The sequence below is a fragment of the Paraburkholderia caffeinilytica genome (genome assembly GCF_046030355.1).
GTDB lineage: Bacteria > Pseudomonadota > Gammaproteobacteria > Burkholderiales > Burkholderiaceae > Paraburkholderia > Paraburkholderia caffeinilytica_B.
This window is the reverse complement of record NZ_JAQQCQ010000008.1, coordinates 1-115,343: the sequence shown is the minus strand read 5'-3', so window position 1 is coordinate 115,343 and position 115,343 is coordinate 1. Positions and strand designations below refer to the sequence as shown.

Below are 115,343 nucleotides of genomic sequence, written 5' to 3'. Positions count from 1 at the left end.
ATTCGTCGACCAACGCGGCCGGCGGCAACGGTGCGTTGTCGCGAATGCTACGGCCCGTATAGGCGATGAACAACCGGTCGCGCGCGGCCAGCAGCAGATCGAGGAACAGATTGCGTTCGTCGTCGCGGCGCTGCCGGTCGCCGGCTTTACCGAACGCGGCCATCAGGTCGAATTCGTCGGCGCGGGCGAGACTCGGCAATACGCCGTCGTCCATACCGAGCAGGCAAACAATGCGATACGGCAAACCGCGCAAGCTGGTCAGCGACGAAAACGTCACGCTGCCCCAAGGCACGCCGCCGCGCGCGGGGTCGTCGAGCGCCTCGGTGAGCGCGCCGCGCACCACGGCGGCCGGCAGCACGACGTCTTGTGCGCCCGCTTGCATCGCGTCGCCCATCTTGTCGATAGCGTCGCGCACCGCCGCCAGCGAATCGGCAAACGCCACGCCGCCGTCGAAACACTGCGCGAGCGTTTCGAGCAGCAGTTGCGTCCATTCGGCAGGCGTCTGCTCGACCGAGCAACGCTGCGCGAAGGCATCGATATCGTCGACGAAACGCGACAGGCGGCCGAGAAGCTCGGCGTCCGAGCCGTCGGCGCCTTCAACGGGCAGCCAGGCATCGACCGGCTCGCCGCCATCCGGCATCGCGTAGCCGAGGTACAAACGGGTCAGCGCGTCGGCAAACGTATGACGCGCGACAGGCACGTGCTCGCCCACCGGCTCGCCAGGCACAAGCCCGCGGCGCGCGCCGGCTGCCGCGAGCCATTCCTGCGCCGCTTCGAGTGCACTGGCGTCGATCCCGTAACGCGCGGCGATCGCATCGACCCGCAGCCATTCGATCAGATCCGGCGCACCCACGCTACGCTCAGGCAAGGCCAGCCAATCGAGCAGCAAACGCGCGACCGGATTGGCCTGCGAAGGCGGCAAGCCAGTGATCCGATACGGAATACGGCGAGTGTCTCCTGGCGGCGCGGTGCCGAATACCGCATCGATCAATGGCCCGGCGGCGGCGAGATCGGAGACGGCCACCAGCACGTCGGACGGCTGAAGATCGTCGAACTCATCGAACCAGCCAAGCAGCCGGTCGTGCAGCACTTCGAGCTGCCGCGACAGGCTGTGACACACATGAACTTCAATGCCGTTTTCGATCGGTAGTTCGTCCGCGTCTGCTCCCACTTCCGCCCGCAGATCGAGGATGCCGTTCTGCACGGCGGCGAGCCAGCTCGGCTCCGGATTCTCGGTGAAGTCACCCGTCTCGCCGGATGCAGCGCTCTCGGTAAGCTCATGCAGCATATGCAGTTGCGCCTGAGTCTGGCGGCCCCACTCAGCCAGCAGCGGATGGCCCACTTCCTGATAGTCGAGCTGGCCGGCAACGTCTAGCGCTTCAACGCGGCCCGCACTGACGACGTCGAACCAGAATTCGCGGCACGGGTTCATCACGTACAAACGCACGTCGACCCAGCGCGACAATGCGCGTAGCAAGGCAACGTGCAACGGCGGCATGGTCGGCAATGCGAACACGCTGACGGCTTCAGGCCACTGTGCGTTCGAGATGGCTTCGAGATCGAGCGTGCCGATTTCTTCGAGAAAGCGATACGCGGGCGGCAAGGCAGCCGCAGCCGTTTGCGCGTCGCCCGCCACTTCGGCAAGCACCGCGCGCCATAGCGCGGCTTGCCAGCGCTCGTCCTCACGCGCTGCTTCACTTGCGCCGACGAGACGCGGACCGTTGTCGTCCGCAGCGCCGCTCGCGAAAATCGAACCGCCCTTCTGCCATTGCAGCAGCCATTCCGGACGATAGGTCAGATAGTGATCGAGCACGGTGGCCACGCGGCGTGCCAGTTCGTAGCGCATCGACGCATCGGCCGCATCGAGATAAGTGCGCAGACGTGGCGAAGCATTCCACGGCAGTGCTTCATCCGCCTCTCCCAGCAACCGGTAGCAACGCCAGACGAGCCGGTCTGGCGCGAACGGCGAATGCTGCGGCACCTCGATCACGCCGCCGATTTGCGCCCACAACCATTGCGCGAGATAACCAAAATTGACATTCGCGCAGATGCCCTGGCGCGCCGCGATGTCGAGCTCGAGCCGGCGCCGCACCGCCGCGCTCGGGACGATCACGGGCTGCGCGGTCCAGGGATCGGACGGCGTTTGCGCCAGGTCGTCGAGCAGCGCGCCGACAAGGGTTTCGTAGCGGTTCGAGTAGAAGAGTTGGAGCATGGATCCCGGGAAAGCATGCGGCGCGAGCGGAACACCCGGGCCGTGACAGACATTGAAGCGACAGCATAACAAACGCGCTCCCAGGGCAGAACCTGGCCGAATGGACGAGGTCAGATCAGACACAAAATCAGTTAGACTCGACGGCAGTTTGGGGCTGCCCCGGGTCTGCCCGGGATCGACCTTTTCAACCGCGTTTTCTCAGTGAATGGAATCCAGGCAGTCGATGCGTTATTCGGTTGAAATAAAAAAATTCCTTTACAGCCAGTACTTTTATGGCGGCCTGCGCATCGCAGTCGGCGTGTCATTGCCGGCCGTATTGTGTTTGATCGTATTTCACGATCGCGAACTCGGCTTCACGATCGCGACCGGCGCGCTCGGCGCCTGCGTGGTCGATATGCCGGGTCCGCTCAAGTACAAGCACAACGAGATGCTGGCGTGCACGGTGATCGGCTTCCTGTCCGCGCTCGCCACCGGCATCGCCACGGTCAACCCGGTGGCGCTGTGGTGCACGGTCGTGCCGCTCACGTTCGTGCTCTCGTTGATCGTCGTGTACGGCAACCGCTGGCCGCAGATCAGCTTCGCCACGCTGTTCATGATGATCGTGACGCTGGAAGAGCATTTCACGCCCATGCAGGCGCTCGTCAATGCGTCGTGGATTCTGGTGGGCGGTCTCTGGTACACGTACTGGTCGACTTTCGTGAGCCGCTGGATGATGCACCGCATCGAACAGCAGGCGCTTGCCGAAAGCGTGTTCGCGTGCGCGGACTATCTGCTCGCGCGCGCCGCCTTTTACGATCTCGATAACGATCTCGACGAGTGCTATCGCAATCTCGTCGACAAACAGATCGCCGCGGTCGACCGCCAGGATGCCGCGCGCGACATCGTGCTGCGCAACCTGCCCAAGCTGAAAAGCGGCCGGCTCGAACCGCGCCGGGCGATGCTGTTCAATCTCTTCATCAATACCGTCGATCTGCACGAGCTGTTCGTCGGCACGCATGTCGATTACTCGCTGGTGCGCAGCACATTTGGCGGCTCCGACCTGCTGGTGTTCTACCGCGATCTGATTCGCAAATCCGCCGCCGATCTCGAAGAGATCGGACTCGCGGTGCTGCAAAACCAGCCGCCGCATACGCGCGTGAATGTAAAAGCCGAATTGCGCGCTATCGAGTTCGAGATCGAACTGATGCGCAAGCAGGACCTGGCTACCAAAAATCCTGAGGCTTATTCGGCGATATCGTCCACCTTCCGGCGCATCTGGAGCGCCACGCGCCTGATCGACAGGATGCACCAAAGCCTGTCGAGCGATCCGAGCGCGACCGAAACCGAATTGCGGCTCGACAAGGCGCTCTCCCGCTTCGTATCGAGTCGCCGCGTGCCATTCGGGCAGATCTTCTCGAATCTGACCATGGCCTCGCCGAGCTTCCGCCATGCGCTGCGTGTGACGATTGCGGTCGCCGTGGGTTTCTGGCTCGGCCGCCTGCTGCCGCTCACCAACGCATACTGGATCGTGATGACCACCGTCATCATTCTGAAGCCTGGCTATTCGCTGACCAAGCAGCGCAACGGGCAGCGGATCATCGGCACGCTGATCGGCTGCGCGGCGAGCATCGCGTTGATTATCTTCGTCAAGGAGCCGCACATCCTGCTGGTGGTGATGTTCGCCTCGATGGTAATGAGCTACAGCCTGTTGCTGTTCAATTACACGGCGAGCGTGGTGTTTACGTCCTCGTATGTGCTGCTCATGTTTCATCTGCTTGCGCCGGGCAGCATGCGCATCATCGGCGAACGCGCGATCGATACGGTGGTGGGCTGCGCGATCGCGATCGCGGCGAGCCACCTGTTCCCCTACTGGGAATACCGGTTGATGGGCAAACTCGTCAACAACATGATCAATGCGACGCGGCAGTATCTGGAAGCGAGCTGGTGGTGGAGCGGCAAGCCAGCCGCCGCGGTGGTCGCCACGGTGACCGAGGCCGGTGCGTTCGCGCCCGCAGCGGCAATGGCGGATCCGGCGATTGAACTCGGCTCGCCGGCGCTCGCAGTGGCAGACGCCGGAGCGAATGCGGGCGGCAACGTTGCGCCAGGAATCGGTTCAATCGCCGGTGCGAGCGCTGGTGCAAACGCGGCTACGGCTACAACCCCTGGTGCGACTGCTGGCGCAAGTGCTAGTACCAGTGCGACCGCCACGGCAACCGTCGGCGCAAGCAACGCCGGCACCACCACGGTCGGCAACGCAACCGCCAAGCCGGGCGGCGGCGCATCCGCTGCCGCCGTAGCCGCTGCAACCGCCCTCGATCGCGATTATCGCTACCGGCTTGCGCGCAAGAACGTCCACGTGGCGTTCGCCAATCTGGGCCAGGCGTTCCAGCGCATGATGCTCGAACCGAAATCGGCACAGAAGTTCGTGCCGGAACTGAACGACCTGCTGGTGCGCAGCCACGTGCTCGCCTCGCAGATCACCGTGGCCGCGCCGTTGCTGCGCACCTCCGCGCAGCGAACTGACAACGTCTCACAACAGCCGTTGCAGCGCGCCCTGAGTGCGGTCCGCGACAATCTGACTGAGGCCGAAGCCGGTAGCGCGCCGCCCGCCGACCAGTCCGAACAGATCAAGCAATTGTCGCGTGAACTGGATGCGATGGTAGTCGAGACGGAGAAATCGCCGGACTACTCGGCGGACGCCGTGCATGACATGAAGCTGCTCGCCCATCAATGCAAGCAGATGCTGACGGCGTCGGCGGTGATTCGAAAAGATGCAAGCCTGATCCGCCTGCCGGACGAGTGAAACGACGAGCCCCGCAATGACACGCGGTGGGATTTCAGCGCACGCTAGCTATCGGCTTTATGTCGGGCGTGGCCAGCGAATCAAGCAGTAGGCTTTATGCCGGGCGTGGCCGACAAATCGGGCGGCACACTGTACGCTAGGGCACAGTCGACAAATCAGGCAGCCCGCTGTACGCCAAGGCGAATCCGGCAGCACTGGCGCACCAGTAATCGATCAGTCCGCCTTATTGCGCGGCGCCGCTCGCGGGCTTCGCTACGGTAGCCGCAGCCGCTGCAGCCGCCGCGTCCGATGAAATCGTCGGCGCCGGCGCGTTCTCGCGGTCGAAATCGCGCTTTTCCGTGATGGCGTTATAGAAGAGCGTGGCGATCACCAGCAGTACCGCGACCACAATGAAAACAGCTATGCCAAAGGTCGGGTTCTTCTTGCGCGGCGGTTTGTTCATGAGGCGGGCTCGGTTCGCGGGATAGTCGCGGATAGTGTCTGGGAAGGCGGCATTCTACGCCTCCCGAGCTTGCACACGGCTTGCAATCAGCGCCCCTCCACCACCGCCGAAGGCCGCACCGGCAGCGCCGTGGAGTACTTGATCTGTTCCATCGCAAAACTCGAACTCACGTCATACAGCGGCACGGCGGCGATCAACAGCTTGTAAACGCGATCGTAGTCGTCGATATCGGACACCACCACGCGCAGCAGGTAATCGGTTTCGCCGCTCATCCGGTACACCTCCACGACCTCTGGGATCTCCCGCACCGCACGTGTAAAAGTCTGCGCCCAGGTCTCGGTGTGCTGATTGGTGCGCACCGCGACGAATACGGTCGTACCCACGCCCAGCTTGCGCGCATCGCATAGCGCCACCTGCGCACGAATCACACCCGTATCTTTCAGACGCTGCAGCCGCTTCCAACACGGCGTTTGCGACAGATTCACGCGTTGCGCCAGCTCGGCGATCGGCATGGTCGCGTCTTCCTGCAACAGCTCAAGCAGCTTCCGATCGATGATATCCATTCCCATCGTCACGTCCTCATAGGAAATTATTCTACTTTTAAGAGTCCGAGGGGAATTATATGGAAACTCTTTCTCCAGGCAAACCGGTATAAATAGGTCTATTCAAAAATAACCGATAAGCAGCCATGCCGCTGCGCCGCGATCATGAGCCAAGACCTCCGTTTCCCCCCCGTCGCCCGTTCCTCCGTCCACGCCGCACAGTTTGCCGGGGCGAATGAAACACCCTCGTGCGCGCATCGCACCGCACCGCTCGCGCACCTGTGTGACGCGCTCGATGCGATGTTCGAAGCCTGCGTGAAATTCCCCGAACCGTCGGATTCGACCTTCTTCGCGCGCAGCATCCGGATCGCGCTGGCCGAAGCCGCAGCGAATCCCGATTTGCTCGCCTCGGCGCAACGCGAAGGCTCCGCTGACAATTACCGGCGTCATCTGCTGGCCGCCGACCCGCACGGCCGCTATGCGATCGCCGCGCTGGTGTGGCTGCCGCACCAGGCAAGCCCGGTTCATGCGCACCACACCTGGTGCGGCTACGCGGTGATCGACGGCACGCTGAGCGAAACGATCTTCGAATGGAACGGCGCTCAGCACTGCGCAAGCGCCACCCGTACCCAGCCGCGCAATACCGGGGCTGTGTCGTTTGTGCGCGGCGGCAGGGGCGGCATTCACCGCCTCGGCAATTGCAGCGAAGCACCCGCCGTCTCTCTGCATATCTACGGTGTCGCAGGCGCGCAGATCGCCACGCACGTCAACGACATCGTGCACACGGCCGGCGCGCCGGCGCTCGCCTGAAACCGGCACGGTCTGCGTAAAAACGCGGGCCGTTCCAGGACCCGCTTACCCTACATTTGGCGCAATCAGCCCCATCTCGCGCGATCAGCTTTTGCCGCCCGCTTCCCCTGCCGTCGGAATCTGCGGTGGAATCGGCGCGGTCTGCCCAGTCGGCGGCGGCGCCGGACGCGGTTCGTGCGACACATCACGCGCCACCGCCATGGCAGCATGCGCGGTCCGCGGCGAAGCCTCCGCGCCTGTCCCGCCATGCGCGTGTCCATGCCCATGCGCGCCGGCCTCGGGCAGTTCATCGTCCGGCAAAGGCTGTCCTTCGCTATCCTTCGACGACGTGTACACCCGCATCTGCGGCACTGGAATCTCAATGCCGGCTTCGTCCATCTTGCGTTTGAGCCTCAGATTGAAGGCGCGCGCCACGCTCCATTGCTGCAACGGCCGCGTCTTGATCTGCCCTTTCACGACCATCCAGTTCGGATCGAAACGGTCGAGCCCCCACACCTCGATCGGTCCGAGCATTTCGCGCCGGTAGCGGAAGTCGGCCATCAGATCGGCGCCGACTTCGCGAATCAATTGCGTGATCTGATCGACATCGGTCGAGAACGACATGCGCACTTCGAACACCGCATAGGCGAAGTCGCGCGACAGGTTCTTGACGATCTTGATCTGCGAGAACGGAATCGCGTGAATCGCGCCTTGCCCGTCGCGCAAGCGAACGGTACGGATCGACAGATGCTCGACGGTGCCTGCATGGCCGCCGTCCACATCGATCCAGTCGCCGACTGAAATCGTATCTTCGATAATGATGAACAGCCCCGTGATCAGGTCGGTCACGAGCGACTGCGCGCCAAAACCGATCGCGAGACCGATCACACCGGCGCCGGCCAGCAGCGGCGTCACATTGATGCCCAGGTTCGCCGCGGTGACAATGCCGGCAATCGTCATGATCGACACCAGCAGCACGTTGCGCAGCAGCGGCAGCATCGTGCGCGCGCGCATACTCGGGTTGCGCGATTTGTTGCGCGGTCCCCCCGGATTGAGCGCTTCGGTAATCGCGGTGTCGACGAGAATCCACAGCAGCCACGAAATGAACACCGTCGCGACGATCGCAGTCACCGCGTGCGCAATCCCGCGCGCCGCGACGTTTTCCTCCACGACTTCCGCGAGCGACACGCCCCACAAACGCGCCGCCAGTTCGAAGAAGAACAGCCAGATAAAAAGCGTCAGCAACGTGCCGCAAAAGCGCAGCAGGCGCGACAGATACGGCGAGCGGCGCCGCGAGCGCGTGCTGCGCGGGCGCGTCATGCGCAGCACGATGGCCGACAGGAAAAACGCGAACACCAGCAACAGCGCGGTCACCACCGAAATCTGCAGCACGTTCTCGCTGGAGCCCGAGCCACCGAGCGTGGCAATCACCGACGCGGTAGCGAGCACCAGCACGGGCACGTGCCAAAGCGAGGCGAGCACGTCGAACGCGTCGGTCGCAGCCCGGTGATCGTGGCGCTGCTCGTAAGGCCGGTTGCGGATCAGATGCGCGATCGGCCGGCGGAACGCCAGCGCGAAATAGCCCGTCAGCACGGCGGCCGTCATGTTGGCTGCCGTTGAAATCAGGGCGGCGAGATTCGATCCGAGCTGATGTTCGACGTCGTAGTTGACCGCCGCGTCGCCGAGTGCGGCGCATACGCCCACCACGAACAGCACGCGCCGCGCGTGGTCGATCAGCAAGTGCACCGCCACCCGCCGATGCCCCGAGCCAAACAGCGAAAACATGATCAGACAGATGGACGAAAATATCGCGCCCGCGACGATTGCATAGGCGACCACCATGCCGAGCGTGCGCCCGAGCGCATCGGGCATGGCGCGCACGAACAGCAGCGCCGCGAGAAAGGCGACGATCCAGGGCCCGACACGGCGCAGCGCGAAGATCAGCAGCTCACGTGTGGTGGGATTCGGCTTGAGCCCCATGAGAATGCCGAAGCGCCGGTATAGCCGGTGTTGAAAATAGATCAGCGCGCCGGCGCACGCGCCCCAGCCTGCCAGCATGGCGAACATCGAAAAGATCACGCGGCCGAAGCTCTCGTGCCCTTGCCCCGAAATGATCGTGAAGAGTTCGTTGCCGGCCGCGTTGAAGCGTCCACCCCAATAGCGCACCGGCGTGCGGCCCTGATGCACCTCGGATTCGAACGACGCGATGCCCGACGCGATCGCGCCGAGCAAGCCGGGGCTCGGTTGCGCGGCTGCGGGTGGGGCGACGTTTTGCGAGACTTCACGCAGCTTTTTGAGCTGGGCGACGAGCGCGGTGCGCTGACGGTCGTTGTCGAGCGTGGCGATCACGCTGTCGAGCGAACGCGCCAGTTCCGCCTGGCTCGCGGGCGACGGCGCGGAGGCCGCGTCCGCAGCCGAAGCGCCCGAGGCGGCGGACGCAGGCTGGGCCGTCACCGTCGCGCTATTGATCAGGCTCTGCAAGGCCGGGATGACCGGCGTGCCGGCGCCGGCGGCCTGGGCGGTCACAGGCATCCATCCGATGCCGAGGATCAGGGCGAGGCAGACGCTGGTTGCCCACGCGCCGAGCCACGCCGCGACGTGGGCACGAATGCCGCGTGGTGCGCCGCATCCGCCATGATTGAAAGAAAATCGAAAGTCGGCGTGAGCCGCCAGTTGCCCGCCGTTAGACGGCGCGGCCCCGGACTCACGCCGCAATGGGCATGACTGCATGGCGATCCGTAGGAAAACGGGAGACGCCAGTGTAGCCGCAGTTTCATCACCGGCGCCCGAACATGCGTAACCGATTGTTAGGACGCTTGCGCAAGTTCAACGAATGGCGCGGGCTGCCTTCATCCCGTCGAACCGTCACCCGGACACGCACGATGGACCAGGCGCGATACGCGCCGCGCGCGGTCCCCTGGCTTCCCTCAAGGCTCAGTAAGCCGCCGTCGCGATCTGACGGACGAAACGGCCCTGCTCCAGTTCGTCGACGAAAGCGATCGCATAGTCTTCCGCCGAAATGCGGCTATTGCCTTCGGCGTCGGCCAGAAGCGTGTTCGCGCCCGTGCGGAACGTGCCGGTGCGCTCACCCGGAGCGATCAGCGCGGCCGGCGCGAAGAAAGTCCAGTCGAGATCGGTGATGCCGCGGTAGTAATCGAATGCATCGCGATGAGCCAGCGCAATGGCTTTGTAGGCATCCGGGAAACCGTCCGTGTCGACTAGCTGCTTGCCCGGCGCCACTTCGAGCGAACCCGCGCCGCCGACCACCACGAGGCGCTTGAGGCCCGCCGCGCGCACGCCTTCGACGAGCGCATGGGTCGCCGTGGTCAGCGCCGCGAGATCGCCTTGCGGCGGCGCATAAGCGCTCGCCACCACATCATGACCGCGCACGGCTGCACCGACGCTCGCGGCGTCGAGCAGATCGGCCTGCGCGGCTTTGAGATTCGCCACGTCGGCCGGCACGCGCGCCGGATTGCGCGCCAGCGCCGTCACCTGATGCCCGCGGCGGGCCGCTTCCGCGGCGATCCGCGAACCAATCGTGCCGGTGGCGCCGAACAATGCGATTTTCAACTGTTTGCTCATTTCGATGCTCCTGTCATTAACTTATATGTAACCGAATTGATTACATATAATGCGGAAAAAAGAGGGGCTTGGCCCCCCGTCCGTTCTCAGGCGCGCGTCTTGACTACCCGGCACGCGCCCTTCGTCCTGCTTCTTTACTACGTCACCTGCGAACGCCGCTTGCGCTCACGCGCCCGCTCGGCACGCACCAGGTCGGAAGTGGCGTCGGCCAGCGTGCGTGCGCCGAGCGATGCTTCCATGGCCTGCTGCGCTTCGTCGATGATGCCGCGCAGCACGACCTGAATATTCCGCCCCACCATGCACGCCGGATTCGGTTCCTCGCGATGCATGGCGAACAATTGCGCGTCGTCTACCGCACGATACACCTGAAGCAAGGTGATCTCGTCAGGTGACTTCGCGAGCAGCGCGCCCCCGCCGGCGCCCAGTTGCGAGGTCGTGAGGCCCGCATCGGCCAGCATGGTCAACAGACGCCGGATCAATGCAGAATTCGTGTTCACGCTGCCCGCGATCATCTCCGACGAGAGCGGCACGCCCTCCTGCAACGACAACAACGCGAGCACATGCACCGCAAACGCAAACCGGCTACTCGTATTCACGACAAACCTGCCCGGCAATCATAATGTGTAACCATGGTAATTACATTTAATCCGGCTGTCAAACGGAAACGGACGAACGGACGGAGACGCGAACCGCCCTCTCACTTGTCCATCTGTTTTTGCGCGTCGCTGGAATCGCCCGATGCCGACGCAGAAGCCGACACGCCCGCCGCCGACGCCGAACTTTGCGCCGACCATTCCTGCAGCTTGCGCCCCGCTGTCTCGAGGCCCTGGCCGGTCAGCGCCGCTGCCTTGCCGAGTTGCGCATTCGTCGCGCTCGCCGCGCCTTGCAGGTTGGCTTGCGCGGTCGACGCCAGCGAAGCCGGGTCGATCGTGATCGACGGCGCGGACGCCGATTCGAGGTTCTGCTGCGCGGCGGCCTTGGTCGCATCGACCTGCTGGCCGACGTAGCTGGCCGCCTGATCGAGCTTCTGACCGGCGGCTTGCGCCGCATCGTTGAGCTTGCCGGCGACCTGTGCCGACGCATCGTTCTTCTGACAGGCCGTCAGGCCGCCGAACACAAGGGCGACAATAGCGGCGCGGCGCAACAACGGCGAACGAATGAATAAAGTCATAGTTGGGTGTGAGCCGCATCGAGCGGCTTCCGCATGCGAAAACGCGCCCATGATACGCCGTTGCGCAGCAGGGTCTCTCCGGCGTGCAGCGCACGCCATTCAAAATGCTTCATCGTATGCTCCGTCGCGGTTCTGTCAAACGTGTTGGAGTAGACTTCCTGAGCGTTCGATGTGTTCCGTTGATCAATAGGAGGCATGCGATGGCAGCAAAGAAGATTCTGTTCCTGACCGGCGACTTCGCCGAGGATTACGAAACGATGGTGCCGTTTCAGGCACTGCAAGCGGTCGGTCACGTCGTTGACGCGGTCTGCCCGAACAAGAAAGCGGGCGACAAGATCAAGACCGCGATCCATGATTTCGAAGGCGACCAGACCTACACCGAAAAGCCCGGCCATCAATTCACACTCAATGCAACGTTCGACGACGCCGATCCCGGCCAGTACGACGCGCTGGCGATCGCAGGCGGCCGCGCACCGGAGTATCTGCGACTCAACCACAAGGTGATCGAACTCGTGCGGCAGTTCGCCGAAGCGGGCAAGCCGATCGCCGCGATCTGCCACGCCGCGCAACTGCTGGCTGCCGCCGACGTGATTCGCGGCAAGCGCATTTCCGCCTACCCGGCCTGCGCACCCGAAGTGAAACTGGCCGGCGGCGAGTACGCCGACATTCCGGTCGACGCGGCGATCACCGACGCCAATTTCGTCACCGCCCCCGCCTGGCCCGCTCACCCTGAGTGGCTGCGTCAGTTCCTCGTGCTGCTTGGCACCCGGATCGAACTCTGATCCTGGGGCGAGCGCCTTGCCCTCGCGGCAACCCGCGCTCGCCAAAACCCACCCGCATTTGAGACTAGTCCGATAGTTCGCAGCGCAAGGCTTTCCTATAGTCGCCGGTTGACTTGGGAGACCTTTTCGATGGAACTGACTGATTGGATCGTCATCCTCGCCGTCACGTTGATGGCGATTGCCTTTTTCTGCGCGCATACACCGGCCAACTGGTCGCGAGAAAACCGCGCACGGCGTCTGGCGGGCACGCGCATGCTCGCGCAAGCGGCGTGTTCGCTGTGGACTGCGCTGTTGATCCTCGCGCGCGGCCTGTTCGTTCTGGACGGCCTGCCCGGCCTGCACCCCGCGCCCCTGGAGGCGCTAACCGGCGCGGCGATCCTGCTCGCCTGCGGCTGCTATTGGTCGATTCGCGGCAGCAAACTGCTCAAACCGCGCCGGCTCTTTACCGCGTACTAATGCCGGGCGTGGCATTGGCGGCATGCGCCGGCGCGCCGCCGCTCAGGCCAAGGCCATCGCGATCACCAAGGCCCTCGCGCACTTCGCGCGAACCACGAACCGCCTGAACGCCATCCGCCGACGGAGCATGCGTTTCGACCACCGCCGGTTGCGCCATCCGCACCTCGGCTTCGGGCAGCGACAGATAAAACGTCGTGCCCACGCCCTCTTTCGACTCCGCCCACACACGCCCGCCGTGCCGCTCCACGACGCGCCGCACGAGCGCAAGGCCGATGCCCTCACCCGCCGCCACATTGCCGTGCAACCGCTGAAAGGCGTTGAACAGCCGCGGCAGCGCGACTGCCGGAATGCCCAGGCCGTTGTCCCGCACGTAGAAAATCCGTAGCGAATGCACGCCCGGGGGCGCCGGCGTCGTGCCGATTTCGATCCGGCCTTCGCGCGCGGGATCCAGATAATTGACCGCATTGCCGATCAGGTTCGCGAACACCTGTTCGAGCGCGGTCGGGTCGCCCCACACCGCCGGCAAATCGTCGACGATGACATGCGCCCGCCGCGCCCGGATCGACGCCTGCATGGCATCGACCACGCGCGGCACGATGTCGCGCACTTCCACCTTTTGCTGCCGGTACTCCACACGGCCGACACGCGACAGCCGCAAGAGCGCGTCGATGATATGAGACGCGCGCAGCACGGCCGTCTGCAGAAAATGCAGCGCCTCGCCGATATCCTCGTCCACGACCTGTTCGATGCGCTGCCGCGGCTCCGCCGCGAGCGACGACTGGCGCAGCACCGCGCGCAGTTCGTCACACGCGCGAATCAGTTCCTTCGAGAAGCCCTGCAGATTCACCAGCGGCGCACGCAGATCGTGCGACACGCTGTAGATAAACATTTCGTTTTCCTGAGTCTGTTGCCGCAAGGTCTCGTTGATGCGCGCAAGTTCGCCGGTGCGGCGCGCGAGATCGGCCTGGAAACGCGCCTGGATGCGCTCGGCTTCGAGCAGGCGCCGGCTGGTTTCATGCAAGGTCAGATCGAGCCGGGCGATTTCGTCGCGGCCCGGGCCGATCGGCGCCAGCGGCTCGTTCCCCGCGAGGCGCCCGGCGTTATCGGACAGCAGCGCGAGCCTGCCGCGCACGCCGCGCGTGAACAACCAGACGGCCAGCGCGACGAACAGCAAGGAGCCGAACACGGCCGCGACGACCAGTGTCTGCTGCCGTTCACGCGCGGCGTCGGCGGCGTTCGAGCGCAACGTGTCGAGGCGTCGCTCTTCGGCCTGGAAAGCCACCACCTGCTGACGGAAGCGGTCGAGCACGTCGGCCGGACTCAGTTCGCGGAAGCGCGCGAGCAGATCGCGCCGCCGCCCCGAATGCAGCATGTCCTGAACGCGGTCCGACCACTGGCGATAGCCCTGCACGGCTTGGCGCACCTGCACCACGCGCTCGACTTGCCCCGGGTTGTCGGCCACCAGCTCGGCCAGTTGATCGATGCGACGGTCGACGTCCATCCATAAGGAAACCGGCGTCGAAAAGCGGGTGTCGTTGGCGAGCACCGCGCCGCGCAGCGCCACGGATTCACCCAGCACCGGATCGAGAATCGCGGTGGTCTGGCGCAGCACGTCTTCGCTATGCGTCGCCCACTGTTCGGCTTGCGTCGCGTCGGCCTGCGCCATGACCAGGCCGGACAACAACGCCAGTTCGAAAACGGCCGGAATTGCGATCAGCAACAGGCCCTTAGTGGTCAGTCTCATGCGTGCGCATTGGAGGTCGATGGCCGGCAGATCATGCACGGGGACGGCACATTATGTCGGCGTTTGCGCAGGAAGACAAAGCCGACGCGCCACTGACCAGGCTTTTGCCGCCAAATGCGGACGTGGACGCAATGAATCCGCATAAACCGTCAGGTTTTTGAATTAAACGTAAATAAAATCGAATATTTTGCCCTCATTTGGATCACGACGGCCGATGCACCGCCGTTGTGCACTTATATCGTGCCTTCTGCGTCGTCCAAGGTGCAAAAAGTGGTGCATCGCTGAGTCTGGCGTGATCTGTGCACATCCCATCCCGGTGCGGATTTGCACCTGATCGACGCTTCTCAGCACAAATTTGGCCCGCTTCTTGCATTCAATGCCCGTTTTTTTAGCATAAGCGGGACACATCGATGGAAAGTCTGAAAACCGGCACCGACACCCTCTTCCTTTTGCTGGGTGCCGCGATGGTGCTGGCCATGCATGCGGGATTCGCGTTTCTCGAACTCGGCACGGTGCGCAAAAAGAATCAGGTCAATGCGCTAGTCAAGATTCTGGTGGACTTCTCGGTCTCGACGATCGCGTATTTCTTCATCGGCTACACGATTGCCTATGGCGTGCAGTTCTTCGGCAGCGCCGAGTCGCTGGCCGCCCACAACGGCTATGCGTTGGTGCGCTTCTTCTTCCTGCTGACTTTTGCCGCGGCGATTCCTGCGATCGTGTCGGGCGGCATCGCCGAGCGCTCGAAATTCAATCCGCAGCTGTTCGCCACCTTCGTGCTGGTCGGCTTCGTCTATCCGTTCTTCGAAGGGATCGCGTGGAACGGCCGCTTCGGTATTCAAGGCTGGCTCACCCAGGTGTTCGGCGTGCCGTTTCACGACTTCGCCGGGTCGGTGGTGGTGCATGCGTTCGGCGGCTGGGTCGCGTTGCCGGCCGTGCTGCTGCTCGGCGCGCGCCACGGCCGCTATCACCGCGACGGCGGCATCGCCGCGCATCCGCCGTCGAATATTCCGTTCCTCGCGCTGGGCGCATGGGTGCTGACGGTCGGCTGGTTCGGGTTCAACGTGATGAGCGCACAGACCGTCGACAAAATCAGCGGCCTCGTGGCCGTCAATTCGCTGATGGCGATGGTCGGCGGCACGCTGACCGCATGGCTCGCCGGCCGCAACGACCCGGGCTTCACGTACAACGGCCCGCTTGCCGGGCTGGTCGCGGTCTGCGCCGGCTCGGACGTGATGCATCCGCTCGGCGCGCTGGTGACGGGCGGCATTGCGGGCGTGCTGTTCGTTTATATGTTCACCTGTGTGCAGAACCGCTGGCGTATCGACGACGTGCTCGGCGTGTGGCCGTTGCATGGCCTGTGTGGCGCGTGGGGCGGCATCGCGGCCGGCATCTTCGGCTTGCGCGCGCTCGGTGGCCTCGGCGGCGTATCGTTCAGCGCGCAACTGATCGGCACGCTGGGCGGCATCGTGGTGGCATCACTCGGCGGCACGCTCGTGTACGGGGCCATCCGGCTGACGGTGGGCTTGCGGCTCGACCAGGAAGACGAGTACAACGGCGCGGACCTGTCGATCCACAAGATTTCGGCGACGCCGGAGCGCGAAAGCGTCGGCTGATGAGCTAACCCCGCCAATCCGGGCCGGCCAGCGGCGCGCATGCCGCGGTTGCGCTCACTTGGCCCCTCACCTGGCCCCAATGCCCTGCCGATGCTAGACTGGCGCGCTGGAGATGGCATTCTCCATTAACCGCCCTCGATGGCTGATGATGCCTGCTTCGCCCGGACGACCGCGGACGCGGCATCACGCCCCCGCCAGAGTCCGGTTTGTCGACCTGTTGGCTTCGCCAGAGTACCTTCGCATGTATTTGTCCATTCTCGCGGTTGGCATTGGCGGCGCGCTTGGCTCACTATTCCGCTGGTTTCTCGGTATCCGTCTGAACGGCCTGTTCACGGGTTTGCCGCTCGGCACGCTCGCCGCCAACGTGATTGCCGGCTACGTCATCGGCGTCGCGGTTGCGGGATTTGCGCGGGCGCCGCAGATCGCGCCCGAATGGCGGCTCTTCATCATCACGGGCTTGATGGGCGGCCTGTCGACCTTCTCGACGTTCTCAGCGGAAGTCGTGCAGCGCCTGCAGGACGGCCGGCTCGGCTGGGCGGCCGGCGAGATCGTCATTCACGTGGCGGCTTCGCTCCTCATGACTATTCTGGGTATCGCAACTGTTTCACTGCTGGCGCGCTGAAAACCGTATTTATTCCAAGTACCTTAATCGCACCAGGTGCTTCCCCCAGATAGCGCTTCACGTCTCTTTATCTTTACGTGCTTTTGCCCGAGTACTCGCAGGCGCATTTTTCTTCAATTTGGTCTGGTTGTATTCGATAGCGGCCCGCACGAGCTTCTTTAAAGCGGGTCCATTCAGTTTGTCCCCTTCGAGAAAATCGATCGCCCGTCTCGCGTTGCCTTCGAGGCCCGCGTTGAAGAGCTTGTCGGGATCCGCAAGGTGCGCCCCGTGCGCAAAGGTCAGTTTCACCTTCCCTTTATGAGCGTTGGCGACCGCGATCATTCCGTCGCGGGACCACACCGGGCTTCCCATCCACTTCCATTCCTCGATGATCTCCGGGTCGGCTTCAAGGATGGTTTTGCGGATACTGGCGAACGTTTTGCCGCGCCAGTCCGTGATGCCCGCGATGAGCTGGTCAATGCTTTCCGATGGATTCATTGGATCCTTATGTTTCGAATTCGGGTTCCGTTTCGACAGAGCCTAGCGTTGAATTGTGCCGGCATCAATCCATATGCGCCCAAACCCGTTCCAGAGCCGCAAAGACCGACTGTCACCCACCTCTGAGGCCGGCAAAAACAACCGTTCGCCATGGCATCCCGTGAGCGCCAGGAGAGACATTTATTTCCCCATTTTTTTTGAATTTTGTCGTTCAGGACGGACGTAAGATCGCCGCAGCCTGAATAGAAGAAGGGGCAAAAAATGGCGCTCGCCTTGAATCTGTCAACGTCCGCGAATCTGAACAAGTCGCTCAAGATCGACGCGATTCGATTCCTCGCGGCTGTCTGGGTCCTGATGTATCACTTCAAGCCCCCCGCGTTCAAAGAACTTCTGCCTCACCCACTCGCATTCCTCGGCGGCGCATTGTGGTCGGGTTCGACAGCGCTGTTCGCGGGCCCCGCCGCCGTCATCGTATTCTTTGTCATTTCCGGTTATTGCATCCACAACGCCTATCAAAAGGATGTGACGCTCAAGCCGATCAACTATTACGCGTCCCGATTCATCCGCATTGGCTTGCCGCTGGTCATCCTGCTGTGCCTCGTCCAACCTTTGCCGACGGGGCAAAATTATCTGGAGTCCGTGCTGTGGTCGCTCTACTGCGAGATGGTGTATTACGCTGCCTATCCGATCCTGCGTGCCCGCTTTCGCTACATCGGCGAAATGATCGTGGGTTGCGCGGTTGCGGCCGGCGGGATGGTGGCCGTGGTTCGTCTGATCGGGCATCCGGTTTGTCACGGCTGCGTGATTGAAACGTACGGCGTTCCGGGTACGGCTTTACTGTATGCGGCCGGCTGGATTTTCGGCTGCCTGATCGCGGAGACCCAGCGCAACGCGGAGCAATTCCACGTTCGTGGCGCGTATTCGCCGCTCACGCTGATGATCAAGCGCGGCCTTGACCAGAGCACGCGTTTCCTCGCGAATCATCTGATTGTGCTAAGAGTTGTGGTGGTCGCGGCCGGAGCGGCCATTATGATTTTGCTATCCGAATCGAATCTCAAGCCCGCCATCGTGCCGTTGATTACGCCCGATATCACGCTGCCGCTATTCCAGTTCCTGGCAGCAGTCTGGATCGCGGCGGAAACGGCCACGCCCTCCAGAAGCGGCGTTTGGTCCAGGCTGGCGACGTTCGGCGCGTGGTCCTATAGCCTCTATCTTTGCCACAAGATGGCGCTCTCACTGCTGGAAATGACCCGCTTCGACGAGACATCCCGATTCGCCTGGTTCGTCCAGGTGGCGTTGGCCTTCGCCATTAGCTACGCGTTCTATCGGATGATCGAAAAGCCTTCGCATCTGATTTCCCAGCGACTGCGGAAATACACGCCGAATGCGCCTGCTGCGCCCGCTGCCTGAAGCGCCTGCATGAAGCGACTGCATGAGCCTGCCATTTCCGGTTAACGTCGCTTCAGGCCCAGTCCCGCGCCAGCCGATCGGCGCCCGCGCCTCATAGCCGCCCCGGCCGCGGATCGGCCACGAAGCCGTCGCGATTGGGCATCGCCACTCGCGGCAGCGAGGCGGCATCGAGCCGCGTATCCGCCGGCACGATGCCGTTACGGTTGAGCAGGAATGCGCTGACCGCGTACACCTCGTCGGCGGAAAGCGATTCGGACGCGTTGTAAGGCATCGCGCGGCGAATATAGTCGAACAGCGTCGTCGCATAGGGCCAGTAGCTGCCCACGGTGCGCTTCGGCTTCGCGCTGGTTAGCGTGCCCTGCCCACCGACCAGCGGATCGCCAAGCCCCCCTTCCCCCTGCGCGCCATGGCACGCCGCGCATTTCGTGGCGAACACGTGCGCCCCGGTGGCGACGTCGCCGCTGCCCGCAGGCAGGCCTCGGCCGTCCGGCGCGACGTCGATGTTCCAGGCGGCGAGGTCCTGATCCGTCAGCGGCGTGCCGATATCGCCGACTAGTCCCGCATTCTGTACGCCCGGCGCGATCGACGAACAGGATGCCAGCGACGCGAGCGAGATCAGCGCGGCCAACACGACTCGCGCCGGCGTGCGCGCTGAGCGGCCATCACGCATTGCGCACCTCGCCGCTAGCATCGACTCGCCATTGCTGGATCGCGTTGTAGTGGTATTGCGAATTCAGGCCACGCGCGGCGACGAGGTCGGCACGCGTGGGCTGCACGTAACCGGTCGAATCGGTGGCGCGCGAGAGAATCGCGGCAGCGCCGCCGTCCCAGCGCCAATCCGCCTGAAAGCGCGTCAGCGCACGATCGAGGACCGCGCCGTCCAGACGCGCGAGGCGCCACGTCGCGCCGCCGTCGGTCGACACCTCCACCTTGCGGATCGTCCCGCGCCCGGACCACGCCAGACCGGTAATCGGGTAATAGCCCTGCGTGGTGAGGCGATGTCCCGGCGACGGCCGCGTAATCACCGACTTGGCGTCCATCTCGAACGCAAACTGACGGGCGGTGCCATTTGCGAGCAGGCTGGTGTACTTCGACGTTTCCTCGCGCGTTTGCAACGGCGCATCGACCACCTTCAGCCGGCGCAACCACTTGACGTTCGTATTGCCCTCGAAGCCAGGAACGATCAACCGCAACGGATAACCGTTCTCAGGGCGCAAGCGTTCACCATTTTGTGCGTACACGACGAGCGCGCGATCGAGTATCCGGTCGAGCGGCAAGCTGCGTGTCATCGCGGCGGCGTCCGCGCCTTCCGCCAGCAGCCAGCCGCCGCCCGTTGCATTGCCGGACGCCGTCACACCGCCCACCTCCTCCAACAAGGTCGACAGACGCACACCAGTCCATTCGCAGCACGACAGCAGACCATGCGTCAGTTGCACCGGCATACCGCTCGGTCCGTTCCATTCGTTGCCGGTATTGCCGGAGCATTCGAGAAAATGGATGCGCGATTCGGACGGCAGACGCAGCAGGTCGTCCATCGTGAACAGTTTTGGCGTGCGCACGAGGCCGTGAATGGCCAGCCGATGCTGATCAGGATCGATGTCAGGCACGCCGCCGTGATGACGTTCGTAGACCAGACCGTTGGGCGTGAGCGTACCGTGCAGATCAGCGAGCGGCGTCATGGACGAAGCCGCGCCCGGTAACGGCCACGCGCGCGCACTTCGACGCACCACACTCGCCTCGTGCGGCGACGGCACGCCATACGGATGCTCGAGGATAGGCGCGCCGGGCACGCGGCTCGCAGGCGCGACCTCGAGCGGCCGAAGCAATTCGCTTGCTGCCGCGGCGTGCGAAACAGCGAGACCGCCGGCAGCCAGACGGCCAAGCAGTCGACGGCGGCCGCGCGACGGCGGTGAGTTGTGCGGCGAGTTGTGCGAATTCATCATGGCGTCGGCGCATCATGGACAAGCCGATTAGCGTAACGACGCCTGCCGTCGCGGCCAAACGATAAATTCGACTATCGATCGACGCAAACCGCATAGCCGACCAACATTGCTCGCCATCAAGCCAGTACGTTCGAGAACACCCGGTCCGCGAGGTGATTGGAATCGGTCCCGCTGTTGAGCACGCCGACCGCCTTCAGGTCGTCGGCATAAAGCGAGATCTCCTTCTTGAACGCGTCGCCGACAGGATGATGGCGATCGGTATGGCTCTTGAGCATCGCCGTCAGTTGTCCCACATCGGCGGACGGCGTATAGACCGAGAAAATCGCAGCCGCATCGGCAGGATGATTCGCGGTCCATTCGGTCGCTTCGAGCAACGCCTGCGTCAGCGCCTGCGCGGTGGCGCGGTCCTTTCGCACCAGCGAACCGCGTACGCCGAGCACACAGCACGAACGCGTCTGATATTCGCCGCACAGATTGTTCGACACTTCATACAGATGGTCGGATTCGCGAATCGTCCAGATGGTCGGGTCGCCATCCGCGATCGCCTGCACTTCGCCTTTCTTCAGCGCTTCGCCCAGCAGGTTCGCCGGATATTGACGCCAGTTCACATCGCGCTCCGGATCGACGCCGATCTTCTTCAGCACGATAGCGAAGAAATTCTTGGTCGGGCTCGCCATATCGCTGACGCCGATCGTGCGGCCCTTCAGCCCCGCCACGTCGACAATGCCCGACGCGCGCGTGGCCAGCAAACGCATGCAACCGCCGTGAATCCCGGCCGTCAGTTTCACGTCGAAGCCCTGTTCCAGCGGCTTGATCCAGCGCAGCGCCATGCCGACACCCGCATCGGACTTGCCCGTCGCGATGGCCTCGAGCAACTGGTCGGTCGAGCCCGAAAAATTCACGAGTTCCACCTGCAACCCGTGCCGCTCGAAAAAGCCCTGCTTCACTGCCACGGCGACAGGCGCGGTACAGATCGCGCCCGCGTTCCAGGAAAGCTTGAGCGGCTTGAGCGGAGCCTGCGGCGTTTGAGCGAACGCGAACGTTCCCGGCATCAGCGACGCGCCGCCGAGCGCCGCGGCGCCCGCTGTCCAGGCCGTCTTGCGCAACCATGCGCGGCGGGCAGGACTCAGCAGAGATTCATCGTAGGGGTTCATGGTTGACGGTTCCTGGTCGTTATCGATTGTTTTATTCGTTGTTCAGGTGTCGAGTCCGAGTTGGGCAAGCACCTCACGGCGCAGCGCCACCAGTTTCGGATCGTCGCGATGGCGCGGATACGGTGCGTCGTTGTGCACCTCGGCGACCACGCGCGCCGGCCGCTCGCTGAAAACGATCACGCGATCGGCGAGTAACAGCGCCTCTTCGACGTCATGCGTCACCAGCAGCACGGAAAAGCGGGCGTCCCGCCAGAGCCGTGCGAGTTCGCCCTGCATGCGAATGCGTGTGAGGGAATCGAGCTTGCCGAATGGTTCGTCCAGCACCAGCAGCGCCGGATCGTTGACGAGCGCGCGGGCCAGCGCCACGCGCTGCGCCATACCACCTGACAGTTGATGCGGAAACGCTTCGGCGAATTCACTCAGCCCGACCAGCTCCAGGGCGGCGTCGATCCGTTGCTGCACCTGGTCCTCTTGCGGACCGCTGCGCCGCGCGAAGCGTTTGCGCTGCGCCTGCGGACCGATCCCGACGTTGCCGCGCACCGTGCGCCACGGGTACAAGGTCGGATCCTGGAACACCACCACGCGCGACGGATCAGGACCGGCGATCGCCGCGCCGTCTGCCTGCACGCTGCCCTGCGTCGGCGTATCGAGTCCAGCGACCAGCCGCAGCAAGGTGGACTTGCCGCAACCACTCGGGCCAAGCAACGCGACGAACTCGCCCGGCTCGACCGTGAAGCTGACGTCCTGCAGCACCGGCAACGCGGCGCCACGCAGCGCGAATTGATGGCTGACGTGGCGCACATCAATGCGCGCGCCGTCGCGGACCGGCGCAGCCCCGGCCGTCTGATTCAACACTTCGGGTACGGCTACCATTTGAGCAATCCCTTTTGCCAGGCCAGCAAGCGGTCACGCACACGGAACAGCAACGTGATCAGACCGGAGCACATCAGCGCCATCACGAGCAGCGCGGCATACATATTCGAATACGCCGCCCAGCCCTGGGCCCATTGCAGATACCAGCCGAGTCCGGCTTTCACGCCCATCATCTCCGCGACGATCAGCACCGAAAACGAGGCGCCGAGTCCCATGAACAGGCCGACGAAGACCGACGGCAGCGCCGCCGGAATGGCGACGCGCAGAATCAGAAAAGCGGGTCTCGCGCCGAGCGTGCGCGCGATGTCGTAATAAGCCGAGTTGACGCCGGCCACCCCCGACCATGTCAACACAGCAACCGGGAAAGCGGTCGCCAGCGCGATCAGGAACACGCTTGCGCTAAAGCTCGATGGAAAGAAGAAGAACGCCAGCGGCAACCACGCGGTAGCCGGTAGCGGTCCAATCAAGCGGAGGACCGGATGGACCCAGTAGCTCACGGCCTGCGACCAGCCGATGCTCACGCCCGTCACGAAGCCCGCCGCCGCGCCCAATACGTAGCCATAGGCGAGTAGTCCAAACGAATGCACGACGCTCGAACCCAGTCGAGGGTAATCGTCGGCGTAGACGCCGATCAACGCCTGGGGAGGGGCGAAGAACGGCCGCGGCAACCATTCGAGTTGCGCCGTGACCACTTCCCATGCGCTCACGCCGAGCGCCAGCGCGAGCAGCCATGGCATTGCCGCGAGCCATGCGCGAGTACGCGTGGGCGTCGCCGCCTGAGTGGACGGATTGCGCCATCCCGCAACGGCCGTCGCAACAGCGAATACCGCCAGCACCAGCTTCAGCGCGATGAATTCTTTCGTGTACGGCCAGTCGTCCGCGCTCGGCCACCACTGGGTCAGCGCCGCGCTGCCGAACCACGCCATGGCTGCGAGGCTCGCAATCAGGACGCCGCGTGAAAGTCCGCGCCGTCGTGTGAAAACGCGGTTGACGTCGCCGACGTCCGCGCCGATGGCCGGCGCTCCTGTCGCGATCGAATCGAACTGAGTAGACATAGCAGATCCCGCTTCCTGTCCTGTTGAGTTAACGTGCGCGCGCTCGCGGTCCACTTCACACGACGTCGACCCTGTCGCGCTGCCAGACGCTCTGTGCGTAGACCGATTCGTCGAAATCGGCAGCGATGTCGTCATGAATACGCGCGTCATGCGCGTCCAGATCGCCGAGAAACAGATCGCGGCTGATTCGCTGCACCACGGCCGGAATGTCGCGCTTCATGCTCGGCACGTCGCCGACCGGCAAGCCGAAGCTGACAAACGCCGCCGGGTTGTACACGTGGATATGCTTCAGATAAGGCGCTTCGCCCTCGACCTTCTCGAGGTATTCGAGCGCGGTGCCGAGATACGGATGCGCGCCCAGCGCGTCATCGCTATCGCCTGCGGCGGGCGAGTACTGATCGCGCCACAAACGGATGGACCCGGCAATCTGCGCCAATTCCGGCCGCAGCGCCGGATCGATGACGTAGCCCGTGCCGGCAATGACAAAATCGAACGCGAACGACTCCCCCGCCACCTCGGTCTCCACACGCTCGTCTCTGACGCTCGCATGGGTCCACGGCGCGCCGAGATGCAGATGAAAGTTGGGAAAGCGCGTGACGCGCTCCACCGCGTCGACCGGCGGCGTCGAACCGGCAACGCGGAAGCGCCGCGCCTGCGACCAGCGAATCGCGTCGGGCAAGTGGAAATAGTTGTCGTACGCGCCGGGATAGGCGCGTGTGCGGGTCACCGGCACCGACGCAAGCCGCTCGCGTCGCACGAACAGGTGCACTTGCCCTGCGCCGGCTTCAAGCGCCGTGCCTGCGGCATCGAATGCCGATGCCGCACCGCCGATCACGGCCACGGACTTGCCACGCAGCGCCGCGAAATCGATCGCCTCCGAGGTGTGGGCACGAAGGGCCGGCGGAAGGCTCTTCAGCACGGCAGGAACGTTCGGGCCGCCATTGCCGGCTACGCCGTTGCCGAGGACGATCTTGCGCGCCGTCTCCACGACGGTGCGCACCGTTGCGCCATCGCGTACTTCCAGATGCAAACGAAAATGCTCACCCGTAGGTTCGATTTGCGTAAGCCGCGTGCCGTAGCGAATCGGAATCTCGAGGAAATGCCGGTACCACGCGAGATATTCCGCCCAGCGCGTGCGAGGAATCCGGTCGATCTCCGCGTACGATGCGGCGCCGAAGCGCGCTTCATACCACGCCTGAAAGCTCAACCCCGGCAGACCCACTTCGGGACCCACCAGCGATTTCGGGGTGCGCAGCTTGTTCATCCGGGCGCGATTCAACCAGACGCCCGCTTGACCTTCATCGGCGGCGGCGTCGATCACGCTGACCTGACCGATGCCGGCGCGTCGCAGTGCAAAGGCGAACGCCGCACCAGTTTGGCCACCGCCGACAATCACCACGTTATGGTCAATGCCCTCGCGCCGCGGGACCCAATTCTCGGGTGCCGGGCCGATCAGCCGCAAGGTGTCGAGCGCAGGCTGATCGGGGTGATTGGATTGCGTCATGGTGTCGGAATCTGCGAGGGAGTTGAACGGCTGACGGATGCGTCGAAATCGAATGGCGCCGCCATCGGACAATCAAGTATCGCGGCGCCAGAGGCTTACCCAAACCAACAAATTTCGCTTTGCTTATTTGTTTCGGAACGCGCGCATGCATCAAGCCGGTGCCGTCTTTCCCGAATCCGCGTAATCTTCAGCGTCGATGTCGTATCCCGACGGCTCCCAGCGAATCGCCAGTAGAACGAGCAACGAAGTCAGCGGCGCGATTGCGATCAACCAGAAGACCTTCGTACCGAACGCCGCAGCCAGAACCGGGAACAGAAACAGCGAGACCGTCGACGCGGAGCGCACCAGCGTCTGGTTGAAACCCACGCCGATGCCGCGCAGCGAGGTCGGGTAACTCAGCGACGCATAGGTCATTGAATGGGAGCCGGGGCCGAAACCCTGTCCGAACAGGTAGCCGCCGAGCAGCAGGATCGCGACCACAACGAGCGCGCCGCTGCCCGGCTTGCCGATGAGCGCGAGCCCGATCAGCGAGGCGAACTGCAATGCGTGTCCGAGCACCGTCATCTTCCATGCGCCGACAGTCGGCGCGGTGCGCACGCCGATCAGCCCGCCCACGAAGGCAAATGCCAGATTCAGCGCGAGCGCCGCGATGATCGTCGTGAGCGGCCCCTGATGAAAGAAGCTGGTGATGATCACCGGCAGGCCGAAAATGATCGCGTTGTAACCGAACGACGAGGCACTGCCGATCACCGCAGCGAGAATCGTGCGACGCCGATAAGTGGCGTTGAACAACACGCCATAGTTACGCCACGATGCCGCGCGCGGCGCCTTGACCGGTGTCGCGCTTCGTTCAACCACGGCGTCGACGCCGTATGAGCGTTTCAGAATGCGCGCGGCCTCCTCGAGATCGCCCTGATTCGCTGCCCAAACAGGCGATTCGCTGATATAGCGGCTGCGCACGAGAATAATCGCGATGGCCGGCACCGCGCCGAACGCGAGCGTCAGACGCCATAACCAGCCAAGCTGATGCTCCGGCAGAATCGCGTACAGCCCGAGAATCAGCAGATAGCAGGTGCTCGTGGCCGCGTACCATGCGGGGCACCAGGCCGCGACGCTGGCGGCCTTGTTGCCCTTGCCCGCCACTCGCGAGAACTCCGCCAGAAACGCCATCGCCACCGGCAGATCGAGGCCGACGCCGAAGCCCATCAGAAACCGCGCCCCGCCGAGCACCCACGCATTCGGCGCAAGACCGGCTGCGATCGCCGCGACCACGAAGAACAGCATATCGGCCATAAACACACGATAACGGCCGATGCGATCGGTCAGATAACCGCCAAACAGCGCACCCAGGATCGCGCCGAATGTAATCGCCGACGAGACGAATCCCACCTGAACCGGCGACAGTGAAAACTGGCGCGCGATGTCCTTGATCCCATAAGCGAGCGACGTCAGGTCGTAAGCATCAAGAAAGACGCCACCCAGGGCGATCGCAATCACGATGCGGGCATTACTGCCCTTTGCAGCACCTGCGTTGACGATGCGCGATACGTCTTGCGCACTGCGGATGACGGTGGGCGACGCCGCATGAGCGGCAGGCGCTTGCGGGTCGGCGACGGTGGAGGGAAAAGCAACGGTGGACATGATCTCGCGTTCGCATGAATGGCTGAAGCGTTGCATGGTAGCGAGGCGATTCGCGCCGGCAAAACGACGAATTTATCTATGCAAATCGGGAATTGCGCACTGCCTGCACGCTTTCGGTGCGCAGCGCCGCTGCAGGCAGCAGGTTCGAACGCCTGCAGATTTTCTTATCAGCATTCGTTGGTTGGATTCGCACGCAGGCGAATCTAACGTGTAGTGCCAGCTCTTTGTCCACCTGAGCATTTGCACGTCATTCCCTTCCATCGACCGGTATTGCCGCATGCGCTATTTCCGTCTGTTGAAATCTTTTGTTGCCATCGTAACGCTGTCGCTTGCCGCGGTTCACGCCTATGCCGACAAACCCGCCGTGATCCGCATCGGCGTCGCGCAGCAAGGTACGGGCGATCCACCGACCTTCGGTGGTTCACCCGCGGCGACCGTGCAATTGCAGCAGTCGCTCGAAAAGGAATTCGCCGCCGACGGCATCAAGGTGGAATGGCTGTTCTTCAAAGGCGCCGGCCCCGCAGTGAATGAAGCGATCGCCGACAAGTCCCTCGATTTCGCCTTTCAGGGCGATCTGCCCGCTGTCCTGGCTCGCGCCAACGGCCTGAAGACTCATCTTCTGCTCGCCTCGGGCGTACGCACCGGCATCAAGGTCGCCGTCCCCACCGATTCGGATGTGCACTCGATCAAGGACCTCAAAGGCCGGCGCGTCTCCATTTTTCGCGGCACCAATCTGCAACTGGTCGCCGACAACGCGCTCGCCGCCAATCAACTCGACGAGCGCGACCTGCACGTGATCAATCTCGACACCGCCAGCTCCCTCGCCGCGCTCGCGTCCAAAGGAATCGACGCGTCGGTCAACGATTACCACTTGTACAAGCTGCGCGACCAGGGGCTCGCAAAAATCGTCTACGAATCGCAGAACGATGGACCGCAATTCACGCGTCAATCGCATCTGCTGGTGCTCGACGACTTCGATCACGCGCATCCGGACATCGTGCAACGCGTCGTCAACGTGTTCGTCCAGGGCGCGCAATGGTCGTCAGATGAAGCAAACCGCGATGCGCTCTTCAAGCTGTGGGCCAAAAGCGGCGTGCCCTATTCCTCATGGCAAGCCGAGTTCGCGAATCAAAGCCTGAAAAACCGCAATTCGCCGTTGATCGATCCGTTCATCGTCGCGCGCTATAAAGCGGTCGCAGCAGATGCGCTGAAACTCAAACTGATCCGTCAGCCGGTCGAGGTCGACAGCTGGTTCGAGACGAAATATCTCGACAATGCGCTGCGCGCGCAAAAACTCGACCACTACTGGACGCGCTACGACGCCGCCGGCAAGCCGCTCAGCTAAAACGGGAGCGATCACGATGAGCGAAACCGCACTCCCGGTCGACCATGAACAGCTCGGCCACATTGCCGCGGCCCCGCGCGCGCCGCTCTATCGCAACGCACGGTTGCGTGCATGGGGTTGGCGGCTCGCGCCATGGGTATTGCCGGCAGTACTGCTCGCCCTGTGGGCGACGGGCTGCGAGCGCGGGTGGATCGCCCCGCAGATCCTGCCGCCACCCGAGCGCGTGTTCGACACCTTCGTCGAACTGGCGAAAAGCGGCGATCTGGCCAGCAACACATTGATCAGTCTGCAACGCGTGCTGTTCGGCTTCGGCGCCGGCACGCTGCTTGGCTTCGTGCTAGGCGCGGCGCTCGGCCTGTCGCGCACTTTCGAAGCCTACGTGTTGCCGAGCTTCAATGCGCTCGTGCAGATCCCCGTACTCGGCTGGCTGCCGTTCCTGCTGCTGCTCGTAGGTGTTGGGGAACCGCTCAAATACATCCTGATCGCGCACGCCGCGCTTGTGCCCGTGACGTTGAGCACCCTGCAAGGATTCCGCCAGACACCCGCCTCGCTCGATGAAGTCGCACGCGTCTTCGAATACAACCGCTGGCAACGGATCGTCTATCTCGTGCTGCCTGCCGCCGTGCCGACGCTCGCCACCGGCGTGCGGCTCGCGTTCACCAAGGCGTGGCTCGCGCTGGTAGTGGTCGAACTGGTCGCATCGTCCGAAGGACTCGGTTATCTGATCGTCTACGGCCGGCAGTTGTTCCAGCTCGACCTCGTGATGGCGTCGGTGGTCGTGGTCGGCGCCATCGGTTACGCGATGAATCGTTCGCTCGACGCACTCGAAGCGCGTTTGCGGCGCGGTCAACCGTCGGCGTTTCGCGAGTAATGGCGGCAAACGCTGCCATGCGCCGCTTATGAGGTATCTGCAATGAGTCTGACTCTTTTCAAGCGCCCAGCCGGATCGAAGCAGTCGGCCGATACGTCCTGCGATTGCAGCAACGTGCCGGCGTCCTTCCAGCGCGCGGCGCGCCCGCGCCGGCCGTTGCTTACGCGTGTCGACTGGCGCGGTGCTGTTCTGCCCATCATCGCCATTGCGATCTGGTGGGCGATCTCGGAGGCGCATGTCGTCAAAAGCGGCTTGCTAGTCAGTCCCGCGCAAGTTCTCGCCACCGCCTGGCAACAGATCGTCAGCGGCGCGTTACTCAAGGCCCTCTCGGCGTCGATCGCGCGCGAAGCGAGCGGCTTTGTAATCGGCACACTGGGCGGCCTGCTGCTCGGCAGCGTGCTCGGCTTTTCGCGGCTCGCCACGCGCATGATCGGCCCGAGTTTCGACACGTTCAAACAGATCTCGCTGTTTGCGTGGATTCCTTTGATCTCCGTGTGGTTCGGTCTTGGCGATGCGGCGAAAGTGGTGTTCCTGTCACTCGCCGCGTTGCTGCCCGTCGCCGCCCACACGTGCGACGGCATTCATGCGGTGCCGCGCGCCTATATCGAAGTCGCACGCGCCTTCCGCTACACGCGCTGGCAACTCATCAGTGCCGTCATTCTGCCCGCCGCGCTGCCGTCGATCTTCACCGGCATCTACCTCGCACTGATCTATTCGTGGCTCGCCACGCTCGGCGCCGAATATCTGCTGGTAGCGGGCAGCGGAATCGGCAATACGCTGATCGACGGCAGCGAGCAGTTCCGCATGGACCTGGTGCTGTTCGGCGTGATCGTGGTCGGGGTGACCGGTTGGGCCTTGAACGCACTGGCTCGCGCGGTGGAACGGGCGATCTTTGCGCGCCGTTCGCAGGTAGCCGCGCGATAAACACGCACCCGGTATTCATCGCCTACACACTGAATTTTCACCGAATAGAAATCAGGGTCCGCACATGAGTTCTTCCACGCTTTCCGAAAGCATCGACATTCTCCGCGTCAGCAAGCGCTATACGCAGCAAGACGGCACACCGCTCGCGGTGCTCGACGACATCAGCCTGCGGGTGCGTCCCGGCGAATTCGTCAGCGTGCTCGGGTCGAGCGGTTGCGGCAAGTCGACCTTGCTGCGCCTGATCGCGGGACTCGATACCGATTACACCGGCGATATCGTCGTCGCCGGAGAAAAGGTGCGCGATACGTCGCTCGAACGTGGCATCGTGTTTCAGGATCACCGCCTGTTTCCGTGGCTCACGGCGTCGCAAAACATTCTCGCCGCACTGCGTAACGCGCCGCTGTCGGCACGAGAAAAAAAAGACGCGGTCGCGCAGCACATCGCGCTGGTCGGCCTGAACGGCTTCGAACATGCGTATCCGCATCAACTGTCCGGCGGGATGGCGCAGCGCGTGGCGATCGCGCGCGGTCTTGTGAACCGTCCGCGCGTGCTCCTGCTCGACGAACCGTTCGGCGCGCTCGATGCGCTCACACGCGGCCGCTTGCAAAACGAACTGCAACGCATCTGGGAACACGAACGCATCACGATGATTCTCGTCACGCACGACGTCGACGAAGCGCTCTACCTCGGCGACCGCGTCGTCACGATGGCGCCGCGGCCGGGCCGCATCAAACGAATCGTCGATGTCGCGCTGCCGCGTCCACGAGAGCGTGCCGATCCCCGCTTCATTCGCTTGCGTGACGAAGTGCTGGCCGATTTCGCCGAGCACGACGGCGAACGCCGCGAACCTCAAGCGGACGATACACCGCACGGTGGCACGCGCATTGCCGTAGCAAGTCCGCCGATCACCGAATGGCGGCTCGCATGGTGACGCGCGCGGCACCCTATACACAAACCCTAACAGGCGCCCGCAGCAGCGGGTTATTGACGCAAACCGTCCCTTAACAAGGAGCGCCCCATGAGCGCAGCCGCATTGCAGGAAGTACAGTCGATTCAGGTCACCCCGCTTTCCGCGCACATCGGCGCGGAAATTCACGGTGTCGACCTCACACAGAAACTCGATGCGCGTCAGATCGCGGACATTCGCGCGGCGCTTCTGAAATGGCGCGTCGTGTTCTTTCGCGAGCAGTTCCTGACGCACGAACAGCACGTCGCATTCTCAGCACAGTTTGGCGAGCTGACCTTGGGACATCCGGTGTTCGGCCATGTCGACGGTCACCCGGAGGTCTATTCGATCTCGAAGTACCGCAAGGCGACGCGCTTCGAGGGGCAAGCGGTGCTGCGGCCCTGGACCGGTTGGCACACCGACGTGACGGCCGCCGTCAATCCGCCCTGGGCGTCGATCCTGCGCGGCGTGACGATTCCGCCGTACGGTGGCGATACGCAGTGGACCAGCCTGGTGGCCGCCTATCAGAAACTTTCCGCGCCGTTGCGCACGTTCGTCGACGGACTGCGCGGACTGCATCGCTTCACGCCGCCGGCCGGCGCGAGTGGCACGGAAGCGTTTGTCAAAGCCGTCGAACAACGCATCCTCGTGACCGAACATCCGCTCGTCAGAGTGCATCCGGAAACGGGCGAGCGGGCGCTCTATGTCAGCCCGAGCTTCCTGAAGTCGATCGTCGGCGTGACGCCGCGCGAAAGCCAGGTGCTGCTCGAACTCCTGTGGGAGCATGTGACGCGGCCGGAGTTCACCGTGCGCTTCAAATGGGAGGCCGGCAGCGTCGCCTTCTGGGACAACCGCGCAACGGCTCACCTCGCGCCGACGGATATTTTCGACCTCGACTTCGACCGGCAGTTGTATCGCACGACGCTGGTGGGCGATGTGCCCGTTGGGCCGGACGGCGCGCAGTCGGTCGCGATCGAAGGTTCGCCGGTGAGCGCCGCGGCCGCAGTCGCGTTGAACTGAGACTGAATGCCGTCTTCAGAAAACACGCCCTTCAGTCAGATGCGTGGTCACGCCGTTCAACTCGTAATCGCCGACCACGCGTGCTTTATGCAGCAACGGGTTATGGCTGAAGATCGTGCGCAGATTGCGCCAGTGACGGTCGAAATTGTGGGCTCGCCCAGTGGCCGATGCTCCACCGATTTCAAACAGGCGCTCGCCCGCATGGAGCGCCAGCTTGCTGACCACCAGTTGTGTTTTGGCGGTCGCCAACGATCCTTCCAGCACCAGGTCTTCCGCATGGGCGGCGCTGCTGCGGATGGCATTGGCCGAGCGGTCGAGCGTGCGTGCGTTTTGCGCCACCAGTGCGTCGATTGAGAGGCTGTGCGCCGCGAGATCGCCCACCACCTGTTGCACAAAACCGTCCTCGCGTGCCGAGGGTGCCGGGCTATGCAACACCGGGCGGCCGTATTGCGTCACGTAGCGCCGCGCGTCCGCAAGAATGTTGCGCACGATACCCGCCGCAACAGTGACCAGATGCAACTGCCGTACCGCGCTGCCATGACGGCCCGCAAGACTCGTATAGCCGCGTGTCGCGATTTCATGGGCAAATACCTGCACGTTGTCGAGCACGAGACTGCCGCTCGCCGTCATGCGTTGCCCCATCCCGTCCCAATCGTCGAGTACCTGCAGGCCCTCACGCGAGACCGGAATAACGATCGATACCTTTTCGTCGTTCTCATCTTGCACATTGATACGCGCGTAATCGGAAAACGCCGTGCCGGTCGAATAATATTTCTTGCCCGTTACGCGAAAGTGCTCACCGTCGCGCACCAGCCGGGTGACGATTTCACCGGGTCGCGACGTGCCGAGTTCGGTCGACGCGCCGCCAAAGATCGCGCCTGCCCGTACGCGCTCGATCTGCGTGTCGTTGAAGGCGGAACGCGGGGACAGCACCAACTGCTCGGTCAGATCGAAATGAATCCGCAATGCATGCGCGACATTCGACTCTTCCGCGGCCAGCGTGGCGATCACATGGAACAGATCTTCCAGCGAACCGCCGAGGCCACCCCACTCCACAGGAAAACGAAGCACGCTCAGCCCCGAATCGCGAAACAAGGCGAAACGGTCAAATGGCAACTCGCGCCGCACTTCACGTTGCGCGGCATCTTCGCCAATCGCTTTCGCGAGCGCCGGCAATGCGGCGAGTGCCGCCTGAAGCCGCGCACGCGCTGCGCTTTCCTGAGAGACCTGCATGCCTTCATTCCTTGTAGAAACGCACGGATCAAGCTTGATCCGGCTATATATCCTGGGAGCATGAACCGGCGTCCACATGCGCCGGGCCGATGCGACAGACCAGTATAGGGACGCGGCACACTGCGCAAAACAAGCGATTCAAGCTATGGATATGTGTGTTTCTGAAATGCCATTCGCCGATAAGGATCGATGAATCCGTTATTGGAGCGTCGCGCGGCATCTTTCTATACTCGATTCCGGTCAGCACTCACCACCGACGAGTGCCAAATTTCAATCGCGGAAATCGAACCATGAGCCTACGTCCCTTGCACGACCGCTTGATCGTCAAGCGTCTCGACCAGGAAACCAAAACTGCTTCAGGCATCGTCATTCCCGAAAGCGCCGCGGAAAAACCCGACCAGGGCGAAGTGATCGCCATTGGGCCGGGGAAGCGCGATAGCGACGGCAAACGCATCGAGCCCGATCTGAAAGTCGGCGAGCGCGTGCTGTTCGGCAAGTACGCCGGCCAGTCGGTCAAAGTGGACGGCAACGAATTGCTCGTGCTGCGCGAAGAAGATGTCGTCGCAGTCGTCACTCAATAACGAACGGAGCGTTCAAACATGGCAGCAAAAGAAATTATTTTCAGCGACGTCGCCCGCTCGAAACTGGTCGAAGGCGTCAACATTCTGGCCAACGCAGTCAAGGTCACGCTCGGTCCGAAGGGCCGCAACGTGGTGCTGGAGCGTAGCTTCGGTTCGCCGGTCGTGACGAAAGACGGTGTCTCGGTCGCGAAGGAAATCGAATTGACCGACCGCGTGCAGAACATCGGCGCGCAACTCGTGAAGGAAGTGGCCTCGCGCACCAGCGACGCCGCCGGCGACGGCACCACCACCGCGACCGTGCTCGCGCAAGCCATTGTGCGTGAAGGTCAGAAATACGTCGCGGCGGGTCTCAATCCGCTGGACCTGAAGCGCGGCATCGACAAGGCGGTTGTAGCCGCCATCGAGGAGTTGAAGAAGATCAGCAAGCCGACCACGACCAGCAAGGAAATCGCCCAGGTCGCGACGATCTCGGCCAACGGCGAAGAATCGATCGGCCAACGCATTGCCGAAGCGATCGACCGCGTCGGCAAGGAAGGCGTCATCACCGTCGAAGACGGTAAGTCGCTCGACGATGAACTCGACGTGGTGGAAGGTCTGCAATTCGATCGTGGCTACCTGTCACCGTATTTCATCAACGATCAGGATAAACAGGTTGCCGTGCTCGATAACCCGTTCGTGCTGCTGCACGACAAGAAGGTATCGAATATCCGCGATCTGCTGCCGATCCTGGAACAGGTCGCCAAAGCCGGGCGCCCACTGCTGATCATCGCGGAAGACGTGGAAGGCGAAGCGCTGGCTACGCTGGTGGTCAACAACATTCGCGGCATTCTGAAGACCGTCGCGGTCAAGGCGCCGGGCTTCGGCGACCGCCGCAAGGCTCTGCTCGAAGACATCGCGATCCTGACCGGCGGTCAAGTCATCGCTGAAGAAACCGGGCTGTCGCTCGAGAAAGCGACCCTCGCTGAACTCGGTCAAGCCAAGCGCATCGAGGTCGGCAAGGAGAACACCACGGTTATCGACGGCGCCGGCGACAGCAAGAACATCGAAGCGCGGGTGAAGCAGATCCGCACGCAGATCGAGGAAGCCAGCTCCGACTACGACCGCGAAAAACTGCAGGAACGTGTAGCGAAGCTGGCGGGCGGTGTGGCGGTCATCAAGGTTGGCGGTGCAACCGAGATCGAAGTGAAGGAAAAGAAAGACCGCGTCGACGACGCGCTGCACGCCACGCGCGCCGCTGTCGAAGAAGGTATCGTGCCGGGCGGCGGCGTCGCGCTGATTCGCGTGAAGCAGGCCATCAGCGGACTCAAAGGCGTGAACGCCGATCAGGATGCAGGTATCAAGATCGTGCTGCGTGCGCTCGAAGAACCCCTGCGCCAGATCGTGACGAATGCCGGTGAAGAAGCCAGCGTGGTGGTCGCGAAAGTGGCTGAAGGTACGGGTAACTTCGGCTACAACGCGCAAACCGGCGAATATGGCGACCTCGTCGAATCGGGCGTGCTCGATCCGACCAAGGTAACGCGTACGGCGTTGCAAAACGCGGCTTCGGTGGCGGGTCTGCTGTTGACCACCGACGCGACCGTCCATGAAGCACCGAAAGATGCACCGGCAGCGGGCCAGCCAGGCGGTCCGGGCGCAGGTGGGCCGGGACTGGATTTCTGAGCGTCGACGCGCTAGCCGTATCCTGCACGCCTGCATGTTTTTTACAGCATGCAGGCGTGCTGCATTTGAAGCCTACCTGTCAACTGGATGCAGCGCGTCATGCTTGCCGAACACCATCGTGACGCGATCAAATCCGCCCCAACATCAATTACGCCGCTTTAACGACGCTCATGTCTGCATAAATGCGCGAATCAGATAACGGTATGAAAAATCCTTGGTTCTTTCTGGCGTCGCACATGCCGAGAATAGGCAGTCCCGAATCGCATCCTGACTTTATCTTCCGGCGAATCCTGGCGGACTCATAGCAACAACGTCACGCCGATCGGCCGGAGCGATATCAGGATTCACCTGACTTCAGCCTATCCATTCATGTTCAGCCGACCGACCCGCCCCACCCTTCAGCGCGCCGCATTCCGCACATTACGCGCCGTGACGCTTGTTGCAGCATTGGGCGCCAGCGCCGCTCACGCCGATACGACACTCGACCGGATTCATCAGCGGCACAAGATCGTGATCGGCGTGATCCTGTCAGGGCCACCGTTCGGCTCACTGGACCCGGCCACGCAAAAGCCGCTCGGTTTCAATATCGATCTCGCGAACGACGTCGCGAAACGCCTCGGCGTGGACGTGGAGTTGACGCCGGTCCAGCCGTCGAATCGCGTGCAGTTCCTGCAACAAGGCAAGGTCGATGCCCTGATCGCGAATATGGAAGTCACCAAGGAGCGCGCGGAGCTCTTCTCCTACCCGCCCACGCCGTTTGAGGAAATCGGCGGGGCACTGATTACCCGCAAGGACAGCGGCATCAAGACCTGGAACGATGTGCGCGGCAAGCCCGTGTGCGTCTCGCAAGGCAGCAACTATACGAAGCCGCTCGCGGAAGAATATGGCGCACAGGTGAAGGCATTTCGTGGCCAGCCGGAGTCGCTGCTCGCGCTGCGCGGCAATAACTGCGTCGCCGCGGTCCACGTTGCCCCTACGCTGCGCCTGCTCGTCGCACGCAATCCGGACTGGAAGGACTACACGATTCCCGTATCGAACGAGTTGATTCCGTCGCCGTCTGTGATCTGGGTTCGCAAGGGTGAAACGGATACGCAAAGTGCGCTCGAAAAAATCGTGCAGGACTGGCATCGCAGCGGCTGGCTGATCGACGTCGAGCACAAGAACGGCATGCAGCCCTCACAAGCGGTGCTCGATCTGCATGCGAAGTACAAGGCGCAAGGTGCATGAGCGCGCCGGCTCAAGTGCTCTCGCAGGCCGCCGCGGCCGTGGTCGAAGCGATCAGCAGGATCGGGCTGAACTACAGCTTCGTGCTGGCACCTGACGAACTCGCATCGTTTCTGCACGGCATGCTGGTCACACTGGAACTCTCGCTCGTCACGGCGCTCGGCAGTCTGGCGGCCGGCGTGGCGCTGGCTGCGCTGCTCACTTCAGCGCGTCCGGCGCTCGCGCGCCCCGCTCGCGTGTTCGTCGAAATCACCCGCAACACGCCGACGCTCGTGCAACTGTTCTGCGCCTTCCTGGTGATCAATATGCTGATCAGCGAGGCACTGCGCAATCTGGGCGGCAATCCGCTGACACCGTTCATCTGGAGCGCGATCGTGATTTCGCTGCACAAGGGCGCGTTTCATGCCGAAGCCTTGCGCGCCGGTATCGAAGCAGTGCCACGCGCCACGCTCGAAGCGGCCCAGTCGCTCGGTTTCAGCCGCCGCCAGCGGCTTTGGGGTGTGCAATTGCCGCTCGCGTTACGCTTTGCGCTGCCCGCGCTCGTCAACAACATGGTCGACCTCGTGAAGATGACCACCGTTGCCTCCGCAATCGCCGTCGGCGACATCACGTATGCATCGATCATGATCTGGACGCAGCGCGACAATGTGCTCGAGTTGATGATCCTGATCCTCCTGTTCTTCGGTGCACTGACCTTTGCGATCAATCGCGCGGGACGCTGGCTCGAAGTCCGCCTGAGGATGCCCGGCTATGGCCACTGAATCCATCACCCTGCCCGAGCGGGACGGGCGGTACCGCTCCCTCTTTGCGCTTGCCAGCGTGGTCGGCGTCGCCGCTCTGCTGGCGCTCGCCGAACACGAGATCGTCCATGGCCCGAGCTATCCCGCGCTCGCCGCACTCATTACATGGGCGCCGGCGCTGGGCAAATCCCTCTGGGTCAACATCGAAATCAGCCTGCTTGCCATCGCGCTCGGCACGCTCGCCGGCCTTGCGTTAGGTCCCTTGCTGCTGTCGCCGATCCGGGCCGTCCGCGTGATTGTCCGCAGCTATGTGCAGGTGTTTCGAAATGCCCCCTTGCTCGTGCTGATCTATTTTTCGACCTACGTTTTCCCATTCGAAATCGCCTTCGGCCAGCACGTCGTGCCGTTTCCCGACTGGTTCAAGGTCACGCTCGGCCTCGCGCTGCCTGCCAGTGCCAACTTCGCCGAGATCTTCCGTGGCGCGATTCAGTCGATCCCTCATGCGCAGTGGGACGCCGCACGTTCGCTTGCGTTCAGCCGCGCCCAGGTGTTCCGTTGGATCATCCTGCCGCAATGCGTGAAGCGGATGCTGCCGCCGTGGATGAATCTTTACGCTAGCATCACGATGGCGACCGCGCTCGCGTCGCTGGTGGGTGTGCACGATCTGCTGGACACCGCGCAGGTGGCGAGCAATACCGTGGCGCGGGCGGATTTCACGGTTGTCGTCTATTTCACCGTACTGGGGTTGTTCTTCGCTTACTGCTACCCGATTGCGCGCTTTACCCGCCTTCTTGAGAAACGCTATGCTTTCAGCTGATGTCTCGCTCGCACCCGCAGCCGCGGCGGAAGACGTGCGCCCCCTGGTCCGGCTGCGCGACGTGCATCTGTCATTCGGCGCGACACCGGTGCTCAAGGGCATCGACCTCGACGTGTTCCGCGGGCAGGCCGTGTCGATCATCGGGCCGTCCGGGTCGGGCAAGTCGACGATTCTGCGCTGTATAACTGGGCTATTGCGTCCCCAGCAAGGTGAGATCGAAGTCGACGGTACCCGTGTCGATCAGCTCGCCTCCGAACGCGACGAGATCGAATTGCGCAAGCGCGTCGGTTTCGTGTTCCAGCAATACAACCTGTTCCCGCATCTGAGCGTGCTGGACAATCTGGTTGTCGCGCCCGTGCGCATCCTCGGACGCGACAAAGCCGACGCCACCCGCGCCGCTTACGATCTGCTGAAAAAAGTACGCCTCGAGAACAAGGCTCATGCGTATCCGGGTGAACTGTCGGGCGGTCAGCAACAGCGCGTGGCGATTGCACGCGCACTGGCGATGCAGCCGGATCTGATCCTCTTCGACGAGGTAACCTCGGCGCTGGACCCGGAAACCGTGGGCGAAGTGCTGACCGTGATCCGCGATCTGGTGCGGGACGGCATGACCTGCGTGCTCGTCACGCACGAGATGCGCTTTGCCGAGGAAGTGAGCGATACGGTGTACTTCACCGAAGCCGGTGTGATTGTCGAACACGGCCCGGCTAACGCGCTGTTCCGCGCGCCGGTCAGTCCGCGTACGCGTGAGTTTCTGGCGCATACCCAGGCCGCGCCGGAAACTGTGCACGTGGCTGCGCCCCGCACACCGGTGGCACTGGATCTGCGTCACTTCGCGATCTAGACTGGCGCCTCCGGTGAGGCAAGCTTAAAAAAACACGGCGTCTGCCCAGCAGACGCCGTGTTTTGCTTTGCGCGCGCGTTACTTCCTGCTACTTCCTGCCTCTTCGTGCCGCTCACTGCCGCGCATAACGGCTCACAGGCCGCTGCAAACCAAGGTGATCGCGCAAGGTGGTGCCGCTATATTCGGTGCGGAATAACCCACGCCGCTGCAATTCCGGCACGACGAGTTCGACAAAGTCGTCGAGACCGCCGGGGAAATACGGCGGCATGATATTGAAGCCGTCGGCCGCTTCGCCTGTGAACCACTCTTCGAGCGCGTCCGCCACCTGCACAGGTGTGCCCCATACGATGCGATGCCCACGCGCGCCCGCCACCAGGTAATACAGCTCGCGCAAGGTCAGATTCTCGCGGCGTGCGAGATCGGTCAGCAGTTTGGCGCGACTTTTCAACTGATCGGACTCCGGCAGTTCCGGCAACGGACCATCGAGCGGATACTTCGACACGTCGTGTCCGAGCCGGTCGGATAACAACGACAGTGCGCCAGTCGTATCGGTCCATTCCTGCAATTGCGCGTATTTGTCTTTCGCCTCCTGCTCCGTCCTGCCGATGACAGGAAACACGCCCGGCATCACGTGCAACTGCTGGCCCTCACGGCCGAATTTGGGCAGCCGGCCTTTCAGATCGCGGTAGAAGACCTGCGCTTCTTCGATGGTCTGCTGCGCGGTGAACACCACTTCCGCCGTGCGCGCGGCCAGGTCCTGCCCCGGTCCGGACGACCCGGCCTGAATCACCACCGGATGCCCCTGTGGCGGGCGCGACGCATTCAGTGGACCTTTGACAGCGAAGAACTGCCCCTTGTGATCCAGCGTATGCACCTTGGCCGGATCGAAGTAGACGCCGCGCGCCTTGTCCTTGAGCACCGCGTCGTCATCCCAGCTGTCCCACAGTCCCTTGACGACGTCGACGAACTCACCCGCCATTTCATAACGCAGCGCGTGATCCGGATGATTGCCCCGGGTGAAGTTCGCCGCCGTGCGGTCATACGAAGTCGTCACGACATTCCAGGCCGCCCGTCCGCTGCTCAGGTGATCCAGCGACGCAAACGCGCGCGCGACGTGATACGGCTCGCTATACGTGGTCGATGCGGTAGCAGCGAGGCCGATGTGGCGCGTGCCCATGGCAAGCGCCGACAGCAGGCACAGCGGCTCGAGCCGCATCGCCATCGACGGATGCGCATCGGGTCCGCTGGTGAGGCCGTCGGCGAGAAAGACCATGTCGAACTTCGCGCGCTCGGCGGTTTGCGTGATGCGCTGCATCAGCGCGAGATTCTCGCTGCCCGCCTGCGCGTCAGGATGCCGCCAGCCGGCGACGTGATGTCCCGCCCCCTGGATGAAGAGCCCCAGACGCATCTGCCTGCGGGACCTGCTGTTATTCGTGCTCATACGTGGATCTGCGCGAAGACGTTGAAAAGGGAAGCGAGGTCGGCGGTGCTCTGCATCGTTTCGATATGCGCGGGGAGGAACGCGAGGCGTTCGTCATGGCCGGTGGCGTCCGCGAATTTCGCGGGCAAATCTTCCGCGCTGTAAAGACGGTCGGTCTTATGGCTCAGTACCGTCCCGTTGCGCAATACGATCTCGACGGTCGAGAAGCGCGTAGCCGGATCGGTCGATGCGCGCGCGGCGGTTTCATCGTGACGGCTTGCCACGCGCCGCGCGAGCGCAATCAGATCGTCACGCGCCGGCACATCGGCAAACGTGGCGACACTGGGCGAACCATCGGTCAGCGCAGCCGCTACGGCATAGGCAACGCTGAAGCGTGCTTCGAGACCGGTAGAAGGTAAGGTTCGAGACAAAGGCGTATCGCCACCGGGCGGAAATATCACCGTCACCTCGGCTATGTCGTCCGGCGTGAGATGGTGCGTGTCGCGCAACGTCAATGCGGCATGTACCGCGTAGTGCGTCGCCGTGCAGCACGCCCACGGTTTGAAGTACAGGCCCGGAACCGCGATTTGCCACGGCGCACCCCAAGCCTCGAGCACGCGCTCGGGTTGTGCCGCGCCCCCGCTGAACACCGCGAAAAAACCGGCCGGACCGTCCAATGCTTCAGGCGAACCTTGCAGCCCCGCCGCCGCGAGTTCAGCAGCGAACAGACCGGCACGCGCGGCGAGTCCGGCATGCAAGGGTTTCGCTTCGCTGCCGAACTGCAGCCGTAAGCCTGCCGACTGCGTGGCGGCCAGACCCAGTGCGTTTTCGACCGCAGCCGCATCGAGTTTCAGCAGATAAGACGCAGCGGCCGCGGCGCCGAGCGCGCCCAACGTCGCGGTGTTATGAAAGCCCTGCTCGTAGTGCCGGCTGCCGAGCGCGAGACCAAGGCGCGCCATCGTCTCGACTCCGACGACGTAGGCGCCGAGCAAATCAAGCGCACTGCTGCCCCGTGTTTGCGCCAGCGCGAACAACGCAGGCAGCAACACCGCCGAGGGATGGCCTCGCACGCTGCTGTGCACGTCGTCGTAATCGAGTGCGTGGCCGGCGTAACCGTTGAGCAACGCAGCCTGTTGCGCCGATACGCGGGCACTGCTGCCGATCACCGCAGCATCGCCACGCGAGTCGTTGGCGCTGACTGTCAGGAGTTTTTGATAGCCGTTGTCGCTCGCACCCGCAAAGGCAGCGGCGAGAAAATCGAGAACGCCGCGTCTTGCCGCGGCAATGGCGCTGGCATCCCTGGAAGGCGACGCTTGGGTAATCGCGGTGGCCAGCCGCCGTGTAACGCCGTCGGCCTGCTGGCCGGCGCTGGGAGCATAAGGGCTTGGCATGTCGGAAGCGTGAGAGCTGTGAAATCGCACTGGGCAAACGTTGCCCGTGCCTCGCTCGATAACGCGTCAAACGATGCGTCGGCGAACGAAGGCTAGGCAACCACCCGAACGCCGCATGCTAACCAAACGCTGCGTCACAAACAAACAAGAATTCGCGCTTTCGATATTGCATATTCTGCGATGCTGCAGCAGACGCGCGCTCCGTGTCCGCCGCGCAACCCGTCACTCAAAAGAACAGCAACGTGCGCAGTTCAATGCTTTTGCGCGGCGGCGCATCGGCCGGTGAACTGGGATCGTCGAAGGCCGTGTGGGCCGTCAGGCGCGCGATTCCATCCCCCGCCGAATCGTAAATCTTCAGCAGCAGGAATTCATCCGGCGACATGTGCGGGAAGTAGTACCAGCGGTGCCGCGGATTGAATACCAGCGCATACGTCTCACCCACCTTGTCGGGATACACCAGATCCGACGCCACCAGATCGTTGAGCGCGATACTGCGCGAATCGCACAGCGCGAGCGGCGACGCCTGCACCGTTTCTCCGATCGGACGCCACAGGTTGACGATCGCCACACGGCCTTGCAGCAACTGCTCCGCTTCCCCTGCCGGCAGATGATCGCGCACCCGGCGCGGCCCCGATACGAAAGTCTGATCGTTATGGATGTACTTGACCGGCTCTCTCACGCCCTCGCCGCGTTCGGGATTGCCGTCGCGCAGCGTGTGGTCGAACACGACCACACGCCGGGCACCGGTAGCCTGCTTCAGCAACCGCTCTGCTTCCGGGTAGTAGACAGATTCGATCTTCACCGGATCGGAGAAGTCGCTCAACGCGCTAGCGTGCCGATGCAATTCGAAGCCGTTACGGTCGAGCGACAACGCGCCAGGCGGCGGCGCGACGCGCGCATTCGAAATGCTCACCCGATGCGCCCGGTACACGCCGCTGCGCTTCGGAACGCCCGGCGGCGGGTCGTACTGATACGACACCGGCTTCTCGCCGCTGAACTCGAGGTAGTTCAACTCTGCCTCGACCGTCACGGCAGACACCGGTGCATCGATGACGATATCGCTCATGTTCATGCCCTCGCGTCAAAACGATTCGTTGAGCGGCCGCAGATCGATTTCCTGCGACCGTGCACTGCGCCCCTGCCGGTGAAAACACCAACAGGCGATCGCCGCGGCACGCAACGCGTGGCGGCAGCAGACGCATATGCCTATCGTTTCAGCGTAGGCGATGGCCGTACAGGACGGAAATAACGAATCGTGGAAAGTTATGCGCCGGATTCGAGACTGGCCGCGGAAAAATAGCGGTTTTCAGGCCGCCGCAATCCCAGGTTCTCGCGCAACGTGCGGCCTTCGTAATCTTCGCGGAACAAACCGCGACGGCGCAGTTCAGGCACCACCAGTTCGACGAAATCGGTCAACCCATCCGGCAGCACCGGCGGCATCACGTTGAAACCGTCCGCGCCATAATTCACAAAGCGCTCTTCGAGTTGATCGACGATCTGGGCCGGCGTGCCGACCAGTTGCCAATGGCCACGCGCACCCGCCACTCGCAAATAGAGCTGGCGGATCGTGAGATTCTCGCGGCGAGCCAGTTCGAGCGTCAGCACCTGACGGCTCTTGCTGGCATTCGTTTCGGGCAGCTCCGGAATCGGGCCGTCGAGTGGGTAGCCCGACAGATCGAACCCACCCGTCAGCCCGGAGACCAAAGCGAGTCCGACCCTTGGATCAACGAGCGACTGCAATTGCTCGAACTTCTCTTGCGCTTCCGCTTCAGTACGGCCGACAATCGGAAACACGCCCGGCATGATCTTCAGATCGTCCGCATGACGGCCATAAACCTCCATGCGCCCTTTCACGTCCGCGTAAAAAGCCACCGCATCCTGCAGCGTTTGCTGCGCCGTGAAAATCACCTCGGCCGTCTTCGCCGCAAGGTCGCGGCCGGCTTCGGACGACCCTGCCTGCACGACGACCGGATGCCCTTGCGGAGCACGCGCGACATTCAACGGACCCTTGACCTGAAAGAAGCGTCCCTTGTGATCCAGCACGTGCCGTTTGGCAGGGTCGAAGAAACGCCCTTCGGTCTTGTCGCGAACGAACGCGTCGTCGTCCCAACTATCCCATAGACCTTCAGTGACCTCCGCGAATTCGGCTGCGCGCGCGTAGCGCTCGGCGTGATCGAAATGCCGGTCACGGTTGAAATTCTTTGCTTCATGCTCGCTGGACGAGGTGACCAGATTCCAGCCCGCACGCCCCCCGCTAATGTGATCGAGCGACGCGAACTTGCGGGCAATGTGATACGGCTCGTTGAAGCTCGTCGAGGCGGTGCCGACGAGCCCGATGCGCTCAGTCACGGCCGCGAGCGCCGAGAGCAGCGTAATCGGTTCGAACTGCGCCACATAACTGTGCGCCGTGCGGCTCAGAAAGTCGACGTTGTCGCCGCGTGTCCCCACGCCGTCGGCGAGAAAGATCAGATCGAATTTCGCGGCTTCGGCCGCTTGCGCGAGCCGGACATAGTGGCGAAAGTTCACACCGGCGTCCGCCTGCGCCTTGGGGTGCCGCCACGCGGCAATGTGGTGTCCCGAGGGATAGAGAAAAGCGCCGAGGCGCAAGTGTCCGCTACGTTTGCTCATGGAAGTCCAAGGAAAATGATGGGCGGCGCTGTTCCACACCCCGTTTGCCGGCCGGGTGGGCTGCCTGCCGCATCACGGCGCCCATCAATGCAACGACTTCACCGGCATGGATCGATCAATCGAGAATTGTCGGCCTGAGCGAGACGTATGGAGAACCAATTTGTTCTCATATGCAAAGCGTCGTGCATGGCGAGCCGCTACCAGAGAGAAAGCTTGCCCTGTGCTTAGTCTTCGCCGGCATATCGATGCCAGAATTCATTCGTGGTCTCGAACGATGCGCTCATCGACAATCGACGCATCGGTCAGAACGTTCGTTCCTTCGTTGCTGGCTGCCCCCGCATTCGAAAAGACCATGAGAACCGACCGGCTGCGCCAGCTTCATCTGAACGTCAACATCCTCCACTCCGGCTTTGTCCCTTCCGCGTGGCGTACGCCCGAAGCTGATCCGCGCGCCTTCGTCGATATCGCTCACTATGTTCGTGTCGCGCAAATTGCCGAAGCGGCGAAATTCGATGCCGTGTTTCTCGCGGATAACGCCTCGATTGCCGATCAGATCGATTTCCGCCCGATTACCGCGCTGGAGCCGACCGTGTTGCTCGCCGGCATTGCGGCGGCCACGACGCATATCGGCGTAATCGGCACGGCATCGACGAGTTATAACGAGCCGTATAACATCGCGCGGCGCTTTGCCACGCTCGACCATCTGAGTGCGGGCCGCGCCGGCTGGAACATCGTGACGACCGCCGATCTCGGCTCAGCCCGCAATTTCGGCCGCGAGGCGGTGCCGGATCACGCGCAACGCTACGAGCGCGCAGCGGAGTTCACGGAGGTGGTGAAAGCGCTGTGGGATAGCTGGGAGGACGATGCCTTTATCGGCGACAAAGCGAGCGGCCGCTTCATCGATACTACGAAGGTGCATCGCATCGACCATCGCGGCAAGTACTTCAGTGTCGATGGTCCGCTCAACCTGCCGCGTAGTGCACAGGGTCATCCGGTGCTGATCCAGGCCGGCGGCTCCGCTGACGGACGCGAACTCGCGGCCCGGCACGCGGAAGCCGTGTTCTCCGCATCGCAGTCGTTCGACGAAGCAGCCGCCTATGCGCGCGAACTGAAATCTCGCGCCGCGGCGTGGGGACGAGGCAGCGACGCCATTCGCGTGCTACCCGGACTCACCACCATTATCGGCGCGACCGAAACCGAGGCCCTGCGCCGTCGCGATGAACTGGTCGACCTGATTCCATGGACTTACAGCCTCACGCGACTCGCCGGCATATTGGGCATTAGCGTCGACCGGCTGAAACTCGACGAGCGCCTGCCGGACGATCTCTCACTGCCCGGCGGCGGCAACGGCAATCACACGTTCTTCAACGCAACGCTCGCCCAGGCGCGAACTCACGGCTACACCGCGCGTCAGTTGATCCGTGCGCTTGCGGGCGGCGGCGGACATCGTGTCGTCGTCGGCACGCCGGAACAGATCGCCGACGATATCGAACACTGGTTCAAGGGCGGCGCTGCCGACGGTTTCAATCTGATGCCGGATGTTCTGCCGGGTGGCTTGCAGGACTTCGCCGACGGCGTGGTTCCGCTTCTGCAACAACGTGGTCTTTTCCGCACCGACTACGAAGGGAGCACCCTGCGCGAACACTTCAGGTTGCGACGCCCCGTCAGCCGCCACCTGCACCCACGCGAAGCGGCGGCAACCGCGTAAGCGCGCTATCTATCGAACGTGATGAACTGGGCCGAGGTCCACACCTTGCTGTCGTCACGCTGACGGCCGAACACGTACACCGGACGAAAGCCGAAGCCGGCGTTCTGCGGTGCAACTTCGAACTGCCCCGTCAGATCCACCGGCAACGGCCGATCCGTCAAACGTTCGACAGCGAGGAAGAGTTCGGTTCCGCCGAGTTCATGCCGCGCGGTGCCGCTTGCAAGCAGTTCTGCACCGCTGATTTCCCAGTGAAAGGTCGGCGCGTGCGCAAACGGATTGCCCTGCAGCGGATCGCCTACCTTCACGAAACCGTCGATCGTACCTTCGATCACAATGCGCGCCTGGGCCAGATTGCTCACGTCGATCTCGATGCTATCGGCGTCGCCATAGGTATCGCTGCGAAATTCGATGTCCGTTGCACCCGTGCGCCACGCGGCCTCCTCCACATGTTCGAAGCCCCCCGCGCCGAAATTATTGATGGTGCCGTTGACGATGCGAATACGCCCTTGCCAGGACGCCCAGCGATAGCGGTCGCGAATCCGCGCGCCGCCCCAGCGGACCCGGATCAGGCGTTCGGCGTAGCCAAGCTCTTCGTGCAGATTGCGCTCGGCCAGCAAACCATTGTGATCGAATGCGGCAACGTATTCCCAGCCGGCGCGCCCCAGCAAACGATAGTCGAGCGTAGCCGGCCCGCGATGCTGGAAGGCATCGCCTTGCCAGAACTCGCCGCAACGCACCAGCGCCGCGCTGTGCTCGCCCGTGGTCGCCCATGTCCGGCGGGCGCGCAATGCCTCGCCGACCGAGCGCCGGTCGAGTGAATCGGACAGCACGCCGGTCAGCCCACCATGCACGCCGAACACGCTGACGCCGGGCGCACCGCCGCCGGGCCGGCCGCGATGCTCGTCGCCGCTCGCCGCCACGCCGAGTTGATAACCGCGTGCGATCACGTCGCGATAAAGCCAGTCGAAATGGCCCCACGTCGACGCGATTTCAACCAGCCGTTCGAGTTCCGGATGATGCCAGTCAGGGATATAGCGGCGGCCGCCCACATGCGGCATCACCAGATGGTGGGCGGCATTGTCCACGTAAGCGTCCCACAGTTCATCCACCGGCCAGCGGCCCAGTTCGACCGCGGCGCCCTTCATGTCCTCGTTCCACACGAGCGTGCGGTTGTGTTCGCCCCGCGCGTTGTACGGAAAGCCCGGCCGCTCGTCGCCGAGAAAAACGACGTTGTGATCGCCGCCCGCCGTCGAGCTACCGCACCATTCCTGCACCGGATAGACGACGAAGCGCCCTGCTTCGTTGAACTGCTCGACGGTTTCGACGCCGAGTTGCCAGTTCGCATCCGTGATCTGGAAATCGTTCGCGGTGTAACCGAGCACATCGATGCCGCCGATATCACGCGCATAAGCGGCGTTATAGGCCGGACTGTTCGTGCCCACCGTATCGTGTGCGTGAACATGCAAGTCCGCGTACAGGGAACGGGCGACCGGCAGCGCGGCATCCACGGTCAGGTAGGCTTGCGCCGCGCGCACGTCACGCAGCGACGGCACCTGGGCCATGATGCGCAGGCTGCCAGCGGTGGTCGGTAAATCAGTGAGTGCGATGCTCGCCCAGCCTTCGCCCGGCAGCGGCAACTCGCGGTCGTAGACAATGTGCTGGCGCTCGTCATAGGCTCGCACTCGCACCGCACCGCCGACATCGCGGCAGGCATTGCCCCAGCGGTCCTGCAACGAAAGCCGGAACGGCGCGGATTGCCCCGGCTGCACAAAACGCGGCCCATTGAGCAGAACCTGAGCCGGCGCGCCGGCATGGATGTCGATCACGACATCCCCCGGCACCGCGACAAAACGCGAGGTGCCGAGCGGATCGACGTAGAAGCGGAAACGGAACTGATCCTCGACGAAAGTCTGCACCCGCGTACCTGGACCACGTCGCCGATCGCCCAGCCGGATCACGATGTGGTCGCCGGCGTTCAGGTAACCATCGGCGACATCCACGATAACGGCCTTTTGAAAGGGCCTTTCATGCCCCTTCTGATCGAAGCGTACGTTCAACGACTGGACGGTCGCCGGGCTTTGGCCCGGGACGAGCGGCGCAGCGTGATATTCCGCGCTGATGTAGTTGGCGGCGGCCGGGTCGCTGGTCTGAAACAGCGCCCAATCCGAATAGAACTTGAACGTCGTCTTCAGCCAGGCACCGTCGGCGATGCCTGACGCGCCGACTTCATAGTCGAGCACGATTTCGCTCCAGCTGCCCGCTTCGAGTCGGGTCACGTTGCAGTTCACCCGTCCGGCAAACGGCAGCGCCTTATGACGCTCATACAAACCGGTCGGCGCGACATGCGGGCCGAGGCGCTTGCGCAACGCGGCGCCCTTTGCTGCGAGCGTTGCTTCGATGCTTTCGCGGTCGTGGTCGTGGTCTTGATTCACTTCGGTTTCTCCTGGTCAAAGGATGCAGTGAAGCGCGCAACGATTAGTGCGCGAACGGCCAGGGCGCGGCGGGATTCCAGATCGGCATGCCCTGATACGCGTACCACGGCGCCATCACGCAGATACCGTAGACAATCGCGATCAGCACCGAGACCACGCCGACCCTGGCGTAGTCCGAGGTCGTGAAGGCGCCGCTGCTATACGCAATGACGCCCGCCGTGATTTGTGTGGGCAGCAGGTAGGCAAAGCTGTCGGTATCGCTGATCAGCAGCGTGAAAGCCACCGGATGCAGGCCGAGGCGCGGCGCCAACGCCAGCGCGATCGGCGCAATCATGGTCACCGCCGCGACGTTCGACAGCATGCCGATCCGGATCGCGTGCGTGCCGATCATCACGATCGCCAGCATCAGCCACCAGACATAGCCGTGCGCGAGTGTGTAGATGTGATCGGCGGCCCATTGCGCGAGCCCCGAGTCGCTGATCGCCGACGACAGCGAGAGCGCGCCGCCGAGCAGAAACAGCGTGCCCCAGATAGTGCGTTCCTGAATGTCCTTCCAGCTCGAGCGCAGCACGCCCGGTGCGAACATCAGCGCAAGTGCGATCAACGCGACGATTTCCGATTGCAGATGGTGCAGCGATTCGGTTGCCCACATCACCGCGACGAAACCGAATACGGCGAGCACCAGCCAATCCTGACGGGCTACCGGCGGTAAGCTGCGGCGTGCATCGACGATCGCCTGACGGCCGCCTGGCACCGGCACACCGCGCGATTTGAAATAGTGCTGCACCCAGAACTGCGTCAGCACGAACATGCCGAGGTACGGCCATTGCAGCCGGAACCACGTGAAATACGAAATCCGCACACCGAGTTGTTTCTCCAGCAAACCGGAGACAACCATATTCGGCAGATGCGCGGTGAGAATGCACATGCCGCTGATCATCGAGCCATAGACCAGCGTCTGGATCACGATGGCTTTTCTGGCATTGCGCTCGCGAGCGCTCTCGCCGAACAGCCCGACGATGCCGTTGGTCACCGGCAGCAACGCGGCCGCGCGGGCGTTGGCCGCCGGCACCACCAGCGACATCACGAAATTGACGACGAACATCGCCCAGATCACGCCATTCGCCGAGCGCACCTTGAGTTTGTCGAGCAGCACCAGTGCGATACGGCGGTCGAGCCCGGCCGCCTGCATGATCGCGGAGAACAGGAAGGCGGCAAGACACAGGAACACCACCGGCGCGGCAAATCCGCTTGCGGCTTTCGGGAACGGCGTGACCGCGTGGGACAACACCAGCAGCATCGGCAGCAGAATGCCGCTGACGCCGACGGGAATCGCCTCGGTGATCCACACGATCGCCACCCACGCGACCACGGCCAGGGTGGCCCTGCCGTGCGGCGTCAGACCGGGCGGCGCCGGCAACACCCATGCGATGGCGACGAAACACAGCCACGCGAACAGAAACCCCGCGCGCGCCTTGAACAGGCTTCCATGCGCTGGAGAATACGCCGACGCGGCGTGACTCGCCTCCGGCAGCACGCCTGGACTTACACTTGCGACCGGCGCATAGCTTGATGTTTCGTTTGCCACTTCCCCGCTCCTGTAAGACGGTCGAGATGCGTCCGCATGTGGACATGACCTGCCGGAAAGTTGGCATAATACGTATTAATACAAGTTGGCGATCCAAGCACTTCTCATATCCTTATACGAAGACATGGCTTAGCCCGCCGCATCGATTCATGGCAATGCCGGCGCGCACTGCACGAGGGGAAAATTGATGAGCCTGGTCCGTGAGAACGTCACGTCGCTTTACGATCAGATTGCCGGCACGTTGCGCGGCGAAATAGAGAATGGCCACTACGAGCCTTCCGGCAAACTGCCCTCGGAGGCCGAACTCAGCGAGCGCTTTGGCGTGAGTCGTGTGACGGTGCGTCTCGCCATCGGCAAGCTGGCGGATGAAAATCTGGTGGAGCGAAAACAGGGCAAAGGCACCTTTGCAAGCGGCAAGCGCATGCAGCATCGCCTCGATGTATTGCGTGGCTTTTACGATTCGCTGGCGCGCCAGGGCGCCGAACCGCAGATGAAACTCCTGCGCATGCAGCCCGGCAGGAAGCTGCCGCCCGACATGGCCGGTGTGTTCGCGCGCGAGGTCAAGACCGCCGTCTACCTTGAGCGGCTGCATTCCGTGGACGGCGTCAGCGTCGCGCTGGCGCAGACATGGCTGCTGCCCGAAGCGGAAACGATTTCCGAACAGCTTGCGCAAACGAAGCCTTCTTACGAGATCATCGAATCGATGCCTGGGTGGAAAATCGCCCGTGCGGACATGAGCATTACCGCCGTGGCGGCATCAGCAGCGATTGCGCGCAGTCTCCAGACGCCTGAACATGCGCCCCTGCTGGTGATGAAACGAATCTCGCGCCTCACCGATGGGCGCGTCTGCGAGTCGACGCTATTTCATATCCGGCCGGAACGGTATGAGTTTGTCGTGAGCAGCGCGATGAATGGGGAACTGACGGCGCGCACGGGTGAGTCACTAGAACGGGGGGATTAGCGTCACGCCGACTCCCCGCGAACGCGCGGCGAAATAAACCGATTGGTGGTTCAGTGGCCCGTCATTTCACCGCGCGAAAAACCGGTTCTCAGGCCGTGGCAATCCCAGATTCTCGCGCAGCGTCGCCCCTTCGTATTCACGCCGGAACAACCCGCGCTTCTGCAACTCGGGAATGACCTTGTCCACAAAGTCGTCAAGACCGCCCGGCAGATACGGGAACATGACGTTGAAGCCGTCCGAGCCCTCTTCCACCAGCCATTGCTCCATCTGATCGGCGATCATCTTCGGCGTGCCCACCATCTCGAGCCCCGAGTATCCGCCAATGCGCTGAGCGAGTTGACGAATCGTCAGCCCGTCGCGCTGCGCCCATTCGACCACCCGTTGCCGCGCTGTCCGGCTCGCATTGGTCTCGGGAATCTCGGGCAGCGGGCCGTCCGGATCGAAGCCGGAGACATCGTGCCCCAATGCAATCGACAACGAAGCGAGCCCACTTTCGTAGTGCACGAACGTGTCGAGCCGCGCCCGGATTTCCAGTGCCTCGTCCAATGTATCGCCCACGACCACGAAGGCCGCCGGAAGAATCTTCATGTGATCGCGCTGACGGCCGATCTTTTCCATCCGGCCTTTCACATCGGCATAAAAGCGCTTGCCGTCGGCCAGCAAGGTTTGCGCGGTGAACACCACCTCGGCGGTTTCAGCGGCGATCTGCCGCCCCGCTTCCGATGAACCGGCCTGCACGATGACGGGCCATCCCTGCACGGGGCGCGCAATATTCAACGGACCGCGCACCGAGAAGTTCTCGCTCCTGTAATTCAGCACATGCAGCTTTTGCGGATCGAAGAATGTGCCGGTTTCCGTATCGCGGATAAAAGCATCGTCGGCCCAACTGTCCCAGAGCCCGGTGACCACGTCGAAAAACTCGCGGGCGCGCCGATATCGCTCGTCGTGTTCGACATGCTCGTCGAGACCGAAGTTGAGCGCGGCATCGGGGTTCGAGGTCGTCACCAGATTCCATCCCGCGCGGCCGCCGCTGATATGGTCCAGCGAGGCAAAACGCCGTGCAACGTGATAAGGCGCGTCGAACGTGGTGGACCCGGTTGCGATGAGCCCCAGCCGTTCCGTGACCGCCGCCAGCGCGGGCAGCAGTGTGAGCGGTTCGAACGACGTGACCGTGTGGCTATGCTTGAGCGCGTCGAGCGGCATGTTCAGCACCGCGAGGTGATCCGCCATGAAGAACGCGTCGAAGCGGCCGCGCTCGAGCGTCTGCGCGAAGCGCTTCAGGTGCGCAAAATTGAAGTTGGCATCGGGATAGGCGCCGGGATAGCGCCATGCGCCGGTATGAATCGTCGTGGGGCGCATGAAAGCACCGAGGCGCAGCTGACGTGACATGGGGCGAACTCCATCGCAAACGGGTCGGGCCAGTTTAATCGTCCTTCGCCGACGCTGCTTGCCGCCGTCCATCGTCCGGCAGCCGCCCGCCGGGCGCGGTGCGCCGGGGCTCCGGCACTAACGGACACGCCGAAAGCTTTCCCGCAGAAATGCAAAGCACAAAATCTTCGTTCGTCCGTTGAGGCTCCCTCACTAGACTGTGATGCAACTTGTCATAACAAGTACAGACAACCCACAGATCATGCAGAAACCCGACCCGGCCAACGTGCTGCCTCTTTCCGCCCCGCCGCTTTACGAGCAGATAAAGACGGCGCTGCGCTCGCGCATTCTCGACGGTACGTATGCCGCCCATTCCCAGATGCCGTCCGAAAACGACCTCTGCGCGATGTTCAACGTCAGCCGCATTACCGTGCGGCAGGCACTCGGCGATCTGCAAAAAGAAGGCCTCGTTTTCAAACTTCACGGCAAGGGCACCTTTGTCTCCAAGCCGAAAGCGTTCCAGAACGTCAGCGCGTTGCAAGGTTTCGCCGAAGCGATGTCGTCGATGGGCTATGAAATCGTCAACCAGCTCAAACATATCCGCTTCATTCCCGCCACCGCGCAAATCGCCAGCCGGCTCAAGCTGCCCGAGGGCGCGAAAGTCGCCGAAATCCACCGCGTGCGGCTGCTCAATCGCGAGCCGGTGTCGCTCGAAATCACGTGGGTCCCGGAAGCGTTAGGTAAACGTCTGGCAAGCGCAGACCTCGTCACGCGCGACATCTTCCTCATTCTCGAGAACGACTGCGCCGTGCCGCTCGGCCACGCCGACATCTCCATCGACGCGATTCTCGCCGACGAGGAAATCGTCGAAGCCCTGAACGTTGAGGAAGGCAGCCCGGTGCTCCGCATCGAACGTCTGACGCACAGCGCGGACGGTACGCCGATCGATTACGAATACCTCTATTTCCGCGGCGACGCGTTTCAGTACCGCTTTCGCATCGACCGCCAGAAAGAGAAGAAGACCACAAGGAAGACGAAATGAATACGCACGTGATCGAGTACGACCTGGTCGTCGTGGGCGGTGGCACCGCGGGTCCGATGGCTGCCGTCAAGGCAAAGGAACAGAATCCGAACCTGAAGGTTTTGCTGCTGGAAAAAGCCAATGTCAAACGCAGCGGCGCGATTTCGATGGGCATGGACGGTCTGAACAACGCCATCATTCCCGGCCACGCGACACCCGAGCAGTACACCAAGGAAATCACCATCGCCAACGACGGCATTGTCGATCAGGCAGCCGTCTACGCCTATGCCCGGCACAGTTTCAAGACCATCGAAGAACTCGATCGCTGGGGGGTGAAGTTCGAAAAAGACGGCACGGGCGACTATGCGGTCAAGAAAGTGCATCACATGGGCTCCTATGTTCTGCCGATGCCCGAAGGCCATGACATCAAGAAAGTGCTCTACCGGCAACTCAAACGCGCGCGCATTGCGATCACCAATCGCATCGTCGTCACACGCGTTCTGACCGACGCACAAGGGCGTGCCTGCGGTGTCCTGGGCTTCGATTGCCGTACGGCGGATTTTTATGTGGTGCGCGCGAAGGCGGTCATTCTCAGTTGCGGGGCCGCGGGCCGGCTCGGCTTGCCGTCCTCGGGTTATCTGATGGGCACCTACGAGAACCCCACCAATGCCGGCGACGGCTACGCGATGGCCTATCACGCGGGCGCCGCGCTTGCGAACCTCGAGTGCTTCCAGATCAATCCCTTGATCAAGGACTACAACGGCCCGGCATGCGCCTATGTGACCGGCCCCCTCGGTGGGTTCACCGCAAACGGCAAAGGCGAACGCTTCATCGAATGCGATTACTGGAGCGGCCAGATGATGTGGGAGTTCTATCAGGAACTCCAGAGCGGCAACGGCCCGGTATTTCTGAAGCTCGACCATCTCGCCGAAGAAACCATTCAAACCATCGAGCAGATTCTGCACACGAATGAGCGCCCGAGCCGGGGACGATTTCATGCAGGACGCGGCACCGATTACCGCCAGCAGATGATCGAAATGCACATTTCGGAGATCGGTTTCTGCAGCGGCCATAGCGCGTCCGGCGTTTATGTGAACGAGCGCGCGGAGACCACGGTCGCCGGTCTCTATGCCGCCGGCGATATGGCTGCGGTCCCGCACAACTACATGCTCGGTGCGTTCACCTATGGCTGGTTCGCGGGGCAGAACGCGGCGCAATACGTCGAGGGCCGCGAGCATGCGGCGCTCGATAACGAGCAGATCGAAGCCGAGCGGGCGCGCATCTATGCACCGCTCGAACGGGAGACAGGGCTTGCGCCGGCGCAAGTCGAATACAAGCTGCGCCGCATGGTGAACGACTATCTTCAGCCGCCGAAGGTCACGCGCAAGATGGAAATCGGCCTGCAACGTTTCGCTGAAATCGCCACCGATATCGACCAGATCAAGGCCGACAATCCGCACGAACTGATGCGCGCCGCGGAGGTGCGGGCGATTCGCGACTGTGCCGAGATGGCGGCACATGCATCGCTATTTCGCACGGAAAGCCGCTGGGGGCTGTATCACCATCGCGTCGATTATCCGCAGCGCAACGACGCGGAATGGTTTTGCCACACGCATCTGAAGAAAGACGCAGCGGGTCGCATGGTCAGCGAGAAACGCGCCGTCGAACCGTATGTGGTGCCGCTCGACAACCACGAGAGTCGCGCCTATCAGAACCTGCGCATCGGCGAGCCCGCGCTGGCCGACGCTTGAGGAGCCGTCATGTCTACGACACCGCACAACATTTTCCAGCGCAGCGCCGCGCCCGTCACGATCGACGAAGACAAATGCATCGCCGACAAGGGCTGCACGGTCTGCGTGGATGTATGCCCGCTCGACCTGCTCGCGATCGACCTGACCAAAGGCAAGGCCTACATGAAGTTCGACGAATGCTGGTACTGCATGCCGTGCGAGAAGGATTGCCCGACCGATGCGGTCAGGGTCGACATTCCTTATCTACTGCGCTAGCAGCGGACTTTCCAGATTCCAGACCACACACAGCGCTGTTTCCCTACCAATCGGGGCTTAACTCATGAACATCCGCCATCTGCTTGCCGCAACGCTCCTTGCGAGCGGCCTGTTTGCACTCACCGCCGGCGCGGCGCGCGCCGAGACGATCCGCGTCGCGATCGGTACGCAGGACACGACGATCAATTGCGCGACCGGCGGCCTGCTGATCCGCGAACTGAACCTGCTCGATAAGTATTTGCCGCACGACGGCAAATACAAGGACGTCAAATACGACGTGCAATGGAAGGACTTCACGTCCGGCGCGCCGATCACCAACGAAATGGTGGCGGGCAAACTCGATTTCGGATCGATGGCGGAGTTTCCCGGTTCGTTGAACGGTGCGGCCTTCCAGAAGGCCGGCAAGCAGAGCGTGTTTGTCACGGTACTGTCGGGCAGTATCGACGGCAGCGGCAACGGCATCGTCGTGCCGGGCGACTCACCGATTCACTCCATTGCCGACCTGAAGGGCAAGACGATCTCGGTGCCGTTCGCTTCGGCTGCACACGGCATGTTGCTGCGGGCGATCAAGGCTCAAGGCTGGAATCCGGACACCGACGTGAACATCATCACGCAGTCGCCTGAAGTGGCGGGCAGCGCGTTGAAGGCGCACAAGATCGACGCACATGCCGACTTCGTTCCGTTCGCCGAACTGTTCCCGTTCCGCGGTTTTGCGCGCAAGATTTACGACGGTGCGCAGACGCATGCGCCGACCTTCCACGGCACGCTCGTCGATGCGGATTATGCGAAGCGCTATCCGGAGGTGGTTGTTGCGTATTTGCGCGCGGTGATCGAAGCGAACCAGTTGCTGGCGCAGGATCCGGAGAAATACAGCCAGTTGATCCAGAAGGTGACCGGCATCGACGCCGAAGTCAATTATCTGTTCCATGGGCCGCTCGGTCTGCAGACGCGTGATCTGACGTGGAAGCCCGAATACCGGCAGGCAACCGTCACGGCCATCAGCACACTCAAGCTTCTCAAGAAAACCGACGTCGATCTGGACGTCAATACGTTCATCGACGATCGCTATATCCGCGAAGCGTTCAAACAATCCGGACTGAACTACGACGCCGCGCTCAAAGACTACGCGAAGCAACCGCTCGTCGCCAATGACGCGCAAACGGGTAAGCGCATCACCGATTTCCGCAGCGCGACGCAAGTCTGGATCGACGGTGAAGGCAAGGTGCGCAACTACGCCTCGGCTCAGGAAGCGTTCGCGGCGCTCAACACGCTCGAGCAAGGCGGCAAGAAAGCGCGCGTCGTGTACGTTCAGGACCGTTCGAGCGGCCTGAAACTGTTCGCCGGGCAGGCATGGTACGTGAAGGACGCCAAGGGCAACATCAGCGCATTCCTGCTGAAAGAAAGCGCCGATAGCTACGCGAAGCAGGTGGACGGCAGCGTCGTGGATTTCGCCGCCGCGAAGACCGACGCCACGCAAGCGGTCGCGGCGCGCTAACGGCTCGTCAAGCGGCGTTCATCCATTACGGGAGTCCTCGATGTCAGCCATTCTCGAAGCCACGGAAAGCGCGAGCATCCGGCGTACCGCTGCCATCCAGCGGATCTGGAATCCGGCCCGTCTCGCACGCGCGCTGACCCGATTCGCGTCGGTGCTGGTGTGCGTCGGTATCTGGCAGGTGCTCGCCGGGCATCACGTCTCGTTCGGTGTTATGACGTTCGCCAATGTGCCGGCGCCGAGCGACGTCGTGCCCGCGGCCTGGGCTCTCCTCCACTCGCCGAAACTGCCGATGCACCTTTTATCCAGCGTCATGCGGGTGCTGGCGGGCTTTGTCGCGGCGAGCGTGGTCGGCATCGGGCTGGGACTTGCCATCGGGCGCTACCGCGCATTCGAGGACGCCGTCCTGCCGCCGCTCGAAGTATTGCGGCCGATTCCGGCGGTGGCGTGGATCCCGCTTGCCATCCTGATGTTTCCTTCATCGGAGATGAGCATGATGTTCATCACTTTCATCGGCGCGCTGTTTCCGATTCTGCTCAATACGATCCACGGCGTGGAAGGCGTCGATCCGCGGCTGGTCGCCACGGCACGCTCGCTCGGCACGCGCGGCGGTGCGCTCTTCAGCGAAGTGATCCTGCCGGGCGCGGCGCCCGCCATCGTTACGGGTCTGTCGATCGGCATGGGTACCGCATGGTTCTGTCTCGTCACCGCCGAAATGATCGCCGGTCAATACGGGATCGGCTATTTCACATGGGAGTCGTACACGTTGCAGAACTATGCGGACATTGTGGTCGGCATGCTGCTGATCGGCGCGTTGGGGATGGGCAGCAGCGTATTGGTGCGGCGCGTCGGGCTGGCGCTGATACCGTGGTATCGCATGGAGGCGTCGCAGCGATGAGCACCGGATTGCAACTGGAATCGGCGGGCCGCATCGACGTGCGCGCGTTGAGCGTGGAAGTCGGCATGCGCGAGCAACGGTTCACTGCGCTCGATCAACTGGACTTCACCGTCGAACCGGGCGAGTTCGTCTGCGTGCTCGGGCCGTCGGGATGCGGAAAATCCACGCTGCTGGCGGCGCTCGCCGGCCACGTGACGGCCAGTGCGGGCGAGATTGTCGTCGACGGCGAGCGGGTCGTGCGCCCGCATCCGGAGCGCGGCCTCGTATTTCAGCAGCACACGCTCTTTCCCTGGAAGCGCGTGATTGACAACGTCGCGTTCGGTCTGAAGATGAAAGGGCTCGCCACCGACGAACGGCGCCGGCAAGCGAGCGAGCTGCTCGATCTGGTTGGCTTGAGCGGCTTCGGCACGCGCTATCCGGCACAGTTGTCGGGCGGCATGCAACAGCGCGTGGAAATCGCTCGCGCGCTGATCAACCGGCCGCGTGTTCTGCTGATGGATGAACCGTTCGGCGCACTCGACGCGCAAACGCGCCGCATGATGCAAACGCTGCTGCTCGACGTATGGACGCAAATCCGCACGACGGTGCTGTTCGTCACGCACGATATCGACGAAGCACTGTTTCTTGCCGACCGCATACTCGTGTTGTCGCAACGGCCTGCACGTATCGTCGCTGATCTGCGCAATACACTCGAACGGCCACGTGGCGACGAAACCACGACCGAAGCGCAATTCATCGAGATCAAGCGCCATTGTCTTGCGCTGTTACGCGAAGCGGCAGCTTAACGTGAGCAACCAGCATATCGAACGCATCTGTTTCACTCCAGACACTATTCAATTCATGACCGACATTTCGCTTCCGCTCACGTTCGACCCCGATTCCCTCGATCCGGAAGCCGCCGCCCTCCTGCCGCGCCTCGCGTCTGCGGACGCTGCGGTACGCCGCATCGCCCTCCTTGCGCTCGCTGACCTCGAAGACGAAGCGGTGCTCGGACCGATTGTCACCGCCTTGCGCACCGACCTCTCATCGGACGTTCGAGCGCAAGCCGCCGAGGTACTCGGCGCATGGGAGCGCACCGACACAGTAGCGGCGCTCTGCGAAGCATTGGCAGACCGTGAGGAAGAAGTGCGTGACGCCGCCGCGCAGAGTCTGTCCAATTTGAAGGACCCGGCATCGGGGCCGTTACTCGCACCGTGGACCACGCACGACGATCCGTTCGTGCGCCAGGCCGCGCTTCGCGGTCTGCGCGAATTACGCTATACGGGCGCATTGGAACCCGCGCTGGCCGCGCTGAACGCGAGCGAAGACATGGTGCGGCTCGAAGCCGTGAGCGTGCTCGGCTGGTTGAAGAACGAGCGTGCGCTTGGCCCCCTTACCGTCATTGCCGCGCAGGATCCGAGCGCCGCCGTGCGGCGCGCGGCAATCGGCGCGTTGGGCACAGGGGCAGCGGCGACAGATGAAACCATCGCTGCGTTGCTGAGCGCATTGCGCGATGCCGCCTGGCAGGTTCGTGAAGAAGCGGCGGCCACGCTCGGCAAACTACGCGCGTCGGGCGCACAGGATGCGCTGATCGCAGCGCTCGACGACGACTACTGGCAAGTCCGTTTACAGGCGGTCCGCGCGCTAGGCAGACTCGGCGACACAACCGCGAGCACGCCGGTCGCCGCGCTGCTCACGCATGCGATCAGCAATCTGCGCAAGGAAGCGGCATTGTCGCTGGGAGAACTGGGCGATGCAGCGTCGTTGCCCGCCTTGCATGCGGCCGCAACCGATCCTGATCCGGAAGTCCGCAAGGCCGCACGTATCGCGTTGGCACAGATCGACAAGGCGCACGGATGAACGCGCCCGAACACGTGACGATTCATGCTGCGACAGAGCGACTATCCCTGACATGGGATGATGGTCAAACGCAGTGGATCGACAACGCCACGTTGAGGGAACGCTGCCCTTGCTCCACATGCCGTCGCCTGGCGCTTTCGGGTCACGCGGCGCGAATCGAACCGCACCTCGCGATTGTCGACATGCAGCCGATGGGCTACGGCGTACAGATCGCTTTCAGCGACGGGCACGCGCAAGGGATCTATCCGTGGGATTATCTGGCGGGGATTGCCTGAATTGTGCCTGAATGCTGACGTGAGAAAGCGGCGGCCGTCACCGGCCGCCGCTGGTCGTTAGCGTCGCGAAGACAGCCGGCGCACGACCGACACCAGCGCATCGACTTCATCGCAGGTGTTGTAGAACGCGAGCGACGGCCGCACTGTCGCTTCGACGCCGAAGCGGCGCAAGATCGGCTGCGCGCAATGATGCCCCGAGCGCACGGCAATGCCCTCTTCGTTGAGCGCCTGCCCCACTTCCTCGGTCTCGTAGCCCTTCAACACGAAGGACAACACGCTGGCCTTGTCGCGCGCGGTACCAATCAGACGCACACCCGGCACCGGTTGCAGCACGCTCGTCGCATACGCCAGCAGATCGTGTTCATAGCGCGCGATATTCTCGATCCCCACGCGCTGAACATAATCGATCGCCGCGCCGAGCCCCACTGCATCGGCGATATTGCCCGTGCCCGCTTCGAAACGATTCGGCGGAGGCTGGAACACGGTGCGCTCGAACGTGACGTCCGCGATCATGTTGCCGCCACCCTGCCACGGCGGCATATCTTCCAGAATCGCGCGCTTGCCGTAGACCACGCCAATGCCGGTCGGACCGAACACCTTGTGACCCGAGAACACGAAGAAGTCCGCGTCGAGCGCCTGCACGTCCACCCGCATGTGCGACACCGACTGCGCGCCGTCGACCAATGCCTTCGCGCCGGCACGATGCGCCAATTCGACGATCTCCTTGACCGGCACGACCGTGCCCAACGCATTCGACACCTGCGTGACCGACACGATCTTCGTACGGTCATTGAGAAGCCGCCGGTATTCGTCGAGCAGGACCTGGCCGCTGTCGTCGACCGGAATCACGCGCAGCTTCGCACCGGTTTGCGCGGCAAGCTGCTGCCACGGCACGATGTTGGCGTGATGCTCCAGGTGCGAGACGATGATCTCGTCGCCCTCGCCCACGTTCTTCACGCCCCACGTCTTCGCGATCAGGTTGATCGCTTCGGTGGTGCCGCGCACGAAGATGATTTCCTCCGGCGACGCCGCGCCGATGAAACGCTGCACCTTGCTGCGTGCAGCTTCGTACGCATCCGTGGCGCGGCCGGCCAGCGCATGGGCCGCCCGATGGATATTCGAGTTTTCATGCGCGTAGAAATACGCGAGCCGGTCGATCACCGCTTGCGGCTTGTGCGTGGTCGCGGCATTGTCGAACCACACCAGCTGACGGCCGTTGACGCGCTCCTGCAGAATCGGAAAGTCCCGGCGAATCGCATTCACATCGAATGGCGGATGGGCTGACGGCCCGGCATGCGGCACGCTGTCCTTAGCGCCTGGCGTCTGCCCAGGATAGCGCGACGTGTCGTTCAGATTCAGAAAATAATGCGAGGCGCCGCTATGTTCCGCCGGCGTCGTGCCCGGCGCCGACGGCGAGGCAGCCGGCCGGTCGTACGGGAAGCGCGGTTCGGAAAGCGGTTCATCGACACCAGGCAAACCGAACGATTGCGCGCTCACGTCATGCCAGCCCGGCACGACGATATCCGGCGACGCCACGCTCGAGGTGTGAGCTTGCCCCGTTTCGCCGAGGAAATAATAAGGCGATGCAGACCCCGGTGAAACCGGCGACGCAGGCGCTGCCCCGGCCGCGGACGGACGCTGTGCGCCATGCCCCTCCGGCACGCCGAGCGCGGCCCCGCCAAAGCGCGGATCGAGTGCCGGCGCAACGGTCACCGCGCTATCCGGCAAGCCGTTCTGCGCGACGGCATGAGGCGCCAACGCGGGCGCCCGATTACCCAGCGAGAGAACGTGCGTAGGCGCCGAAGGCAGCAGGTTGCCGCCGGGCACATGGCCCTGCGGCAACGCGGCACCAGGCACGCCGGTGCCCGCGCCGCCCGGACCCGCGAGCGGCGACCCGGCCGGGGCCGGATTGCTGATCTCACTGGTCACCGGCGCCGTGAACGGCAACGTGGCGGCCACGCCGGACGCGCCGCCCACCTGCGGAGCGTTCCCCGGCAACGCCGAGAAGAACGCATTGGCCAGCGACGCTAACGTCGCCGGATCAGGCAACCCCGCGGGCGGACCGGTCGGCACATCGTGCGGCAGGACGCTATCCATGGGCTTACTTGTAGGTGTCTGGGTAGTCATGGTACTTGCCGATCTCCACGTCATCGAGAACTGCCAGCGCGTCCGGCGAATGCACCGCGAGCGAGCAATAGAGCGAGATCAGATACGACGCGATCGCATGGTTGTTGATGCCCATGAAGCGGACCGACAGACCCGGACCCTGTTCGCCGGCCACGCCCGGCTGGAACAGACCGACCACGCCCTGGCGCTTGTCGCCCACGCGCAGCAGCAGGATCTTGGTCTTGCCGTCGGCCACCGGCACCTTGTCCGACGGAACCAGCGGAATGCCGCGCCACGTCAGGAACTGCGAGCCGAACAGGCTGACGGTCGGCGGCGGCACGCCACGGCGCGTGCATTCACGGCCAAACGCGGCAATCGCGAGCGGATGCGTCAGGAAGAACGCCGGCTCTTTCCATACCTTGGTCAGCAATTCGTCGAGATCGTCCGGCGTCGGCGCACCGGTCAGCGGAAACACGCGCTGTTCTTCGGCCACGTTCGCGAGCAGGCCGTAGTCCGGGTTGTTGATCAGTTGGCTCTCTTGCAGCTCCTTGATCGTTTCGATCGTGAGGCGCAGTTGTTCCTTGATCTGATCGTGCGGGCTGCTGTACAGATCCGAGATCCGCGTGTGTACGTCGAGCACCGTGCTGACCGCATTCAGGAAGTACTCGCGCGGTTGCTCTTCGTAGGGCACGAAGGTGCGCGGCAGGATGCTTTCATCTTCGCGCGCGGTGCAGGCTGCCTTCACGGCTTCAGGATTCTTCACCTGGTTCAGGCGATAGATGCCCGCCTCGACCGGCAGCCATTGCAGTAGATGGGTGAGCCAGCGGGGCGTAATCGTTGCGAGTTGCGGAACGGTTTTGGTGGCATTGGCTAGTTGCCGTGCTGCGGTATCGCCGAGCGCCGTCAGGCCGCCCACTGTTGCTGTCATCTGTTGCTCCGGGGGTTGATATAAGAAAAACGGGAAAGCTTATGAACGAAACTGATTATGGGAAGGCGTCCTCAGCCGTTCAACATGCTATAGACGGCAAAGCAGCGGTCTAACGAGGGGACGCCGGATCGACGAGAGCGGAATGCGAGCGTGCGGCGACGCTCACGCCATCAGGCGAGTGGCCGAGCAAGCGCTCGACCGGCACGTTGAAAGCACGCGCAAGCTTGTCGAGCGTGACAATCGACGCAATAGCAGAACCGCGCTCGATCTCGCCGACATACGACCGGTTGAGTCCGGCGTACTCGGCCAATTGCTCCTGCGACCAGCCGGACGCCTCGCGCAAGCGCCGCACCGCGGCGCCGAAGTCCCTGACGAGCACACTCATCGCGCGGCTCCCGCGGTGGCAGGTTCCGCGCTTGCCTGATCGCGAGGCGGCGGCTCGCGGACTACGGCGGCACTCGTGCCTTCGTTGCGCGATACAGCCTGCGTCACGTGTGAACCCGGCGCGACGTCCTGCGTGACCCACACATTGCCGCCGATCACCGCGCCCTGCCCGAGCGTGACGCGTCCAAGAATGGTGGCACCCGCATAAATCACGACGTCGTCCTCGACGATCGGATGACGTGCATGGCCCTTTTCCAGGTGACCTTGCGCGTCGCGCGGAAAACGCTTCGCGCCCAGCGTAACGGCCTGATAAACCCGCACGCGTTCGCCGATGATGGCCGTTTCGCCAATCACCACACCCGTTCCGTGATCGATGAAAAACCCCGCGCCGATCCGCGCGCCAGGATGAATGTCGATACCGGTTTGCGCATGCGCGAGTTCGGCAATGATCCGTGCCAGCAGCGGCAATCCCAGTCCATACAGCTCGTGGGCAAGCCGATGGTGGATCATCGCCAGCACGCCGGGATAGCACAGCAGGACTTCATCCACACTGCCCGCCGCCGGATCGCCGTGAAACGCCGCCAATACGTCGCTATCGAGCAAGCTGCGAATCGCCGGCAAGCGCGCCGCGAAAGCGCGCACCGCGATGCCGGCCTGCGCCTCGATCGTGGCGGCGGGCGGCGGTTGATGACGGCTGCGGTAGTGAAGCTCCAGACGCGCCTGGCTCAGCAAGGCGTGCAGCGCGGCGTCGAGCGCGTGCCCGACGTAGAAGTTTTCACTTTCCTGACGCAGATCGGGCGGCCCGAGCCGCATTGGAAAAAGCACGCCCTTGAGCGTCTCGATGATCTCCGAGAGCGCTTCGCGCCCCGGCAATTCGCGCCCGCCCGGTTCGAGCGAGCGCTTCTGCACTTCGCGCCATTGCTGGCGAACCGTCTGAAGCGCGTGGACAATCTCATCGACATCAAACACAGCCACAGCGATGACTCCCCGTAAAGTGCAGCTAAACGATCAGACTGTCAGTCCTGAATCCACGGCAGCCCATGAAAGCGCCAGCCATTGCTGGCGCCGCGCCGTTGCGCGCCGTCCAGGTCTCCTTCAAAACCTTCCAGAACATTGAATACCTGCGTGAAACCGGCTTTTGCCGCGGCTTCGGCAGCCAGCGCCGAGCGGTTGCCGCTGCGGCACAGCAGCAGCACGACGGCGTCCTTGCCGGTCTTCGCTTCCAGTTCGCGCGCGAAGCGCGGATTGCGCGTCAGGCTCGTGCCCGTCGCCCACGCGACATGCAGGCTGTCCGGCACGAGTCCGACGAATTTGCGTTCTTCGGCAGTACGCACGTCCACCAGCACGGCGTCGCCGGCCTGGACGAGCGCCCACGCATCCTGCGGCGACAGGCCGCCGGCATAAGGCAAACCGGCTTCCGCGGCTTTCGAGCGGGCGGCTTCAAGCAGCGCGTGAGTGGGTCGTTCTGCGAGTTCAAGCGTCATGACGTCTCCTTCGATGTTGCGCGAATCGGTACGCGCTGGTCTAAGCCATCTGCGATTGCAACCGCCTATAGCCATCAGGAGACACTATGAAAGAGAGTGAGCCGAAGCCGAACCAATTAATTTTCATTTCTAAAGAAGCATCGGTTCGGTCGCTCCGGCTCAACACAGCCGTGCTGCGTCCGCTCGCCGCGGATTTGCCGCGCCAACGCCGGCACGCAGGCTATTCCCGTGGGATCTCGAGCGGCACGACAAACATGCCCGCGGTGTATTCCATATGGAAATAACCGCAGCGCGCATAAGCCGCAATGCGTTCGAGGCGTTCGGGCGATGGGGCGGTATAGGTCGCGGCGGCCGTCTTGTCTGAGGAATGATCAGACAGGACGGGCGCGCGTTTTGACAATTGCTTCTGCAGGCTTCGGACAGGATGCCGAAGTCCGCCCCAGATATGCGTTGCTGAAAGTGTGGTCATACGACCTCCGTCGATTCATTGCGATATGAATGAATCTAGCGACCTGGATACGGAATCGCAAACAAGCTTTTGTGGATTGGTTTTCGGAGAACGTATCAAACCGTAATCAGGGTTTGCGCTGTTCGTGGCCGGCGCGTCAGGGCTAGAACAGTGTGCGAAGCCCCACCCGTACCGCCGTCGACGACTGACCCGTGCCGACATATACGCCATTGGCAAATACCGGCGCGGCCCCGCCGCCGAGGAACACCGGCGCCGCGCCACCCGATGCGCGCAGATAAGTCGCACTGGTATACACATCGGTGCGCTTCGAGAGCGCGTAATCGAGCAGGAGCGTTCCGTTCTGCCACTTCTGCGAGCCGAGCTTGCTGTACCAGTAGCCGCCCATCAGCGTCGTGGCGGGGGTGAGTTGAAACACCTCGTTCACTTCATAGGTCGGCATCGAACCGTTGTCGTGGCCAATGCGGAAATGTGTGTCAGTGAACAGCAACCGCGTCAAGCTCCTGCCGAAGCGATAGCTGCCGCCCACCCCGAAACTGCTGACGCTGTTCGCCAGCACAGGCGAGCCAGGCAGATCGGGGAAGAACGTCGTGCCGGCCTGGCTCGGCCCATTCAGGCCGAGATCATGCGTATCGGTGTACGCCGCGCCGAGGTTCAGCGGACCATTCGAATAACGCAGCCCGAACGCAATCACGCGCCCGGTACCCGCCGATACGGATTGCGAAGGAAATGCATACAGCGCGCCCGCTTGCAATCCCAGATAGTTCGGCGACGTGTACTTGACCGCATTATTGATGTGCAACGTGCCCGCGAGGTGATCGAAGTCGCCGGGGTGCCACGAGTACTGGCCGGCAACTTGCCCCATGGCAAACTGCGTGAGGTTGTCCCAGAAGAAGTCGTACTGCTTGCCGAGCGTGAACCGGCCGTAGGTTTGATTTTCGACACCCAGCCACGCCTGACGGCTGAACAGCACGCCCGATTGCACCATCGTGCCCGAGTAGAGATTGAAGCCGTTTTCCAGAGCGAAGACGACCCGCGTCCCGCCACCGATATCTTCCACGCCGCGCAGCCCCCATCGATTCGCCTGGATCGAGCCGTCGTTGGCGACGAAGTTCGAATGGCCGTTCACGTTGCTGAAGTACGTGATGCCCGCATCGATAATGCCGTACAGCGTCACGCTGCTTTGTGCATGCGCACTCTGGCTGCTCATGCTCAATGCCAGTACAGCGGTTGCGCTTAAGCTCAAGGCAAATTTTTTCATTGCTCGTCTCCAATGGTTTTATTTTTAAAAGGCAAAACGGTGCCCTCCCTCGCAGAAGGGATCTCTGTTCCCTGTCGGGAATGCCCGACGGGCCGCCGGGCGCTGGGAATGTCGGTCAGGCGCTAACCGTTGAACCGGTAGACCGTCGAATCGGTGCGAAAGCGGATCTCGTCACTCAGGCTGTTGCTGACCACCAGATAGCGCTGACCGTCGGCGACAAAGCTGGCCGCATCGGTTGCAGCGGAGGTCGCGAAATCGCCTACCCGTTCGAAGCCCGCCTCCCGCCACTGGAAAATCTCCGAGTGCGGCACGACAACCGGTGCTTTCGGCGTCCCGGTGATAAAGCACACGCGCACCAGATAGCGCCCCTCCTTGCCGTCGATCAGGCACAGTTCGCGTCCGCCGGGGCCACCCAATAGCTGCATCGCGACGAACTGCGCGCCGTCGAATCGATACAGCGTGGTGTGTTTGAGCAGGTTCGCGTGCACCATCCAGAGCGCGCCGTCTGCTTCGAAAAAGCGGAACGCACGGCCACCGTTTTCATCGAACGTTTGCAGCGGTACAAACGTCTCGCCGTTCCAGCGATGCACCGACGATCCGCTAACGTGGTCCGCATACGCGAGATAGTGCTCGCCGCCGAATGACGCCAACGCGAAGTTGTAGCCCCACTGTCCATTGAAAGTCTGAAACGGGACGAAGCGCTCGCCATTCCATTCGAACAGGCACGATTCGCGTGGATGCTTCGGCACGACACCGTCGATCACCGCGCCTTGCGCCAACGCGAGGAAATGACGCGAGCCGAGCGAAAAAGCCGACCACTGCTTGGCCGCGAAGACCGGAAAGCGTTGCAATGGCACCCATGCGCCGGCGAGGCGTTCATACACCACGGCGTCGGTATCGAGGTCGTAGGGTCCTTTGCCGGTTCGAATGCCGGCCGTCGCGAGGAAGCGCCTGCCTTCGATCTCGAAGTACTCGAGGTCTTCGCCGCCGGGTAATGGCAGTGTTTCATGTTCGACGAAGCGGCCGTCCTGCCAGCGGTAGATCGGCGCTTCGATGTCGCTGTCGCCGCCGTTCATGTAAGGCGCCTCGCCGGGCACGTCGCGGGCGAGCTGCGGCACGCCGAGAAAGATGCCCTCGTCCGTCGTAAAGACTTCAACGGCGCGCGCGCCACTCGTCGGCAGCTGCTGCAGCGTTGTGAGCAGGCCTGCGCCCAATTCAGTTCTTGCCATGACCTGCCTCTCCCAACTCCGAACCCGTCATCGCATAAGACGCGGTCGGCGTGACCGCTCCATTCCCGTTTTCACGCGGCCGCAGCAGATTGGCGAGACCGATGCCGACCGCCGCGCCTACGGCAAGGATCGCCGCCAGCATGAAAAGTGTTTCGAACGACAGATGCTGCGACAGCAGCATGCCGCCGACCACCGGCCCGACGATCGAGCCGATGCGTCCGATCGCCAGCGTCCAGCCGACACCGGCCGCCCGCACGTTAGCGGGAAAGAGATAGCTGGCGATCGCCGGAAACGTCAATTGGCCGCCGACCAGAAACCCGCCCACGGCAAATAGCATCGCAAGCGCGACGTTCCCTGCGCCGATGATCTGGCCCAACGCCACCGTCAACACTGCGCCGCCCAGAAAAGAAATCGCCACCGGCACGAATGGCCCGCGCTTGCCGACCCGCGTCGAAATCACCAGCGCGCCGCCGATCGCGCCGAAATTGAGCACCACGGAACCCAACGCCGCGCGTCCCGGTTCGACGCCGTTCATGTTGAGAATGGTCGGCATGAAGCTGACCAGAAAACCCGACAGGATCATGCTCGACAACACGCCGAACCAGAGTGCCAACGTCGCCGGCAGCCGGCCGCCGGCGAATACGCTGCCGACCACTTTCAAACCGCGCGCCGCCGTGTGCCGCTGCGCTGCCGCCCGTTCGGCGCGGCTGCCGGTTTGTGCCGGAATCACGAGAAGCACGGGGATCAGCGCGAGCAACGCGAACGTGCCGCCCATCAGGAACACGAACGGCCAGCCGAAGCGCACCATCAACGCCGCGCTGATCGCGCCGCCCACCACCGCGCCGAGCGGAAAGCCGATGAACATCAAAATTACCAGCGAAGAGCGGCGCTGCGGCGAACTGCTTTCAGCCGTGATCGCCGCAACGGGCGGAATAGCGCCCCCCATGCCGAGGCCGCCGATAAACCGGAGCGCGGCCAGCATCGTTGCCGAGGTGGCAAATGCACAGCCAAGCGTGAAAACACCGGTCACAACGAGCGCCAGCAGCAGCATCGGCCGTCGCCCGAAACGGTCCGCCAGCGGCCCGACGATCAGCGAACCGAGCACCGTGCCGATGAAGCCTGCGCCGAACACGCGGCCCAGGGTTGCGTGATCGATCTGCAGCGACTTCGCCAGCAAGGGGGCGACGAAGGACAGCATCAATGTGTCGAAACCATCGATCATCGACACCGCGAAGCACACCAGCGTAATGCGCAGCAAGTTGCTGACCGGCGGCCCCGCCGACGGCGCCTGCGTAAGTGAATTCATGAAGCCTGTCTCCTTCGTCAAGGGCATTTTGTTATGGCCCGCACGGCTGCCCTGACGCGCGGGTATCGGTCCGGCGGCCGTCGTTACGACTGCGCGGCGCCCGGATAAGTCACATTCGTAAAACCTGGAATCGCTACCTGTTGCGGCTGATTGCCGTTGCGGTACAACTGATCGACGATGTAATCGGCGACGCAGTTGGACAACAGTTGCGTGGGGTCTTCCATGATGCGGCGCAGGCGCGCTGTGGTCGCATCGCGATCGTCGATCGAGGTGATGGGTGGCATGCCGTCGGCCGGCGCCGGATCGAAATGAAACGGACGCTGTCCGGGAAACAGCGCACGCGCGACGTCGATACTCGAGCGGGTGTTGAGCCACAACGCCCGATAGGTGCGCTCAAGTTCCGCCATGCCCGCGGCGTCCGGCAATTCGGCAATCGAAAACGACGGCGCATGCGGCGCGACGAACACGCGTTCCGGCAACAGCACGCGATTCGACGCGCACCACACCAGATAGCACATGTTGTTCGACGCCCACGTCACCCCGGCGGTCGGCCTGCCCGATTGTCCGCTGACCAGCACCATCAAACGGTTCCAGTCGAGTGCCTGTGCGCGCAACCAGTTGCCGATGCGATAGACGATGTCGAGAAACGCCAGCCCGAACGTCGCAAACATCACGTCGTTCATCGGCACCGGAAACGCGCTCGTGGACGGCGCGGCGAAATACTCTTCGTTCAGGCGCTCGAAACTCAGCAGCGCATGATCTTTCTCGATCCGGTCGAGCAGATCGATCGTCACGCCGCAGGTGTAGTCGACGAGATCAGCGATCTTCTGTTCGTGGCCCGCAAAGCTATCGACCGCGACGTGATCGCGCCAGAGCGCAAGCGAATTCGCCGCGCGGGTGGCCTCGGCGTGGCCACGCAGCTTCAATGCGTCGCGTTGCCATGCGTCGTCGTGCGGCGACAGTTCACGCATCCGCGCAAGGTAAGCGAGAGCCAGCGGCAAGTGCGATACCGCCGTCAGTTCGATGAAGCCACGCGTCGATTTGCGAAAGCTCTCGATAGTCGGTGCACGCCCCGCGCCGGGGAACAGCACGATGTCGCTGCCGGTCGAGACCAGCAAAGGATCGTCCGCTTGCTGCTGCGCCATCTGCTGCGTCAGATGCGCGCCGATGCTCTGCGGGTCCGACGTGAACGCGCGAAAGAGACCGGCAAACGCTGCGTTGGGTTGGTAGGACATAGTGGATGTGGATTGACTCAGTAATCGAACAGGCGCGCGGGGTTGTCGGACAGGATCATCTTGTGCACCACCGGATCGCTGGTCCACGCACCGAGCAGATTCAGCAATTCGCCCGTGTCGCGCGTCGAATCGGGAATGTGCGGCCAGTCCGAACCCCAGATCACCTTGTGCGGCGCAGCCTTGATGATCGCCTCGGCCATCGGCGCCACCGCTTCATAGCCGCGATGTTTGGCGATCCGGTACGGCGCGCTGAGTTTAAGCCAGCAGTTGCCGTCTTTCAGCAGCCCGAGGAGACGGTCGAAATCCGCCTGCGTGAGGCCGTCTTCTTCGAGCATGTAGCCCATGTGATCGATAACGAAATCGGTCTCTACGTCGGCGAGAAACGGAATCAGATTGCGCACGACCCAGCCCGGCGCATAGAACTGCACATGCCAGCCAAGGCTTGCGCACAAACGCGCCATCCGCGTGATGTACTGCTGGATCTCGGCGGTCGGCAACCCGGAACGTGCGAACAGATCGAGACGCACCGCGCGAACGCCGGACTGATGGAAGCTATCCAGCGTGGCCGCGTCCGTGCTCTCCTCGATCATCACGACACCGCGTGCGATCGAGCCTGCCACGTGCAGCGCGTCGATCAGACAGCGGTTGTCCGTACCGTAAAAACTCGGCTGCACGATCACGAAACGCTTCAGGTGCAGCACGCTCATCATCTGCAGATAGTGCGAGAGCTTGCCGTCCGGCAGCGTGTAGTGCGGATGCTCGACCTTCGGATAAGTGTCTTCGGGGCCGAACACGTGCATGTGCGCATCGCAGGCGAGTGGCGGCATGGTGAACGACGGGCGCGACAAGGTTTCATAGTCACGCATCGGCGTGGAAATCAGCGGGGTTTCTGCCATGATCTGAAAGTAAAAGTTCGAATTAAAGTTGACGTGCCTGCTCGACGCGCTCGCGCAGCGCCGCCAGATAAACATCGCTGTCGATGCCGGCAAACACAAAAGGCGCGGCGCCCTCGCGGCGCAGTTCATTGAGCGCCTCGCACTCCGGCATGCCGCCCACGATCACCACCTTGCCGTGCCGCCCGGCTGCCGCGATCACCTTGCGGCACGCGGCCACGACCTCGGGATGCGCCGATTCGCCGGTGTGGCCCAGATCGGCGGAGAGATCGTTGCAACCGAGCGCGAGCACGTCGACGCCTTCGATCGCCGCGATCGCGTCGGCGGCCTCGACGCCGGCTCGGCTTTCGATCAGCACCTTGAGCACGGTCGCCTCGTTCAGACGACGGTTGAGTTCGCGAGCGGGAAGTTTTTCGAAGTTGACGTAGGGCAGCGTCGCCAGTTGCGAACGCTGGCCGAGCGGCGGAAAGCGCGTGGCGATCACCGCGTCGCGCGCCTGTTCGGCGGTTTCCACACGCGGCACGATGATGCCGAGCGCGCCGCCGTCCAGTACGCGGTTGATGGTGCCGTAATCGCGTTCCGGCACGCGCACCCACGGCATCAGGCCGAGGTCGGCCGCGCACGAGCACAGTTGCGACACGGTATCGACCGGCAACGAACTGTGTTCCATATCCACCCAGATCGTGTCGTAGCCGGCGGCTTTGGCCCAGCGGACCGCATCCGTCGTGCGCGAGGCGCGAATTCCCAGCGCAATGATCTTGTGTCGCGCTCGCAGGCGTTCGACCAGTTCCGCACCGTTCATGCTGTCTCCGTCATTGTGTTGGTGGAAGACAGTATCGCCCGGGAAACAGTTTTGATTTATTCTCCAAATCAAGATTATTGATTCACAGAGCAAATCAATGAATATCCGTCATCTTGAATTTTTCGTGGTGCTGGCGCAGGAGCTGCACTTCCGCCGCAGCGCCGAGCGGCTGGGCATTACCCAGGCGCCCTTGAGCCTTGCGATCCAGTCCTTGGAGGCGGAACTGGGCGCGCGGCTCTTTCATCGCACGCGCCGCACTGTCGCGCTGACCGAAGCGGGACTGGCGTTGCTGGACGACGCACGGGCGATCCTCGCGCGAATCGAACACGCGAAGGAAAGCGTCTGGGAGACTGTCAGCGGCGAGGTTGGACGTTTGCGAGTCGGCTTTACCAATGCGTCGACGCTGTCACCGTTTTTTCCGCGGCTGATTCACGCGTACCGGACGCAGCGTCCGAAGGTCAACATCACGTTGCTGGAGCTGTCGTCGTCGCGGCAGATCGAGGCGATCGAGCAGCGCGAAATCGACGTCGGATTGCTGCGGATGCCCGAAAGCGCGCCCCCCACCGATCTGGTATTCACGCCGCTGATGGAAGAGCCGCTAGTGCTCGCCATGCATGCGCGGCATCGGCTGGCAAAGGCCGCTTCGATCAAGCTGAAGGATTTGCGTGACGAGCCGTTCATCGCCTATCCGCGGCAAGCGGGGGTCGCCGTTCACGAAAAGATTATCGCGTTGTGCGCGAAACGTGGCTTCGAACCGCAGGTCGTCCAGGAAGCGCAGCAGGCTTCAACCCTGATCGGGCTGACCGCCACCGGGCTCGGCATTGCACTCGTGCCCTCGACGCTGCAGACCATTGCGGTGCCGGGGGTGGTGTTCAGAGAACTGGACGAGACGGACACCGTCACCACGCTGTATATCGCCCACCGCCATGGCGACGCCAATGCCCGGGCGATGCAGTTTGTGGAATTGGCGATGGGGCTTCGATAGGCTGCAGCGTGGAGGTAAGTTTCCGGCGTGCGCCAGAAACCGTACTCGATGCCCGGCCGCGCTGCAGCCCGGTGATTCTCAGTTCTGAAAGTAATTCAGGCCGAGCGCCCCCCTCACCTCCGATACCGTCGCACCCGCCACTTCCCGAGCGCGCATCGTCCCGCGACGCAGAACGTTCAGCACTTCCGCGCGGTCAGTTTCGAACTCACGGCGGCGCTCGCGAATGGGTGCGAGCATCGCCTGCAGCCGGTCGTTGAGCGCGCGCTTGACCACACTGTCGCCAAGACCGCCACGGCGGTAGTGCGCCTTGAGTTCGTCGACCATCGGTACGTCCGGCTCGAACGCGTCGAGAAACGCGAACACGACGTTGCCTTCGACCTGGCCCGGGTCGTTGACGCGCAGATGGTTCGGGTCGGTGTACATATTGTTCACGGCCTTGGTGATTTCGTCCGGACTCGCGCCCAGCGTGATCGCGTTACCGAGTGACTTGCTCATCTTGGTCTTGCCATCGATACCCGGCAGCCGCGCGACGTGCGAGAGCACCGCTTCGCATTCGACCAGCACCGGCTTGTCGACCGTATTGTTGAAGCGGCGCACCAGTTCGTTGGTTTGCTCGATCATCGGCAGCTGGTCGTCACCGACAGGCACGCGCGTCGCCTTGAACGCGGTGATGTCGGCGGCCTGACTGACCGGATAGGTCAGGAAGCCGGCTGGGATATCCCGCTCGAAACCGCGAAGCACGATTTCCGCCTTGATGGTAGGGTTGCGTTCGAGGCGCGCGACTGTCACGAGATTGAGCAGATACTGAGTCAGCTCCGCGAGCTCCGGCACCTGCGATTGAATGAAGATCGTTGATTTGGCAGGGTCGATACCGACAGCCAGATAGTCCAGCGCGACTTCGATTACGTTGTCGGTCACCTTCTGGTGCCGGCCGACGTTGTCTGTCATTGCCTGCGCATCGGCGAGAAGCAGAAACTGCTGCGCTTCGTGTTGAAGCTGCACGCGGGCGCGCAGCGAGCCAATGTAGTGGCCGAGATGCAAGGGACCGGTTGTGCGGTCGCCGGTCAGAACAACGGGTTGGTTCGCATGTGACATGGTGAACTCAGTGTTGGGGACACCACCAGCCAAGCGCGCGCAAAAATGAAAATGCCGCCAGGACTGGCGGCATCACGTTGTAGATGTACATGTGAAAGTGTAAATGCGGGCCGCCTGGGTCAGGAGCGCCACCAAAGACACAAGGCCGGCAAGGTCAGTTTCGTTTCCATGGAATAAGTATAACGCAGCATGGCTTCTAAACCGATAGCGTGAAATCGCCATGGCGAAAGGCCCAACAATGGCGCCCGCTACCGCCACGCACCCTGGAATGGCTCACTTCGTTCATACGTCGCAGCGCCAGTCCCTGTTGAATCCGGAGAAAACATGAGTCGAACTGAAACAGCTTTGATTGTGGGCGCGGGAAAGGGATTGAGCGCCTCACTCGCGCGATTGTTCGCGGCAGAGGGTATGCAGGTTGCGCTCGCTGCCCGTGACACCGGCAAGCTAACCGACCTCGTCGACGAGACGGGCGCCCTGGCCTTACGGTGCGACGCCGGTCAACCCGACGATGTCACCGCGCTTTTTGACCGCGTAGAGGACGCATTCGGCACGCCCGACCTTGTTGTGTACAACGCGAGTGGCCGCTATCGCGCGGCGGTCGAAGACATCGACCCGGAGAAACTCGAGGATGCGCTTAAAGTGACTGCCGTCGGTGGCTTTTTCGTCGCGCAGGCCGCCGCCATTCGAATGCTGGCGCGCGGCAGCGGCACCCTCCTCCTGACCGGTGCTACGGCAAGTGTGAAGGGGCTGCCTGGCTCGACGCCCTTTGCGATGGGTAAATTCGCGTTGCGAGGGATGGCCCAATGCATGGCACGAGAACTCGCTCCGAAGAATATTCATGTGGCGCATTTTGTCATCGACGGCGGTATTGCGAGTAGCCGTCCTCAAGCCGATGAATCCGGCAATGACGACAAATGGTTGAGCCCTGACGCCATTGCTATGGAATACCTCCATATCCATCGCCAGCATCGTAGTGCGTGGACATGGGAGGTTGAGTTGCGGCCGTGGGTAGAAAAGTTTTAGGGTTCTGGCGCAAATAGCCCTGTAGAGACACGCCCACGCGGCAACAACTTCGGAAGCTCGTCAGCGTGGGCGATCGCCATGCTCTGGCATCACGTGCACTACGATCGTTCGGCTTTTCCAGAACAGGTTGTGAACCCGGGGCTGCAGGCTTCGTAATGCCTCCGGACTCGCTGCATTGAAAGACAGTACTACGGCGGGCTGCGTCCCGGTGCCTTCAACACGCAGAATCTCGTCAAACGAGGGAAACCCATACCTGACAAGAAATTCCCTGATCTCCTCATCCGGCGTATCGTCTTCCACATTGCCTACCCATAGATCTGTCATGACGCGACCCTCCATCCTGCGTTGAACATGGCCCGCCGATCCATGATGACGCGGACGTGGTATCAGTTGCGATCGGCGTAAATTTTTAACTTGCACCGCGAAATACAGACGCGCGTTACATCCACCCTGCTTTCCGGAAGCGCCAGAAGAGAAGCGTGTCGATCGTGACCATCACCGCAATGCAGGCCGGATAACCGAAATGCCAGTGCAACTCCGGGATTTCCTGAAAATTCATCCCGTAGATACCGGCGATCATGGTCGGCACGGCGAATAGCGCCGCGAACGAACCAAGGCGTTTGGTCACTTCGTTTTCGGCCAGCGAGATCATCCCGAGGTTGACCTGAACCGCCGTCACGACCATTTCGCGGCGCCCTTCGAGCGTTCGCACAATGCGATCAAGATGATCGAACAGGTCACGGAAATAGGCCTGCATGTCAGCGCATACTTTCGGTACACGGCCTCCGGTCAGCTTGCCAATGCCCTCCTGAAAGGGCTCGACATGGTGCTGAAATAACACCAGGCGGCGCTTCAGCGAGTACATGTCTTCGATGATGGTGCGTGCTGCTTTTGGCGTCTGTTTCTGGAAAATGCGCTCTTCGATTGCATCGATTTCGGTGCCTAGCGCTTCCAGCACCGGGAAATAACAGTCAACAACGTGATCGGCCAGCGCGTAAAACACGAACGCCGAGCCGTCCTTAAGCCGGTCCGGTTCCCGCTCACAGCGGGCGCGCACTTCCTGGAAGCCCTGGTCAGTCCGCCTGCGCACGGACAAGACGTAGTTTGAGCCAACGAACACGTTGATCTCACCGACCAGCAGTTCCCCATCGTCCTGTCTGGTCAGCGTATGCATCACGGCGAAGAGCGATTCTCCGTACTCTTCGACCTTCGGAGGCCGATGGCCGGTTCGCACGTCCTCGACGGCCAGCTCGTGCAGGCCGAACTGGTGTTGCATCGCGTTAAGTTCCTCGGCCTCGGGCTCCTTTAGCGCGACCCAAACGAAACATCCAGGCTTCAACAAGTACTCGCTAATAGAACCAACCTCGATGTCGGCGAGTTTTCGACCGTTCTGATATGCGGCGCAATTGACCAGCATGGTCCGTTCACCTCAGCGATAAAGTCAAACAAGCACACCGTTACCCGGATTTTCAGCATGGCCGATGTGCGGAAATCCATAGTACTGACGCTCTATGCCCGCTATGTGTCAGGGGATGCACGTTCAGTCCGGCTCGAGCGCAGTGGGTCATTTCATGTCGGCATCGCTACATCACATTACGCCCCGACAGGCACAAGCCTTTCGTTTAACCAACATTACCTGACCACTCTGTAAAAAATGCCTGACCGGCGATGGAGGAAACAGTCATGCCCGAGCTTTCATGACCACAGATGGCTTTGCTGATAACCCTCAGCAGCGCTTGCGGTCTAAATGCAGCAGAAACCCATTAGGCCTCTCCTGCTCCCGTCATTCAGATGACATCCAGCAGCTTTACATTCAGCGCTCCAACACGATCAGCACACCTACACTGGCGTGCTTTCATATCGCCTTCACTCTTGCATGGCCGGCCACATGGCCAGCACCGGCATACATCCCTGGCGGTAGTTACCCACACCGTCCGGTATTTCATCGACGCTGCCTATCAGGCACCGTCATTGAAACATAGGCATGCAAATCAATATAGTAAGAGGAATTCCGCATGCGAAACCTTGCCAGCGCACCCGAAACGTCACAAGCAGCGGGCCGCTCCGTACAGGACTACATCGACGAATGCCCGATATGGCCGAACGGCACGCGCCTGCCTTCGGCGCCAATGACCGCGATGCAATGGCGCATCTGGTCGCTCGCGGCGGCCGGCAAATTCTTCGAAGGCTTCGTCGTGTTCATGACCGGCGTCGCATTGCCGCTGATCTCGCATCAATTCGGCATCAGCGCCGCGCAGGGCGGCCTCGTGAGCGCCGCGAGCCTGATGGGCATTCTGGTTGGTGCGATCGGTCTCGGCGGCATGTCTGACTACTTCGGCCGAAAGCGGATGTTCATCGTCGAGATGGTGATCTTCGTCGCGTTTCTCGTGCTGCTCACGCTCTGCACAAACTTCACGTCACTCGTGATTTGCCTGTTCGGTCTCGGCGTCGCGCTCGGCTGCGACTATCCGACTGCACACATGATCATCTCTGAAAGCATTCCGAGCACCAGCCGCGGCCGCCTCGTACTCGGCGCCTTTGGTTTTCAGGCACTCGGCGCGCTTGGCGGCACGGCTATCGGCTTTCTGGTGCTGTCGATGCTGCCGACGCTCGACGCGTGGCGCTGGATGTACGGCACCGCGATCATTCCCGCGGTGATCGTGACGGTGGGCCGCTTCTTCATCACCGAAAGCCCCAGCTGGCTGCACGTGCGCGGCTCGGTCGACCTCGCGGAAGAAGCGGCGCGACGCCTGCTCGTACGGGTTCCCCAGTACCCGACCAACATCGAGCTGTCGCGCGCGGTCACCGCGCACGGTCAAGGCGGACTGCAATCGTTCCTTGCCCTGTTCAGACGCGGCAACCTGCGCGCCACGATTCTCGCATCGGTGCCGTGGTTCCTGCAGGACCTCGGCACCTACGGAATCGGCATCTTCACGCCGACCATCCTCGCCGTCGCATTTGGCAACAAGCCCGATCACGTGCGCAGCGTCAGCGATCTGATTCTGAACGATATCCTGGCGGCAAAGGGCGCGGCGCTGATCACGCTGCTGCTGATCATCGGCATCATGTTCGCGGTGATGCTGGCCGACAAGGTTGGCCGGATCTGGCTGCAGGTCGTCGGTTTCATTGGCTGCGCGACCGGTCTGTTCATCGCGTCGCTATCCGACGGCTTTGACGGCAGCATGAAAACGACACTGATCTTCGCGGGCTTCATGCTGTTCAACTTCATGACCAATCTGGGACCGAACGCACAGACCTACCTGCTCGCAGGAGAAGTTTTCCCGACCGCGATTCGCGGCAGCGGCGCGGGCTTCGCGGCGGCTGTCGGCAAAATCGGCGCGGTCGCGACTGCGTTCCTGTTTCCGATTCTGCTCGGCGCGATCGGCACGCGCTCGCTGCTTTACATCCTGGTCGGTACGTCCGTGCTCGGCGCGATCGTCACGTGGCTGTTCCGCATCGAAACGACCGGCGTGAGCCTCGACGCAATCGGACAGGCATCTGAACGTTAGGCACACGAGCCAGCAACAGCCCTCTCCGATCCAGACTCATTCAACCCGATCAGACAACGGTAATCTTCATGCATACGCTCTCTGAACGTTTCTCGTGTCTCGCACGCAAGCGCTGGCAAACCGCCGCCGTGCTGTGCACGAGTCTCGTGGCCATCCCGGCCAGCGCACAACAGACGACCCTGACCGAATCCGGCTCGACCCTGATCGCGCCGCTGCTGAATACGTGGGTGTCGGCCTACCAGCAAAGTCATCCGCAGGTGCGCATCATTGTCGGCCTGACCGGCTCGGAAGCCGGCATCCGCGACGCCATCGCCGGCAAGGTCGACATCGGCACCTCCGACGCCTATATGTCGGATGACGACGCAGCCAGACATCCGGATATCATCAATATTCCGCTGGCGATTGCGGCGCAGACAGTCAATTACAACCTGCCCGGGCTCGACACGCTCCACCTGAAACTGAGCGGCCCCGTGCTGGCCGGCATTTACGACGGCACGATCCAGCAATGGAATGCGCCCGCGATTGCCGCGCTCAATCCGGGTGTGACGCTGCCGGCGCACGCGATCGTGCCCGTTCACCGCGGCGACGGTTCTGGCGATACGTTCGTGTTCAGCCAGTTCCTGAGCTTCTCGACACCGGCGTGGGAACAGGTCCACGGCTTCGGCACCACGCTGGCATGGCCGCGCGTCGCGAACGGTATCGCCGCGACCGGCAACGACGGCATGGTGAAGACCATCGCCGCGACGCCGTATTCGGTCGGCTACGTGGGTGTGAGCTACAGCAAGGATATCGCTGCGGCGAAGCTCGGGACCGCCGCGCTACAGAACGGCGCGGGCGAGTTCGTCCTGCCGACCAGGGAAGCGATGCAACTGAGCGCGGCGTCGCTCGGCGAGCGCACGCCGAAAGACGAGCGGCTGACCCTTGTGTTCGCGCCCGCAAGCGGGACCTATCCGCTCGTGAACTATGAGTACGCGGTTGTTTCAGCACGCCATCCCGACCCGGCCAGGACAGCCGCGATCCGTCAGTTCCTGAGCTGGTCGATTGCGCCGTCGGAAGCTAACCAGGCGTATCTGGATTCCGCGAATTTCATTGCGCTGCCGCCCCATACGTGGGAATTGAGTCACGCGCAGATCGAGTCGATCAAATAGCGGTTTGAAGCGACGCCATTGCGCGGCACGGCGCCCCATGCCTGCCGCGCTCTCGCGTGGACGGTGCATCACATCATTCTGGAAGGAGCCCACCGATGAGCGAGCATGACATGACCCACACGAACGCCGACGCGACTCTGCATCAGCGCCTTCAGGCCGACCTGATCGACAGCTGGGACGAAGAGCTGGAGATGGAACTCGATGACCAGCGCCTCGGTTCGCCAGGCACGCCTGATGAGTCGTCCCGGGCAGCCCGGAAACACTATTTCCGGGAGCTGTTCCGCCTGCAGGGCGAACTGGTCAAGCTCCAGGACTGGGTCGTCAAGACAGGACATCGGCTGGTCGTCATCTTCGAAGGACGCGATGCGGCCGGCAAAGGCGGCGCGATCAAGCGCATCACGCAACGGCTCAATCCGCGCGTGTGCCGTGTCGCCGCCCTGCCCGCGCCGACGAGCCGGGAGCGCACCCAGTGGTATTTCCAACGCTACGTGGCGCATCTGCCGGCAGCCGGCGAGATCGTGCTGTTCGATCGCAGCTGGTATAACCGCGCGGGTGTCGAGCGCGTGATGGGTTTCTGTACGGACGAAGAATACGAAGAGTTCTTCCGTTCGGTGCCCGAGTTCGAGAAGATGCTGGAACGCAGCGGAATCCAGATCATCAAATACTGGTTCTCTGTGACCGACGAGGAACAGGAACTCCGCTTCCAGGCCCGCATCACCGATTCTCTCAAGCAGTGGAAGCTCAGCCCGATGGACCTCGAGAGCCGCCGGCGCTGGGAGGCTTATACCCACGCCAAGGAAGTGATGCTCGAGCGCTCGCACATACCCGAATCGCCCTGGTGGGTGGTCGACGCCAATGACAAAAAAAGCGCGCGTCTGAACTGCATGCACCACCTGCTGAGCCAGCTTCCGTATCAGGAGACCGAGCATCCGGCCTTTGAGTTGCCCGAGCGCGTTCATCACGAGGACTACATTCGCCACCCGGTTCCCGCTGAGATGTACGTCCCGGCGCTGTACTGAACGGCGTTAGCGGATACCGGTTGAAATACGGTTGGAATAGCCGGTATCCGCCAAACCGCGCCCTGTTCCAGTCTTCGGAATGCGCAGTACAACGCAGCCTTTTCGACTCACAACGGCAAACCAGCTTTCTACGAAGCTCCCCCTCACCTCATGCCCGGTCACTCCTAAGGACTTCAATGGACTTCGCCACGATCCGCAAAGACGCCTTTGCAATGCCTGTTCACAATCCCGCCTATCCCCGACCGCCATACCGTTTCATCAATCGGGAATACTTCATTATTTCCTATGAGACGGATATCGACGCGCTGCGCGCCGTGGTGCCGGAGCCGTTGCATCCTGAGAACAATCTGGTGCACTACGAATTCATTCGCATGCCGGATTCGTCGGGCTTCGGCGACTACACCGAAAGCGGTCAGGTCATTTCAGTTCGCGACCAGCACGGACACCTAGGCAACTACACGCATTCGATGTATCTCGATGACGAAGGTCCGATCGCCGGCGGCCGCGAAATATGGGGCTTCCCGAAAAAACTGGCGAAACCGACCCTGAGCGTCGACGGCAACGACACGCTACTCGGCACGCTCGACTACGGCACACAACGTATCGCAACCGGCACGATGGGGTTCAAGCATGTGCCGCTCGACATCGAAGTCGAACGCAAAAAGCTTGCGGACACACCGAATTACCTGTTGAAGGTGATTCCGCACGTTGACGGTTCGGCGCGCGTATGTGAACTCGTTCGCTTCTATCTGCGCGAGGTGAGCGTGCTGGGTGCGTGGTCGGGTCCGGCCGCGCTCGAACTGCATCCGCACGCATTGGCGCCCGTCGCCGATCTGCCGGTGAAGCGGGTGGTCGGCGCGCGGCATGTGATCGCCAATCTCACGCTGGATATCGGCGAGGTCGCACTCGATTATCTGGTTTCAGCCGAAAGCGTGAAGCTCGCGGTCAATCAATAACGATCAATAAGGGGGTCGCGTATGCGCGGCAGCACAAATAAAATCAACGGGCAGCCGGATGCGTTTGCGCTGCCGCGCTACGACGAAATTGCCCTGGTGCTTCAGGGCGGTGGCGCACTCGGGTCCTACCAGGCCGGCGTATATGAAGGCTTGATGCAGGCCGGCGTCCATCCTGACTGGATCGCGGGCGTGTCGATCGGCGCCCTCAACACCGCGATCATTGCCGGCAATGCGCCGGAAAACCGCGTGGAAGCGTTGCGCGGTTTCTGGAATTCGATCTGCCATCCGGTGGACTGGCTCGGCGGCCTGGGCACCTGGACGCTGCCCGGAGTCGGGCTGCAAGACCTGTCACGCAAGTGGGCCAGCGTCTGGGCGGCCAGCCGCGCGCTGACCGAGGGCCAGCCCGGTTTTTTCGCGCCGCGCTTTCCATTGCCGGTCGCGGGCCTGGGGAAGAAAAGCCCGAGCGCGGTCAGCTACTACCATACTGCCGCGCTGAAAGAGACGTTGTTGCAGTTCGCCGATTTTGATCGCATCAACGACGGCAACATCCGGGTCTCGGTCGGCGCGGTGAATGTGCGCACCGGCAACCTGACGTATTTCGACAATACGAAGATGCGTCTCGACCCGGAGCACTTCATGGCGTCGGGAGCGTTGCCGCCAGGATTTCCCGCGGTCGAGATCGACGGCGAGTACTACTGGGACGGTGGCCTGGTTTCCAATACGCCGTTGACCGAAGTGCTTCGGGACACCGAGCACAAGGACACCCTGGTCTTTCAGGTGGATCTGTGGAGCGCGAGCGGCAACGCGCCGGGGGACTTCCTCGACGTGTCGGAGCGCGCCAAGGACATCCAGTACTCAAGCCGCACGCGCGCGATCACCAACATGCTCGCGGATCGGCTGAAGCATGCACGCTTCATCAAGGAACTGCTTTCGCACGTTCCCCCCGACATCGTCAAGGCAGATCCGCTGTTCCGTCTCGCTGAACAGGCTGCCGACGGCAGCGCGATCAACGTGGTGCACCTCATCTACAAGAACAAGCCTTATGAGGGGCACTACAAGGACTATGAGTTCAGCATCGACACGATGCAGGAGCACTGGGAAAGCGGTCTTGAAGACATCCGCGATTCGTTTGCTCATCGGGAATGGTTCGATGTCCCCAGTCGCGAACAGGGTTTCGTGACGCATGACGTGCATCGTCCATCCGGTTCGTTGCCGCACTCGGACCAAGGCATGGCCGAATTCGTGCTCGAAGCGAAAAAAAAAGATGCGGCCTGAGCAGGCCCGGGGACGTCGCCGGGTTCTGTTAGAAATCGAGCCAGCCCAAATATCTCAACAAGCTTGTCGAGCAAGACCATCGGGCGATCAAGCGACGCACGCACCCCCTGCCAAAGCCCTTGAACGCCTGTCCCGCCCTTCCCCGCAGACTTTGTTGCACGCCGAATAGCGCAAAAAAAAGGCGTCACGTTGCCGTGACGCCTTAAAAAGTTCTAGCCATTCCGAGGGCCGTGCTAGAACCTGAGAGACGGTATTCGAAAGTTGGACGGGCGCGCGATGTTGGACGCCGGACTCGAGACAGACACTGCGTGGACTGTTACGGGAGACTGTTGCAGGACTCGACCAGACACTCCGCGGACCACGGTTGGTTCAGAATTTCAAAATACAGAACCTGAAACCGTCTTTCGAAATGAGATTCCATTTTTTATGGTTATGCTGACTAAGTCAAGCAAAATCTAAAGAGCGTTCATTCGTCGCGGCAAAATATTCCGATACAATGAATCTTCTGATGAAAAATGGACTTCATGCCCCATTTTGGGGCTTTCATCGCCCCTTTTCAGAACGGTTGCTGACGGATAACCGAACAAAAAACTGAAATGTAGTTCCAAAAAAACGATATGCCCCGATCCACGCCCATCAAAACTGCCGCAGGCCCCGCCAAAGACAAAGACGGCTCGGGCGACGAAGTCACCGCGCTGGCACGTGGCTTGACCGTGCTGCGCTCGATCGCCGCAGCCGATGCGCCACTCAGCAACCGCGAGTTGGCCGAACTGACCGGCATTCCCAAACCCACCGTCTCGCGCATCACCGCCACGCTCGTCGGCGCGGGCTTCCTGTTCCGCTTGCCCGACAGCGAGCGATTCGTGCTGACCTCCTCGGTGCTGGAGTTGAGCAACGGCTTTCTGCGCAACTTCGACATCCGCGCCCGGGCGCGCCCTTTCCTCATCGAACTCGCCGAGCGCACCGCGTTGTCCGTGCACCTGGCTGTACGCGACCGGCTCGACATGGTCGTGATCGACGCGATCCGGCCACGTTCGGCGGTACTGGTATCGCGCCTCGAAATCGGCTCGCGCATGAACCTTACCCGCACCGCGGTCGGCCGCGCCTATCTGTCGGCCCTCGCCGAACCGGAAAGGGAAAAATTACTGATCGGCTTGCAGGCCGCCGAAGGCGACGACTGGGGCCACGTCAGCAGCCGCCTGACAAGCGCGTTGCGGGAAACCGCGGAGCAAGGTTTCGCGATCGCCACGGGCGAATGGTACGACGGCCTGAACGCAATCGCGTCCGGATTCATCGGCCCCTCGGGCGAGCGCTACGCGGTCAATTGCGGCGGCTCCGCGGATCAGTGCCCACGCGACTGGCTGATCTCGCGCGCCGCGCCGGCCCTGCTCGAATGCATCAGCAAGATCGTTCTCGAGATCGGCGGCACACCCGGGCGCCGCCTGGACAACTGACACGCGAGCGACATTTGCCGAATTTGCCGATCGGCGAGCACGGCATTATCAACTGTTTTCCACTCATCCTGTAACCTTCGTAATCAAAAGAAAAATACACGGGTGGACTGTTACAGAGCCAACGACGTAGGATCACGGATTCCCGTCGCGGGCGCTCGCCCGGCTAGCCGCTGTCGCCCTTCGATAACGTCCCGCCGACCTGTCATGATGCCGCAATGCGTTAACATCTTTGTCCCGCGCCTCGGGTAGCATCGCGCTGAACATTTGCGGCGCGTCCGCTGTCGAAACCGCCTGTCATGCCGCCTGCGTGCCGGTCCGCCCATTCCTGAGGCGGCACAAGCGCACGAGCGGCTCACATCAAAGCCAGCCACCAGACCGAACCGATGGACGAACAACAAAAGCATTCGGAAACTTCACGCCCTGCCGCTCCGGCTTCCCAGTCCGGTTCGCAACCATCCACCGCCGGAAGACCTGCTGGCGGGCCCGGCAACACACCGGTCGCGGCAAAAAACCATCGCGGACGCAACATCGCGCTGATCGTCGCGGCGCTGGTCATCCTCGGGATCGTGGTGTGGCGCTGGCATCCGTGGGGTGGGCCCGGCGGCGGCGCGAGCGGAGCTGCCGGTGCAAGCGGCGCGAGCGGTGGCCGCGGGGGCCGCGGCGGCGGATTCGCCAACCTGGCGCAGCCTGTCCACGTGGCAACCGCCGCACAGGGTGAGATGCCGGTGGTGCTGACCGCGCTCGGCACGGTCACGCCGCTCGCCAACGTCACCGTGCTGCCGCAGTTGAGCGGCGTGCTGCAGGACGTGTATTTCAAGGAAGGTCAAATGGTCAAGAAGGGCGACGTGCTCGCCCAGATCGACCCGCGCCCCTATCAGATCTCGCTGGAGAACGCGCAAGGCACCCTCGCGCGCGACCAGGCGTTGCTGCAAACCGCCCGCCTCGACCTGAAGCGTTATCAGACGCTGCTCGCGCAGGACTCGATCGCCAGCCAGCAGGTCGATACGCAAGCCTCGCTCGTGCGGCAGTATGAAGGCACGGTGAAGTCCGACCAGGCAAACATCGATACCTTCAAGCTCGACCTCGTCTATGCGCGCATCACCGCGCCGGTGTCGGGACGCGTCGGCTTGCGCCAGGTCGATCCGGGCAACTACGTGACACCGAGCCTGACCAACGGCATCGTCGTGATTACGCAGTTGCAGCCGATCAGCGTGATCTTCACGACCTCCGAAGACAACCTGCAGCAGATCCTCCAGCAAACCCAAACGGGCGCGAAGCTCTCGGTCACCGCCTATGACCGCAGCAACACCACCTCGCTTGAAGGCGGCTCGCTCGAAACCCTGGATAACCAGATCGACACCACCACCGGCACGGTCAAACTGCGCGCGGTCTTCCAGAACGAGAAGAACGTGCTGTTCCCGAATCAGTTCGTGAATACGCGCCTTCTCGTGGACACGATCAAGGACGCGGTGATCGTGCCGACGCCGGCCGTGCTGAACGGCTCGATGGGTCAGTTCGTGTATGTCGTGAAACCGGACAACACGGTGACGGTGCGTCCGGTCAAGATCGGTCCGGTGGACGGCGAGCGCACCAGCATCAAATCCGGTCTGCAGGTCGGCGAGCGCGTCGTGATCGACGGTTCGGACCGGCTCAAGGAAGGCGCCAAGATCACGATTCCGGCCGACCGGCCGCGCGGCGCTTCGGGCGCGCGTGGTGCAAGCGGCGCGGCTGCCGCGTCGGGCGCATCCGGCGCGCATGGACATCATCGCAAACACGCGGCGCAAGCCTCGGAATAAAGGCACGGCAACTATCGCATGAATCCATCCCGCGCCTTTATTCTGCGCCCCGTCGGCACCGCGCTGCTGATGGCGGCGATCATGCTGGTCGGCCTCGTCGCGCTGCGCTTTCTGCCGCTCTCCGCGCTGCCCGAGGTCGACTATCCGACGATCCAGGTCCAGACCTTCTATCCGGGCGCGAGCCCGGACGTGATGACCTCGTCGGTCACCGCACCGCTCGAGCGCCAGTTCGGGCAGATGCCGTCGTTGAATCAGATGTCGTCGCAAAGCTCGGCCGGCTCGTCGATCATCACGCTGCAGTTCAGCCTCGATCTGCCGCTCGACATCGCCGAGCAGGAAGTCCAGGCGGCAATCAACGCCGCGGGCAACCTGTTGCCGTCCGACCTGCCCGCGCCGCCGATCTACGCGAAGGTCAATCCCGCCGACGCGCCGATCATCACGCTCGCGATCACCTCGAAGACGATGCCGCTCACGCAGGTGCAAGACCTGGCCGACACGCGTCTCGCGCAGAAAATTTCGCAGGTGGCGGGCGTGGGTCTGGTGAGTCTGTCAGGCGGGCAACGCCCGGCCGTGCGGATTCAGGCGAACCCGCGCGCGCTCGCCGCATACGGCCTGAATCTGGACGACTTGCGCACCACGATTTCGAACCTGAACGTCAACACGCCGAAGGGCAACTTCGACGGCCCAACGCGCAACTACACGATCAACGCGAACGATCAACTGACCGACGCCGACGCCTACAAGAGCGCCGTGGTCGCGTACAAAAACGGCCGCCCGGTGATGCTGACGGACGTCGCCACCATCGTGCAGGGCGCGGAGAACACCAAGCTCGGCGCATGGGTCAACAACACGCCGGCGATCATCCTGAACGTGCAGCGTCAGCCCGGCGCGAACGTGATCCAGGTGGTCGACAGCATCAAGGCACTCCTGCCGCAACTGCAACAGTCGCTGCCCGCCGCGCTCGAGGTGGAGATCGTTACCGACCGGACCACCACGATCCGCGCTTCCGTGCGCGACGTGCAGTTCGAATTGCTGATGTCGGTCGTGCTGGTGGTGCTGGTGATGTACCTGTTCCTCGCCAACGTCTACGCAACCATCATTCCGAGTCTGTCGGTGCCGCTCTCGCTGATCGGCACGCTCGCGGTGATGTACCTGTGCGGTTTCTCGCTGGATAACCTGTCGCTGATGGCGTTGACCATCGCGACCGGCTTCGTGGTGGACGATGCGATTGTGATGATCGAGAACATCGCGCGCTATGTCGAAGAAGGCGAGTCGCCGCTGGAAGCCGCGCTGAAGGGCTCGAAACAGATCGGCTTCACGATCATTTCGCTGACGGTTTCGCTGATCGCCGTGCTGATTCCGCTGCTCTTCATGGGCGACGTGGTTGGGCGCCTGTTCCACGAATTCGCGATCACACTGGCCGTGACGATCGTGATTTCGGCGGTCGTCTCCCTCACGCTCGTGCCGATGATGTGCGCGAAGCTCCTGCGCCATTCGCCGCCGCATGAAAGCCACCGTTTTGAAGCGAAGGCCCACTACGCGATCGACTGGATCATCGCGCGCTATGCGGTCGCGCTCACCTGGGTGCTGAACCGGCAACGCTCCACCCTGTTCGTCGCGGTGCTCACGCTGGTGCTGACCGGCGTGCTGTACGTGTTCATTCCGAAGGGCTTCTTCCCGGTGCAGGACACCGGCGTGATCCAGGCGATCACGCAGGCGCCGCAGTCGGTGTCGTATGCGTCGATGGCCGAGCGTCAGCAGGAACTCGCCGCGCAGATCCTGAAGAACCCGGACGTGGAAAGCCTTACCTCGTTCATCGGCGTGGACGGCAGCAACATCACGTTGAACAGCGGCCGCATGCTGATCAACCTGAAGCCGCGCGACGACCGCAGCCACACCGCGAGCGACGTGATCCGCCAGTTGCAGCAGGACGTCGCGCATATTCCGGGCGCCTCGCTGTACATGCAGCCGGTGCAGGATCTGACGATCGATTCCACGGTCAGCCCGACGCAGTATCAGTTCATGCTGACCGACCCGAATATCAGCGAATTCACCACGTGGGTGCCGAAACTGGTCGACCGGCTGAAGCAGTCGCCGGAACTCGCGGACGTGGCCACCGACCTGCAGGACAACGGCCAGTCGGTCTACATCGAAATCGACCGCGCTACGGCGTCGCGTTACGGCATCACGCCGGCTACCGTGGATAGCGCGCTGTATGACGCCTTCGGCCAGCGCATCATCTCGACCATCTTCACGCAATCGAACCAGTACCGCGTGATTCTGGAAGCGCAGCCGCAGATGCAGCACTACACCGAGTCGCTGAAGTCGATCTATCTGCCCTCCTCCACTTCGTCGGGCGGCCAGGTGCCGCTGTCGTCGATCGCGAAGTTCATCGAGAAACCCGCGCCGCTGCTCGTCACGCACCTGAGCCAGTTCCCGGCCACCACCGTTTCGTTCAACCTCGCGCCCGGCTCGTCGCTCGGTGCAGCGGTGAAAGCGATCGATCAGGCGGAGAAAGATATCGGCTTGCCGCCGTCGTTCCAGACGCGCTTCCAGGGCGCGGCGCTGGCGTTTCAGGCGTCGCTGTCGAACGAACTGTTCCTGATTCTGGCGGCGATCGTCACGATGTATATCGTGCTCGGCGTGCTGTACGAGAGCTTCATTCACCCGATCACGATTCTGTCGACGCTGCCGTCGGCCGGCGTCGGCGCGCTGCTCGCGCTGCTGATTACCGGCCACGATCTGGACATCATCGGCATCATCGGTATCGTGCTGCTGATCGGTATCGTGAAGAAGAACGCCATCATGATGATCGACTTCGCGCTCTACGCCGAGCGCGAGGAAGGCAAGGCGCCGCGCGAAGCGATCTACCAGGCGTGTCTACTGCGCTTCCGGCCGATCCTGATGACCACGCTCGCCGCCCTGCTCGGCGCCCTGCCGCTCATGCTCGGCACCGGCGCCGGCTCGGAGTTGCGCCGCCCGCTCGGTATCGCGATTGCCGGCGGCTTGATCGTCAGCCAGTTGCTCACGCTGTTTACGACGCCGGTGATCTACCTCGGCTTCGACGCGCTCGCGCGCCGTGCGCGTGAGCGCTTCAATCGCGGCAAGCCGACGCCGCCCGCCACCGATGCAGGGACCTGAGCGATGAACCTGTCGCGTCCGTTTATCTCCCGCCCGGTCGCCACCACGTTGCTGGCGATCGGCATCGCGCTGTCCGGTATTTTCGCGTTCACCAAGCTGCCGGTCGCGCCGCTGCCGCAGGTCGATTTCCCGACCATTTCGGTGCAGGCGACGCTGCCGGGCGCGAGCCCGGACACGGTCGCGACCAGCGTCGCGAGTCCGCTCGAACGGCATCTCGGCTCGATCGCCGACGTCACCGAAATGACCTCGCAGAGTTCGGTCGGCTCGACGCGCATTACGCTGCAGTTCGGCCTGAACCGCGATATCGACGGCGCCGCGCGCGACGTGCAAGCGGCCATCAACGCCGCACGCGCCGATCTGCCGGCGAGCCTGCGCAGCAACCCGACGTACCACAAGGTGAATCCCGCCGACGCGCCGATCCTGATTCTGGCGCTCACGTCGAAAACGCTGACCGCCGGCCAGTTGTACGACTCGGCGGCCACCGTGTTGCAGCAGTCGCTCTCCCAGGTGGACGGCGTCGGCGAAGTGGACGTGAGCGGCTCGGCCAATCCGGCGGTGCGTGTCGAACTGGAACCGAACGCCCTGTCCCACTACGGCATCGGTCTCGAAGACGTGCGCGCGGCGCTCGCCGCGGCCAACGCGAACAGCCCGAAAGGTTCGATCGAGTTCGGCCCGAACCGCGTGCAGATCTACACCAACGACCAGGCGAGCAAGGCCTCGCAATACAAGGACCTGGTCATCGCCTATCGCAATGGCGCGGCGGTGAAGCTGTCCGACGTCGCGGAAGTCGTCGACTCGGTCGAAGATCTGCGCAACCTGGGCCTCTTCAACGGCAAGCGTTCGGTGCTGGTGATCCTGTACCGCCAGCCCGGCGCCAATATCATCGACACCATCGACCGCGTGATGGGGATGCTGCCGCAGTTGCACGCGTCGCTGCCCGCCGACGTCGACATCGCGCCGGCCTCCGACCGCTCCACGACGATCCGCGCGTCGCTGAAAGACACCGAGCGCACGCTGATGATCGCGGTGGCGCTGGTGGTGATGGTGGTGTTCCTGTTCCTGCGCAACTGGCGCGCCACACTGATTCCGAGCGTGGCCGTACCGATCTCGATCATCGGCACGTTCGGCGCGATGTACCTGCTGGGTTTTTCGATCGACAACCTCTCGCTGATGGCGTTGACGATCGCGACGGGCTTCGTGGTCGACGATGCGATCGTGGTGCTCGAGAACATCTCACGGCATATCGAGAACGGCGTGCCGCGCATGAAGGCCGCCTTCCTCGGCGCGCGCGAAGTCGGCTTCACGGTGCTGTCGATCAGCATCTCGCTGGTCGCCGTGTTCCTGCCGATTCTGCTGATGGGCGGCATTGTCGGGCGGCTGTTCCGCGAGTTCGCGCTGACGCTGTCGCTCGCGATCGGCGTGTCGCTGATCGTCTCGCTCACCTTGACGCCGATGATGTGTTCGCGCCTCCTGCGCGAGGCGCACGAAAAGGAAGAGGAAGGACGTTTCGGCCTCTGGCTCGAACGCGGCTTCACGTCGATGCATCGCGGCTATGAGCGCAGTCTCGGCTGGGCGCTGCGGCACCCGCGCCTGATCGTCACGATTCTGCTGGCCACCATCGGACTGAACATCTGGCTGTACATCATCGTGCCGAAGGGCTTCTTTCCGCAACAGGACACGGGCCGGCTGATCGGCGGCATCCAGGCCGACCAGAGCACGTCGTTCCAGGCGATGAAGGGCAAATTCTCGGAGATGATGGAGATCGTCGGCAAGAATCCCGCGGTGGACAGCGTGGCCGGTTTCACCGGCGGCCGTCAGACCAATTCGGGCTTCATGTTCGTCTCGCTGAAACCGAAAAGCGAGCGCAAGCTGTCCGCCGACCAGGTGATCCAGCAACTGCGCGCCCCGCTCGGCGACGTGGCCGGCGCGCGGACGTTCCTGCAAGCGGTGCAGGACATTCGCGTGGGTGGCCGGCAATCGAACGCGCAGTATCAGTTCACGCTGCTGGCCGATTCGACGCCCGATCTGTATCTGTGGGGACCGAAGCTCACCGAGGCATTGCAAGCGCGCCCCGAACTCGCCGACGTGAATTCCGACCAGCAGCAAGGCGGCCTCGAGGCGATGGTGACGATCGACCGCGCAACCGCCTCGCGCCTCGGCATCAAGCCGGCGCAGATCGACAACACCTTGTACGACGCGTTCGGCCAGCGTCAGGTCTCGACGATTTACAACCCGCTGAACCAGTACCACGTCGTCATGGAAGTGGCGCCGAAGTACTGGCAGAGCCCGGACATGCTGAAACAGATTTACGTCAGCACCTCGGGCGGCAGCGCGAGCGGCGCGCAGACCACCAACGCCCCGGCCGGCACGGTAACGGCGCAGACAACGGCTAGCACGAGTGCGACGACGGGCGGCACAGCGGGCACGACGGCGTCGAGCGTGGCGAGCATCGCTGCCGATTCCGCGCGTAACCAGGCGATCAATTCGATTGCGGCGAGCGGCAAATCGAGTGCTTCGTCGGGGGCTGCCGTGTCGACGTCGAAGGAAACCATGGTGCCGTTGTCGGCGATCGCGAGCTTCGGACCGGGGAACACGCCGTTGTCGGTGAATCACCAGAGCCAGTTCGTGGCCTCGACGATCTCGTTCAATCTGCCGCCGGGCGTGTCGTTATCGACGGCGACGCAGGCGATCTACGACACGATGGCGCAGATCGGTATGCCGGGAACGATCCACGGCAGTTTTCAGGGGACGGCTCAGGCGTTCCAGCAGTCGATGTCCGACCAGCCGATTCTGATTCTGGCCGCGTTGGCGGCGGTGTATATCGTGCTGGGGATGTTGTACGAGAGTTATATCCACCCGTTGACGATTCTCTCCACCCTGCCCTCCGCCGGCGTGGGGGCGTTGCTGGCTTTGCTGCTGTTCAGGACTGAGTTCAGCATCATTGCGCTGATCGGGGTGATCTTGCTGATCGGCATCGTGAAGAAGAACGCGATCATGATGGTGGACTTTGCCATTGAGGCATCCCGGCATGGGTTGTCGTCGCAGGATGCGATTTATCAGGCGTGTATGTTGCGGTTCCGGCCGATCATGATGACGACTTGCGCGGCGCTTCTTGGGGCGTTGCCGTTGGCCTTTGGGCGTGGAGAAGGGGCGGAGCTTCGGGCTCCGTTGGGGATTGCTATTGTGGGTGGGTTGATTGTTAGTCAGATGCTGACGCTGTATACCACGCCGGTGGTGTATCTCTATATGGATCGGATTCGGGTGCGGTGGGAGTCGAGGAAGGGGCGTAGGGGGGGGATCGTGGCTTCTTGATTTTTTTGCCTGCGCGGCGCTTTTTTCTGTGTGCTTACGGTGTTGGGCTTTTCTTGGTTAATTGCCTGCGCGGCGCTTTGTTTGTCTGTGCGGCTATGGCTTTGGCCTTTCCTTGTTTTCTTATTGGTCTATTAGCGTCGCCCCTGTGCGGGGCGGCACTTACTTCTCTTTGCCGCCGCAAAGAGAAGTAAGCAAGAGAAAGCGGCTCACACCGCTAATTCTTAAGTGGGTCCCCCGCGCAGCCACGGTAGTGGTGCATCTGGAATCCGTGCTCCCGCACACTCCGCGTTCGTGACAAGGCCGTCATACTTCCCGCCTCGCACTGCGTGCTCGCCGGAAGGGAGCATCCCGAACCATTGGCTTCGTTGGGTGGGAGTGTCGGTTTTGTCCTGGCGATGCTGGCTGAGTGAGTGTTTTTCGAAAGGCCACTGACGCTGAACATAGCCATCAGCAAGCGAAGCGCCCAGGTGCCGAAAACAGCGGGCTGCATTCTGAAATACCACGGGTTCCGAAGTACCCGGATTCCGAATGCGGGGGATGCTTATGAACTACTGCCGAGCGCAAAAACGGCGGCTGCAGCAGGCTGCATTCTGAAATGCCGCGGGTTCGGAAGTACCCGGCTCCCGAATGCGGGGGCAGACTTATGAATTACCGCTGAGCGCAAAAACGGCGGCTGGTTTGATGAACTACCGCCACGGCGCGCGCAGCGCCGCCGGAAGTATGACTCCTTTGTCACTACCGCCGAATGCGCGAGGACACAGATTCCAGATGCACCACTACCGCGACTGCGCGGGGGACCCACTTAAGAATTAGCGGTGTGAGCCGCTTTCTCTTGCTTACTTCTCTTTGCGGCGGCAAAGAGAAGTAAGTGCCCGCCCCGCACAGGGGCGACACTAATAAACCAATAACAATTCAAGGAAAGGCCAACGCCTCAGGCAAACAACGAACAAGCGCCGCGCAGGCAAAACCCAAAACCAAACCGCAGACAAAAAAAACCTCAAAGCCTCTGCTCAACAGCAAGCAAAAAAATCCGCCGCCACTGTTTAGCTTGCCGCTCACCCAGCATAGGCAAAACCCAACCCTGACGCGTAGCATCTTTAACCATCAAAGCAATCTGCCATTGAGCATCATGGCCCTGCACTTCAGCCCCAAGCAGATCAGCAAAAATATAAGCCCCCTGCTCGCCGCCAAGGCGAATCTCACAAAACCGCTTACCGGCAGCAAGCCGCACCGCCCCCCAGGTTCCCGTGAGTTCATGCGTCCAATCGCCATCGCGAATATTAGGCGCGACTTCCTTCCGACGCCGCCACCCATAAACAACCGCAGCAATCAAAAGCAGCACAACAAGAACAGCAACCCCAACCGCAACAGCCAAACCAAAAGCCGCCTGCAGGGCATAAAACGCCCGCACTGCGCCATACACCACCGCGACCAGCGCAATCAACGCAACGATAATCGGCATCGCAAACTCACCCGCCCAAAAAAAGCTCAGGCTAGCACAGCCAACACCCCATCCCCACGGCAAAAAACCATTGCGAAAAATGCGCCATCGCGCGAGTCCCACCCCTACGGCTGCTTATGCGCCGCCGCCCAATCCTTCACCGCCTTCAGCGTGTTCTCGACATGCTTCTCCGGCGACAGGCTCGTGTACTCGTAAATGATCTTGCCATCCGGCGCAATCACGTACGACACACGATTGGCCATCGAACTATGCATCGGCATACCGACGTCATAAGCACCGATCACCTTCGAGTCAGCATCGGCCGCCACCGGGAATTTGCTGCGGCATTCGCTCACCGAAAACTTCGTCAAGGTGTCGATGTTGTCATGCGATACGCCAATCACCGTCGCACCATATTTCTTGTACTCGTCGACGGCTTCGGCAAACTCGTGGGCTTCGATCGTGCAGCCCTTCGTGAAGGCCGCCGGATAGAAATACAGCACCACCGGCCCTTTCTTCAACTCGTCGGCTAGCGAATAGGTGTAGGTCTTGCCACCCAGCGAAGCCTCGGTGGTAAACGGCGGCGCGGCATCGCCCGGTTTGAGCGTGGCTGAAGCCGTCAGCGAATGCATCGCGAATCCCACCGACAGGACGGCAGCCAGCGCCACCGGTATGAGCTTTCTCTTCATCTGCAGTCCCTCAAACGTGAATGCACGCGGTAAGTGCAATGAGCCGAAGGTCACGACGTCCGGCCGGACCCCGGCAACCCCAATACGCTATTGGAACACGTACAGACGAGGTACGTCAGAATCTGCTCGATGGACGCATCAGGCGGCTTCTTCGATATGCGCGCCGAACCACGCCGCAGCGGACAGGTTCAGCTCCGCCAGCACGTCGGGGGTAAGCGCCCCGAAGCCGGGCGGCGCATCGGGTCCGGCGGCGATCGCCGCGGCATCGGCGCCCTCGCCGGCCGCTTCGGCAATCCGCAACAAGGTGCCGAGCGCGCCGCCGCGCGTGACGATCGCTTCGCGAATCTGCGGAGCAAGGCCGAGTTTCTCGAGGACAGCCGCCGGCGTGCTGCCGATCACCACGTGGACCAGAGAAAAAATACCGGTCATGAACGCGGCATCGGCAAAGTCGTCATCTGCCGGGCGCAGCCACGCTGCGGCCAGTTCCATGAAACGCGAGCGCGTGCCGGCCAGTTGCACGAGCGGATCGGCGCGCCACGGCAACTCGCCGCTGTCCGCGTACAGCAGCAATTGCGCCCAGCGCGCAATCTGCCGCGTGCCGGTGGCGATGATGGCCTCGCGCAACGAGGCGATATTGCGCCCCAGCCCGAATGCGCTCGAATTGACGAGGCGCAGCAGTTGCACCACCACGCCCGGATTCAGCTTGAGCTCCGCTTCGAGCTCGACAATCCCGCCATCGCGCGACAGCAGCGCCAGCAAACGCAGCAGACCGGGACGCAGCGAGCGGTTGCGCGGCGCGGCCAGCACCTGCGGTCGCGCGAAGAAGTATCCCTGGAACAGATCGAAGCCGAGCTCGCGCGCCAGCATAAAGTCTTCGCGCGTCTCGACCTTCTCCGCGATCAGTGTCTTGCCATGGCTGCGGACCGTCGACGCCAGTTTGGCAAGCGCGGATCGCTCGGTCAGCAGGAAGTCGATCTTGACGATATCGGCGTGCGGCAGCGCGGCGAGCAGTTCGTCCGACAGTTCGCTGACGTCGTCGAGCGCCACCTGGAAGCCGGCGCGGCGCAATTCGGTCAGCCGGCGGGCCAGATGCGCGTCGAACTTGACGGTTTCGAGGACCTCGAGCACGAAACGCTCGGGCGGCATCAGGTGGACGATGTCGTTAAAAAGCAACGCGCGGTCGATATTGACAAAGCCGCGGTGCTGCCCCAGCACGGCCGCCACACCAATCCCGCCGATCGCGCGGGCCACGACCTGCGCCGTCGCCTGAGCGTCGTCGCTGACCTCGGCATAGTTATGCGCGCCGGCCCGGAACAATAATTCGTAAGCATGGAGCGCGCCGTCGCGATCGAGAATCGGCTGGCGGCCCAGATAGACGAACTGTGCCGCGGACGCCGGCTGGGCGTCGTCGGCACCTTGCTCGAGCACCTCGACGTGCCGGGGGGTGGCCCTGACAAAGTGGCGTTCAGACATGGATCATCGGTGCAAGTGTTCGGAAAGCTACGCAGCGGCGTCATCGCCGGCACTGCACAGCAGGTTTGACGTATTAACGGATACGAAGCCAATGCACTTTAACTGAATCGCCCGCGCGACGCCGCCGGGCCACGCCGCCGCGTCCTTACCATGTGTTTTTTACAGCAGGCACTAAAGATTTCCCGCAGCGGGTCGTTATCTCGTTCTGATGGGGCGGCCTGATACCCCTCAACCGCCCGGACACGGCGGACAGTGAGCCGCCCCGCCTGCAGACGAACACAGGTTGCCAGCGATAAACATGGAAGCGAACAGGATCACCGCGCCCCGCCGGGGCTCCTTGCGCACGGTCATCGACCGGTTTCGTGCGTTCGGCCGGCATGCCCAGGGCAAACCACAGGCCGACGCCAGCCGCACGGCTCAACTGGAACAGGTGGTCGGCGCCGTGGATCTGCTGGCGCACATCGATGAGGGCCTGCGCTTCCTCTATGTGTCCGACGCCAGCCTGCGCTTCATCGGCTATCACCGCGAATATCTCGAGACCATTACGCTGCACGATCTCGTGGCGCCCGCCGACGTGCCGCGCCTCGACGCGCTGCTGACGCGCGCCACCGCGACGGGCAACGTCGAGAAGGCCACGCTCGGTCTCATCAAGTCGCTGACCTACCCGATTACCGTCGAGCTGCGGGTGGTGCGCAGCAGCCACGACGGCATCGACGGCTATGCGATCGCCGGCTTCGACGTGTCGGCCTGGCGCGCCACCGAGGAACGCCTGACCCAGGCGCTGCATCTGGACCGCCTGACCAACCTGGCCAATCAGCCGGCGCTGATCCCCGCGGTGCTCGACGCGCAACGGCAAGCCGACGCGCACGGCACGCCGGCCGCGCTGTTGCTGCTGGATCTCGACGACTATCAGCGCGTCAACCGCGCGCTCGGCTACGATGCCGGCGACGAGATGCTGCGCGACACCGCGCGGCGTCTATTGAACATGACGAGCCCGAGCGAGACGGTGGCGCGGGTCGCCAGCGACGAGTTCGCGATCCTCGTGAAGCCTGCCGCGAGCCGCACCGACGCGGCCGCCGCGGCAGAAGTGCTGGCGCGCCGCCTGTTGACCGCGATCCAGCAGCCGTACGTCTTCAACGGCCAGCAGGTGCATCTGTCGGCCAGCATCGGCATCGCGCTCTACCCCGACGTGCGCCACGCCAACGACAATGCCGCGCACGACACCCACCTGCTGCGCTGGGCCGACCATGCGCTGCTGCAGGCCAAGGCGGCCGGCGGCAATACGCTCGCCTTTTACGTACCGGACGACAATCCCGCCGATGCCGAGCGCCTGAAGCTGGAGGCCGACCTCTACGACGGCGTGCGCAACGGCGAGTTCTCGCTGCACTTCCAGCCGATCACGAGCAGCCGCACGCATGGCGTGGTCGGCGTCGAAGCGTTGATCCGCTGGTTGCATCCCGTGCACGGCCTCGTTCCGCCGTCGATGTTCATTCCGCTCGCGGAATCGATCGGTCTGATCAACTTCCTCGGCAACTGGGTGTTGAAAGTGGCCTGCATGCAGTTGATCCAGTGGGACGCGCGGGGCATCTCGTTGCAATACGTCGCGGTCAACGTGTCGCCGCAGCAGTTCCGCGATCCGCGTTTCAAGGACAGCGTGCGCGAAGCGATCGAGTTGACGGGCATCGACCCGCGCCGCCTCGTGTTCGAGATCACCGAAAGCCTGCTGATGCACGACCCGGCGCATGCCAAAGGGTTGCTCGAAGAACTGACGGCGATGGGCATCCGCTTCGCCGTCGACGATTTCGGCACCGGCTATTCCAGCCTGGCGTACCTGCAACGGTTCCCCCTGGCCAAGCTCAAGATCGACAGGAGTTTTGTCGAGAATCTGCTAACCTCCCGGAACGATCAGGCAATCGTTAGCGCGGTCGTCGGGCTCGCACAAACGCTCGATCTCGAACTGGTTGCCGAGGGCGTCGAAACGGAAGCACAGCGCACCCTGCTCACCGAGATGGGCTGCGACCATATTCAGGGATGGCTCGTCTGCAAGGCGTTGCCCTCCGACGAACTCGCACTGCGTTTCGAAGCGCGCACGCTTCATCTGCACACCGCATGACGATACGGGCAAACCTCGTGCGCAGTGGAAGATGCCGGCCTCGCGCCGGTGTGGCACTCATTGGAACATGTATGGCTTTGGCGGGACTCACATGGTAAAGGCGGCGGTGCTCGACCGGCTCTGGACGCGAATGAGCGAGCGCGGCGATTTCCCCATGCTGTCGCAATCGCTGCGCACCACCATGGCGGCGATGAACAACGACGACCTCGACTTCACCGGCCTCGTGCAGGTCGTGTTGTCGGATTTCGCGTTGACGCAAAAAGTGCTGCGCCTGGCCAACTCGGCCATGTACATGGCGTTCGGCGGCAACATCACCACCGTGTCGCGCGCGCTGATGGTGCTCGGCATGGACGCGGTCGGCCATCTGGTGGTCGGCCTGAAAATCGTCGATCACTTTCATCACAGCGCGCCGCGCCGCATCGACGCGAAACTCGAATTGAACCGCACGCTGCTGTCGGGCTGCGTGGCGCGCAAGCTGACCGAGCGCGGCGATCTGCGTGCCGGCGAAGAGGCCGTGGTCTGCACGCTGATGCGGCAGATCGGCAAGCTGCTGGTGGTGTTCTATCTCGACGCCGAATGGGATCAGATCCGCCGGCATATCGAAGACGGCACGCTCGAAACCGATGCCTGCGTGCTGGTGCTCGGCGTCACGTTCGACGAAATCGGCGCCGAAGCGGCGGTACGCTGGCGCCTGCCGGACATGATCCGCTCCGGCATGGGCGAGTTCGATCCGCTGGATGTCGAGCAGCCGCGCCAGGTGCAGTGGCTGCGCGCCATCACCAACTATTCGACGGCGGTCGCCGACGTGCTGACCCAGCAGAACATGCCGGACTGGGCGCGCGAAGAACGCATCGCCGAACTGGCGCGCGAATACAGTCACGCACTGAATACCGATCCGGACGTGTTGCACGAGATGAGCATCGCGCTCGCCCGTGAAGAAGGCGGCGACGGCGTGATGCGCGAGATCGTCGAACTGCGCGCCAATGCGGACGCCATCGCGCGCGAGGCGCTCAATCCGGAAGCACGCATCGCGGCGGGGGTGGGCGATCTGCGCGGCCTGCCCGACGGCAGCGCGCTCGCGCCGGCCCTCGCACTGGCCGCGGAAACCGTGCTGGCGGCGCTCGGCTTTGCGCGCACGGTGGTGTTCGTCAAGCACAGCAACGGCACCTTCAAGGCGCGCCTCGGGCTCGGTCCGAAGATCGATGCGGCATTGCCGAAGCTCTCGTTCAACACCGCGTTCGAGCCCGACGTGTTCCATCTCGCGATCGCGAACTCGGTCGGCATTTTCATCGAAAATGCCCGCGACCCGAAAATGGTCGCGCGATTACCGGAATGGTTCCGCCGTTCGTTCGACGACGCCCGCGCCTTCGTGCTGCTGCCGGTCGTCGACGAAACCGATCAGACGGTGGCGCTGCTCTATGGCGACTGGTCTCATACGCAGGAGCCACGCCGAATATCGCAGAAGGAAATGAGCGCGTTGAATGAACTGGCCAAGGAGTTAGGACGTTTTTTTGGCCTGGGGCAGATGCAGGAAATGGAGATGACGTGAAGACGTGGCGTGATCGTTGATCACGGTGCTTCACGCTCACCAGTTTTGTATTTGCCCTAAGTCGTGCTTCTCAGTCGTACTTCTCAGTCGTGCATCTTGGTGAATGAATGCCCGATGTGCAAAGGCCGGCATGCGCAACATGCCGGCCTCTGATTCAAACCTCAACCCTTCCCCTCAATCCTCGATCCGCTCCAGCCCCTCGGCACTCCGATCCGCGGTCCCGGCCCACGCCCCTGCCGCCAGGCCGAGCAGCGCGACCTCTTCCGTCGTCAGCGGCTGCAGGCGCGCACACAGGGTATCGATCTCATCCCACGCGCCGCGTTCAAGCGCTTCAACCACCGTCAGCAGCAACCCCAGCACGCCTTGCCGGTGCAGGATACCCGCCTGAATCGGCCGCGATAGCGTCAGCACATTCAGCGTGCTTTCGAGCGAGCCACCAAACACCGCGTCGACAAACGAAAACACGCCGGTCAGAAACGCCGCATCGGCCTCGTCGCGCCCGACGTCGGGCAGACGCTCGATCGCCAGTTCCATGAAACGCGCGCGGGTCGCCGCGAGTTGCAGCAAAGGGTCGTCTTCCAGCGCGACCTTGCGGCCGTCCGCATAGAGCAGCAATTGCGTCCAGCGGGCGATGCGGTTGGTACCGGTCGCGTTGATCGCTTCGCGTAGCGTGCTGACCTTGTGGCCCACGGCGAGGCCGCTCGAATTGGCGAGCTTCATCAGATGCATTACCAGCACCGGATTGAGCTTCAGTTCGGCTTCGAGTTGCGCGACAGTCGGCTCGCCCGCCAGCAGTTGCAGCAGGTTCAGCAATGCGTGGCGCGGTGCGCTGACACGCCGTGTCATCGAAGTCTGCGGACGGGCAAAGAAGTAACCCTGAAAACGGTCGAAGCCGAGTTCATGCGCCGTTTCGAAATCGGCCTGATCGTCGATGCCCAGTGCGATCAACAGCTTGCCAGCGGACTTGAGCACACTCGTCAGCTTGGGCAACAACACGCGAGGCGCACGCGTGAAATTGATCTTGACGACTTCCGCGTACGGCAGCAGCTTGGCGAACGTCTCGTTGGGCTGCGTCACCTCGTCGAGCACGAAGCGATAACGCCGGCCGTGCAATTCAACGATCCGTGCGACCAGTTCGTCGTCGACTTCGATCGAAGGCGCCAGTTCGAACATGAAACGATCCGCCGGCAGATGCTGGATCGAGTCGTCGAACAACATGTCGCGGCTTACGTCGATGTAAGCCGGATGCCCGGTGAGCGCGCCGCGTACATTGCTCTGGCTCAGGCCACGCACAATGGCCCGCACCACCTGCTGCGCGGGATCGGGCGCGCGGCCCGGCAAGGCGTCAGCATCCGCAGTCGAATCAGTCGTGCGCCCCGCGGCCGGGGCTGCGTCGGGTTCGGCGCTCGCAGGCAAAGCCGGCGCGCGCACTTTAATCTCATAGCCGCACAGCATGCCGTCCCGATTCAGAATCGGCTGGCGTGCGAAGCTTGCATTCAGTTGCGCATCGTCCGTAGCCCCCGTCCGGCTCGGATTCTCGATTGCGATGGTGGTCATTCCGGTCCCCCGCTAAGCGCCGCCTGGCGCTTCCTGCTGTATTTTGGTTTTTGCTGCACTAATCATCGCGCGCATCCCAGGCCCGAGGCCCTTTGCGCATGCGGTGCGCCCGGCGATTTTAGCTCAGGCCGCTGCGCGCGGACATGTCAACGCCGCAATATCTCGAAATAATTGGCGGCCCGCTTCGCTGAAAGCCTGGAGAGAATCGACGATACTCTTGTGCAGTGCAAAAGCGTTCCACCACTGCCCTACCCGCCTTTAACCACCAAGGAAAATCATGGACGTCAAAAGCGTGCTGTCAAATGCCTTCGCGATGCCGATCACGAGCCCGGCGTTTCCGATGGGTCCGTATCGTTTCATTGACCGGGAATTCCTGATCATCACCTACCGCACTGATCCGGATAAACTGCGCGCCGTGGTGCCCGAACCGCTCCAGATCGGCGAGCCGCTGGTGCATTACGAATTCATTCGCATGCCGGATTCGACCGGTTTCGGCGACTACACGGAAAGCGGCCAGGTGATCCCGGTGTCGTACAACGGTGTGGCGGGCGGCTACACGCTGGCCATGTATCTGGACGACCATCCGCCAATCGCCGGCGGCCGCGAATTGTGGGGCTTTCCGAAGAAGCTTGCCAAGCCGGTGCTCGAAGTACACACGGACACACTCGTCGGCACGCTCGATTACGGCCCTATCCGCATCGCTACCGGCACGATGGGCTACAAACACCGGCAACTGGATCTCGCGCAGCAACAGAAGCGTCTGGAGACGCCGAACTTCCTGCTGAAGGTGATTCCACACGTAGACGGCACGCCGCGCATTTGCGAACTGGTGCGCTACTACCTGCAGGACATCACGCTCAAAGGCGCATGGACGGGCCCCGCCGCGCTCGACCTGGCACACCATGCGCTGGCGCCGGTCGCGGAATTGCCGGTGCTCGAAATCGTCGAGGCACGGCATCTGATCGCCGACCTGACGCTCGGACTCGGTGAAGTGGTGTTCGACTATCTCGATCAGCCCGAAGCCAACGTTCGCTGACCGACTGTCATCGTGCCGTGCGCACAACGCGCATGAAACGCACGAAGCAATGCGCCAGGCGCACATGAGGCAGACCCCGCTTCAAGCGCCACCCCCAATGCAAACGGCCGCGATCAGCGGCCGTTTGCATGTCACCCAACCTGACTCGCACGCCCAAGGCGCGCTGCGTCTTACTTCAACACGACCTTCACGTCGAAGTACTTCGCGGCGAAGCGGTCGATCGTGCCGTCGGCCTTCAGTTCCTTGAGCGCCTGGTTCAACGCGTCCTTCAAGGCCTTGTCACCCTTGCGAACGCCGTAGCCCACGCCCGCGCCGAGCAGCTTCTCATCAGAGACGGCCGGGCCGGCGAATTCAAAGCCCGCGCCCTGCGGTTTCTTCAGGAAGCCTTTCGAAGCGGCTTCTGCGTCCTGGAATGCAGCATCCAGACGGCCCGATGCCAGGTCGGCGTAGATCTGGTCCTGCGTCTGATATGGCACGACGTCGACGCCCGCCGGCGCCCAGCGCGCCTTCGCATACGTTTCCTGAATCGTGCCTTGCAGCACGCCGACGTGCTTACCCTTGAGCGAGGCCGGTGTGGGCAGCAGACCGCTGCCCTTCTTCGCGATCATCTGATTCGGGATCGTGTAGATCGGATCAGTAAAGTCGATGGCCTGGCGGCGCTGTTCCGTGATCGTCATGTCCGAGTTGATCGCGTTGAACTTGCGCGCTTCCAATGCCGGAATCAGACCGTCGAACGAATTCTCGACCCACACGCACTTCGCCTTCAGCTTCGCACACACGGCATTGCCGATGTCGATATCGAAACCTTGCAGTTCGCCCGACGACGACTTCGATTCGAACGGCGCGTACGACGCCTCAACGCCAAAACGCACTTCCTTGATATCCGCCGCCGATGCGGCCGCCGCCGTCGTGGTGCCGGCCGTTACCGTTGCCGTCGCGAACAGCGCGAGCGCGGCCATGTTTCGCCAATTCATCTTCATTACGGGTGTTCCTCTACGGTATTGAATAAAACGGAGCCGAATGCTGGCCAGCATGATTGCCGCGCCAAAAATGCGATTCAAACTCGTGCGGCCAGTGTGGTGCAGCGCAACAGCCGCGAGGGCGGGATTGTACAGGCTCCGCAAAGCCCGCCTGGCGGGCATGGGAAAGAGCGCCTTTCACGCGACACCAGGCAGATGCACAGCGAAGGTGCAAAATTCGTGTCGCGCTTAGGCAAGCGGCGAGGTGTAAAGGCAGGGAACCGGCGTGCGGCTAAACCAGCTTGGAGAGCGTGTCCTGCGTCGTCTCGACCACCAGCAAACCCGCGCGCAAGCCCGGCTTGACGGTTGCGTTCGGAAACACGAGGCGTTCCTCATCGTGACGTACGGTGTAGCGATAGTCGCCATCGCGCGCGAGCACGGTGTTCTTCACGAAGGGCGTGAAGTTCGGCACATCTGCGGCGACCAGCAATTCGAACGCGTCGCTCTGCTTGGTGAGCTGGTCGATCACGGTGAACACGCGCGGCATGGCCGGGGACACGTTGCCGTTCTCTGTACCGGCCAGCAGATGACGCAGTGCTTCGTCCGCGCCGGCGAAACGCGTCAGATCGTTCTGACCGAACGGGCGGACCTTGCCGAGTTCGAGCGTACAGGCCTCGGCACCACAGGCCTGCGCGGTGAAGTGCGAGTACGTGTTGCCCTTGGTGGTATGAAGCAGAACCGCGCTGATGCGTGCTTCACCGAGCCACTCGAACATGGCGCGCGAAAACGGCTTGCCGGTGTGGGGCAACAAGGCGAATTGCTCGAAAGCCGACGGACGGATCGCCGTATGCATGTCGACGTGCCAACGGGCGCCCGGCTCCTCGCCCTGCCCCTGTGGCGCCGCGGCAAAGAACTGCGTTGCGGCACGCTCCAATGCGGCCGCGCGCGGCGCTTCGTGGCTATGCGGCAACTGCTCGTGACGTCCGCTAAAGAGGCGGTTCAGATCGTCGTCGCGATAGCGGCACGCGTCGCGCATGGCGTCGACGTTGCCGAGAATCACCAGCAGGCGGCAAGTCAGCGCAGCGCGGCCTTGCGCGATATCGCGCACGAGATACGACAGCAGTTCGATCGGCGCGGTCTCGTCGCCATGCACGCCGGCGGAAGCGAGCACGCTGCGCGCGCCCTTCTCCAGCGCCACAGGCTCGAGTTGCAGAACACCTTCGTCGAGCCATGACCAGCGCACGCCGCCGTTCGCGCACACACCCTGCGCTTCCTGCGCGCCTGGCCGCGTCCCCGCCAACGTCCAGGCAAGGAAATCGTCGAGCATCGGAACCGGCATGCCGTGCTCAGCGCTGGAAGTCATACAGCGAACCCAGACCGAGAATCTGCGTCAGTTCATCGAGCGCGGTGCGCGACTCGGCGAGCAATTGCGGATCGGTCAGATCGGACGGTGCGAGACGATCGCGATAATGCTTTTCGATCCACGTATCGAGGCGGCCGAACAGCGTGTCGTTGATCCACACGCCAGACGTCACCGCCGCGCGCTCCGCATCGTTCAACACCACCCGCAGACGCAGACACGCCGGGCCGCCGCCGTTCTTCATGCTTTCACGCAGATCGAACACGAGCACGTCGTCGATCGGACCTGTGTGCGAGGTCAGATCGTCCAGATAGGCACCCACGCGCTCGTTCTCGCGGCATTCCTGCGGCACCACCAGTACCTGCTTGCCGTCCGGGCGCGTCAGCAACTGGCTGTTGAACAGGTACGACGTGACCGCGTCGGACACGCTCACCTGCGCGTCGGGCACTTCGATCACGTTGAACTCGGCCTTCAGCCCGGAGAGCTTCGTGCGCAGTTCGTCGTACACCGCGTTCTGTTCGACAAACGCGAGTTGATGGCAGAACAGCGTATTGCGATTGCCGACCGCGATCACGTCGTTATGGAACACGCCCGCGTCGATCACGTCGGGGTTCTGCTGCGCGTACACCGTGGCCGCTTCTTGCAGACCGTGACGATGTGCGACCGCGCGGCTCGCCTCGAACGTCTGACGCGCGGGAAAACGCTTCGGCTCCGGTCCACGGCGATATTCGCTGCGTCCGTACACGAAGAATTCGACGCCACGTGTGCCGTATTCCGAGCAAAAGCGCGTGTGGTTCGCCGCGCCTTCGTCGCCGAGTGCAGGCGTGCCGGGCAGCGCTTCATGCACCGCGAAACGATCCGCGTCGCTGAAAATCGCGCGCAAGGTACGGCGCGTCGATTCATGCTCGATCGCGCGATGCAGTTTGCTGCACAGATTGGCCGGCGTGAAATGCACGCGGCCGTCGTGCGTGTCGGCGGAAGGACTGACCGTCGCCGCATTCGCGGTCCACATCGCCGAAGCCGAACTCGCCGCGGCCAGCAGCTCGGGCGCGTCTTTCGCGACGCGTGCGATCACCGTCGCGTCGTCGCCGGAAAAACCGAGTTCGCGCAACAGGCGCATCGACGGACGCTCCTGCGGCGGCAACACGCCCTGATGAAAGCCGAGGTCGGCCAACTGCTTCATCTTGCGCAGGCCCTGCTTCGCGGCCGCCTTCGGATTCGCAATCGACTTCTCGTTGTTCTGCGAGGCGACGTTGCCGAACGAGAGTCCCGCGTAGTTGTGAGTCGGGCCGACGAGACCGTCGAAATTGGCTTCAGTGGCTTGCATCGTCGATCCTTAGAATTGAAGACCCGGCGAGACGCTCGCGGGCATGTGCAGTTGCGCGCTTTCGACGGACGCCATCGGATAGGCGCAGTAGTCGGCAGCATAGAACGCGCTCGGCCGGTGATTGCCCGAACGCCCCGGACCACCGAACGGTGCGCCCGACGACGCCCCGTTGGTCGGCCGGTTCCAGTTGACGATGCCCGCGCGAATGGTGCGCTGGAAATGCGTCCACAGGGTTTCGTCGTCCGCGAGCAGGCCGGCGGAGAGGCCGAACTCGGTGTCGTTGGCTTTGTCGAGCGCTTCGTCGAACGTGCCGTAGCGAACGATCTGCGCCAGCGGCCCGAAATGCTCTTCGTCCGGCAGATTCTTCACAGCGGTCACGTCGAGAATCGCGGGCGTGACGAAGCCGAGTTTCAGATCGCGCTGTTCCATTTTCAGGAGCGCCTTCGCGCCATCGGCCAGCAGACGCTCCTGCGCCGCGACCAGACGTGAAGCCGCACGCGCCGAGATCACCGCGCCCATGAACGGCTGCGGATCGGCGTTGTATTCGCCGACGCTGATGCGCGACGTCACTTCGGTCAGGCGCGTTACAAAACGGTCACCGAACGCGTCGTTCGGTACGAAAATACGGCGCGCGCACGTGCAACGCTGCCCTGCCGACAGAAACGCCGACTGGATCGTGTGATGCACCGCAGCGTCGATATCGGCCACGGGTCCGATCACGAGCGGATTGTTGCCGCCCATTTCCAGCGCGAGAACGATCTCCGGACGGCCGCCGAACTGCTTGTGCAGCAATGTTCCGGTATCCGAACTACCCGTGAAGAACAAGCCGTCTATCTGACGATGGTTGGCGAGTGCAATACCCGTCTCTTTCTCCCCCTGCACCAGATTCAGCACGCCAGCGGGCAAGCCCGCATCGCGCCAGATCTGCACGGTAAGTGCAGCCACGCCCGGCGCGAGCTCGGACGGCTTGAACACCACCGCGTTCCCCGCGATCAGCGCCGGCACGATATGCCCGTTCGGCAAATGCCCCGGGAAGTTATACGGCCCGAACACCGCGACCACGCCATGCGGACGATGCCGCAGCACGGCGGTGCCGTCGGCCATCGGCGAACGCTTTTCACCGGTACGTTCGTTGTATGACTGAATCGAAATCTCGACCTTCGCTGCCATCGAGGCTGCTTCGGTACGCGCTTCCCACAGCGGTTTGCCGGTCTCGCGGCCGATCGCTTCGGCGAGCGCTTCCTTGCGTTCCGTCACAAGCGCGGCGAAGCGGCGCACCACGCCACAACGTTCGTCGAGGCTCAAGGCCGACCACGCCGCGAACGCACGGCGGGCGCTGCGTACGGCATGATCGACGTCGTCCGTCGAGGCGCTGTTGCCTTCCCACACCGTCGCGCCCGTACCCGGGTTGCGCGACGCGAATGCGGGTCCTGTGCCGGCGGCCCATTCGCCGTCGATGAAAAGCTCGCTCATGATCATCCTTGTTTGTGTTTCAGCGGCAGCACCCGAACCGGGTCGCCTGCCTTGACGTCGAGTGCGGCCGCCTCGGCGGCGCTCATGCGGAATACGCCGTCTTGCGGTACGCCCGCGACCACGCCGACGCGGAAATCGCCCAGCGACGTGTTCGATACCATCGAACGCGGTGCATCCTGCGGCGCGCCTGCCGGCACGTCGGCGATCTCGACCGGCACCACCACGCTTTCGCGCACGGTGCGCAAGTCGGCGATATGGCATTCGAGCACCGGGCCCGCATCGAAGATATCGACATGATTCTCGTAGCGCAGCCCTTCCGATTCGAGCATGCGGCGCGCCGGAATCGTGTCGTTATGCGTGAGGCCTACGCATTCCTGCGCTTCTTCCGGCAACAGTTCGACATACACCGGATAACGCGGCATCAGCTCGGCGAGAAACGCCTTGCGGCCATGCGAACTCAGATAGTCCGCCGCGTTGAAATCGATCTGGTAGAAATGCGAGCCGACCGCGCGCCAGAACGGCGAGGTGCCTTCCGCATCGAAATGGCCGCGCAATTCCGCGCACAAACGCTGCGGAAAGCGCTCACGAAACTGCGCGAGAAACATGAAACGCGAACGCGACAGCAAGCCACCGACACCGCTCGTGCGATAACGCGGGCTCAGGAACAGCGAACACACTTCGGCGTAACCCGTCAGGTCATGCGAAATGTTCAGCGCGCGCATGCGCGTCCAGATGCCGAGGTCCTGGCTCGCGTGCACGACCGTGCTCACGCGATAGTTGTAGAACGGCTGCTGCAGGCCAACTGAAGTTTCGATGCCGCACACGCCGGCCACGTCGCCGGTGTCGGTGTCTTCCATCACGAAGAAGTAACCGGCTTCGTGCGGTTCGGCCTTGTCTTCCATCGTGCGGCGGGCACGTTCAACGCGCGCAGCCAGCGCATCGCGATCCGGCTTGAACGTGGTGAGACCGGGACCGGTCTCCTGCGCGAGCCGCATGAGCGCATCCACATCGCCTCGTTGCACAACGCGAACGACGATCATTGTGCCTCTCCCGTCAACGCTTCCTGATGCGGCTGATGCAGTGGCACGCAGCGTACCGCGTCACCCTCCTGCACGCCGAGTGCGGCGCGCGCCGCATGCGACAACGACGCGCCCGTTGCTTTACCGCCTGACAAGTCACCGAGCACGCAGCGGAACTCGCCGTCCGCACCGTTATGCGCGATCAGATACGTCGAACCGTCGACCGCCGCGCCGGCTTCGCGCACTACACGCGTTTCATTGCGCGTCACACAGGCGCTGCGATCCACCTGCGCGGTCAGCACCGGACCGGCGTCGAAAATATCGATGAAACGGTCCGTCTCGAAGCCTTCTTCCAGGTGAATCTCATACGCGAGCAGCGCCTTCGAATCCGGCTCGCCGAGCACGCGCTGCGCGGCTTCCGGCAGCAAGGGCACGTAGATCGGATAGGTCGGCATCACTTCGGCGATAAAGGTGCGGCTGCGGCCGCCCGATTCGATTTCGATGTCGGCAAAATTGCGGCCGAAGAACTTGCGCCCCACCGCTTCCCAGAACGGCGACACGCCTGAGTCGTCAGTCACGCCGAGCAGCAGCGAGAACACCTCCGGCGTGAAACGCTTGCGATTCGCGGCGATATACATCATCCGCGCCCGCGACATCAGATGCGCGGCCGCATCGCCGCGCAGCGACGGGTCGATGTAAAAACCCGCCAGCCGGCTCTTGCCCGTCAATTCATGCGACATGGTCAGCGCGTGAATCTTGCGGTTCACGTGCAGTTCACGCGACGCATGAATCAGCGCGTCATTGCGAAACGCGTAGAACGGGTCCGAATAACCGGCCGCGGCGACGATACTCGCCGTGCCCATCAACTTGCCGCTCTCCGCATCCTCGAGCACGAACAGATAGAACTCCTCGCCCGGAAAATCGACGTCCGCGCGAAACGAGTCTTCCGACAACGCGACACGCGCTTCGAGCGCGCGCCGGTCGTGCGGCAGCGAATGCAACACCGGTTGCGCGGTGCGCGCCATATGTTCGAGCGCATCGAGATCGGCGAGGCGGCCGGGGCGTACGAAGAGCATCATCGTTCCTGTTGAATGTGACGCATGGTTCAATGCTTTAGCGCCGTGCCGCAGTTCACTTCGACGCCGCTTCAGTCTTGGCGCCGACGATCTCTTCGATCGCTTTCGCCAGACGCGCGAAGCCCTCATCCATATCGTCGAGCGGCATGATCAGCGACGGCACGAAGCGCAGCACGTCCGGACCCGCCATCAGCATGATTACGCCGTGCTGACCCGCAGCCGTGACGAAATCTTTCGCGCGGCCCTTGAATGCGTCGGTCAATTCAGCACCGATCAGCAGACCCTTGCCGCGCACTTCCTTGAACAGACCAAAGCGCTCGTTGAGTTTCGCGAGCTGGCCCTTCAATGCTTCGCTGCGCGTACGCACACCTTCGAGCACCTTCGGATCGCTGATCAGTTCGACCACCTTTTCCGCGATCGCCGCGCCCAGCGGATTGCCGCCGTAGGTCGTGCCGTGCACGCCGACCTTGAAGTGCGCGGCCAGTTCGTTGGTGGTCAGCATCGCGCCGATCGGGAAACCGTTACCGAGCGCCTTCGCGGTGGTCAGGATGTCCGGCGTCACGCCAGTGTCCTGATATGCGTAGAAATAGCCGCTGCGGCCCACACCCGTTTGTACCTCGTCAAAAATCAACAGTGCGCCGTGTTCATCGCAGGCTTCCCGCAATGCTTTCAGGAACGCCGGATCGGCCGGGATCACGCCGCCTTCGCCCTGAATCGGCTCGACGATCACCGCGCAGGTTTGCGCGCCGATGGCCTTCTTCGCCGCTTCGATGTCGTTGTACGGCAGGTGGGTGATGCCCTCAGGCACGGGGCCAAAACCTTCCGAGTACTTCGGCTGGCCACCGACGCTCACCGTGAAGAACGTGCGGCCATGGAACGACTGCGTGAACGAAATGATTTCGACCTTATCGGCGCCATGGCGCTCGAACGCAACGCGGCGCGCCAGCTTCAGCGCGGCTTCGTTGGCTTCCGCGCCCGAGTTGGCGAAGAACGCGCGGTCGGCGAAAGTCAGGTCTTCAAGACGTTTGGCGAGACGCAGCACCGGCTCATTGGTATAGCCATTGCCGATGTGCCACAGCTTGCCGCCCTGCTCGTGCAGGACTTTCAGCAGTTCGGGATGCGCGTGACCCACCGCGGTGACGGCGATACCGCCGGCGAAGTCGATATAGTCGCGGCCTTGCGTATCCCAGACACGTGAGCCGAGACCGCGATCCGGCACGAAGGCGGCGGGCGAAAACACCGGCACCATCACTTCGTCGAAGGTCTGGCGTGTCACAGTCAGGTCGTTCATGGCGAATCCTCGTTACAGGTGAGAGGTAATACACGTAGTGTAGGAAACCGAACGCGATACGTCTTGCGCATACGCGACGCTTTCTATGGGCTTCCGGCGGATATGTCGCGCGGCATGCCACTGGCAGGCCGCAAACAGCACGCTTTCCGGCCGTTTATTTCGCCTGGTCGGCTTGCTTGCCTCGCTGACTTACCGGCTCGGCTGTTCATTTCGCCGCTTGTTCAGCTTACTTGTCCGACTAGCCTATTCCGCCGTGCCGGGCGGCTCGATCAACGCGGCCGGCCGCGGCTCGCTGGCCGCGGCGCCCGTTGCGCCTGTCTGCTTGTCGATCCAGTTACGACGATCCTCGCGGGGTGTGACATTAAAGCGTTCGCGATAAGCATTCGAAAAATGCGCCGCCGACGAAAACCCGCAAGCAAGGCTGATCTGCACCACCGATTTGCTGGTGCGCTGCAATTGCGTACGCGCTTTCGAAAGCCGCAGGCCAAGATAGTATTTCGACGGCATCGAGCCGAGATACTGACGAAACAGGCGTTCCAACTGACGCCGCGACACACCGACAAGCCCGGCGATTTCATCCGTGGTCAGCGGGTCTTCGATATTTGCTTCCATCAGCATCAGCGCGTCGTTCAGACGCGGATGGCGCTCGCCCGGCGCGGTCACGAACGGAATACGCTGACGTTCTTCGCCCGCGCGCAACACGCCGACACCGAGCGTATCCGCAATCCGGTCCGCCAATTCCGGTCCGTGATCGCGGCCGATCATGGCGAGCATGAAGTCGACGGTTGCCTGACCGCCCGCGCAGGTGGCGCGATCACGGTCGATTTCGAAAATTTGCTGGGTGACGATCGAGCGCTCGAATTGCTCGGAGAACTGCTGATAGGTTTCCCAATTGACGCTCACGCGATAGCCCGACAACTGCCCCGCCATAGCGAGCCACCAAACACCATGATGAATGCCCGTGACGAGCGGCGTGCGCTGCCCGACGCGCGACAAACTTGCCAGAAACAGCCGGTAGTCGGCGAATTGCTGGAACCGTTCGCTGACGATGATCAGCCAGTCGCACGAAATCGCGTCGCCGAAAGCGGCATCGGCCGGCCATTGCGCACCGCCCGACAAGGGCACCGCGCGGCCATCCCACGAACACACCTGCACGCGGTACAGCGCCCGGCCGTCGATTTCGTTGGCGAGATTGAGTGCGTCGACAATCGGCCCCACGCCCGACATCGACACCGGCGGCAAGGCGACGATGGCGACCTGCGTGGTGCGAGCCGGGTTGGACGTACGAGCCATCACTTATGAGTAAAACGCGAGCAGGACGCGAAAGCGCGAGCCGCGCGTTACTTCAGACTGCCGGACAGGAACTGCTTGAGCCGTTCGCTGCGCGGCGCGCTCAGTACTTCGGCAGGCAAGCCCTCTTCTTCGGTGCGGCCCTGGTGCAGGAACATCACATGGTTCGATACGTTGCGCGCGAAACCCATTTCGTGCGTGACGACGATCATCGTACGGCCTTCTTCGGCGAGCTTCTGCATGACCTTCAGCACTTCGCCCACCAGTTCGGGATCGAGCGCGGAGGTAGGCTCGTCGAACAGCATCACGTCGGGGTTCATGGCCAGCGCACGCGCAATGGCGACGCGTTGCTGCTGACCGCCTGACAGATGCGACGGATACTGCTTTTCCAGACGCGGTGCGAGCCCCACCTTCTCGAGATATTCACGCGCACGTTCTTCGGCCTCGCGACGCGACAAGCCGAGCACGTGAATCGGCGCTTCGACGATGTTCTCGATCACGTTCATGTGCGCCCACAAGTTGAAGTGCTGGAACACCATTGCCAGTTTCGTGCGGATGCGTTGCAACTGCTTGTGATCGGCCACTTCCAGATTGCCCGCGCGGTCGGCTTTGGTTTTAACCATTTCGCCGTCGACGACGATCTGCCCCGCGTTCGGCCGCTCCAGAAAATTGATGCAGCGCAGGAAGGTGCTCTTACCCGACCCGCTCGCACCGATGATGCTGATCACGTCGCCCTTGTTCGCGTTGAGCGACACGCCCTTGAGCACTTCGTTGTCGCCGTAGCGCTTGTGGATGTCCTGAACGGCGAGCTTGCAAGCTTCGGTTTGAGTCGTGTGGAGCAAGATGCTCTCCCTTTGAAAATACGGATCAGTCCTGGTGACGGCGCAAGCCAGTCGCGCCGCTCTATCGAAACCTGCCTGCTCAGTGCGTGCGCACCGCCAGGTAACCCAGCCAGTGACGCTCTGCGCGGCGGAACAAGGCCACCAGCGCGAACGATACCACCAGGTAAATCAGCGCCGCGAGGCCGAACGCATCGAACGACTGATACGTGGCGGAATTCGCGTCGCGCGCCACTTTCAGGACGTCCGGCACCGTGGCCGTGAACGCAACCGTGGTGGCATGCAGCATCAGGATCACTTCGTTACTGTACAACGGCAGCGCCCGGCGCAGCGCGGACGGTATCACAATGCGACGATACATCGTGAACCCGCTCATCCCGTAAGCACGGGCCGCTTCCACTTCGCCGTGCGAGGTCGAACGGATCGCACCGGCGAAAATTTCGGTGGTATATGCGCAGGTATTCAGGGCGAAGGCGAGAATCGCGCAGTGAAAGCCGCTGCGAAAAAACGCGTCGAGCAACTGATGCGAGCGCACGAATTCGAGGCTGTACATACCGGTGTAGATCAGCAGCAGTTGCACGTACAACGGCGTGCCACGAAACACGTAGGTATAGAGACGCACCGGCGTCGACAGCCAGCGCTTCTTCGATACGCGCGCCACCGCAAGCGGAATCGACGCGAAAAACCCGATTCCGATCGACGCCACCAGCAGCCACAGCGTGACCGCCAGACCGGACATGCGCTGACCGTCCCAGTAGAGGAACGCGCGCCAGAATTGATTGAGAATGTCGATCATGGTCTTAGAGTTCCGCGTGGCGCACGCCAATGGAATAGCGCTTTTCCAGCCAGATCAGCACGAGATTCGACGCGGTGGTGATCGCCAGATAAATCAGCGCGGCGACCAGAATGAAGAAAAACATGTTGAAGGTACTCTTGCCGGCGTCCTGAGCGGCCTTGACGACGTCGGCGAGACCGATGATCGACACCAGTGCCGTGGCCTTGACCAGCACTTGCCAGTTATTGCCGATGCCGGGCAGCGCGAAGCGCATCATCTGCGGAAACAGGATGCGCGTGAACACGCGCGCGCCGCTCATGCCGTACGCACTGCCCGCTTCGAGCTGGCCGCGCGGCACCGCGAGAAACGCGCCGCGAAAGGTCTCGGTGAAGTACGCGCCGTAGATGAAGCCTAGCGTCAGCACGCCGGCCACGAAGGGATCGATATCGAATTGCGGCAGATTGAGCGCGTCGGTGAGATTGTTGACGGCGATCTGGATGCTGTAGAACAGCAGCAGCATGAGCACGAGGTCGGGCACTGAGCGGATCAGCGTCGTATAACCGGTTGCGATCGCCCTGAGCGGGCGGTTGAAGGAGAGTTTCGCCGCCGCGCCCGCGAGACCGAGCAGCACGGCGGCTGCCAGCGACAGGACGGACAGCTCGATCGTCTGGATCGTGCCGGCCAGCAACACCGGGCCAAAGCCGTAAAGGAACACGCGCGTCTCCATCCAGGATTTATTGAGGATGTCATGGATGGGGGCGGGTTATGCCTGCCCGACTCATCCGGCATGGCGCGGAGTCTCGCAAGCGGAAATTAATTTCTCAAAGGGGAGTTGGGGGTGTGCTGCGATGCAGCAATTGGCCGTTTGGCACGGGTGGGGGCTTGCAGGGCTTGGTTTTGTGGGGGATATGGGTTTGTAAGGGGGGAAGTGCGCTGCGAGCGCTGCCGCGATTTAGCAAGTTTTGGGTCGCTTTTTCGATAGAGGATGAGGGGGGGGGTGCCTCCGGCGGGGGTGTGGTTGGTTTTGGGGTTTTGGGTTTTTTGCCTGCGCGGCGCTCTTGTTGTCTGTTTGTCTCGGGTGTTGGCCTTTTCTTGAATTGCTAGTGGTCTATTAGTGTTCGCCCCTGTGCGGGGCAGGCACTTACTTTCTTTGCCGCCGCAAAGAAAGATAAGCAAAGAAAGCGGCTCACACCGCAAATTCTTAAGCGGGTCCCCCGCGCAGTTACGGTAGTGGTGCATCTGGA

The 115,343-nt window shown here is 62.7% G+C and carries 96 protein-coding genes and 1 riboswitch (1 of these 97 running past the window's edge); of the genes, 42 read left to right on the top strand and 54 right to left on the bottom strand.

What is annotated here, in order from left to right:
* Positions 1-2,212, bottom strand: the 5' portion of a protein-coding gene (gene recC / locus PQQ95_RS14625; RefSeq protein ID WP_408438099.1) for an exodeoxyribonuclease V subunit gamma. The gene continues 1,172 nt to the left of window position 1, outside the view; only the first 2,212 of its 3,384 coding nucleotides appear in the window; it begins with the start codon at positions 2,210-2,212; its stop codon lies beyond the left edge, outside the window.
* A gap of 223 nt (positions 2,213-2,435) precedes the next feature.
* On the opposite strand from recC, the gene PQQ95_RS14620 reads away from it, so the two are divergent.
* On the top strand, positions 2,436-4,994 hold the full coding sequence (locus PQQ95_RS14620; RefSeq protein WP_408438098.1) for an FUSC family protein: 2,559 nt from the start codon (positions 2,436-2,438) through the stop codon (positions 4,992-4,994).
* 223 nt (positions 4,995-5,217) lie between these two features.
* On the opposite strand, the gene PQQ95_RS14615 is transcribed toward PQQ95_RS14620, so the two are convergent.
* Both PQQ95_RS14615 and PQQ95_RS14610 read right to left on the bottom strand, forming a co-directional pair.
* Complete coding sequence (locus PQQ95_RS14615) at positions 5,218-5,436, bottom strand: hypothetical protein (protein ID WP_408438097.1); 219 nt, start codon at positions 5,434-5,436, stop codon at positions 5,218-5,220.
* 86 nt (positions 5,437-5,522) lie between these two features.
* Positions 5,523-6,005, bottom strand: coding sequence for an Lrp/AsnC family transcriptional regulator (locus tag PQQ95_RS14610; protein WP_408438096.1), 483 nt, complete (start codon positions 6,003-6,005; stop codon positions 5,523-5,525).
* A 273-nt stretch (positions 6,006-6,278) separates the two neighbouring features.
* On the opposite strand from PQQ95_RS14610, the gene PQQ95_RS14605 reads away from it, so the two are divergent.
* On the top strand, positions 6,279-6,788 hold the full coding sequence (locus PQQ95_RS14605; RefSeq protein WP_408438220.1) for a cysteine dioxygenase family protein: 510 nt from the start codon (positions 6,279-6,281) through the stop codon (positions 6,786-6,788).
* An 84-nt stretch (positions 6,789-6,872) separates the two neighbouring features.
* Here the strand turns inward: PQQ95_RS14605 and PQQ95_RS14600 are convergent, their stop codons facing one another.
* The 4 genes from PQQ95_RS14600 to PQQ95_RS14585 form a co-directional block, all read right to left on the bottom strand.
* Complete coding sequence (locus PQQ95_RS14600) at positions 6,873-9,497, bottom strand: mechanosensitive ion channel family protein (protein ID WP_408438095.1); 2,625 nt, start codon at positions 9,495-9,497, stop codon at positions 6,873-6,875.
* Between the two features lie 204 nt (positions 9,498-9,701).
* Positions 9,702-10,349 carry an NAD(P)-dependent oxidoreductase gene (locus tag PQQ95_RS14595; RefSeq protein WP_408438094.1) on the bottom strand — a complete coding sequence of 216 codons (648 nt, stop codon included), beginning with the start codon at positions 10,347-10,349 and terminating at the stop codon, positions 9,702-9,704.
* Positions 10,350-10,486: 137 nt separating this feature from the next.
* Positions 10,487-10,945 (bottom strand): Rrf2 family transcriptional regulator, encoded by a 459-nt coding sequence (locus PQQ95_RS14590; RefSeq protein WP_408438093.1) that lies wholly within the window; start codon positions 10,943-10,945, stop codon positions 10,487-10,489.
* Positions 10,946-11,046: 101 nt separating this feature from the next.
* Complete coding sequence (locus PQQ95_RS14585; RefSeq protein ID WP_408438092.1) at positions 11,047-11,520, bottom strand: BCAL1086 family glycoprotein; 474 nt, start codon at positions 11,518-11,520, stop codon at positions 11,047-11,049.
* Between the two features lie 200 nt (positions 11,521-11,720).
* Between PQQ95_RS14585 and PQQ95_RS14580 the strand changes: the two genes are divergently transcribed.
* Both PQQ95_RS14580 and PQQ95_RS14575 read left to right on the top strand, forming a co-directional pair.
* Positions 11,721-12,302 (top strand): DJ-1/PfpI family protein, encoded by a 582-nt coding sequence (locus tag PQQ95_RS14580; RefSeq protein ID WP_408438091.1) that lies wholly within the window; start codon positions 11,721-11,723, stop codon positions 12,300-12,302.
* 129 nt (positions 12,303-12,431) lie between these two features.
* Positions 12,432-12,758, top strand: coding sequence for a hypothetical protein (locus PQQ95_RS14575; RefSeq protein ID WP_408438090.1), 327 nt, complete (start codon positions 12,432-12,434; stop codon positions 12,756-12,758).
* On the opposite strand, the gene PQQ95_RS14570 is transcribed toward PQQ95_RS14575, so the two are convergent.
* The gene (locus PQQ95_RS14570; RefSeq protein ID WP_408438089.1) at positions 12,745-14,502 is read right to left on the bottom strand and encodes a sensor histidine kinase; all 1,758 of its coding nucleotides are present in this window, start codon (positions 14,500-14,502) and stop codon (positions 12,745-12,747) included. The two genes, PQQ95_RS14575 and PQQ95_RS14570, sit on opposite strands and share 14 nt — an antisense overlap.
* 410 nt (positions 14,503-14,912) lie before the next feature.
* Here PQQ95_RS14570 and PQQ95_RS14565 point away from each other — a divergent pair, with 410 nt between their 5' ends.
* Together PQQ95_RS14565 and crcB are read left to right on the top strand one after the other, a co-directional pair.
* Entirely contained in the window at positions 14,913-16,115 is a 1,203-nt protein-coding gene (locus PQQ95_RS14565; RefSeq protein ID WP_408438088.1) for an ammonium transporter, read from the top strand.
* A gap of 99 nt (positions 16,116-16,214) precedes the next feature.
* Positions 16,215-16,277: riboswitch (Fluoride riboswitch) on the top strand.
* A gap of 79 nt (positions 16,278-16,356) precedes the next feature.
* Complete coding sequence (crcB, locus tag PQQ95_RS14560; protein WP_408438087.1) at positions 16,357-16,737, top strand: fluoride efflux transporter CrcB; 381 nt, start codon at positions 16,357-16,359, stop codon at positions 16,735-16,737.
* A gap of 57 nt (positions 16,738-16,794) precedes the next feature.
* Here the strand turns inward: crcB and PQQ95_RS14555 are convergent, their stop codons facing one another.
* The gene (locus tag PQQ95_RS14555) at positions 16,795-17,214 is read right to left on the bottom strand and encodes a DUF1801 domain-containing protein (protein ID WP_408438086.1); all 420 of its coding nucleotides are present in this window, start codon (positions 17,212-17,214) and stop codon (positions 16,795-16,797) included.
* 261 nt (positions 17,215-17,475) lie between these two features.
* On the opposite strand from PQQ95_RS14555, the gene PQQ95_RS14550 reads away from it, so the two are divergent.
* Positions 17,476-18,624 (top strand): acyltransferase family protein, encoded by a 1,149-nt coding sequence (locus PQQ95_RS14550; protein WP_408438085.1) that lies wholly within the window; start codon positions 17,476-17,478, stop codon positions 18,622-18,624.
* A gap of 91 nt (positions 18,625-18,715) precedes the next feature.
* On the opposite strand, the gene PQQ95_RS14545 is transcribed toward PQQ95_RS14550, so the two are convergent.
* The 7 genes from PQQ95_RS14545 to PQQ95_RS14515 all read right to left on the bottom strand — a co-directional run bounded on the left by PQQ95_RS14545 (position 18,716) and on the right by PQQ95_RS14515 (position 26,794).
* Complete coding sequence (locus PQQ95_RS14545; RefSeq protein ID WP_408438084.1) at positions 18,716-19,294, bottom strand: c-type cytochrome; 579 nt, start codon at positions 19,292-19,294, stop codon at positions 18,716-18,718.
* Positions 19,287-20,567: a sulfite dehydrogenase gene (gene soxC, locus PQQ95_RS14540; protein ID WP_408438083.1), complete on the bottom strand. Its 1,281-nt coding sequence runs from the start codon at positions 20,565-20,567 to the stop codon at positions 19,287-19,289. Before soxC ends, PQQ95_RS14545 begins: the two co-directional genes overlap by 8 nt.
* Before the next feature lie 116 nt (positions 20,568-20,683).
* A complete protein-coding gene (locus tag PQQ95_RS14535) occupies positions 20,684-21,721 on the bottom strand; it encodes an ABC transporter substrate-binding protein (protein WP_408438082.1) in 1,038 nt (345 codons plus the stop codon).
* Between the two features lie 42 nt (positions 21,722-21,763).
* A complete protein-coding gene (locus tag PQQ95_RS14530) occupies positions 21,764-22,594 on the bottom strand; it encodes an ABC transporter ATP-binding protein (protein ID WP_408438081.1) in 831 nt (276 codons plus the stop codon).
* Complete coding sequence (locus PQQ95_RS14525) at positions 22,588-23,649, bottom strand: ABC transporter permease (RefSeq protein WP_408438080.1); 1,062 nt, start codon at positions 23,647-23,649, stop codon at positions 22,588-22,590. Before PQQ95_RS14525 ends, PQQ95_RS14530 begins: the two co-directional genes overlap by 7 nt.
* Positions 23,650-23,704: 55 nt before the next feature.
* Positions 23,705-25,153, bottom strand: coding sequence for a SidA/IucD/PvdA family monooxygenase (locus PQQ95_RS14520; RefSeq protein WP_408438079.1), 1,449 nt, complete (start codon positions 25,151-25,153; stop codon positions 23,705-23,707).
* A gap of 150 nt (positions 25,154-25,303) precedes the next feature.
* Positions 25,304-26,794, bottom strand: coding sequence for an MFS transporter (locus PQQ95_RS14515; RefSeq protein WP_408438078.1), 1,491 nt, complete (start codon positions 26,792-26,794; stop codon positions 25,304-25,306).
* A gap of 277 nt (positions 26,795-27,071) precedes the next feature.
* On the opposite strand from PQQ95_RS14515, the gene PQQ95_RS14510 reads away from it, so the two are divergent.
* From PQQ95_RS14510 to PQQ95_RS14490, 5 genes are all read left to right on the top strand, one after another.
* Complete coding sequence (locus PQQ95_RS14510) at positions 27,072-28,139, top strand: ABC transporter substrate-binding protein (RefSeq protein WP_408438077.1); 1,068 nt, start codon at positions 27,072-27,074, stop codon at positions 28,137-28,139.
* A gap of 16 nt (positions 28,140-28,155) precedes the next feature.
* A complete protein-coding gene (locus PQQ95_RS14505) occupies positions 28,156-29,010 on the top strand; it encodes an ABC transporter permease (RefSeq protein WP_408438076.1) in 855 nt (284 codons plus the stop codon).
* 42 nt (positions 29,011-29,052) lie between these two features.
* Positions 29,053-29,934 (top strand): ABC transporter permease, encoded by an 882-nt coding sequence (locus tag PQQ95_RS14500; RefSeq protein WP_408438075.1) that lies wholly within the window; start codon positions 29,053-29,055, stop codon positions 29,932-29,934.
* A 64-nt stretch (positions 29,935-29,998) separates the two neighbouring features.
* A complete protein-coding gene (locus PQQ95_RS14495; protein WP_408438074.1) occupies positions 29,999-30,865 on the top strand; it encodes an ABC transporter ATP-binding protein in 867 nt (288 codons plus the stop codon).
* 87 nt (positions 30,866-30,952) lie between these two features.
* The gene (locus tag PQQ95_RS14490) at positions 30,953-31,900 is read left to right on the top strand and encodes a TauD/TfdA dioxygenase family protein (RefSeq protein ID WP_408438073.1); all 948 of its coding nucleotides are present in this window, start codon (positions 30,953-30,955) and stop codon (positions 31,898-31,900) included.
* Positions 31,901-31,915: 15 nt separating this feature from the next.
* On the opposite strand, the gene PQQ95_RS14485 is transcribed toward PQQ95_RS14490, so the two are convergent.
* Complete coding sequence (locus PQQ95_RS14485; protein ID WP_408438072.1) at positions 31,916-33,133, bottom strand: acyl-CoA dehydrogenase family protein; 1,218 nt, start codon at positions 33,131-33,133, stop codon at positions 31,916-31,918.
* A gap of 290 nt (positions 33,134-33,423) precedes the next feature.
* Here PQQ95_RS14485 and PQQ95_RS14480 point away from each other — a divergent pair, with 290 nt between their 5' ends.
* The 6 genes from PQQ95_RS14480 (at position 33,424) to PQQ95_RS14455 (ending at position 38,998) form a co-directional block, all read left to right on the top strand.
* Entirely contained in the window at positions 33,424-33,714 is a 291-nt protein-coding gene (locus tag PQQ95_RS14480) for a co-chaperone GroES (protein ID WP_007177123.1), read from the top strand.
* A gap of 18 nt (positions 33,715-33,732) precedes the next feature.
* A complete protein-coding gene (groL, locus tag PQQ95_RS14475; RefSeq protein ID WP_408438071.1) occupies positions 33,733-35,373 on the top strand; it encodes a chaperonin GroEL in 1,641 nt (546 codons plus the stop codon).
* Positions 35,374-35,742: 369 nt separating this feature from the next.
* Positions 35,743-36,600, top strand: a complete 858-nt coding sequence (locus PQQ95_RS14470; protein WP_408438070.1) for a transporter substrate-binding domain-containing protein — start codon at positions 35,743-35,745, stop codon at positions 36,598-36,600.
* Positions 36,597-37,358, top strand: a complete 762-nt coding sequence (locus PQQ95_RS14465; RefSeq protein ID WP_408438069.1) for an amino acid ABC transporter permease — start codon at positions 36,597-36,599, stop codon at positions 37,356-37,358. The genes PQQ95_RS14470 and PQQ95_RS14465 overlap by 4 nt, the downstream gene beginning before the upstream one ends.
* Positions 37,348-38,154, top strand: coding sequence for an amino acid ABC transporter permease (locus PQQ95_RS14460; protein ID WP_408438068.1), 807 nt, complete (start codon positions 37,348-37,350; stop codon positions 38,152-38,154). The genes PQQ95_RS14465 and PQQ95_RS14460 overlap by 11 nt, the downstream gene beginning before the upstream one ends.
* Positions 38,141-38,998, top strand: coding sequence for an amino acid ABC transporter ATP-binding protein (locus PQQ95_RS14455; RefSeq protein WP_408438067.1), 858 nt, complete (start codon positions 38,141-38,143; stop codon positions 38,996-38,998). Before PQQ95_RS14460 ends, PQQ95_RS14455 begins: the two co-directional genes overlap by 14 nt.
* Positions 38,999-39,110: 112 nt before the next feature.
* Here PQQ95_RS14455 and PQQ95_RS14450 read toward each other — a convergent pair whose 3' ends face one another.
* The 4 genes from PQQ95_RS14450 to PQQ95_RS14435 form a co-directional block, all read right to left on the bottom strand.
* The gene (locus PQQ95_RS14450) at positions 39,111-40,439 is read right to left on the bottom strand and encodes an LLM class flavin-dependent oxidoreductase (RefSeq protein WP_408438066.1); all 1,329 of its coding nucleotides are present in this window, start codon (positions 40,437-40,439) and stop codon (positions 39,111-39,113) included.
* The gene (locus PQQ95_RS14445) at positions 40,436-41,809 is read right to left on the bottom strand and encodes an MmgE/PrpD family protein (protein WP_408438065.1); all 1,374 of its coding nucleotides are present in this window, start codon (positions 41,807-41,809) and stop codon (positions 40,436-40,438) included. The genes PQQ95_RS14450 and PQQ95_RS14445 overlap by 4 nt, the downstream gene beginning before the upstream one ends.
* 226 nt (positions 41,810-42,035) lie before the next feature.
* Positions 42,036-42,875: a CmcJ/NvfI family oxidoreductase gene (locus tag PQQ95_RS14440; protein WP_408438064.1), complete on the bottom strand. Its 840-nt coding sequence runs from the start codon at positions 42,873-42,875 to the stop codon at positions 42,036-42,038.
* 197 nt (positions 42,876-43,072) lie between these two features.
* Positions 43,073-44,437: an LLM class flavin-dependent oxidoreductase gene (locus tag PQQ95_RS14435; protein ID WP_408438063.1), complete on the bottom strand. Its 1,365-nt coding sequence runs from the start codon at positions 44,435-44,437 to the stop codon at positions 43,073-43,075.
* Positions 44,438-44,789: 352 nt separating this feature from the next.
* Between PQQ95_RS14435 and PQQ95_RS14430 the strand changes: the two genes are divergently transcribed.
* Positions 44,790-46,145, top strand: coding sequence for an LLM class flavin-dependent oxidoreductase (locus tag PQQ95_RS14430; RefSeq protein ID WP_408438062.1), 1,356 nt, complete (start codon positions 44,790-44,792; stop codon positions 46,143-46,145).
* Positions 46,146-46,150: 5 nt separating this feature from the next.
* Here the strand turns inward: PQQ95_RS14430 and PQQ95_RS14425 are convergent, their stop codons facing one another.
* Both PQQ95_RS14425 and PQQ95_RS14420 read right to left on the bottom strand, forming a co-directional pair.
* Positions 46,151-48,577 (bottom strand): hypothetical protein, encoded by a 2,427-nt coding sequence (locus tag PQQ95_RS14425; RefSeq protein ID WP_408438061.1) that lies wholly within the window; start codon positions 48,575-48,577, stop codon positions 46,151-46,153.
* 43 nt (positions 48,578-48,620) lie between these two features.
* Positions 48,621-50,165 carry an SLC13 family permease gene (locus PQQ95_RS14420; RefSeq protein WP_408438060.1) on the bottom strand — a complete coding sequence of 515 codons (1,545 nt, stop codon included), beginning with the start codon at positions 50,163-50,165 and terminating at the stop codon, positions 48,621-48,623.
* A gap of 187 nt (positions 50,166-50,352) precedes the next feature.
* On the opposite strand from PQQ95_RS14420, the gene PQQ95_RS14415 reads away from it, so the two are divergent.
* The gene (locus PQQ95_RS14415) at positions 50,353-51,126 is read left to right on the top strand and encodes a GntR family transcriptional regulator (protein ID WP_408438059.1); all 774 of its coding nucleotides are present in this window, start codon (positions 50,353-50,355) and stop codon (positions 51,124-51,126) included.
* A gap of 66 nt (positions 51,127-51,192) precedes the next feature.
* On the opposite strand, the gene PQQ95_RS14410 is transcribed toward PQQ95_RS14415, so the two are convergent.
* Positions 51,193-52,515, bottom strand: coding sequence for an LLM class flavin-dependent oxidoreductase (locus PQQ95_RS14410; RefSeq protein ID WP_408438058.1), 1,323 nt, complete (start codon positions 52,513-52,515; stop codon positions 51,193-51,195).
* Between the two features lie 241 nt (positions 52,516-52,756).
* Between PQQ95_RS14410 and PQQ95_RS14405 the strand changes: the two genes are divergently transcribed.
* From PQQ95_RS14405 to PQQ95_RS14370, 8 genes are all read left to right on the top strand, one after another.
* Entirely contained in the window at positions 52,757-53,536 is a 780-nt protein-coding gene (locus PQQ95_RS14405) for a GntR family transcriptional regulator (RefSeq protein ID WP_408438057.1), read from the top strand.
* Positions 53,533-55,266 (top strand): fumarate reductase/succinate dehydrogenase flavoprotein subunit, encoded by a 1,734-nt coding sequence (locus PQQ95_RS14400; protein ID WP_408438056.1) that lies wholly within the window; start codon positions 53,533-53,535, stop codon positions 55,264-55,266. The genes PQQ95_RS14405 and PQQ95_RS14400 overlap by 4 nt, the downstream gene beginning before the upstream one ends.
* A gap of 9 nt (positions 55,267-55,275) precedes the next feature.
* A complete protein-coding gene (locus PQQ95_RS14395) occupies positions 55,276-55,521 on the top strand; it encodes a 4Fe-4S dicluster domain-containing protein (protein ID WP_030102639.1) in 246 nt (81 codons plus the stop codon).
* Positions 55,522-55,585: 64 nt separating this feature from the next.
* Complete coding sequence (locus PQQ95_RS14390) at positions 55,586-57,016, top strand: ABC transporter substrate-binding protein (RefSeq protein ID WP_408438055.1); 1,431 nt, start codon at positions 55,586-55,588, stop codon at positions 57,014-57,016.
* A gap of 40 nt (positions 57,017-57,056) precedes the next feature.
* The gene (locus tag PQQ95_RS14385) at positions 57,057-57,911 is read left to right on the top strand and encodes an ABC transporter permease (RefSeq protein WP_408438054.1); all 855 of its coding nucleotides are present in this window, start codon (positions 57,057-57,059) and stop codon (positions 57,909-57,911) included.
* Positions 57,908-58,696 (top strand): ABC transporter ATP-binding protein, encoded by a 789-nt coding sequence (locus PQQ95_RS14380; protein ID WP_408438053.1) that lies wholly within the window; start codon positions 57,908-57,910, stop codon positions 58,694-58,696. The genes PQQ95_RS14385 and PQQ95_RS14380 overlap by 4 nt, the downstream gene beginning before the upstream one ends.
* Positions 58,697-58,751: 55 nt before the next feature.
* Positions 58,752-59,750 carry a HEAT repeat domain-containing protein gene (locus PQQ95_RS14375; protein ID WP_408438052.1) on the top strand — a complete coding sequence of 333 codons (999 nt, stop codon included), beginning with the start codon at positions 58,752-58,754 and terminating at the stop codon, positions 59,748-59,750.
* Positions 59,747-60,025, top strand: coding sequence for a DUF971 domain-containing protein (locus PQQ95_RS14370; RefSeq protein WP_408438051.1), 279 nt, complete (start codon positions 59,747-59,749; stop codon positions 60,023-60,025). The genes PQQ95_RS14375 and PQQ95_RS14370 overlap by 4 nt, the downstream gene beginning before the upstream one ends.
* Before the next feature lie 57 nt (positions 60,026-60,082).
* Here the strand turns inward: PQQ95_RS14370 and PQQ95_RS14365 are convergent, their stop codons facing one another.
* The 12 genes from PQQ95_RS14365 to PQQ95_RS14310 all read right to left on the bottom strand — a co-directional run bounded on the left by PQQ95_RS14365 (position 60,083) and on the right by PQQ95_RS14310 (position 72,119).
* Positions 60,083-62,152, bottom strand: a complete 2,070-nt coding sequence (locus tag PQQ95_RS14365) for a family 2A encapsulin nanocompartment cargo protein cysteine desulfurase (RefSeq protein ID WP_408438050.1) — start codon at positions 62,150-62,152, stop codon at positions 60,083-60,085.
* Entirely contained in the window at positions 62,127-63,059 is a 933-nt protein-coding gene (locus PQQ95_RS14360; protein WP_408438049.1) for a family 2A encapsulin nanocompartment shell protein, read from the bottom strand. The genes PQQ95_RS14365 and PQQ95_RS14360 overlap by 26 nt, the downstream gene beginning before the upstream one ends.
* A gap of 109 nt (positions 63,060-63,168) precedes the next feature.
* Complete coding sequence (locus tag PQQ95_RS14355) at positions 63,169-63,444, bottom strand: helix-turn-helix domain-containing protein (RefSeq protein WP_408438048.1); 276 nt, start codon at positions 63,442-63,444, stop codon at positions 63,169-63,171.
* The gene (gene epsC, locus PQQ95_RS14350) at positions 63,441-64,418 is read right to left on the bottom strand and encodes a serine O-acetyltransferase EpsC (RefSeq protein WP_408438047.1); all 978 of its coding nucleotides are present in this window, start codon (positions 64,416-64,418) and stop codon (positions 63,441-63,443) included. The genes PQQ95_RS14355 and epsC overlap by 4 nt, the downstream gene beginning before the upstream one ends.
* 41 nt (positions 64,419-64,459) lie before the next feature.
* Positions 64,460-64,927 carry a rhodanese-like domain-containing protein gene (locus PQQ95_RS14345; protein ID WP_408438046.1) on the bottom strand — a complete coding sequence of 156 codons (468 nt, stop codon included), beginning with the start codon at positions 64,925-64,927 and terminating at the stop codon, positions 64,460-64,462.
* A gap of 220 nt (positions 64,928-65,147) precedes the next feature.
* Entirely contained in the window at positions 65,148-65,396 is a 249-nt protein-coding gene (locus PQQ95_RS14340; protein ID WP_408438045.1) for a hypothetical protein, read from the bottom strand.
* A gap of 142 nt (positions 65,397-65,538) precedes the next feature.
* The gene (locus tag PQQ95_RS14335) at positions 65,539-66,654 is read right to left on the bottom strand and encodes a porin (protein WP_408438044.1); all 1,116 of its coding nucleotides are present in this window, start codon (positions 66,652-66,654) and stop codon (positions 65,539-65,541) included.
* 122 nt (positions 66,655-66,776) lie between these two features.
* A complete protein-coding gene (locus PQQ95_RS14330) occupies positions 66,777-67,883 on the bottom strand; it encodes a hypothetical protein (protein ID WP_408438043.1) in 1,107 nt (368 codons plus the stop codon).
* Positions 67,870-69,189 carry an MFS transporter gene (locus PQQ95_RS14325; RefSeq protein WP_408438042.1) on the bottom strand — a complete coding sequence of 440 codons (1,320 nt, stop codon included), beginning with the start codon at positions 69,187-69,189 and terminating at the stop codon, positions 67,870-67,872. The genes PQQ95_RS14330 and PQQ95_RS14325 overlap by 14 nt, the downstream gene beginning before the upstream one ends.
* Before the next feature lie 83 nt (positions 69,190-69,272).
* Entirely contained in the window at positions 69,273-70,424 is a 1,152-nt protein-coding gene (locus PQQ95_RS14320; RefSeq protein WP_408438041.1) for a DUF5624 domain-containing protein, read from the bottom strand.
* A 17-nt stretch (positions 70,425-70,441) separates the two neighbouring features.
* Complete coding sequence (locus PQQ95_RS14315) at positions 70,442-71,320, bottom strand: amidohydrolase family protein (RefSeq protein ID WP_408438040.1); 879 nt, start codon at positions 71,318-71,320, stop codon at positions 70,442-70,444.
* Between the two features lie 22 nt (positions 71,321-71,342).
* Positions 71,343-72,119: an HpcH/HpaI aldolase family protein gene (locus PQQ95_RS14310; protein WP_408438039.1), complete on the bottom strand. Its 777-nt coding sequence runs from the start codon at positions 72,117-72,119 to the stop codon at positions 71,343-71,345.
* Positions 72,120-72,216: 97 nt separating this feature from the next.
* Between PQQ95_RS14310 and PQQ95_RS14305 the strand changes: the two genes are divergently transcribed.
* Entirely contained in the window at positions 72,217-73,104 is an 888-nt protein-coding gene (locus tag PQQ95_RS14305; protein WP_408438038.1) for a LysR family transcriptional regulator, read from the top strand.
* Between the two features lie 78 nt (positions 73,105-73,182).
* On the opposite strand, the gene trpS is transcribed toward PQQ95_RS14305, so the two are convergent.
* Positions 73,183-74,199 (bottom strand): tryptophan--tRNA ligase, encoded by a 1,017-nt coding sequence (gene trpS / locus PQQ95_RS14300; protein WP_408438037.1) that lies wholly within the window; start codon positions 74,197-74,199, stop codon positions 73,183-73,185.
* Between the two features lie 324 nt (positions 74,200-74,523).
* Here trpS and PQQ95_RS14295 point away from each other — a divergent pair, with 324 nt between their 5' ends.
* Positions 74,524-75,222, top strand: coding sequence for an SDR family NAD(P)-dependent oxidoreductase (locus PQQ95_RS14295; protein ID WP_408438036.1), 699 nt, complete (start codon positions 74,524-74,526; stop codon positions 75,220-75,222).
* A gap of 60 nt (positions 75,223-75,282) precedes the next feature.
* On the opposite strand, the gene PQQ95_RS14290 is transcribed toward PQQ95_RS14295, so the two are convergent.
* Together PQQ95_RS14290 and corA are read right to left on the bottom strand one after the other, a co-directional pair.
* Positions 75,283-75,546: an RNA-binding protein gene (locus PQQ95_RS14290; RefSeq protein ID WP_408438035.1), complete on the bottom strand. Its 264-nt coding sequence runs from the start codon at positions 75,544-75,546 to the stop codon at positions 75,283-75,285.
* A gap of 115 nt (positions 75,547-75,661) precedes the next feature.
* A complete protein-coding gene (corA, locus tag PQQ95_RS14285; RefSeq protein WP_408438034.1) occupies positions 75,662-76,639 on the bottom strand; it encodes a magnesium/cobalt transporter CorA in 978 nt (325 codons plus the stop codon).
* A 598-nt stretch (positions 76,640-77,237) separates the two neighbouring features.
* Between corA and PQQ95_RS14280 the strand changes: the two genes are divergently transcribed.
* The 9 genes from PQQ95_RS14280 to PQQ95_RS14240 all read left to right on the top strand — a co-directional run bounded on the left by PQQ95_RS14280 (position 77,238) and on the right by PQQ95_RS14240 (position 92,832).
* Positions 77,238-78,731 carry an MFS transporter gene (locus PQQ95_RS14280; protein WP_408438033.1) on the top strand — a complete coding sequence of 498 codons (1,494 nt, stop codon included), beginning with the start codon at positions 77,238-77,240 and terminating at the stop codon, positions 78,729-78,731.
* A 68-nt stretch (positions 78,732-78,799) separates the two neighbouring features.
* Positions 78,800-79,879 carry a phosphate ABC transporter substrate-binding protein PstS gene (gene pstS, locus PQQ95_RS14275; protein WP_408438032.1) on the top strand — a complete coding sequence of 360 codons (1,080 nt, stop codon included), beginning with the start codon at positions 78,800-78,802 and terminating at the stop codon, positions 79,877-79,879.
* 95 nt (positions 79,880-79,974) lie between these two features.
* Complete coding sequence (gene ppk2, locus PQQ95_RS14270; RefSeq protein ID WP_408438031.1) at positions 79,975-80,898, top strand: polyphosphate kinase 2; 924 nt, start codon at positions 79,975-79,977, stop codon at positions 80,896-80,898.
* Between the two features lie 176 nt (positions 80,899-81,074).
* Positions 81,075-81,854: an acetoacetate decarboxylase gene (locus PQQ95_RS14265; RefSeq protein ID WP_408438030.1), complete on the top strand. Its 780-nt coding sequence runs from the start codon at positions 81,075-81,077 to the stop codon at positions 81,852-81,854.
* 21 nt (positions 81,855-81,875) lie between these two features.
* Positions 81,876-83,129 (top strand): DUF3734 domain-containing protein, encoded by a 1,254-nt coding sequence (locus PQQ95_RS14260; RefSeq protein ID WP_408438029.1) that lies wholly within the window; start codon positions 81,876-81,878, stop codon positions 83,127-83,129.
* A gap of 617 nt (positions 83,130-83,746) precedes the next feature.
* Positions 83,747-84,583 carry an IclR family transcriptional regulator gene (locus PQQ95_RS14255; protein WP_408438028.1) on the top strand — a complete coding sequence of 279 codons (837 nt, stop codon included), beginning with the start codon at positions 83,747-83,749 and terminating at the stop codon, positions 84,581-84,583.
* A 383-nt stretch (positions 84,584-84,966) separates the two neighbouring features.
* Positions 84,967-86,379: an MdtA/MuxA family multidrug efflux RND transporter periplasmic adaptor subunit gene (locus PQQ95_RS14250; RefSeq protein WP_408438027.1), complete on the top strand. Its 1,413-nt coding sequence runs from the start codon at positions 84,967-84,969 to the stop codon at positions 86,377-86,379.
* 18 nt (positions 86,380-86,397) lie between these two features.
* A complete protein-coding gene (locus PQQ95_RS14245) occupies positions 86,398-89,520 on the top strand; it encodes an MdtB/MuxB family multidrug efflux RND transporter permease subunit (RefSeq protein ID WP_408438026.1) in 3,123 nt (1,040 codons plus the stop codon).
* Between the two features lie 3 nt (positions 89,521-89,523).
* Entirely contained in the window at positions 89,524-92,832 is a 3,309-nt protein-coding gene (locus tag PQQ95_RS14240; RefSeq protein ID WP_408438025.1) for an efflux RND transporter permease subunit, read from the top strand.
* 997 nt (positions 92,833-93,829) lie between these two features.
* Here PQQ95_RS14240 and PQQ95_RS14235 read toward each other — a convergent pair.
* From PQQ95_RS14235 to PQQ95_RS14225, 3 genes are all read right to left on the bottom strand, one after another.
* Positions 93,830-94,294, bottom strand: coding sequence for a hypothetical protein (locus PQQ95_RS14235; RefSeq protein WP_408438024.1), 465 nt, complete (start codon positions 94,292-94,294; stop codon positions 93,830-93,832).
* A 104-nt stretch (positions 94,295-94,398) separates the two neighbouring features.
* Entirely contained in the window at positions 94,399-94,962 is a 564-nt protein-coding gene (locus tag PQQ95_RS14230) for a peroxiredoxin (protein ID WP_408438023.1), read from the bottom strand.
* 138 nt (positions 94,963-95,100) lie between these two features.
* Positions 95,101-96,435, bottom strand: a complete 1,335-nt coding sequence (locus PQQ95_RS14225; protein WP_408438022.1) for an EAL and HDOD domain-containing protein — start codon at positions 96,433-96,435, stop codon at positions 95,101-95,103.
* Between the two features lie 298 nt (positions 96,436-96,733).
* On the opposite strand from PQQ95_RS14225, the gene PQQ95_RS14220 reads away from it, so the two are divergent.
* Positions 96,734-98,548 (top strand): putative bifunctional diguanylate cyclase/phosphodiesterase, encoded by a 1,815-nt coding sequence (locus PQQ95_RS14220; RefSeq protein WP_408438021.1) that lies wholly within the window; start codon positions 96,734-96,736, stop codon positions 98,546-98,548.
* Between the two features lie 91 nt (positions 98,549-98,639).
* On the top strand, positions 98,640-100,097 hold the full coding sequence (locus tag PQQ95_RS14215) for an HDOD domain-containing protein (protein ID WP_408438020.1): 1,458 nt from the start codon (positions 98,640-98,642) through the stop codon (positions 100,095-100,097).
* 174 nt (positions 100,098-100,271) lie between these two features.
* On the opposite strand, the gene PQQ95_RS14210 is transcribed toward PQQ95_RS14215, so the two are convergent.
* A complete protein-coding gene (locus PQQ95_RS14210; RefSeq protein WP_408438019.1) occupies positions 100,272-101,654 on the bottom strand; it encodes an EAL and HDOD domain-containing protein in 1,383 nt (460 codons plus the stop codon).
* Positions 101,655-101,931: 277 nt separating this feature from the next.
* On the opposite strand from PQQ95_RS14210, the gene PQQ95_RS14205 reads away from it, so the two are divergent.
* Positions 101,932-102,690 carry an acetoacetate decarboxylase gene (locus PQQ95_RS14205; RefSeq protein ID WP_408438018.1) on the top strand — a complete coding sequence of 253 codons (759 nt, stop codon included), beginning with the start codon at positions 101,932-101,934 and terminating at the stop codon, positions 102,688-102,690.
* A gap of 170 nt (positions 102,691-102,860) precedes the next feature.
* On the opposite strand, the gene PQQ95_RS14200 is transcribed toward PQQ95_RS14205, so the two are convergent.
* The 11 genes from PQQ95_RS14200 to PQQ95_RS14150 all read right to left on the bottom strand — a co-directional run bounded on the left by PQQ95_RS14200 (position 102,861) and on the right by PQQ95_RS14150 (position 114,814).
* Positions 102,861-103,670, bottom strand: coding sequence for an ABC transporter substrate-binding protein (locus PQQ95_RS14200; protein WP_408438017.1), 810 nt, complete (start codon positions 103,668-103,670; stop codon positions 102,861-102,863).
* A gap of 271 nt (positions 103,671-103,941) precedes the next feature.
* Complete coding sequence (gene astE, locus PQQ95_RS14195) at positions 103,942-105,012, bottom strand: succinylglutamate desuccinylase (protein ID WP_408438016.1); 1,071 nt, start codon at positions 105,010-105,012, stop codon at positions 103,942-103,944.
* Entirely contained in the window at positions 104,996-106,336 is a 1,341-nt protein-coding gene (astB, locus tag PQQ95_RS14190; RefSeq protein ID WP_408438015.1) for an N-succinylarginine dihydrolase, read from the bottom strand. The genes astE and astB overlap by 17 nt, the downstream gene beginning before the upstream one ends.
* A gap of 9 nt (positions 106,337-106,345) precedes the next feature.
* Positions 106,346-107,809 (bottom strand): succinylglutamate-semialdehyde dehydrogenase, encoded by a 1,464-nt coding sequence (gene astD / locus PQQ95_RS14185; protein ID WP_408438014.1) that lies wholly within the window; start codon positions 107,807-107,809, stop codon positions 106,346-106,348.
* A gap of 2 nt (positions 107,810-107,811) precedes the next feature.
* Positions 107,812-108,849 carry an arginine N-succinyltransferase gene (astA, locus tag PQQ95_RS14180; protein WP_408438013.1) on the bottom strand — a complete coding sequence of 346 codons (1,038 nt, stop codon included), beginning with the start codon at positions 108,847-108,849 and terminating at the stop codon, positions 107,812-107,814.
* The gene (gene aruF / locus PQQ95_RS14175) at positions 108,846-109,904 is read right to left on the bottom strand and encodes an arginine/ornithine succinyltransferase subunit alpha (protein WP_408438219.1); all 1,059 of its coding nucleotides are present in this window, start codon (positions 109,902-109,904) and stop codon (positions 108,846-108,848) included. Before aruF ends, astA begins: the two co-directional genes overlap by 4 nt.
* A gap of 55 nt (positions 109,905-109,959) precedes the next feature.
* Positions 109,960-111,195 (bottom strand): aspartate aminotransferase family protein, encoded by a 1,236-nt coding sequence (locus PQQ95_RS14170; RefSeq protein ID WP_408438012.1) that lies wholly within the window; start codon positions 111,193-111,195, stop codon positions 109,960-109,962.
* Between the two features lie 243 nt (positions 111,196-111,438).
* Positions 111,439-112,488, bottom strand: coding sequence for a GlxA family transcriptional regulator (locus PQQ95_RS14165; RefSeq protein ID WP_408438011.1), 1,050 nt, complete (start codon positions 112,486-112,488; stop codon positions 111,439-111,441).
* A 47-nt stretch (positions 112,489-112,535) separates the two neighbouring features.
* Positions 112,536-113,327, bottom strand: coding sequence for an ABC transporter ATP-binding protein (locus tag PQQ95_RS14160; RefSeq protein ID WP_408438010.1), 792 nt, complete (start codon positions 113,325-113,327; stop codon positions 112,536-112,538).
* Between the two features lie 79 nt (positions 113,328-113,406).
* Entirely contained in the window at positions 113,407-114,120 is a 714-nt protein-coding gene (locus PQQ95_RS14155; protein WP_408438009.1) for an ABC transporter permease, read from the bottom strand.
* Positions 114,121-114,124: 4 nt separating this feature from the next.
* Positions 114,125-114,814 carry an ABC transporter permease gene (locus PQQ95_RS14150; RefSeq protein ID WP_012432581.1) on the bottom strand — a complete coding sequence of 230 codons (690 nt, stop codon included), beginning with the start codon at positions 114,812-114,814 and terminating at the stop codon, positions 114,125-114,127.
* Positions 114,815-115,343 lie beyond the last annotated feature (529 nt).

What these genes read in the sequence shown, in the direction of transcription:
- soxC (WP_408438083.1), bottom strand. Translation starts at nt 20,567, where the DNA reads ATGATGAATTCGCACAACTCGCCGCACAACTCACCGCCGTCGCGCGGC.
- astD (WP_408438014.1), bottom strand. Translation starts at nt 107,809, where the DNA reads ATGAGCGAGCTTTTCATCGACGGCGAATGGGCCGCCGGCACAGGACCC.
- PQQ95_RS14250 (WP_408438027.1), top strand. Translation starts at nt 84,967, where the DNA reads ATGGACGAACAACAAAAGCATTCGGAAACTTCACGCCCTGCCGCTCCG.
- PQQ95_RS14615 (WP_408438097.1), bottom strand. Translation starts at nt 5,436, where the DNA reads ATGAACAAACCGCCGCGCAAGAAGAACCCGACCTTTGGCATAGCTGTT.
- PQQ95_RS14620 (WP_408438098.1), top strand. Translation starts at nt 2,436, where the DNA reads ATGCGTTATTCGGTTGAAATAAAAAAATTCCTTTACAGCCAGTACTTT.
- astA (WP_408438013.1), bottom strand. Translation starts at nt 108,849, where the DNA reads ATGATCGTCGTTCGCGTTGTGCAACGAGGCGATGTGGATGCGCTCATG.
- aruF (WP_408438219.1), bottom strand. Translation starts at nt 109,904, where the DNA reads ATGCTCTTCGTACGCCCCGGCCGCCTCGCCGATCTCGATGCGCTCGAA.
- PQQ95_RS14370 (WP_408438051.1), top strand. Translation starts at nt 59,747, where the DNA reads ATGAACGCGCCCGAACACGTGACGATTCATGCTGCGACAGAGCGACTA.
- PQQ95_RS14320 (WP_408438041.1), bottom strand. Translation starts at nt 70,424, where the DNA reads ATGTCCTACCAACCCAACGCAGCGTTTGCCGGTCTCTTTCGCGCGTTC.
- PQQ95_RS14260 (WP_408438029.1), top strand. Translation starts at nt 81,876, where the DNA reads ATGCGCGGCAGCACAAATAAAATCAACGGGCAGCCGGATGCGTTTGCG.
- PQQ95_RS14490 (WP_408438073.1), top strand. Translation starts at nt 30,953, where the DNA reads ATGAGCGCAGCCGCATTGCAGGAAGTACAGTCGATTCAGGTCACCCCG.
- PQQ95_RS14305 (WP_408438038.1), top strand. Translation starts at nt 72,217, where the DNA reads ATGAATATCCGTCATCTTGAATTTTTCGTGGTGCTGGCGCAGGAGCTG.
- PQQ95_RS14430 (WP_408438062.1), top strand. Translation starts at nt 44,790, where the DNA reads ATGAGAACCGACCGGCTGCGCCAGCTTCATCTGAACGTCAACATCCTC.
- PQQ95_RS14575 (WP_408438090.1), top strand. Translation starts at nt 12,432, where the DNA reads ATGGAACTGACTGATTGGATCGTCATCCTCGCCGTCACGTTGATGGCG.
- PQQ95_RS14315 (WP_408438040.1), bottom strand. Translation starts at nt 71,320, where the DNA reads ATGGCAGAAACCCCGCTGATTTCCACGCCGATGCGTGACTATGAAACC.
- PQQ95_RS14385 (WP_408438054.1), top strand. Translation starts at nt 57,057, where the DNA reads ATGTCAGCCATTCTCGAAGCCACGGAAAGCGCGAGCATCCGGCGTACC.
- PQQ95_RS14565 (WP_408438088.1), top strand. Translation starts at nt 14,913, where the DNA reads ATGGAAAGTCTGAAAACCGGCACCGACACCCTCTTCCTTTTGCTGGGT.
- PQQ95_RS14600 (WP_408438095.1), bottom strand. Translation starts at nt 9,497, where the DNA reads ATGCAGTCATGCCCATTGCGGCGTGAGTCCGGGGCCGCGCCGTCTAAC.
- PQQ95_RS14470 (WP_408438070.1), top strand. Translation starts at nt 35,743, where the DNA reads ATGTTCAGCCGACCGACCCGCCCCACCCTTCAGCGCGCCGCATTCCGC.
- PQQ95_RS14505 (WP_408438076.1), top strand. Translation starts at nt 28,156, where the DNA reads ATGAGCGAAACCGCACTCCCGGTCGACCATGAACAGCTCGGCCACATT.
- PQQ95_RS14530 (WP_408438081.1), bottom strand. Translation starts at nt 22,594, where the DNA reads ATGGTAGCCGTACCCGAAGTGTTGAATCAGACGGCCGGGGCTGCGCCG.
- PQQ95_RS14510 (WP_408438077.1), top strand. Translation starts at nt 27,072, where the DNA reads ATGCGCTATTTCCGTCTGTTGAAATCTTTTGTTGCCATCGTAACGCTG.
- PQQ95_RS14605 (WP_408438220.1), top strand. Translation starts at nt 6,279, where the DNA reads ATGTTCGAAGCCTGCGTGAAATTCCCCGAACCGTCGGATTCGACCTTC.
- PQQ95_RS14570 (WP_408438089.1), bottom strand. Translation starts at nt 14,502, where the DNA reads ATGAGACTGACCACTAAGGGCCTGTTGCTGATCGCAATTCCGGCCGTT.
- corA (WP_408438034.1), bottom strand. Translation starts at nt 76,639, where the DNA reads ATGCTGGTCAATTGCGCCGCATATCAGAACGGTCGAAAACTCGCCGAC.
- PQQ95_RS14345 (WP_408438046.1), bottom strand. Translation starts at nt 64,927, where the DNA reads ATGACGCTTGAACTCGCAGAACGACCCACTCACGCGCTGCTTGAAGCC.
- astE (WP_408438016.1), bottom strand. Translation starts at nt 105,012, where the DNA reads ATGACTTCCAGCGCTGAGCACGGCATGCCGGTTCCGATGCTCGACGAT.
- PQQ95_RS14155 (WP_408438009.1), bottom strand. Translation starts at nt 114,120, where the DNA reads ATGATCGACATTCTCAATCAATTCTGGCGCGCGTTCCTCTACTGGGAC.
- PQQ95_RS14215 (WP_408438020.1), top strand. Translation starts at nt 98,640, where the DNA reads ATGGTAAAGGCGGCGGTGCTCGACCGGCTCTGGACGCGAATGAGCGAG.
- PQQ95_RS14245 (WP_408438026.1), top strand. Translation starts at nt 86,398, where the DNA reads ATGAATCCATCCCGCGCCTTTATTCTGCGCCCCGTCGGCACCGCGCTG.
- PQQ95_RS14405 (WP_408438057.1), top strand. Translation starts at nt 52,757, where the DNA reads ATGCAGAAACCCGACCCGGCCAACGTGCTGCCTCTTTCCGCCCCGCCG.
- PQQ95_RS14595 (WP_408438094.1), bottom strand. Translation starts at nt 10,349, where the DNA reads ATGAGCAAACAGTTGAAAATCGCATTGTTCGGCGCCACCGGCACGATT.
- PQQ95_RS14450 (WP_408438066.1), bottom strand. Translation starts at nt 40,439, where the DNA reads ATGAGCACGAATAACAGCAGGTCCCGCAGGCAGATGCGTCTGGGGCTC.
- PQQ95_RS14205 (WP_408438018.1), top strand. Translation starts at nt 101,932, where the DNA reads ATGGACGTCAAAAGCGTGCTGTCAAATGCCTTCGCGATGCCGATCACG.
- PQQ95_RS14335 (WP_408438044.1), bottom strand. Translation starts at nt 66,654, where the DNA reads ATGAAAAAATTTGCCTTGAGCTTAAGCGCAACCGCTGTACTGGCATTG.
- PQQ95_RS14550 (WP_408438085.1), top strand. Translation starts at nt 17,476, where the DNA reads ATGGCGCTCGCCTTGAATCTGTCAACGTCCGCGAATCTGAACAAGTCG.
- PQQ95_RS14395 (WP_030102639.1), top strand. Translation starts at nt 55,276, where the DNA reads ATGTCTACGACACCGCACAACATTTTCCAGCGCAGCGCCGCGCCCGTC.
- PQQ95_RS14255 (WP_408438028.1), top strand. Translation starts at nt 83,747, where the DNA reads ATGCCCCGATCCACGCCCATCAAAACTGCCGCAGGCCCCGCCAAAGAC.
- PQQ95_RS14445 (WP_408438065.1), bottom strand. Translation starts at nt 41,809, where the DNA reads ATGCCAAGCCCTTATGCTCCCAGCGCCGGCCAGCAGGCCGACGGCGTT.
- PQQ95_RS14555 (WP_408438086.1), bottom strand. Translation starts at nt 17,214, where the DNA reads ATGAATCCATCGGAAAGCATTGACCAGCTCATCGCGGGCATCACGGAC.
- crcB (WP_408438087.1), top strand. Translation starts at nt 16,357, where the DNA reads ATGTATTTGTCCATTCTCGCGGTTGGCATTGGCGGCGCGCTTGGCTCA.
- PQQ95_RS14230 (WP_408438023.1), bottom strand. Translation starts at nt 94,962, where the DNA reads ATGAAGAGAAAGCTCATACCGGTGGCGCTGGCTGCCGTCCTGTCGGTG.
- PQQ95_RS14240 (WP_408438025.1), top strand. Translation starts at nt 89,524, where the DNA reads ATGAACCTGTCGCGTCCGTTTATCTCCCGCCCGGTCGCCACCACGTTG.
- PQQ95_RS14170 (WP_408438012.1), bottom strand. Translation starts at nt 111,195, where the DNA reads ATGAACGACCTGACTGTGACACGCCAGACCTTCGACGAAGTGATGGTG.
- pstS (WP_408438032.1), top strand. Translation starts at nt 78,800, where the DNA reads ATGCATACGCTCTCTGAACGTTTCTCGTGTCTCGCACGCAAGCGCTGG.
- PQQ95_RS14495 (WP_408438074.1), top strand. Translation starts at nt 29,999, where the DNA reads ATGAGTTCTTCCACGCTTTCCGAAAGCATCGACATTCTCCGCGTCAGC.
- PQQ95_RS14455 (WP_408438067.1), top strand. Translation starts at nt 38,141, where the DNA reads ATGCTTTCAGCTGATGTCTCGCTCGCACCCGCAGCCGCGGCGGAAGAC.
- PQQ95_RS14440 (WP_408438064.1), bottom strand. Translation starts at nt 42,875, where the DNA reads ATGAGCGATATCGTCATCGATGCACCGGTGTCTGCCGTGACGGTCGAG.
- PQQ95_RS14520 (WP_408438079.1), bottom strand. Translation starts at nt 25,153, where the DNA reads ATGACGCAATCCAATCACCCCGATCAGCCTGCGCTCGACACCTTGCGG.
- PQQ95_RS14355 (WP_408438048.1), bottom strand. Translation starts at nt 63,444, where the DNA reads ATGAGTGTGCTCGTCAGGGACTTCGGCGCCGCGGTGCGGCGCTTGCGC.
- PQQ95_RS14210 (WP_408438019.1), bottom strand. Translation starts at nt 101,654, where the DNA reads ATGACCACCATCGCAATCGAGAATCCGAGCCGGACGGGGGCTACGGAC.
- PQQ95_RS14390 (WP_408438055.1), top strand. Translation starts at nt 55,586, where the DNA reads ATGAACATCCGCCATCTGCTTGCCGCAACGCTCCTTGCGAGCGGCCTG.
- PQQ95_RS14480 (WP_007177123.1), top strand. Translation starts at nt 33,424, where the DNA reads ATGAGCCTACGTCCCTTGCACGACCGCTTGATCGTCAAGCGTCTCGAC.
- PQQ95_RS14485 (WP_408438072.1), bottom strand. Translation starts at nt 33,133, where the DNA reads ATGCAGGTCTCTCAGGAAAGCGCAGCGCGTGCGCGGCTTCAGGCGGCA.
- PQQ95_RS14500 (WP_408438075.1), top strand. Translation starts at nt 29,053, where the DNA reads ATGAGTCTGACTCTTTTCAAGCGCCCAGCCGGATCGAAGCAGTCGGCC.
- PQQ95_RS14400 (WP_408438056.1), top strand. Translation starts at nt 53,533, where the DNA reads ATGAATACGCACGTGATCGAGTACGACCTGGTCGTCGTGGGCGGTGGC.
- PQQ95_RS14465 (WP_408438069.1), top strand. Translation starts at nt 36,597, where the DNA reads ATGAGCGCGCCGGCTCAAGTGCTCTCGCAGGCCGCCGCGGCCGTGGTC.
- PQQ95_RS14165 (WP_408438011.1), bottom strand. Translation starts at nt 112,488, where the DNA reads ATGGCTCGTACGTCCAACCCGGCTCGCACCACGCAGGTCGCCATCGTC.
- PQQ95_RS14235 (WP_408438024.1), bottom strand. Translation starts at nt 94,294, where the DNA reads ATGCCGATTATCGTTGCGTTGATTGCGCTGGTCGCGGTGGTGTATGGC.
- PQQ95_RS14325 (WP_408438042.1), bottom strand. Translation starts at nt 69,189, where the DNA reads ATGAATTCACTTACGCAGGCGCCGTCGGCGGGGCCGCCGGTCAGCAAC.
- PQQ95_RS14515 (WP_408438078.1), bottom strand. Translation starts at nt 26,794, where the DNA reads ATGTCCACCGTTGCTTTTCCCTCCACCGTCGCCGACCCGCAAGCGCCT.
- PQQ95_RS14225 (WP_408438022.1), bottom strand. Translation starts at nt 96,435, where the DNA reads ATGTCTGAACGCCACTTTGTCAGGGCCACCCCCCGGCACGTCGAGGTG.
- PQQ95_RS14415 (WP_408438059.1), top strand. Translation starts at nt 50,353, where the DNA reads ATGAGCCTGGTCCGTGAGAACGTCACGTCGCTTTACGATCAGATTGCC.
- PQQ95_RS14410 (WP_408438058.1), bottom strand. Translation starts at nt 52,515, where the DNA reads ATGTCACGTCAGCTGCGCCTCGGTGCTTTCATGCGCCCCACGACGATT.
- PQQ95_RS14220 (WP_408438021.1), top strand. Translation starts at nt 96,734, where the DNA reads ATGGAAGCGAACAGGATCACCGCGCCCCGCCGGGGCTCCTTGCGCACG.
- PQQ95_RS14610 (WP_408438096.1), bottom strand. Translation starts at nt 6,005, where the DNA reads ATGGGAATGGATATCATCGATCGGAAGCTGCTTGAGCTGTTGCAGGAA.
- trpS (WP_408438037.1), bottom strand. Translation starts at nt 74,199, where the DNA reads ATGTCACATGCGAACCAACCCGTTGTTCTGACCGGCGACCGCACAACC.
- PQQ95_RS14380 (WP_408438053.1), top strand. Translation starts at nt 57,908, where the DNA reads ATGAGCACCGGATTGCAACTGGAATCGGCGGGCCGCATCGACGTGCGC.
- ppk2 (WP_408438031.1), top strand. Translation starts at nt 79,975, where the DNA reads ATGAGCGAGCATGACATGACCCACACGAACGCCGACGCGACTCTGCAT.
- PQQ95_RS14375 (WP_408438052.1), top strand. Translation starts at nt 58,752, where the DNA reads ATGACCGACATTTCGCTTCCGCTCACGTTCGACCCCGATTCCCTCGAT.
- PQQ95_RS14535 (WP_408438082.1), bottom strand. Translation starts at nt 21,721, where the DNA reads ATGAACCCCTACGATGAATCTCTGCTGAGTCCTGCCCGCCGCGCATGG.
- PQQ95_RS14365 (WP_408438050.1), bottom strand. Translation starts at nt 62,152, where the DNA reads ATGACTACCCAGACACCTACAAGTAAGCCCATGGATAGCGTCCTGCCG.
- PQQ95_RS14545 (WP_408438084.1), bottom strand. Translation starts at nt 19,294, where the DNA reads ATGCGTGATGGCCGCTCAGCGCGCACGCCGGCGCGAGTCGTGTTGGCC.
- PQQ95_RS14330 (WP_408438043.1), bottom strand. Translation starts at nt 67,883, where the DNA reads ATGGCAAGAACTGAATTGGGCGCAGGCCTGCTCACAACGCTGCAGCAG.
- PQQ95_RS14460 (WP_408438068.1), top strand. Translation starts at nt 37,348, where the DNA reads ATGGCCACTGAATCCATCACCCTGCCCGAGCGGGACGGGCGGTACCGC.
- PQQ95_RS14265 (WP_408438030.1), top strand. Translation starts at nt 81,075, where the DNA reads ATGGACTTCGCCACGATCCGCAAAGACGCCTTTGCAATGCCTGTTCAC.
- groL (WP_408438071.1), top strand. Translation starts at nt 33,733, where the DNA reads ATGGCAGCAAAAGAAATTATTTTCAGCGACGTCGCCCGCTCGAAACTG.
- PQQ95_RS14360 (WP_408438049.1), bottom strand. Translation starts at nt 63,059, where the DNA reads ATGACAGCAACAGTGGGCGGCCTGACGGCGCTCGGCGATACCGCAGCA.
- astB (WP_408438015.1), bottom strand. Translation starts at nt 106,336, where the DNA reads ATGCAAGCCACTGAAGCCAATTTCGACGGTCTCGTCGGCCCGACTCAC.
- PQQ95_RS14295 (WP_408438036.1), top strand. Translation starts at nt 74,524, where the DNA reads ATGAGTCGAACTGAAACAGCTTTGATTGTGGGCGCGGGAAAGGGATTG.
- PQQ95_RS14280 (WP_408438033.1), top strand. Translation starts at nt 77,238, where the DNA reads ATGCGAAACCTTGCCAGCGCACCCGAAACGTCACAAGCAGCGGGCCGC.
- PQQ95_RS14580 (WP_408438091.1), top strand. Translation starts at nt 11,721, where the DNA reads ATGGCAGCAAAGAAGATTCTGTTCCTGACCGGCGACTTCGCCGAGGAT.
- PQQ95_RS14310 (WP_408438039.1), bottom strand. Translation starts at nt 72,119, where the DNA reads ATGAACGGTGCGGAACTGGTCGAACGCCTGCGAGCGCGACACAAGATC.
- PQQ95_RS14525 (WP_408438080.1), bottom strand. Translation starts at nt 23,649, where the DNA reads ATGTCTACTCAGTTCGATTCGATCGCGACAGGAGCGCCGGCCATCGGC.
- PQQ95_RS14435 (WP_408438063.1), bottom strand. Translation starts at nt 44,437, where the DNA reads ATGAGCAAACGTAGCGGACACTTGCGCCTCGGCGCTTTTCTCTATCCC.
- PQQ95_RS14340 (WP_408438045.1), bottom strand. Translation starts at nt 65,396, where the DNA reads ATGACCACACTTTCAGCAACGCATATCTGGGGCGGACTTCGGCATCCT.
- PQQ95_RS14200 (WP_408438017.1), bottom strand. Translation starts at nt 103,670, where the DNA reads ATGAAGATGAATTGGCGAAACATGGCCGCGCTCGCGCTGTTCGCGACG.
- PQQ95_RS14290 (WP_408438035.1), bottom strand. Translation starts at nt 75,546, where the DNA reads ATGACAGATCTATGGGTAGGCAATGTGGAAGACGATACGCCGGATGAG.
- PQQ95_RS14585 (WP_408438092.1), bottom strand. Translation starts at nt 11,520, where the DNA reads ATGACTTTATTCATTCGTTCGCCGTTGTTGCGCCGCGCCGCTATTGTC.